Source organism: Mucilaginibacter sp. CAU 1740, from assembly GCF_039839285.1.
Classification (GTDB): Bacteria; Bacteroidota; Bacteroidia; order Sphingobacteriales; family Sphingobacteriaceae; genus Mucilaginibacter.
The window spans coordinates 57672-173014 of record NZ_JBDOQS010000008.1; the positions used below are offsets into that span (position 1 = coordinate 57672).

General features: G+C 43.5%; 109 protein-coding genes and 2 pseudogenes (2 of these 111 cut by a window edge). 52 read left to right on the forward strand and 59 right to left on the reverse strand.

Annotation, left to right across the window (positions count from 1 at the left end):
* The 4 genes from AAFN85_RS17695 to AAFN85_RS17710 form a co-directional block, all read right to left on the reverse strand.
* On the reverse strand, window positions 1-2020 hold the 5' portion of the coding sequence (locus tag AAFN85_RS17695) for an FN3 associated domain-containing protein (RefSeq protein WP_347528940.1). It extends 137 nt beyond the left edge of the window; the window shows 2020 of its 2157 coding nt (coding positions 1-2020); the start codon lies at window positions 2018-2020; the stop codon falls past the left edge of the window.
* 22 nt (window positions 2021-2042) lie between these two features.
* Window positions 2043-3068 (reverse strand): hypothetical protein, encoded by a 1026-nt coding sequence (locus AAFN85_RS17700; protein ID WP_347528941.1) that lies wholly within the window; start codon window positions 3066-3068, stop codon window positions 2043-2045.
* 240 nt (window positions 3069-3308) lie between these two features.
* Entirely contained in the window at window positions 3309-4766 is a 1458-nt protein-coding gene (locus AAFN85_RS17705) for a DUF1501 domain-containing protein (RefSeq protein WP_347528942.1), read from the reverse strand.
* A gap of 4 nt (window positions 4767-4770) precedes the next feature.
* On the reverse strand, window positions 4771-7089 hold the full coding sequence (locus tag AAFN85_RS17710; RefSeq protein ID WP_347528943.1) for a PSD1 and planctomycete cytochrome C domain-containing protein: 2319 nt from the start codon (window positions 7087-7089) through the stop codon (window positions 4771-4773).
* 471 nt (window positions 7090-7560) lie between these two features.
* On the opposite strand from AAFN85_RS17710, the gene AAFN85_RS17715 reads away from it, so the two are divergent.
* A complete protein-coding gene (locus AAFN85_RS17715; RefSeq protein ID WP_347528944.1) occupies window positions 7561-8406 on the forward strand; it encodes a hypothetical protein in 846 nt (281 codons plus the stop codon).
* Here the strand turns inward: AAFN85_RS17715 and AAFN85_RS17720 are convergent, their stop codons facing one another.
* The 10 genes from AAFN85_RS17720 to AAFN85_RS17765 all read right to left on the reverse strand — a co-directional run bounded on the left by AAFN85_RS17720 (window position 8407) and on the right by AAFN85_RS17765 (window position 21575).
* The gene (locus tag AAFN85_RS17720; protein WP_347528945.1) at window positions 8407-8895 is read right to left on the reverse strand and encodes a hypothetical protein; all 489 of its coding nucleotides are present in this window, start codon (window positions 8893-8895) and stop codon (window positions 8407-8409) included. It lies immediately after the preceding gene.
* A 509-nt stretch (window positions 8896-9404) separates the two neighbouring features.
* Window positions 9405-10136 carry a 6-phosphogluconolactonase gene (gene pgl, locus AAFN85_RS17725; protein WP_347528946.1) on the reverse strand — a complete coding sequence of 244 codons (732 nt, stop codon included), beginning with the start codon at window positions 10134-10136 and terminating at the stop codon, window positions 9405-9407.
* A 7-nt stretch (window positions 10137-10143) separates the two neighbouring features.
* Window positions 10144-11658 carry a glucose-6-phosphate dehydrogenase gene (zwf, locus tag AAFN85_RS17730; protein WP_347528947.1) on the reverse strand — a complete coding sequence of 505 codons (1515 nt, stop codon included), beginning with the start codon at window positions 11656-11658 and terminating at the stop codon, window positions 10144-10146.
* Between the two features lie 25 nt (window positions 11659-11683).
* Complete coding sequence (gndA, locus tag AAFN85_RS17735) at window positions 11684-13108, reverse strand: NADP-dependent phosphogluconate dehydrogenase (protein WP_119406629.1); 1425 nt, start codon at window positions 13106-13108, stop codon at window positions 11684-11686.
* Window positions 13105-13731 (reverse strand): HAD-IA family hydrolase, encoded by a 627-nt coding sequence (locus AAFN85_RS17740; RefSeq protein ID WP_347528948.1) that lies wholly within the window; start codon window positions 13729-13731, stop codon window positions 13105-13107. The genes gndA and AAFN85_RS17740 overlap by 4 nt, the downstream gene beginning before the upstream one ends.
* A gap of 91 nt (window positions 13732-13822) precedes the next feature.
* A complete protein-coding gene (tal, locus tag AAFN85_RS17745; protein WP_347528949.1) occupies window positions 13823-14911 on the reverse strand; it encodes a transaldolase in 1089 nt (362 codons plus the stop codon).
* 148 nt (window positions 14912-15059) lie between these two features.
* Window positions 15060-15764: a ribose 5-phosphate isomerase A gene (gene rpiA, locus AAFN85_RS17750; protein ID WP_347528950.1), complete on the reverse strand. Its 705-nt coding sequence runs from the start codon at window positions 15762-15764 to the stop codon at window positions 15060-15062.
* Between the two features lie 160 nt (window positions 15765-15924).
* Window positions 15925-17928: a transketolase gene (gene tkt / locus AAFN85_RS17755; protein WP_347528951.1), complete on the reverse strand. Its 2004-nt coding sequence runs from the start codon at window positions 17926-17928 to the stop codon at window positions 15925-15927.
* 32 nt (window positions 17929-17960) lie between these two features.
* Window positions 17961-18716 (reverse strand): ROK family protein, encoded by a 756-nt coding sequence (locus tag AAFN85_RS17760; RefSeq protein ID WP_347528952.1) that lies wholly within the window; start codon window positions 18714-18716, stop codon window positions 17961-17963.
* A gap of 474 nt (window positions 18717-19190) precedes the next feature.
* The gene (locus AAFN85_RS17765) at window positions 19191-21575 is read right to left on the reverse strand and encodes an alpha-L-rhamnosidase C-terminal domain-containing protein (RefSeq protein WP_347528953.1); all 2385 of its coding nucleotides are present in this window, start codon (window positions 21573-21575) and stop codon (window positions 19191-19193) included.
* Between the two features lie 336 nt (window positions 21576-21911).
* On the opposite strand from AAFN85_RS17765, the gene AAFN85_RS17770 reads away from it, so the two are divergent.
* Both AAFN85_RS17770 and AAFN85_RS17775 read left to right on the forward strand, forming a co-directional pair.
* Window positions 21912-24323 carry a DUF2339 domain-containing protein gene (locus AAFN85_RS17770; RefSeq protein WP_347528954.1) on the forward strand — a complete coding sequence of 804 codons (2412 nt, stop codon included), beginning with the start codon at window positions 21912-21914 and terminating at the stop codon, window positions 24321-24323.
* The gene (locus AAFN85_RS17775; RefSeq protein ID WP_347528955.1) at window positions 24295-25533 is read left to right on the forward strand and encodes a hypothetical protein; all 1239 of its coding nucleotides are present in this window, start codon (window positions 24295-24297) and stop codon (window positions 25531-25533) included. The genes AAFN85_RS17770 and AAFN85_RS17775 overlap by 29 nt, the downstream gene beginning before the upstream one ends.
* A 162-nt stretch (window positions 25534-25695) precedes the next feature.
* On the opposite strand, the gene AAFN85_RS17780 is transcribed toward AAFN85_RS17775, so the two are convergent.
* Window positions 25696-26601, reverse strand: a complete 906-nt coding sequence (locus AAFN85_RS17780) for a LysR substrate-binding domain-containing protein (RefSeq protein WP_347528956.1) — start codon at window positions 26599-26601, stop codon at window positions 25696-25698.
* A 111-nt stretch (window positions 26602-26712) separates the two neighbouring features.
* Here AAFN85_RS17780 and AAFN85_RS17785 point away from each other — a divergent pair, with 111 nt between their 5' ends.
* Window positions 26713-27264 carry a hypothetical protein gene (locus AAFN85_RS17785; protein ID WP_347528957.1) on the forward strand — a complete coding sequence of 184 codons (552 nt, stop codon included), beginning with the start codon at window positions 26713-26715 and terminating at the stop codon, window positions 27262-27264.
* Window positions 27264-28256 carry an NADP-dependent oxidoreductase gene (locus AAFN85_RS17790; protein ID WP_347528958.1) on the forward strand — a complete coding sequence of 331 codons (993 nt, stop codon included), beginning with the start codon at window positions 27264-27266 and terminating at the stop codon, window positions 28254-28256. Before AAFN85_RS17785 ends, AAFN85_RS17790 begins: the two co-directional genes overlap by 1 nt.
* A gap of 167 nt (window positions 28257-28423) precedes the next feature.
* Here the strand turns inward: AAFN85_RS17790 and AAFN85_RS17795 are convergent, their stop codons facing one another.
* Window positions 28424-29353: a TIGR01777 family oxidoreductase gene (locus tag AAFN85_RS17795; RefSeq protein WP_347528959.1), complete on the reverse strand. Its 930-nt coding sequence runs from the start codon at window positions 29351-29353 to the stop codon at window positions 28424-28426.
* Window positions 29354-29355: 2 nt separating this feature from the next.
* The gene (locus AAFN85_RS17800; RefSeq protein ID WP_347528960.1) at window positions 29356-30174 is read right to left on the reverse strand and encodes a DCC1-like thiol-disulfide oxidoreductase family protein; all 819 of its coding nucleotides are present in this window, start codon (window positions 30172-30174) and stop codon (window positions 29356-29358) included.
* A 433-nt stretch (window positions 30175-30607) separates the two neighbouring features.
* On the opposite strand from AAFN85_RS17800, the gene AAFN85_RS17805 reads away from it, so the two are divergent.
* The 4 genes and pseudogenes from AAFN85_RS17805 (at window position 30608) to xrtN (ending at window position 35410) form a co-directional block, all read left to right on the forward strand.
* Window positions 30608-31225: a hypothetical protein gene (locus tag AAFN85_RS17805; RefSeq protein WP_347528961.1), complete on the forward strand. Its 618-nt coding sequence runs from the start codon at window positions 30608-30610 to the stop codon at window positions 31223-31225.
* The gene (locus AAFN85_RS17810) at window positions 31222-31524 is read left to right on the forward strand and encodes a transcriptional regulator (RefSeq protein WP_347528962.1); all 303 of its coding nucleotides are present in this window, start codon (window positions 31222-31224) and stop codon (window positions 31522-31524) included. The genes AAFN85_RS17805 and AAFN85_RS17810 overlap by 4 nt, the downstream gene beginning before the upstream one ends.
* A 52-nt stretch (window positions 31525-31576) precedes the next feature.
* Window positions 31577-34074, forward strand: a pseudogene (locus AAFN85_RS17815) (XrtN system VIT domain-containing protein).
* On the forward strand, window positions 34055-35410 hold the full coding sequence (xrtN, locus tag AAFN85_RS17820; protein WP_347528963.1) for an exosortase N: 1356 nt from the start codon (window positions 34055-34057) through the stop codon (window positions 35408-35410). The pseudogene AAFN85_RS17815 and the gene xrtN overlap by 20 nt, the downstream one beginning before the upstream one ends.
* 297 nt (window positions 35411-35707) lie before the next feature.
* On the opposite strand, the gene AAFN85_RS17825 is transcribed toward xrtN, so the two are convergent.
* The 9 genes from AAFN85_RS17825 to AAFN85_RS17865 form a co-directional block, all read right to left on the reverse strand.
* Window positions 35708-36040, reverse strand: a complete 333-nt coding sequence (locus tag AAFN85_RS17825; protein WP_347528964.1) for an MGMT family protein — start codon at window positions 36038-36040, stop codon at window positions 35708-35710.
* Window positions 36040-36699, reverse strand: coding sequence for a tRNA (guanosine(46)-N7)-methyltransferase TrmB (gene trmB, locus AAFN85_RS17830; RefSeq protein WP_347528965.1), 660 nt, complete (start codon window positions 36697-36699; stop codon window positions 36040-36042). Before trmB ends, AAFN85_RS17825 begins: the two co-directional genes overlap by 1 nt.
* Window positions 36700-37186: 487 nt before the next feature.
* Window positions 37187-37633, reverse strand: a complete 447-nt coding sequence (locus AAFN85_RS17835; RefSeq protein ID WP_347528966.1) for a hypothetical protein — start codon at window positions 37631-37633, stop codon at window positions 37187-37189.
* 3 nt (window positions 37634-37636) lie between these two features.
* Window positions 37637-37987: a phage holin family protein gene (locus AAFN85_RS17840; protein ID WP_347528967.1), complete on the reverse strand. Its 351-nt coding sequence runs from the start codon at window positions 37985-37987 to the stop codon at window positions 37637-37639.
* 59 nt (window positions 37988-38046) lie between these two features.
* The gene (locus tag AAFN85_RS17845) at window positions 38047-38313 is read right to left on the reverse strand and encodes a YtxH domain-containing protein (RefSeq protein WP_119406598.1); all 267 of its coding nucleotides are present in this window, start codon (window positions 38311-38313) and stop codon (window positions 38047-38049) included.
* Between the two features lie 164 nt (window positions 38314-38477).
* A complete protein-coding gene (locus AAFN85_RS17850; protein WP_347528968.1) occupies window positions 38478-39512 on the reverse strand; it encodes an AI-2E family transporter in 1035 nt (344 codons plus the stop codon).
* 81 nt (window positions 39513-39593) lie between these two features.
* Window positions 39594-39794, reverse strand: coding sequence for a hypothetical protein (locus AAFN85_RS17855; RefSeq protein WP_347528969.1), 201 nt, complete (start codon window positions 39792-39794; stop codon window positions 39594-39596).
* 1 nt (window position 39795) lies between these two features.
* Window positions 39796-41241, reverse strand: a complete 1446-nt coding sequence (locus AAFN85_RS17860; RefSeq protein ID WP_347528970.1) for a sigma-54 dependent transcriptional regulator — start codon at window positions 41239-41241, stop codon at window positions 39796-39798.
* A 176-nt stretch (window positions 41242-41417) separates the two neighbouring features.
* Entirely contained in the window at window positions 41418-42020 is a 603-nt protein-coding gene (locus AAFN85_RS17865) for a hypothetical protein (RefSeq protein ID WP_347528971.1), read from the reverse strand.
* Window positions 42021-42730: 710 nt separating this feature from the next.
* On the opposite strand from AAFN85_RS17865, the gene AAFN85_RS17870 reads away from it, so the two are divergent.
* Window positions 42731-43942 (forward strand): alkaline phosphatase family protein, encoded by a 1212-nt coding sequence (locus tag AAFN85_RS17870; RefSeq protein WP_347528972.1) that lies wholly within the window; start codon window positions 42731-42733, stop codon window positions 43940-43942.
* Between the two features lie 159 nt (window positions 43943-44101).
* Here AAFN85_RS17870 and AAFN85_RS17875 read toward each other — a convergent pair whose 3' ends face one another.
* From AAFN85_RS17875 to AAFN85_RS17890, 4 genes are all read right to left on the reverse strand, one after another.
* Window positions 44102-44884 (reverse strand): enoyl-CoA hydratase-related protein, encoded by a 783-nt coding sequence (locus AAFN85_RS17875; RefSeq protein WP_347528973.1) that lies wholly within the window; start codon window positions 44882-44884, stop codon window positions 44102-44104.
* Between the two features lie 6 nt (window positions 44885-44890).
* Window positions 44891-45310: a cobalamin B12-binding domain-containing protein gene (locus tag AAFN85_RS17880; RefSeq protein ID WP_347528974.1), complete on the reverse strand. Its 420-nt coding sequence runs from the start codon at window positions 45308-45310 to the stop codon at window positions 44891-44893.
* A 255-nt stretch (window positions 45311-45565) separates the two neighbouring features.
* Window positions 45566-45928, reverse strand: coding sequence for a VOC family protein (locus AAFN85_RS17885; RefSeq protein ID WP_347528975.1), 363 nt, complete (start codon window positions 45926-45928; stop codon window positions 45566-45568).
* A gap of 110 nt (window positions 45929-46038) precedes the next feature.
* Window positions 46039-46419: a VOC family protein gene (locus AAFN85_RS17890; protein ID WP_347528976.1), complete on the reverse strand. Its 381-nt coding sequence runs from the start codon at window positions 46417-46419 to the stop codon at window positions 46039-46041.
* A gap of 102 nt (window positions 46420-46521) precedes the next feature.
* Here AAFN85_RS17890 and AAFN85_RS17895 point away from each other — a divergent pair, with 102 nt between their 5' ends.
* The 7 genes from AAFN85_RS17895 (at window position 46522) to AAFN85_RS17925 (ending at window position 54545) form a co-directional block, all read left to right on the forward strand.
* Window positions 46522-46869 (forward strand): carboxymuconolactone decarboxylase family protein, encoded by a 348-nt coding sequence (locus AAFN85_RS17895; protein WP_347528977.1) that lies wholly within the window; start codon window positions 46522-46524, stop codon window positions 46867-46869.
* A gap of 93 nt (window positions 46870-46962) precedes the next feature.
* Window positions 46963-47562 carry a biopolymer transporter ExbD gene (locus AAFN85_RS17900; protein WP_347528978.1) on the forward strand — a complete coding sequence of 200 codons (600 nt, stop codon included), beginning with the start codon at window positions 46963-46965 and terminating at the stop codon, window positions 47560-47562.
* Window positions 47562-48125 carry a DNA-3-methyladenine glycosylase I gene (locus AAFN85_RS17905; RefSeq protein ID WP_347528979.1) on the forward strand — a complete coding sequence of 188 codons (564 nt, stop codon included), beginning with the start codon at window positions 47562-47564 and terminating at the stop codon, window positions 48123-48125. Before AAFN85_RS17900 ends, AAFN85_RS17905 begins: the two co-directional genes overlap by 1 nt.
* A 240-nt stretch (window positions 48126-48365) precedes the next feature.
* Window positions 48366-51173, forward strand: coding sequence for a DNA polymerase I (gene polA / locus AAFN85_RS17910; RefSeq protein WP_347528980.1), 2808 nt, complete (start codon window positions 48366-48368; stop codon window positions 51171-51173).
* Between the two features lie 429 nt (window positions 51174-51602).
* Window positions 51603-53027 (forward strand): glycogen/starch synthase, encoded by a 1425-nt coding sequence (locus AAFN85_RS17915; RefSeq protein ID WP_347528981.1) that lies wholly within the window; start codon window positions 51603-51605, stop codon window positions 53025-53027.
* Complete coding sequence (locus AAFN85_RS17920) at window positions 53024-54286, forward strand: glucose-1-phosphate adenylyltransferase (protein WP_347528982.1); 1263 nt, start codon at window positions 53024-53026, stop codon at window positions 54284-54286. Before AAFN85_RS17915 ends, AAFN85_RS17920 begins: the two co-directional genes overlap by 4 nt.
* Before the next feature lie 73 nt (window positions 54287-54359).
* Window positions 54360-54545, forward strand: coding sequence for a hypothetical protein (locus AAFN85_RS17925; RefSeq protein WP_347528983.1), 186 nt, complete (start codon window positions 54360-54362; stop codon window positions 54543-54545).
* A 298-nt stretch (window positions 54546-54843) separates the two neighbouring features.
* Here AAFN85_RS17925 and AAFN85_RS17930 read toward each other — a convergent pair whose 3' ends face one another.
* The 3 genes from AAFN85_RS17930 to AAFN85_RS17940 form a co-directional block, all read right to left on the reverse strand.
* Entirely contained in the window at window positions 54844-55521 is a 678-nt protein-coding gene (locus AAFN85_RS17930) for a metal-dependent hydrolase (RefSeq protein ID WP_347528984.1), read from the reverse strand.
* Window positions 55522-55860: 339 nt separating this feature from the next.
* Window positions 55861-56175 carry a YbaB/EbfC family nucleoid-associated protein gene (locus tag AAFN85_RS17935; protein WP_347528985.1) on the reverse strand — a complete coding sequence of 105 codons (315 nt, stop codon included), beginning with the start codon at window positions 56173-56175 and terminating at the stop codon, window positions 55861-55863.
* Window positions 56176-56384: 209 nt separating this feature from the next.
* Window positions 56385-57596 carry a serine hydrolase domain-containing protein gene (locus AAFN85_RS17940; protein ID WP_347528986.1) on the reverse strand — a complete coding sequence of 404 codons (1212 nt, stop codon included), beginning with the start codon at window positions 57594-57596 and terminating at the stop codon, window positions 56385-56387.
* Window positions 57597-57707: 111 nt separating this feature from the next.
* On the opposite strand from AAFN85_RS17940, the gene AAFN85_RS17945 reads away from it, so the two are divergent.
* The 4 genes from AAFN85_RS17945 to AAFN85_RS17960 all read left to right on the forward strand — a co-directional run bounded on the left by AAFN85_RS17945 (window position 57708) and on the right by AAFN85_RS17960 (window position 61144).
* Window positions 57708-58685: a tetratricopeptide repeat protein gene (locus AAFN85_RS17945; protein WP_347528987.1), complete on the forward strand. Its 978-nt coding sequence runs from the start codon at window positions 57708-57710 to the stop codon at window positions 58683-58685.
* Between the two features lie 43 nt (window positions 58686-58728).
* On the forward strand, window positions 58729-59754 hold the full coding sequence (locus AAFN85_RS17950) for a tetratricopeptide repeat protein (protein ID WP_347528988.1): 1026 nt from the start codon (window positions 58729-58731) through the stop codon (window positions 59752-59754).
* Between the two features lie 310 nt (window positions 59755-60064).
* Entirely contained in the window at window positions 60065-60250 is a 186-nt protein-coding gene (locus tag AAFN85_RS17955) for a hypothetical protein (RefSeq protein WP_347528989.1), read from the forward strand.
* 204 nt (window positions 60251-60454) lie between these two features.
* On the forward strand, window positions 60455-61144 hold the full coding sequence (locus tag AAFN85_RS17960) for a helix-turn-helix domain-containing protein (RefSeq protein WP_347528990.1): 690 nt from the start codon (window positions 60455-60457) through the stop codon (window positions 61142-61144).
* A 478-nt stretch (window positions 61145-61622) separates the two neighbouring features.
* On the opposite strand, the gene AAFN85_RS17965 is transcribed toward AAFN85_RS17960, so the two are convergent.
* The 3 genes from AAFN85_RS17965 to AAFN85_RS17975 all read right to left on the reverse strand — a co-directional run bounded on the left by AAFN85_RS17965 (window position 61623) and on the right by AAFN85_RS17975 (window position 66508).
* On the reverse strand, window positions 61623-62114 hold the full coding sequence (locus AAFN85_RS17965) for a hypothetical protein (RefSeq protein ID WP_347528991.1): 492 nt from the start codon (window positions 62112-62114) through the stop codon (window positions 61623-61625).
* Between the two features lie 116 nt (window positions 62115-62230).
* Window positions 62231-63616: a hypothetical protein gene (locus AAFN85_RS17970; RefSeq protein WP_347528992.1), complete on the reverse strand. Its 1386-nt coding sequence runs from the start codon at window positions 63614-63616 to the stop codon at window positions 62231-62233.
* A 54-nt stretch (window positions 63617-63670) separates the two neighbouring features.
* The gene (locus AAFN85_RS17975) at window positions 63671-66508 is read right to left on the reverse strand and encodes a TonB-dependent receptor (RefSeq protein ID WP_347528993.1); all 2838 of its coding nucleotides are present in this window, start codon (window positions 66506-66508) and stop codon (window positions 63671-63673) included.
* A gap of 222 nt (window positions 66509-66730) precedes the next feature.
* Between AAFN85_RS17975 and AAFN85_RS17980 the strand changes: the two genes are divergently transcribed.
* From AAFN85_RS17980 to AAFN85_RS18035, 12 genes are all read left to right on the forward strand, one after another.
* A complete protein-coding gene (locus AAFN85_RS17980; RefSeq protein WP_347528994.1) occupies window positions 66731-67048 on the forward strand; it encodes a metalloregulator ArsR/SmtB family transcription factor in 318 nt (105 codons plus the stop codon).
* Between the two features lie 338 nt (window positions 67049-67386).
* The gene (gcvH, locus tag AAFN85_RS17985) at window positions 67387-67767 is read left to right on the forward strand and encodes a glycine cleavage system protein GcvH (RefSeq protein WP_347528995.1); all 381 of its coding nucleotides are present in this window, start codon (window positions 67387-67389) and stop codon (window positions 67765-67767) included.
* Entirely contained in the window at window positions 67768-68163 is a 396-nt protein-coding gene (locus AAFN85_RS17990; protein ID WP_347528996.1) for a VanZ family protein, read from the forward strand.
* Window positions 68164-68749: 586 nt separating this feature from the next.
* Complete coding sequence (locus AAFN85_RS17995; protein WP_119406572.1) at window positions 68750-68965, forward strand: ferrous iron transport protein A; 216 nt, start codon at window positions 68750-68752, stop codon at window positions 68963-68965.
* A gap of 10 nt (window positions 68966-68975) precedes the next feature.
* Complete coding sequence (gene feoB / locus AAFN85_RS18000; protein WP_347528997.1) at window positions 68976-71090, forward strand: ferrous iron transport protein B; 2115 nt, start codon at window positions 68976-68978, stop codon at window positions 71088-71090.
* A 261-nt stretch (window positions 71091-71351) separates the two neighbouring features.
* Entirely contained in the window at window positions 71352-71981 is a 630-nt protein-coding gene (locus AAFN85_RS18005; RefSeq protein ID WP_347528998.1) for a SprT-like domain-containing protein, read from the forward strand.
* Window positions 71982-72033: 52 nt separating this feature from the next.
* A complete protein-coding gene (locus AAFN85_RS18010; RefSeq protein WP_347528999.1) occupies window positions 72034-72558 on the forward strand; it encodes a Uma2 family endonuclease in 525 nt (174 codons plus the stop codon).
* A gap of 64 nt (window positions 72559-72622) precedes the next feature.
* Window positions 72623-73261, forward strand: a complete 639-nt coding sequence (locus AAFN85_RS18015; RefSeq protein ID WP_347529000.1) for an MBL fold metallo-hydrolase — start codon at window positions 72623-72625, stop codon at window positions 73259-73261.
* A gap of 66 nt (window positions 73262-73327) precedes the next feature.
* Window positions 73328-74554 (forward strand): FtsX-like permease family protein, encoded by a 1227-nt coding sequence (locus tag AAFN85_RS18020; RefSeq protein WP_347529001.1) that lies wholly within the window; start codon window positions 73328-73330, stop codon window positions 74552-74554.
* A gap of 16 nt (window positions 74555-74570) precedes the next feature.
* Window positions 74571-74936 carry a hypothetical protein gene (locus AAFN85_RS18025; RefSeq protein WP_347529002.1) on the forward strand — a complete coding sequence of 122 codons (366 nt, stop codon included), beginning with the start codon at window positions 74571-74573 and terminating at the stop codon, window positions 74934-74936.
* A 100-nt stretch (window positions 74937-75036) separates the two neighbouring features.
* Complete coding sequence (gene rbfA / locus AAFN85_RS18030; protein ID WP_347529003.1) at window positions 75037-75408, forward strand: 30S ribosome-binding factor RbfA; 372 nt, start codon at window positions 75037-75039, stop codon at window positions 75406-75408.
* A gap of 8 nt (window positions 75409-75416) precedes the next feature.
* Window positions 75417-76136 carry a peptidoglycan DD-metalloendopeptidase family protein gene (locus tag AAFN85_RS18035; RefSeq protein WP_347529004.1) on the forward strand — a complete coding sequence of 240 codons (720 nt, stop codon included), beginning with the start codon at window positions 75417-75419 and terminating at the stop codon, window positions 76134-76136.
* A gap of 64 nt (window positions 76137-76200) precedes the next feature.
* On the opposite strand, the gene AAFN85_RS18040 is transcribed toward AAFN85_RS18035, so the two are convergent.
* The 4 genes from AAFN85_RS18040 to AAFN85_RS18055 all read right to left on the reverse strand — a co-directional run bounded on the left by AAFN85_RS18040 (window position 76201) and on the right by AAFN85_RS18055 (window position 81099).
* A complete protein-coding gene (locus AAFN85_RS18040; protein WP_347529005.1) occupies window positions 76201-78561 on the reverse strand; it encodes an ABC transporter permease in 2361 nt (786 codons plus the stop codon).
* Between the two features lie 485 nt (window positions 78562-79046).
* The gene (locus AAFN85_RS18045; protein ID WP_347529006.1) at window positions 79047-79319 is read right to left on the reverse strand and encodes a hypothetical protein; all 273 of its coding nucleotides are present in this window, start codon (window positions 79317-79319) and stop codon (window positions 79047-79049) included.
* 3 nt (window positions 79320-79322) lie between these two features.
* Window positions 79323-80126 carry an SDR family NAD(P)-dependent oxidoreductase gene (locus AAFN85_RS18050; RefSeq protein WP_347529007.1) on the reverse strand — a complete coding sequence of 268 codons (804 nt, stop codon included), beginning with the start codon at window positions 80124-80126 and terminating at the stop codon, window positions 79323-79325.
* Window positions 80119-81099, reverse strand: coding sequence for an NAD-dependent epimerase/dehydratase family protein (locus AAFN85_RS18055; RefSeq protein WP_347529008.1), 981 nt, complete (start codon window positions 81097-81099; stop codon window positions 80119-80121). The genes AAFN85_RS18050 and AAFN85_RS18055 overlap by 8 nt, the downstream gene beginning before the upstream one ends.
* A 78-nt stretch (window positions 81100-81177) precedes the next feature.
* Between AAFN85_RS18055 and AAFN85_RS18060 the strand changes: the two genes are divergently transcribed.
* The 4 genes from AAFN85_RS18060 (at window position 81178) to AAFN85_RS18075 (ending at window position 83917) form a co-directional block, all read left to right on the forward strand.
* Window positions 81178-81591 carry a TM2 domain-containing protein gene (locus AAFN85_RS18060; protein ID WP_347529009.1) on the forward strand — a complete coding sequence of 138 codons (414 nt, stop codon included), beginning with the start codon at window positions 81178-81180 and terminating at the stop codon, window positions 81589-81591.
* A gap of 33 nt (window positions 81592-81624) precedes the next feature.
* Window positions 81625-82722, forward strand: coding sequence for a Nif3-like dinuclear metal center hexameric protein (locus AAFN85_RS18065; protein WP_347529010.1), 1098 nt, complete (start codon window positions 81625-81627; stop codon window positions 82720-82722).
* Entirely contained in the window at window positions 82722-83468 is a 747-nt protein-coding gene (locus AAFN85_RS18070; protein ID WP_347529011.1) for a C4-type zinc ribbon domain-containing protein, read from the forward strand. Before AAFN85_RS18065 ends, AAFN85_RS18070 begins: the two co-directional genes overlap by 1 nt.
* Before the next feature lie 68 nt (window positions 83469-83536).
* The gene (locus AAFN85_RS18075) at window positions 83537-83917 is read left to right on the forward strand and encodes a DUF2809 domain-containing protein (protein ID WP_347529012.1); all 381 of its coding nucleotides are present in this window, start codon (window positions 83537-83539) and stop codon (window positions 83915-83917) included.
* Here the strand turns inward: AAFN85_RS18075 and AAFN85_RS18080 are convergent.
* From AAFN85_RS18080 to AAFN85_RS18105, 6 genes are all read right to left on the reverse strand, one after another.
* On the reverse strand, window positions 83898-84269 hold the full coding sequence (locus tag AAFN85_RS18080; protein ID WP_347529013.1) for a type II toxin-antitoxin system VapC family toxin: 372 nt from the start codon (window positions 84267-84269) through the stop codon (window positions 83898-83900). The genes AAFN85_RS18075 and AAFN85_RS18080 overlap by 20 nt on opposite strands.
* Complete coding sequence (locus tag AAFN85_RS18085; RefSeq protein WP_347529014.1) at window positions 84244-84429, reverse strand: hypothetical protein; 186 nt, start codon at window positions 84427-84429, stop codon at window positions 84244-84246. The genes AAFN85_RS18080 and AAFN85_RS18085 overlap by 26 nt, the downstream gene beginning before the upstream one ends.
* 50 nt (window positions 84430-84479) lie before the next feature.
* Window positions 84480-85550, reverse strand: a complete 1071-nt coding sequence (locus AAFN85_RS18090; protein ID WP_347529015.1) for a PA0069 family radical SAM protein — start codon at window positions 85548-85550, stop codon at window positions 84480-84482.
* Between the two features lie 29 nt (window positions 85551-85579).
* Complete coding sequence (locus tag AAFN85_RS18095) at window positions 85580-86221, reverse strand: response regulator transcription factor (protein ID WP_347529016.1); 642 nt, start codon at window positions 86219-86221, stop codon at window positions 85580-85582.
* Complete coding sequence (locus AAFN85_RS18100; RefSeq protein ID WP_347529017.1) at window positions 86187-87017, reverse strand: ATP-binding protein; 831 nt, start codon at window positions 87015-87017, stop codon at window positions 86187-86189. Before AAFN85_RS18100 ends, AAFN85_RS18095 begins: the two co-directional genes overlap by 35 nt.
* A 673-nt stretch (window positions 87018-87690) precedes the next feature.
* Window positions 87691-88056, reverse strand: a complete 366-nt coding sequence (locus tag AAFN85_RS18105; protein ID WP_347529018.1) for a hypothetical protein — start codon at window positions 88054-88056, stop codon at window positions 87691-87693.
* Window positions 88057-88210: 154 nt separating this feature from the next.
* On the opposite strand from AAFN85_RS18105, the gene AAFN85_RS18110 reads away from it, so the two are divergent.
* The gene (locus AAFN85_RS18110; protein ID WP_347529019.1) at window positions 88211-89296 is read left to right on the forward strand and encodes a metallophosphoesterase; all 1086 of its coding nucleotides are present in this window, start codon (window positions 88211-88213) and stop codon (window positions 89294-89296) included.
* 86 nt (window positions 89297-89382) lie between these two features.
* On the opposite strand, the gene AAFN85_RS18115 is transcribed toward AAFN85_RS18110, so the two are convergent.
* The 3 genes from AAFN85_RS18115 to rsfS all read right to left on the reverse strand — a co-directional run bounded on the left by AAFN85_RS18115 (window position 89383) and on the right by rsfS (window position 92660).
* Window positions 89383-90021: an LUD domain-containing protein gene (locus AAFN85_RS18115; RefSeq protein ID WP_347529020.1), complete on the reverse strand. Its 639-nt coding sequence runs from the start codon at window positions 90019-90021 to the stop codon at window positions 89383-89385.
* Between the two features lie 56 nt (window positions 90022-90077).
* Window positions 90078-92195 (reverse strand): ATP-dependent zinc metalloprotease FtsH, encoded by a 2118-nt coding sequence (ftsH, locus tag AAFN85_RS18120; protein WP_347529021.1) that lies wholly within the window; start codon window positions 92193-92195, stop codon window positions 90078-90080.
* A 90-nt stretch (window positions 92196-92285) separates the two neighbouring features.
* On the reverse strand, window positions 92286-92660 hold the full coding sequence (rsfS, locus tag AAFN85_RS18125; protein ID WP_347529022.1) for a ribosome silencing factor: 375 nt from the start codon (window positions 92658-92660) through the stop codon (window positions 92286-92288).
* Between the two features lie 47 nt (window positions 92661-92707).
* Between rsfS and AAFN85_RS18130 the strand changes: the two genes are divergently transcribed.
* From AAFN85_RS18130 to pfkA, 4 genes are all read left to right on the forward strand, one after another.
* Window positions 92708-93481: a biotin--[acetyl-CoA-carboxylase] ligase gene (locus AAFN85_RS18130; protein ID WP_347529023.1), complete on the forward strand. Its 774-nt coding sequence runs from the start codon at window positions 92708-92710 to the stop codon at window positions 93479-93481.
* Between the two features lie 19 nt (window positions 93482-93500).
* Window positions 93501-93953 (forward strand): protein-disulfide reductase DsbD domain-containing protein, encoded by a 453-nt coding sequence (locus tag AAFN85_RS18135; protein WP_347529024.1) that lies wholly within the window; start codon window positions 93501-93503, stop codon window positions 93951-93953.
* Between the two features lie 21 nt (window positions 93954-93974).
* A complete protein-coding gene (locus AAFN85_RS18140; protein WP_347529025.1) occupies window positions 93975-95738 on the forward strand; it encodes a cytochrome c biogenesis protein CcdA in 1764 nt (587 codons plus the stop codon).
* A 143-nt stretch (window positions 95739-95881) separates the two neighbouring features.
* Window positions 95882-96862 (forward strand): 6-phosphofructokinase, encoded by a 981-nt coding sequence (gene pfkA, locus AAFN85_RS18145; RefSeq protein WP_347529026.1) that lies wholly within the window; start codon window positions 95882-95884, stop codon window positions 96860-96862.
* A gap of 279 nt (window positions 96863-97141) precedes the next feature.
* On the opposite strand, the gene AAFN85_RS18150 is transcribed toward pfkA, so the two are convergent.
* Complete coding sequence (locus AAFN85_RS18150; RefSeq protein ID WP_347529027.1) at window positions 97142-98470, reverse strand: PAS domain S-box protein; 1329 nt, start codon at window positions 98468-98470, stop codon at window positions 97142-97144.
* Window positions 98471-98525: 55 nt separating this feature from the next.
* A complete protein-coding gene (locus AAFN85_RS18155) occupies window positions 98526-99062 on the reverse strand; it encodes a 5'(3')-deoxyribonucleotidase (RefSeq protein ID WP_347529028.1) in 537 nt (178 codons plus the stop codon).
* A 224-nt stretch (window positions 99063-99286) separates the two neighbouring features.
* On the opposite strand from AAFN85_RS18155, the gene AAFN85_RS18160 reads away from it, so the two are divergent.
* The 5 genes from AAFN85_RS18160 to trmD all read left to right on the forward strand — a co-directional run bounded on the left by AAFN85_RS18160 (window position 99287) and on the right by trmD (window position 102284).
* Entirely contained in the window at window positions 99287-99811 is a 525-nt protein-coding gene (locus AAFN85_RS18160) for a 30S ribosomal protein S16 (RefSeq protein WP_347529029.1), read from the forward strand.
* A 121-nt stretch (window positions 99812-99932) separates the two neighbouring features.
* Window positions 99933-100460, forward strand: a complete 528-nt coding sequence (rimM, locus tag AAFN85_RS18165) for a ribosome maturation factor RimM (RefSeq protein WP_347529030.1) — start codon at window positions 99933-99935, stop codon at window positions 100458-100460.
* A 237-nt stretch (window positions 100461-100697) separates the two neighbouring features.
* Entirely contained in the window at window positions 100698-101087 is a 390-nt protein-coding gene (locus tag AAFN85_RS18170; protein WP_347529031.1) for a VOC family protein, read from the forward strand.
* Between the two features lie 45 nt (window positions 101088-101132).
* Window positions 101133-101504 carry a VOC family protein gene (locus AAFN85_RS18175; RefSeq protein WP_347529032.1) on the forward strand — a complete coding sequence of 124 codons (372 nt, stop codon included), beginning with the start codon at window positions 101133-101135 and terminating at the stop codon, window positions 101502-101504.
* A gap of 105 nt (window positions 101505-101609) precedes the next feature.
* The gene (gene trmD, locus AAFN85_RS18180) at window positions 101610-102284 is read left to right on the forward strand and encodes a tRNA (guanosine(37)-N1)-methyltransferase TrmD (protein ID WP_347529033.1); all 675 of its coding nucleotides are present in this window, start codon (window positions 101610-101612) and stop codon (window positions 102282-102284) included.
* A gap of 134 nt (window positions 102285-102418) precedes the next feature.
* Here trmD and AAFN85_RS18185 read toward each other — a convergent pair whose 3' ends face one another.
* Complete coding sequence (locus tag AAFN85_RS18185) at window positions 102419-103690, reverse strand: glycosyltransferase family 39 protein (protein WP_347529034.1); 1272 nt, start codon at window positions 103688-103690, stop codon at window positions 102419-102421.
* Window positions 103691-103926: 236 nt separating this feature from the next.
* On the opposite strand from AAFN85_RS18185, the gene rplS reads away from it, so the two are divergent.
* The gene (gene rplS, locus AAFN85_RS18190) at window positions 103927-104274 is read left to right on the forward strand and encodes a 50S ribosomal protein L19 (protein ID WP_119406677.1); all 348 of its coding nucleotides are present in this window, start codon (window positions 103927-103929) and stop codon (window positions 104272-104274) included.
* An 864-nt stretch (window positions 104275-105138) separates the two neighbouring features.
* Here rplS and AAFN85_RS18195 read toward each other — a convergent pair.
* From AAFN85_RS18195 to AAFN85_RS18210, 4 genes and pseudogenes are all read right to left on the reverse strand, one after another.
* Window positions 105139-105792: pseudogene (locus tag AAFN85_RS18195) on the reverse strand (phosphatidylserine decarboxylase family protein); the annotation flags it as partial.
* Between the two features lie 26 nt (window positions 105793-105818).
* The gene (locus AAFN85_RS18200) at window positions 105819-106625 is read right to left on the reverse strand and encodes a phosphatidate cytidylyltransferase (RefSeq protein WP_347529035.1); all 807 of its coding nucleotides are present in this window, start codon (window positions 106623-106625) and stop codon (window positions 105819-105821) included.
* Complete coding sequence (locus tag AAFN85_RS18205; protein WP_091167115.1) at window positions 106622-106834, reverse strand: DUF2007 domain-containing protein; 213 nt, start codon at window positions 106832-106834, stop codon at window positions 106622-106624. Before AAFN85_RS18205 ends, AAFN85_RS18200 begins: the two co-directional genes overlap by 4 nt.
* Window positions 106835-107779 (reverse strand): CPBP family intramembrane glutamic endopeptidase, encoded by a 945-nt coding sequence (locus tag AAFN85_RS18210; RefSeq protein WP_347529036.1) that lies wholly within the window; start codon window positions 107777-107779, stop codon window positions 106835-106837.
* 39 nt (window positions 107780-107818) lie between these two features.
* On the opposite strand from AAFN85_RS18210, the gene dusB reads away from it, so the two are divergent.
* Both dusB and apaG read left to right on the forward strand, forming a co-directional pair.
* Window positions 107819-108811 (forward strand): tRNA dihydrouridine synthase DusB, encoded by a 993-nt coding sequence (gene dusB, locus AAFN85_RS18215; protein WP_347529037.1) that lies wholly within the window; start codon window positions 107819-107821, stop codon window positions 108809-108811.
* Window positions 108812-108856: 45 nt separating this feature from the next.
* Window positions 108857-109243 carry a Co2+/Mg2+ efflux protein ApaG gene (gene apaG, locus AAFN85_RS18220; protein ID WP_347529038.1) on the forward strand — a complete coding sequence of 129 codons (387 nt, stop codon included), beginning with the start codon at window positions 108857-108859 and terminating at the stop codon, window positions 109241-109243.
* 181 nt (window positions 109244-109424) lie between these two features.
* On the opposite strand, the gene AAFN85_RS18225 is transcribed toward apaG, so the two are convergent.
* Both AAFN85_RS18225 and AAFN85_RS18230 read right to left on the reverse strand, forming a co-directional pair.
* Window positions 109425-110393: a hypothetical protein gene (locus AAFN85_RS18225; protein WP_347529039.1), complete on the reverse strand. Its 969-nt coding sequence runs from the start codon at window positions 110391-110393 to the stop codon at window positions 109425-109427.
* Window positions 110394-110691: 298 nt separating this feature from the next.
* Entirely contained in the window at window positions 110692-111423 is a 732-nt protein-coding gene (locus AAFN85_RS18230; protein ID WP_347529040.1) for a zinc metallopeptidase, read from the reverse strand.
* A gap of 153 nt (window positions 111424-111576) precedes the next feature.
* Between AAFN85_RS18230 and AAFN85_RS18235 the strand changes: the two genes are divergently transcribed.
* The gene (locus AAFN85_RS18235) at window positions 111577-112722 is read left to right on the forward strand and encodes an FAD-binding oxidoreductase (RefSeq protein WP_347529041.1); all 1146 of its coding nucleotides are present in this window, start codon (window positions 111577-111579) and stop codon (window positions 112720-112722) included.
* A gap of 318 nt (window positions 112723-113040) precedes the next feature.
* Window positions 113041-114699, forward strand: a complete 1659-nt coding sequence (locus tag AAFN85_RS18240; RefSeq protein ID WP_347529042.1) for a glutamine--tRNA ligase/YqeY domain fusion protein — start codon at window positions 113041-113043, stop codon at window positions 114697-114699.
* Between the two features lie 223 nt (window positions 114700-114922).
* Here the strand turns inward: AAFN85_RS18240 and AAFN85_RS18245 are convergent, their stop codons facing one another.
* Window positions 114923-115343, reverse strand: the 3' portion of a protein-coding gene (locus AAFN85_RS18245) for a TonB family protein (protein ID WP_347529043.1). Its footprint extends 254 nt past the window's final position; only the last 421 of its 675 coding nucleotides appear in the window; its start codon lies off the right edge, out of view; its stop codon occupies window positions 114923-114925.

Below are 115343 nucleotides of genomic sequence, written 5' to 3' on the forward strand. Positions count from 1 at the left end.
ACGGGATCAACCTAAAATCGTCGGCCTTTTTAGCAGGCGGGGTTTTAATCGAACTCAATAACTTCAGATGGTTTTGATCAGCTCCGCCCCAAACTTCTACCTCGGCAGGCAAAAATATCTGCGGACCGGTATTGCGCATCACATTCAAACCAACAGAATGCAGATCGACAGGTTTATTAAACCACATCATCACAGCCACATCTTTTTGCGATGCTATCCATTTGCCATTGCCAAAGTTATCGCCGCCCAGTTCTTTATCAATAATGGTTTTAGCGCCGTCGCCTTTATATTTATCATCAGGGTATTGGGTAAAGCTGATGCTATCTGGTGTGTAGGCGCATTTGTAAATATTGAACTGTACAGTGTCGCTGCCCTTCCACCCTGCTTTAAAAGCCCGGACTTTTATTACTGTACTTTGTGTAAGTACAACGCCGGGTTTGTAGCTTGTGGCATGGAGACTATCGGGTACGCTGCCATCGGTTGTATATCGAATGTCTGCCCCTTTGATAGGATTGGTTAGCTGTAAATTGTATTGCTGTTTAAAAATAACCGCTGCATCTTTTAGCTGTGGATTGGTAAGTTTCATTACCCGGCCATCATCTTTAAACCCTGTCAGCAATCTAAGTTTTGGGTTTTGTTTTTGTAGAGATTGAACATCGGTTGGGTTTAAACCTGTATCCCATATCGCCAGCTCATCAAGGGTTTTCAGGGTGGCTATCTGTTTAATATCGCTATTACTCAATTTTACACCAGCTATGGATAAGCTTTTAAGATATTTTAATCCGGAGAGTTCTTTCAATCCATTGCCAGTAACATCGCTAAAATTGAGGATGAGCCTGCGGAGGTTCTCAAACTTTGCTATAGATTTCAAGTCGGCATCTTTTACGGGCATCTTATTCAGATCGAGCGATACTACCTGTTTTTTTATCGGGCTTAGCTCATCCAATACCTTGCCGCTGTAGGTGCTTTTATTGTAGATATTCACCGCTAATGCTGCCGACTCATGTGCCAAGGGATAAACCGAGCGGTAATTATTATTGAGTTTTTGGATCTCCTTTTCATCCGCTGCCGAAAAATCGTAAACCTCCTCTGTTCCCTCTGCAGGTTTAAGTATGGTGGATGCAATCATTCGTAAAGAATCTGTAGCAGGCAGATCGATCACTTTTTTATTAAACCCGGCTTTGCCTTTTATCCACAGGTAAAGCAGCATTTTTTCATTATCGCTTAGCTGCATTTTGCCAGTTGGTGGCATGTGTTTCTTTTCGGTTTCGGGGAGGTGTACGCGTTGCAGAAGCAAGCTCATGGCCGGGTCACCCACTATGAACAGCTTGCCACTTTTGCCTCCTTTCATTATCGAGGCCGAATCGGTGAGCATCAAACCGCCTTTCATTTTATCGGCACTATGGCAGCTCTGGCATTTTACTTCGAAGATAGGTTTGATCACATCATTATACACCAGGGCCTGATCTATCGGAACAACATTCTCGCTTTTATCCATCACCGGACCAAAAACAAAGTCCTGCCCGTGGGTTAGGTTACCGCCAAGGTGCCCTGCTATCAGCAAGCAAAGCACGGTTACAATAGCTCCGGTTTTTGCAAATGCGATGGTGTATTTTGATGTATTACGGATAAGATAAACCGCATAGCCTGTAAACGCCACGCCCACGCCAAACCATTTATGCCATTGCAGGGTATCTCCCTCATAACCCGGTTCGCGCGAAAGGAACAGGCCCATGATCACCGTTATCGAAGAAAGCAATGCGCCCAAAACCAGCAAATAATTGGTAAAAGTTTGATACAGTTTTTCGTTAACAAACTCGGGCCTGAAACGGAAAAACTCCATTACCATGGCCAGCATCAGTATCACGATAGGAAAATGCAAAATAAGCGGGTGCATGCGACCGACAGGCTGCAACCAACGCGGCACAGCAAGGCTATCGCCTGCTATAAGCAATACTACAATAAAAATATTGAGGGCAAATAATGCCCCCTCGGCAAAACCTTTATGGCTGCTTTTCATGCTCACCCGCTATGCAATTTGATTAAACCCGGGTGAATTTATAAGGGTACACTTTGCCCGATGCCCATTGCGCTACATACAGGTTTTCGTCGTTATCCACACAAACATCATGTGGGTTCAGGAAAATCTTATCGGCCTGTGCCATGGGCTGCAGTACGCCGTCAACATAAGTTGGTTCGGTGCCGCCAAGGTTAGATACCACTTTGTTGTTCTTATCCAATATGGTGGTAAAGCCTGTGTTTTCGGCATTGAGGTTCGGTGAGCGAAGTACGGCAGCATATAAATGATCGCCTTTAATTACCGGGCGGCAAACGCATGCTCCGGGCAGTTTAATTACTTCCTGCAATTTACCATCCATGCTGAAGCGTTTGAAGCAGTTGCGGGTACGATCGGTTATCAGCAGGGTTGGTGTATCGTAGCGCCTGTCAATCACTATACCATGAGCATTATCCAAATGTTCATCACCCTCACCTTTACCACCGAAGAAACCTTTTAGCTTGCCATCCTTATCGTAATGGGTAATGTATTGGGCACCGTAACCATCGGCTATAAAAATATCGCCATTGGTATCGATTGTGGTTTCGGTAGGTACAAACTCCTCCGCCTTTTTGTAAACTCCTGTTTCCATTGGCACATCAATGGTCATTAATAACTTACCATCCAGCGTGGTTTTATATACCTGGTGTTTTAGGGTATCGGTAATGAACAACACCTCGGTACCGTTTTCATTAAACAGGGTTAAGCCGTGCGCGCCGGGAAAATCGTGGCCCCAGGTGGTAAGCAATTTGCCCGATTTATTGTAGATGAGCACGTTGTTCTTTGTCTCGTTGGTAAGCAGTAAAATGCGTCCTTTCGAGTCTTGCACCATCTCGTGGCAATCGTTTACGGGGTTTTTCTGCGAGTCGGCCTTGCTCCAGTTTTTATCCATGCGGTAACGCATATTGCCGTGGCCGTAAATTGGTCCGTTGTCTTTTGCTAACATATCTTTCGCTATAAAAAAGCCTGCTGATAAAACTGAAGTGTGCTTGATAAATTCTCTTCTTTCCATTTTTTTCTGGGATTACACCGATTATTTTTTTGGGATTACACAGATTTTTGGGTGATTACACCGATTGATTTTATGTTGATTTTTGATTCTCTCTTCCCCATGTCATTGCGAGGTACGAAGCAATTGCGAACTTTACAAGGCGGATTTGCACTGCCGCTCCGCCTCCGTGCGATTGCTTCGTACCTCGCAATGACATGTGTTTTTAAGCCCTCTCCCTTTAGGGGAGGGTTTGGGTTTGACCTAAGTTATTATCCCCTTCACCACATTCCCTGCCACATCCGTCAACCTGTACCGCCTCCCCTGGCTTTTAAAAGTTAATTTTTTATGATCGATACCTAATTGATTTAAAATGGTGGCGTGGAAATCATGCACGTGCACCGGATCTTTGATGATGTTGTAGCCAAACTCGTCAGTTTCGCCGTAAACCATGCCGGGTTTGATGCCACCGCCTGCCATCCAGATACTGAAACAGCGTGGGTGATGATCGCGGCCGTAGTTGGCTTTTTCAAGCTTGCCCTGGCTGTAGTTGGTGCGGCCGAACTCTCCTCCCCAAATTACCAGTGTTTCGTCAAGCAGACCGCGTTGTTTCAGGTCTGTAACTAAGGCTGCCGATGCCTGGTCAACATCTTTAGCCTGCCCTGCCATTTCCTGCGGGAGGTTGCTGTGCTGGTCCCAGCCCTGGTGATAGAGCTGTACAAAGCGCACCCCGTTTTCGGAGAGTTTGCGGGCGAGCAGGCAGTTGGCCGCGTAAGTGCCGGGGATGAGGCATTCGGGGCCATACATTTTTACAATATCATCAGGCTCCTTGCTTACATCCATAATTTCGGGCACGGCGGTTTGCATGCGGTACGCCATTTCGTATTGCTGCACCTTGGTGTTAATTTCCGGGTCGCCAAACTCTTTGTAATTCATATCATTCAGCTCGGCCAGTTTATCCAGCATTTTGCGGCGCTCGTGGCGGTTCAATCCTTCCGGATCTTTTAGGTAGAGGATCGGGTCTTCACCGCTGCTGAATTGTACGCCCTGGTGAATGGAATCGAGGAAACCATTGCTCCATAGTTTGGAGTACACGCCTTGTCCGTTTCCTTTTCCTTTAGAAAGCAAAACGGTAAAAGCAGGCAGGTTTTTATTTTCACTCCCGAGGCCATAACTCACCCACGATCCCATGCTTGGTCGGTTGCCCTGCTGCGCGCCGGTTTGGAAAAAGGTTAGCGCCGGATCGTGATTAATAGCATCGGTGTTGAGAGATTTGATAATGCAGATATCATCGGCAATTTTGCCAATGTGCGGAAACATATCGCTGATCCACGCCCGCGATTCGCCGTATTGCTTAAAATCATAAAATGAACCCACCAGCGGGAACGAGGCCTGTTTAGCCGTCATCCCTGTAAGGATCTGGTTACCGCGAACTGATGCAGGCAATTCCTGACCCATCATTTCACGCAACTTAGGTTTATAATCAAAGGATTCCAGTTGCGACGGCGCTCCATCCTGAAAAAGGTAAATTACCCTTTTAGCCTTAGGCGCAAAGTTGGGTATGCCGGGGATAAAATCAGCCTCTGCTTCATCGCCCTTTCCGCTAAACAGATCTGGAATGAGTAACGAACCCAGCGCCACGCTACCTATCCCAAGACTAAGCCTGGAAAGGAACCTGCGCCGGTTAATATTTAGCCTGTTCTCTAAAAAATCTTTTTCCATTTGCTCAGGTTTTGGTGATGGATTCTTCCAAATTATACATGGTATCCACGGTTTTCATCATGGCGGCTAATGTTACTTTATCCAGGTTGGCCGGTACCGGGTACTCGCCTACGGTGAGCAGTTTTTCGGCATCGGCTTTTTTCATGCTTTTCAACTCCTCATTATAATATGATGTTAAAATAGCCAGTTCTTTTTGCTGCGGATGGCGGCTTAGTATCAGCCTGAATGCCTTGGTTATTTTTTCTGTCGATGTACTTTTATCCTGCAATAACTTAGCTGCTAAAACTCGTGCACCCTCTAATACTGTTGGGTCATTCAACATCACCAAAGCTTGCAAAGGCGTATTGGTACGGAGGCGTTTCACCTCGCACTGGTCGCGGTTACTGGCGTCGAATATTCCTAACGAAGCAGGCGGAACAGTACGTTTAATAAGCGTATACATTCCCCTTCGGTACAAGTTTGGCCCATGCACCTGTTTGTAATTAGCTAAAAGCCCCCTGCCTGATGTTGCGTTTTCCCAAAGACCGGGTGGCTGATATGGGTTAACACTCGGCCCGCCGATGGTTGGGTTAAGCAGGCCGCTGCTGGCCAGCACAAGGTCCCGCACAAACTCGGCCGGAAGCCTGCCGCGCGGGCCACGGGCAAGTAATGTATTATCCGGATCATCCTTTAGTTTCTCGGGAGTTACCACTGCCGATTGCCGGTAGGTGCCCGACTTTACGATCTGTTTAACTAACCGTTTGATATTCCAGCCATGATCGCGGAAATCAACCGCCAGCCAATCCAACAGCTCAGGGTGCGATGGCAAGTCGCCCTGCATCCCGAAATCGCCCGAGCTTTTTACTATCCCCTTGCCAAAAAACTCCTGCCATACCTGGTTCACAAACACGCGGGCGGTAAGCGGATTGTTTTTATTGAAAAGCCATTCAGATAAACCCAGGCGGTTTTTAGGATAGTTGTTGGTGAATGGCAAAATAGATTTAGGTGTACCCGCCTGCACTTCATCGCCATGGGCATCGTAATTGCCGCGTTTAAGGATATAAGTTGGCCGCACCTTGCTGCTATCCGTCATGATGGATACGATGAGCTTATCCGTATCCTGCTTGTTCACAAAGGTCAGGATCTTTTTAACATCCTCATTGCTGATCTGCATCATGGGGTTTTTAGCATAGGTTTCCGGGCCGCCCACGGTTGATTGCAGCCCTACCTCTTTTACATTATTAAAGAAAGCGTAAACCTGGTAATATTCTTTTTGCGAAAAAGGATCGTACTTATGATCATGGCAATGAGCACATTCCAACGTAATGCCCAGCATGGCTTTGCCGAAAGTATTGGTGCGGTCGGTTACATAGCTTACCCGGTACTCTTCATCAATTACGCCGCCCTCTTCGGTTATTTTATGGTTGCGGTTAAAGCCGGTTGCCAGCAACTGCTCTTTGGTAGCGTTGGGTAATTGGTCGCCGGCCAGTTGCCAGGTGATAAATTTATCATAGGGCAGGTTTTCGTTATAGGCATGGATCACCCAATCGCGCCATGGCCATTGCGTGCGGTAGTTGTCATCCTGGTACCCATGTGAATCTGCGTAACGCGCAACATCCAGCCAGTGCAGGGCCATTTTTTCGCCGTATTGTGGTTTCGTCATCAGCTTATCTACCATTTTTTCGTACGCGTTGGGGCTTTTATCTGCCGCGAATTCGTCCATCAATTCTAAAGATGGCGGCAGACCGGTCAGATCGAGTGAGATGCGTTTTAGCAGGCGTTCTTTATCTGCTTCGGGATTTGGCTCCAACCCTGCCTGTTCCATTTTTTGCAGCACGAAATTGTCGATAGGGTTTTTAACCCATTCTGTATTTTTTACCTGCGGTACTGGGTAGTTATGCGGAGCCACAAAAGCCCAGTGCTTTTCGTATTTAGCGCCCTGTTTTATCCATTTTTCAATCAGCGAAACCTCGTATGGCGATAACCTTTTGAGGTTTGATGATACCGGCGGCATTTGTTCGGTGGTATCTTTTGTTGAGATACGACGGTAAAGCTCGGAAGCCAATGGATCGCCGGGAACTAAAGCATGTGATGATGGGTTATCCTTCAATGCCTTATAAGCGCTCTCCGCGATATCCAGTCTTAAATCGGCTTCTCGATGACCGGCATCCGGTCCGTGGCACTTAAAACATTTATCCGAAAGGATAGGCCGGATATTAAAATTATAGCTAATGGTATCCGGCACCTGTTCCCCGGCCGCCCCGCCGCCCGAATGGCAGGAGTAAAGCGTGTAAAGCATGCTTACGGCCGCTATCAGCCACACATAATACATCTTCCGGAACATGAGTTGAAAATTGGTTTATTTTAAAGTTATGTAATTTAAAGCACAATTTGCAAATACATAGTTGCGCTTGAAAACGATTTACTTGAGCACAATATACAATCAAAAATACAATGTATATACATTTTGTATTAATGTTTTTACATATGGATAAAAGATGCTAAGAATTGGACAATTTGAACCAAGATTTTATTTGTGGGATTACACCGGTTGAGGATTGATTACACCGTTTTTTTCTAACCGCTAATTTAAACGGCTTTGAGATATTTTAAACAGCTTACCCGGCGGCCGCGTCCTCACGGCCGCGTGCCCGCTTTGTCGGAACAGATAATATCCTGGCAATCCTTCTTTCCTAAAAATCATGACTCCCCTTAACCTTAACTAAAAATTTTTCGTAAAAGGTCGAATAACATTGTAGTTTTATGCTATGCTTTTGTTACAAAAGCAGCGATAGACAAACCACTTAACACCCGAATGAAACTGAACTTGAAACTTGTACTGCTGTTTGTTTTGATAGCGATAACCGGTTTTGGTTTTTATTTGTACAAGCGATATGGGTTGGAAGCACGATATTCATTCAAGCCCGAAAAAAAACATAAAAACAAGGAGCTTCGGGTTGGTATTATTGGCGATAGCTGGGCAACCGGTATTACCATTGATACTATTATAAGGGATGAGTTTTTAAGACGTGGTATTAATACAGAGGTTATCTCGTTCGGGCAGCCGGAGGCTAAAACCAAGCAGATCTACGATAACTTATATGCCAATCCTAACGAGCCTTACTCAAGTAATGAGATATTACACCACAATCTTGACTACTGCATCATTTTAGCCGGCACCAGTGATGCCGAGGGTGAAATGGGTGCCAAGTTTTATGCTTACTATTGTTCGCTCATCATCAGCGACCTGGCCCGCAACAACATCGAGCCTGTTTTTGTAACTATGCCCGCCTTTGGTTTTAAAGAAGAAACCGATAGTCTGGACATTCTGAAAAAAGTCCGTAACGAAGTATCATCGTTATTGATAGATAACGGCAGTACCCGTAGCCTGGATGAATACCGCAGGCAAGCAGGCGAAATGCTGAAGGATACCCATCTTAAAGATTCGAGTATTGTAGTGCCTTTCAACCTGGTGTGCGATGATTACGAAAAGCATAAGATTCTCTATCGTAACACCGGTCACTTATCTACCGTAGGTAAACAAAAGATGGGCAAAGTGATAGTTGAATATATTTTAGAAAAAGAGAAGGCCGCCAAAAGAAAAGAGCTTGATACTAATATTGTTGATGTTGGCCAGGTTAAAAAAGCAAAAAGGGCTTAATTACTTTATTCCTGCTATGGCTTCAAGCTTTTTGATATCCTTGTAAACGATGTACAAAGGAATAATACCAAACACCCCGAAGCAACAATCTATCAATCGCCAGTAAACCGGGATGCCCCTTATTGGTCCTGCAATAAAAGCCAGCGGAAATACCATTATACAGGCAATCATCCCAAACTGGATAACCCAGATATTTTTTACAGGATCTTTTAGTGGCCCAACAAAATTCATGGCTATAACCAGGTGACCGAAGGCCAGCCAGTCGGTGCCATAAGCCAGATAAGGATAAGCCTGGTTGGTAGTTTTTACGGCGAGGTAAACCCGCGTTATCCAGTTACCCAGGAAATCGGGAAAAACGACTGAGTTATTGGCAAGCCAGGCCAGTTCCGTTTCGATAGGGAAAGCGGTGATGCCGCTTAATACAAGCCCGATAATAAATACAATTACCCAGGTTTTTATTCGTTTGCGAAGTTCAGGTTCGGTTTTCATAATGAGGACAAGGTAGGGAAAAATATTTAATTTATATAATTTTCAGAAATTACCGAAAATAAAAATATCCCTATTGGTCCATTGCGAGCTATAAAAGATGTCATTGCGAGCGCAGCGTGGCAATCGCATGCTATACAGCACAGCTATGCTTCCGTACGATTGCTTCGTACCTCGCAATGACATGGCGGGTGAGACTCTTTGGTCACTATCACTCTAACTACTAACTACCGCGGGTTTAGCGATAGTGTAACCCGTGGGAATAACAGGTTAAGTCTCTGACTTAACCCTAACCAACCATCAGTTACAAACTTAGCGATAGCTTAAGCTATGGCGAATTGTTCATCCAACCTGGCGTTGCTTTTTGTGGCTTAAGTCAGAGACTTAAGTAATTTTACACCACGGGTTACGCTATCGCTAAACCCGCGGCAGATTAGATTTTTTCTCGAAGTTTAATAAGCAAAAAAGGCCTGAGCATACGCCCAGGCCTTTCAGTATAAAGTAAAATCTAATTACTCTTTATTTTCCAAAGCTTCAGCAGCTGGTTCATCCAGGAACCATTCTACCTCACCCGAAATTGAATCGATCAACTGAGCTGGATAAAGCTCAATATCCTCATCATCTTCTAAAATATGTTTTACCGCTTCGGCTTTGCCTGCACCGTATACTAAAAATGCTATTTGAGCAGCATCGTTAATTAACGGAGCATTTAAAGTGATACGCCATACTTGCTGATCTTCCAGCCATACTTCTTTTACACCCGGAGTCCTGTCGTGCAGTACCGGGGTATATGGGAATAACGAAGCGGTGTGCGAATTATCGCCAAGGCCTAACAATACCAGATCGAAACTTGCTTCGCCATCTTCAAAAAAGGCTGAGATCAATTCCCAATATTTAGCAGCGGCTTCGGCAGGCTCAAACGAGGTATCAACCGCGAATACATTGCCCGGACTGATCAGCAAAGGCTCGAATAAAGCTTTTTTAGCCATCAGGTAGTTGCTGTCTTTATGATCCTGAGGTACGTTACGCTCATCGCCAAAAAAGAAGAACACCTTTTCCCAGTTTACCTGGTCGGCATAAGTTGTTGAAGCCAGTAGCTCATACAGTTTTTTAGGCGAGCTGCCACCTGAAAGGGCTACGCTGAACTTACCGTTTTTGTTGATGGCCTCGGTGGCCAGCGTTACAAAATGATCGGCAAGGCCGGTTAAAACTTCTGCTTCTGTGTTATAGATATTCAGTTTCATTAGCTTGTTATTTTTTACCGTTTACAGGTAAAGTGAACCAGTTGTAACCATCGCGGGCAATTAAAGCTTCAGCAGCTTCAGGGCCCCATGAATCGGCCGAATAGTTAGGGAAGTTAAGGCTCTTTTTATTTTGCCATGCACTCAGGATAGGCATTACTAAAGCCCATGCTTCTTCAACCTGGTCGCCACGCATAAACAGGGTTTGATCGCCCATCATGGTGTCAAGGATCAACGTTTCGTAAGCTTCAGGTGCCTGGTTAGTGTAGGTGCCTTTATAGTCAAACACCATATCAACAGCGTTTAATACCATATCAATACCCGGGCGTTTAGCCTGTACCTGCAAACGGATGCTCATCTCTGGCTGAATGCTGATGATCAACCTGTTTTGCTGCCAGCTTTCAGTAGCCTCGGCCGGGAAAATCTGGTGAGGAACATCCTTAAACTGGATGGTAATTACCGATGATGACTGGTGCATCCTTTTGCCTGTACGCAGGTAAAAAGGAACACCCTGCCAACGCCAGTTATCTACAAAGAATTTAATAGCCGCGAATGTTTCGGTGTTCGATTCTTTGTCAACTTTAGGTTCTTCGCGGTAGCCTGGTACTTCTTTACCTTTCATCCAGCCGCTGCCATATTGGCCGCGTACGGTTGAGGTGCGGATATCTTCGGCGGTGAATTTGCGCATCGCTTTCAATACATCAACCTTACGGTCGCGTACCTCATCAGCACTGAAGCTGATAGGCGGCTCCATAGCCACGTGGCAAAGCAATTGCAACAGGTGGTTCTGGATCATATCGCGCATAGCACCCGATCCGTCGTAGTAATCACCACGCTCTTCAACACCCAGCTGCTCGGTAACCGAGATCTGTACGTGTTCGATATGGTTACGGTTCCACAGTGGCTCCATAATGGAGTTTGCAAAGCGGAACGCCATGATATTTTGTACGGTTTCTTTACCCAGATAGTGGTCAATACGGTAGATCTGGCACTCATCAAAAATGCTTTTCAATAAGGCGTTCAGTTCTTTCGCTGTTTCCAGGTCATGACCAAATGGTTTCTCGATAATGATCCTTACGCGTTTTTTATCGTCGGCCAGTTTAGCTTTCGAAATGTTCGACGCGATGATCGGGAAGAAGTTTGGTGCTACTGCAAGGTAGAATAACACGTTTGCTTTGGTTTTCCACTCGGCATTGTGTTTTTCAATACGTTTGCCAAACTCTTTGTAAGTTTCAAAATCGTTGGCATCCGATACCTGGTAATAGATATTTTTTACAAACTCAGCCCATTGTTTCTCGTCGGTTTTACCGCTGCGCGAAAACTGGTTGATATCCCTGTATAGGTTTTCCCTGAATTGTTCGTCAGTTAGCTTGGTACGGCCCGTGCCGATGATAGAAAACTGTTTAGGCATCCAGCCATCTAAAAATAAATTATATAGGGCCGGTGCAATTTTCCGGGAATTTAAATCTCCTGTGCCACCAAAAATGATGAATATAGTAGGATCTGATTTAGCGGTTGTGCTCATTGTTGTGTTTAATTAATAGCGTTAATTAGTCGTTTGCAGGAGCCCATTGAGTATGGAAGGTACCTTCTTTACCAATCAGCTCGTAAGTGTGCGCGCCAAAGTAATCGCGTTGTGCCTGGGTTAAGTTTGATGGCATCCTTTCGCTGCGGAAAGCATCGAAATAGCTTAGTGCCGAAGCATAGCCCGGAGCGCCAACACCGGCAGCGGTTGTAGCAGATAATACTTTACGGATACCTGGCAAAGTTTCTTTAACCAATGCCGCGATATCGCTGTCAAGCAATAAGTGTGGCAATGTTTGATCTTTGCTGTAAGCGTTGTAAATATCGCTCAAGAACGCTGAACGGATAATACAGCCACCCCTCCAGATTTTAGCGATCTCGCCAAGGTGTAAATCGTATTTAAATTCTTCTGATGCTTTAGTTAACAGGTGCATACCTTGAGCGTAGGTAACAATGCTGGTGAAGTAAAATGCCTGCTCTAAAGCAACCAATAATTCTTCTTTATCGCCCTGCAGCTCGATAGGCTCATTGTAAATAGCCGATGCTTTTTCGCGCACTGATTTGTATTTTGACAGATCGCGCATTGATACTGATGTATCGATGGTTGGGATCGGGGTTACCAGATCCATAGCAACCTGCGAAGTCCATTTACCGGTACCTTTAGCTTTAGCTTCGTCTTTAATATCATCTAACAATAAATGATCGGTGCCTGGAGCTTTGTATTTGAAAATATCTTTGGTAATATCTAACAGGAATGATTGCAAACGACCTTCATTCCATTTTGCGAATAGCTCGCCAATTTCTTCATTGCTTACTTTCAAGCCTTTTTTCAGGATCTCGTAAGTTTCGGCAATTACCTGCATAATGCCGTACTCGATACCGTTGTGTACCATTTTAACAAAGTGACCTGACGCGCCAGGGCCAATGTAAGTAACACAAGGCTCGCCGTTTACTTTTGCGGCAATAGCTTCGAAAATAGGTTTCATTACGGCGTAAGCGTCTTTATCGCCACCCGGCATCATGCTCGGGCCGCGACGCGCACCTTCTTCGCCACCTGATACGCCCATACCAAAGAAGTGCAGACCTTTAGCTTCTAATTCTTCAACACGACGGTTGGTATCAGTAAAGTGCGAGTTACCGCCATCGATCAGGATGTCACCTTTATCCAACAGCGGAGTTAATTCCTCAATAACAGCGTCAACAATTTTACCGGCAGGCACCAGCATCATGATGGCCCTTGGCGTGGTTAAGCTTTGAATAAATTCTTTAACATCGGCAAAGCCTTTCGCAGCTCTGTCGCCAGCTTCCTGGTTTAATGAATCTACTTTACCGGTATCTTTATCGTGCCCGGCAACCGCGAAGCCGTGATCGGCCATGTTTAACAACAAACTGCGACCCATAACACCCAGGCCAATCATACCAAAGGCGTATTTATTTTCTGTTGCGCTCATTTTTTCTTGAGGTTTTCGTTTTTAAGATTTTCTAAAATTTGTTTTGTGCTTTCGAGGCTGGTGTGCTGGAACGAGCGAATGCCCAGTTTTTGCGCGGTATCAACAAACATTTTACGATCGTCGAAATACACACATTGCTGTGGCGACGCTTGCGCAATACCCATAGCCAGCTGCCAGATACCCGGATCTGGTTTACGCATTTTTACCTCGCACGATGATACAAAAGCATCAAAGCACTCGTGCAGTTTAAACTTGCGTACGCGGTAATCATTAAGCTCTTTACCTTCGTTATTTACTGATATGATGCGGAAGCCGCAATCTTTTTTCCACTCCTTTAAAAATTGCAGCATAGGCAATTCTACAGAGGTTGAGAAAATAAATTCCTTAAAGTCTTCACGAACAAAATCCCTTGGATGGTTAAATATCACCGTATCCAGATATTCGTCGAGCGTGACGCTGCCAATTTCGTAAACGTTAAAAATAAAATTGTGGAGGGCATTTACCTCGGCGTAATCAAGGTTAAAACGTCTGGCCGCTTCTTCGCGGGCTTCGTGTCCCCATCCGTTCGACAGCAAAATGCCGCCTACGTCAAAAAAGAGGATCTTTAAATCGGCAACTTCCATAGGTGTATCAGTAATTATCAGTCGTACTTAAATCAAAGTTTAAATTTAGAGCCGGAAAATTTCCAGCTCTAAACTTAATACTCTCAATTTATTATTTATTTTTTTGCTCTTCGATGGCGTTCAACAGCTTTTCGAAAGGCTTGTTGAATTTCTCGATGCCTTCATCTTCTAACTGTTGTGTTACAGCAGCAAGGTCGATACCTAATGAAGGTAATTTGGCCAGGATCTCAGTAGCTTTATCCAAGCCAGCTTCTAATGTATTAGCGGCAACACCGTGATCACGGAAAGCGTCAACAGTTTCCAACGGAACGGTATCAACAGTATCCGGGCCGATCAAAGCTTCTACGTATTTGGTATCTTTAAATGCAGGGTTTTTGCTTCCTGTACTTGCCCAAAGCAAACGCTGTGGTTGAGCGCCCTGGTCGGCAAGCTTTTGCCATCTTTCGCTGCTGAATACGCGTTTGTAAATTTCGTAAGCTTTTTTTGCTGACGCGATAGCAACTTCGCCATATAATTCTTTTTCGCCTTTAGCTTCCAGGATCGGATCAACAACAACGTCGATACGGCTCAGGAAGAAACTTGCTACTGATGAAATGTGCGCGATTTTGTGGCCTGCGGCTAAATGCTCTTCCAAACCAGCGATATAGGCTTCAGTTACTTCTTCGTAACGCTCTAAGCCAAACAATAAGGTAACGTTGATGTTGATACCTTTTGCAATTGATTGCTGGATAGCAGCCAAACCTGGTTTAGTACCAGGGATTTTGATCATTACGTTTTCACGATCAACTTTTTTCCAAAGTTCTTCGGCTTGTTTAGCAGTGCCTTCAGTATCTAATGCTAAAAACGGAGATACTTCAAGGCTTACATAACCATCAACTTTGTTCGATTCCTGGTAAACACCTTTAAACAGATCGGCAGCGGCCTGGATATCTTTAACAGCTATCTCGAAAAACAATTTCTCGTTATCGGTTTCAGATTTTAATGCAGCGATATCGGCATCATAATCAGAACTGCTGCTGATAGCTTTTTCAAAAATTGCAGGGTTTGAGGTAACGCCGCGTACGCCGTCAACATCAATTAATTGTTTAAGTTTTCCTGAAGAGATGATCTCGCGGTCAATAAAGTCAAGCCAGATGCTCTGACCGAAACCATGTATCTGAGCTACGTTATTTGCTGCCATAATAGGGTTTGTTTTTGTGTGATTTAATTAAATTTTTTTTAGCGCGATGAAGGTAGTAAAATTAGCTACCAAATCGATCTGTTATGTAAAGTTCTTAATAACTGAGCCGTTAATTGTAAGATTTATATCATACTTTGTTAACATGGCATCAATTAGCGGCCATTACTATATTAAGCTCGTAGCCTATAAATAAACCGCTCTCAATTATGCCTGTTATTGATTTGATATCCTTTTCAAAACTCTTCCCTATCTCGTCAAATTTGCAATCCAACACCAGGTTGCCGTTTTCTGAAATTATCGGCCCATCTTTGCCTTTTGCCGGCCTTATCGCTATTTCGGTAGCCCCTAAACTTTTCAGTTCCCTTTCAACATAAGGCAAAGCCTGTGGGAAAACCTCGATAGGTACCGGGAATTTCGCGCCTAATTTATTAACCATTTTTGATTCATCAACAATGATATAGCTAATAGCGCTCGAACTGATCAATAATTTCTCTTTAAACATGGCCCCGCCCCTGCCTTTGATCAGGCTTTTATCCGGATCAACCTCATCGGCGCCATCAAAAAGCCAATCGGGTTTATGCTCGTACAGTGATGTAACAGGCAAACCCAGCTTGGCGCAAAACATCGAAAGCTCTACCGAAGTTGGGATAGCCTTTACATTCAGCTTTTCGTCTTTAACCCTTTGGGCAATGGCCACCAAAGCCAGGTACGATGTTGAGCCAGAGCCAACACCTATAATATCGCCATCCTTAACTTTAGCGGCAATCTCGGCCGCCACCTTTTGTTTGCCTTCTATATTGATGATCTTATCGGCCCACTCCAGGTTATTTATCAGGTTGCTGTTCCAGTTCATTTTTTAAGAGTCAGGAAGTCAAGAATCAAGAGACAAGAAGAAAACTTAACTCAAGACTATTGGATCCGTAATGTATATTTTTTAGAGTCAGGAGATCAGGAATCAAGATACAAGAAGAAATCTTCCCCTATCTTGATTCCTGACTCTTGATTTCTTGCCTCTACAAAAGAGCTTTTGCTTTTTTAACAACGTTATCAACAGTAAAGCCGAAGTGTTTGTACAACTCTTCTGCCGGGGCCGATTCGCCGAAGGTGGTCATGCCTAACATGTCGCCTTCGTCGGTAATGTATTTGTGCCAGCCCATTGGCGATGCCATTTCAACAGCTAAACGTTTTTTGCTTGCTTTAGGGAATACAGACTCTTTGTAAGCCTCATCCTGTTTTTCAAATAACTCCCACGATGGCATACTTACCACACGGGTTGAGATACCTTCTGCCTCTAATTTAGCTTGTGCTTCCATGATCAATGCCACTTCCGAGCCGGTGGCGATCAGGATCAGGTCCGGACCTTTGCTGCCTTCTGATAGCACATAAGCACCTTTTTCCAGGTTTTCGGCTTTGCCGTATTTATCCTGATCAAGAATTGGTAAGCCCTGGCGGGTGAAGATCAATACAGTTGGGCCGCCTTTTTTCTCGATAGCTACACGCCATGCATGCGCGCTTTCGTTAGCATCTGCCGGGCGAATCACCGTTAAGTTAGGAATAGAGCGCAGTGAAGCCAATTGCTCAATAGGCTGGTGGGTAGTACCATCCTCGCCTAAACCAATACTATCGTGGGTATAAACAAAAATCGGGTTGATTTTCATGATGGCTGCCAAACGGATCGGCGGGCGCATATATTCAGAGAACATCAGGAAGGTAGCACCAAATGGTAATAAACCTTTGGTTAAAGCCATACCGTTCAAGGCTGAACCCATTGCATGCTCACGGATGCCGAAGTGGAAATTGCGGCCGCCACGGTTTTCTGATGTGAATGAATCGTATTCTTTTAAGTTTGTTTCAGTTGATGGGGCTAAGTCGGCCGCGCCACCAATCAGGTTAGGCAATGCAGGCGCGATAGCGTTCAACACTTTGCCAGATGCCTGGCGGGTTGCCATTTTAGGGTCAGAGCCTTTAAATACAGGCAGTTTATCTTTCCATCCTGCCGGTAGTTCACCTTTGGCGGCGGCTTCGTATTCGGCAGCTAATTCAGGGAATTTAGCTTTGTAATCGGCAAATAGTTTGTTCCATTTTTCTTCGGCCGATGCACCGCGCGCGCCTTTTTTGTGGTAGTAATCCAATACCTCATCAGGTACATTGAATGATTTTTCAGGATCGAAACCGAAAAACTGTTTTACCAGTTTAATTTCGTCAGCACCCAGCGGCGAACCGTGTGAACCGGCAGTACCCGATTTATTAGGGCTACCATAAGCGATCAATGAGCGAACGCGGATAAATGATGGTTTCTGAGTTTCAGATTTAGCGTTGATCAAAGCCAGCTCTAAAGCATGGGTATCGTTCACATCTGTCAAGTCCTGTACATGCCAGCCGTATGCGCGGAAACGTGCGCTTACATCTTCATTAAAGGCAATATCAGTGCTGCCCTCGATAGAGATGTGGTTATCATCATATAAGTAAATAAGGTTACCCAATTGCAGGTGACCGGCCAATGAAGCGGCTTCGGAAGTTACACCTTCCATCAAATCGCCATCGCTGCAAATAGTATAAATGTTGTAGTTGAACAGCTCGAAACCGGGTTTGTTATAACGTGCAGCCAAATGTTTCTGTGCAATAGCAAAACCTACAGCATTGGCAAAACCCTGGCCCAGCGGACCGGTTGTTACTTCAATACCCGGAGCCAAACCATATTCCGGGTGACCGGCAGTTTTGCTGTTCAGCTGGCGGAATTGTTTGATATCATCTAACGAAAGATCATAGCCGGTTAAATACAAAAAGTTGTATTGCAAAATACAGGCGTGACCAGCCGAAAGGATAAACCTATCGCGGTTTGCCCAATCCGGATTTTTAGGGTTGTAGTTTAAAAACTTTGTCCATAAAACGTGGCCCATCGGCGCTAAGGCCATCGCTGTACCAGGGTGACCAGAATTTGCTTTTTGAACCGCATCGGCAGCAAGTACCCTTACGGTATCGATTGCCAATTTTTCTATGTCTTTTGTGTTTTCCATTATCTGTAGGTATTGTATGTTTAATGTTTTACTTATTCTGTAGGGGTAGCAACTTTGCGTTTGGTTTTGCTTTCCTCTTCGGTAAGCCAAAGCCTTGCGCCGCCTTTTATACCATCGGCATTGGTAACAATTTTCATGTTTTTATCCAGCTTAAAGTCAAGCTTATCTGAATTGCCGCCGCCAATATATAAAGTATCGTAGTTAAATACGGTTTTCAGTATTTTGAAAACCTTCTTCATGCGCTTGTTCCATTTTTCCTTGCCTTCTTTATCTAAAGCCCTGTCGCCTATGTAGTCATCATAGTCCATGCCTTCTTTTATTGGCAGGTGCGATAGCTCGAAGTGAGGCAATAAATGACCGTTCATTAACAAAGCGGTGCCAAATCCGGTGCCTAAGGTGATCACCATTTCAAGTCCTTTGCCAGATGCAACGCCAAGGCCCTGCATATCGGCATCGTTAACAACCTGCGTTGGTTTGCCTAATGATTTTTCCAGTTTTTTGCTCAGGTCAACATCGGCCCAAAAATCAGTACCCAGGTTAGGTGCGGTTTTTACAACGCCATCTTTAACATAGCCCGGAAAGCCAACCGAAATTTTATCATAAGCCGGAAAATCTTTTACCAGCGTATTGATAGCCTTAATTACATTATCAGGATTAGCGGGCGCAGGGGTAGGAATTTTATCATATTCCATTTTTAACTCGCCTTTTTTATTGAGGATAGTGGCTTTAATGTGCGAACCACCGATATCGATTGAAAGAACTCTTAACTGAGATGGCGTATTTTTCATTTAGCTTAATTTATTTAGCTGGTTAGTAAGTTGTTATATTCAATTATTGGCCAGCGCATAAATATCACATTTTTAATAATATCAAATTGTTAAATCGTGCGATAAAATCAATTTGCCCTAAGGCAACAAAAGTAAAGTTAGAACAGCTTTTGTTCACCAGGGCAATTTTTAACCGTATTTTACTTATGCGTGGCAAAATCAATGCAATTAAGGCAAAATGTTAATAACATGTGCGGGTTTTATCAAATAACAAGGTTGAATCCGCTTGTAGATACGAGGCACCTACGGAGCCTTAAATTCATTTAATTCAATACTATAAACACGATACCCCTATGGGGTGACAAACCATGTTTTTTAAAACTCCGTAGGAGTACCGTGTTTATAGCGTCGAACACACAAAGTTTTTGGCTCCGTAGGTGCCTCGTATCTACAGGTGATTTTCTACACTATTTCGTTTTTTATCCAATCACATTATCAAATCATCAGATTATTACTACCTGTTTTAAGCTGAAAAGTTTTCCCTTTCCATACAAAAATGCCGGTTGTGTTTTTGGGTAGATTAACGTTCACATTCCATTTACCATTAACCAATGCGTATTTGGCAACCACTTTCCCATTGGGATGAGGTACCTCGCCACTGATATTTTTGATCGACCCTAAATGCGGCTCGATCTTTATTTTGCTAAAACCGGGCGCATAAGTATCTACCCCTAAAATCGTTCGGTAAAACTCAATATTAGGACTTGCCCCCCAGGCATGGCAATCAGATCGGTTATGATCAAGATCGGAGATCTCGGCCCAGGTGGTGAGGCCCATTTTAATATTATCGCGCCAGATGCTGAGCCAGTTCAGGTAATCATCGCCCAAACCACCTTTAGTCATGGCTTGGTGCAGATAGTATTTAAAGTAGATGGTGCATTTGGTGAGGGAAGTATCATTCAATAATTTCAAAGCGAGGTCGTGCTCGCCGTTGCTATTAAGCATCCCGGCTAACAGGGCTATTGAATTGGTATGTTGAGAAAACAGCTGTTTATCTTCAGTATCGGCATAAAGTTTTTTGCCTGCATCCCAATATTTACGCTGAATAGTTGCTTTTAACTGGGTGGCTTTAGCTTTATACATTGCGGCAAATACCGGCATACCCATTTTAGCTTCCATTTGAGCTGCTTGCTGGTATGCCCACATCAGTTGAAGATCTAAAATTGCCGATGTTCCTTTTGCGCTTTTGGGTGCCTGGCCAAAATCCCAGCCTTTATCGTTCACCCAATCAACAAATGTCCAGTATGGGGTATTTTTTAAAGAACCGTCTGCCTGTTGATATTTGGCGAAGAAGTTAAGCACATCGCGTGCACCTGCCAGTTTATCTTTTATAAAAAGGCTATCGGGACGGTACATCCAATAATCGTGCAGCATACCTATATACCATAACGAAAACGTGGAGATCACCTGCGGAGAAAATGAAGGGTGACGGCTCAGCGTTATGCCTTCTGCCAAACGGGAATGATCCATCTGGTTAATGGCGTTGCGAACCAACCTGTCATCGCCGCTGTTGTAAAATGATACTAATGCCTGGATGCGGGTATCGCCCACGTATTGTAGTTGCTCATAATAGGGGCAATCCATATAAGTTTCAACAGCACAGAGGCGGGCGGTGCGCCAGCCAATATCCAGCATTTGTTGGATTTCAGGGTTGCCGGTTTCCAGTTTGACATTCATCTGGAATGGGTAGCCTGTAAACGTACCGTAGATATCATCAATAACCAAGGGCTCGTTTTGGGTAGTTATTTTTAGTTCGATATAGCGGAAGGTTCGCCAGGTTAATGTGGTAAAACTATTCCCAGATGCGCCATCGGATATGATACTATCCCTCCTGCCAACAAAAATCTTTCCGTCAACATCATTCCGGTTCCCTTTGGCATGCCCGCCCGGGCCAGTTAAAGTTGTAAATAATGATTCAGTATAACTGATGCCAATGCCCGCGTTTTTGCCTTTGCTGAAGTTGAGGGTAACAAAAGCATTGGTTAAATAAGTTTGATCGAGTATTAAGGTAGCTGTTGTATTGGCCGGGATAGTAACCGCGGTTTGTGTTGCAGGGAACGAGGATGGCACGGTAACACCATCTGCTTTACGTAGCTTTTCAATCCGCTGCAATTTCATTTCCATTGATGGGATTGGTGTGGGTACCAGCATCCATCCAAAGGCATTCACGGTTCCCTTTGGGTTACCGGCATCAATACGGGTAGCGTTTTTCCATGCACTATCATCAAAATCGGGTTTGTCCCAACCTTTTATAGATACATTCAGATCCAAACGTTCTCCCGGCCCGGCCACATAATAGGGGTGCCAGCCAATACCGGTAATAGGTTTAAAAGCTTTATCGCGGATGCCTTTCCAGGTTTTGTTGGTGTTGATGATCTCTTCGGTTGGGGTATCGCCCTGCATAATAAAACCGGTTTGCAGCGAGATCTGTGCTTCGGGGCGGTAATCGCCATCGTTCCAAACTTCGGCGGCAATGATGTTTTTTCCTGAGGATAGATAGGGTGCCAGATCAACCGTTTCATAATTCCAATAATAGGTATCACTGCGGGCGGGGCCTAATGAAACCAGTTTTTGGTTGACGTAGAGTTTGTAACGGTTATCTGCAGATACGTGTACTACAAATGTGGATGGCTTTGTAGAAAGCTCAATGTTTTTCCTGAAATAATAAACCCCATAATCTCTCGGTGCTTCATCAGCAGCGGTGATCCATGATGCTTTCCATGGCCCATGAAGTAATGCAGGGTTGATGGTTTGCGCAAAGGTTGTATTGATCAACAACAGGAACGCGATAAAGAAGAATCCTTTTAAAACTGCTTTCATGAAATTAGGTGGGTTACAGGTGGTGTAAGGCTAAATTAAATTTTAGTCACGAATAATTAGTGTGTTATTTACAATTTATTCCAATTGTTCAAATTGATTGCTTGGCTAATTGTGAAGAATTTTCACACGAATGCTTAGCGCGGCGTACACAATTAATCGAATTACACAAATTCCGGTCGCAAAGCAAATTCGTTTAATTCGCTAATTCGAACAAATTCGTGTAGAAATTTCTCTCTATCATCACAAAAGTAGTGCAGCTATTTTCCCTGCGCTATCCACTCAAATGCCGTTTTAATTCATATTTCTGTTACCTTTATTTTTCACAAACCTAAAACTATGGATGTATTAGCGGTCGTTTTACTGATTGTGGTGATCATTATGATGCTGAACCACAAGGGCAGTTTAAACAATAAGATCAGAGACCTCGATCATAAATTATTTGAATTACGCAACCTTATAGAGCAGCTTAAATTAACCCGCCCGCCGGTTGAAGAAACCCGCGAGCAAGTTAAAAAAGCAGAAGTTCCTAAACCTGTAATCAGCGAACCTCCGCCGGTTATCCCGGCCGAGCCTGTTATAGCTCCACGTCCTGTAGTTGAGGCTGAAGTAAAACCAAAACCACTTCATCCCGAAGAAATTGAGCGACAGTTGGAGGTTATTGAAGATAGCCTTTCGCCAATCCATCGCCCAATAAAAACCCGCGATTTTGAACCTGCCAAACCCCGCGAACCCAAACCATCGTTTTTTGAGCGCCATCCCGATCTGGAAAAATTTATCGGTGAAAATCTGATCAACAAAATCGGTATCGCCATTTTGGTGCTGGCCATCGGCTTCTTTGTTAAATACGCTATTGATAACGATTGGATTGGTCTGGTTGGCCGCGTAGGTGTTGGTATAGTTTGCGGTGGTATTTTAATAGCGATTGCGCATTGGTTGCGGAATAGTTATAAGGCCTTTAGTTCAGTGCTGGTTGGCGGTGGTTTGGCCGTGTTTTACTTTACCATAACGCTGGCTTTTCAGCAGTTTCATTTGTTTAGCCAAACTACGGCATTCATTATTTTAATTGTGATCACCATGTTCGCCGTGGCCTTGTCATTATTGTATGACAAGCAGGAACTGGCCGTGATAGCTTTGGTAGGCGGCTTCGCCAGTCCGTTTATGGCGAGCAACGGCAGCGCCAATTACAGCGGCCTGTTAACTTACCTGCTGATATTGAATACCGGTTTATTAGTTATGGCTTACTTTAAAGCCTGGCGGGTGCTCAATATTGTATCGTTCGGGTTTACGGTGATTGTTTTTTCATCCGTGCTTTACGTTTTGCCGCCTGCTGCTTATCGTACCGGGTTTGTGTTTGCCAGTATATTTTATGTGCTGTTCTTCGCGGTTAACGTGGCCAACAATGTGCGCGAGAATAAAAAATTCATCGCTTCAGATTTTACCATCCTATTGCTGAATACCGGGTTGTATTTCTCAGCAGGTTTATACCTGCTTACGGTTATGCACCAGGAACAATTCAGGGGATTGTTTTGCGTGAGTTTGGCGGTGGTGAACCTTATACTATCATATATACTATTCCGCAACCGCAAGGTGGATACCAATATATTGTACCTGCTTATCGGTATAACTTTAACCTTTATTTCGCTGGCTGCGCCTATTCAATTGCATGGGCATAGCATTACCATATTCTGGGCTTCGGAAGCGGTGTTGCTGTACTGGTTATACCAAAAATCGAGCATCGGCTTAATGAAATATACTTCGCTATTGCTATGGATAGCCATGCTGTTGAGTTTACTGATGGATTGGTACCAGATTTATAGTAACGCTTTTGCAACGCTCACCATCATTGCCAACAAAGGATTTATAACTACACTTTGCGCAGCGGTTAGCTCGTTCCTGCTGGCGGTTTTAGCGGCTAAAGATACACCCGAAAACAAAGGCGGCATTGTAGTAGATAAACGTGTGTACAGCATAACCGGGTTGATCCTTTTGTTTTTAAGCGGATTGGTAGAGATCAATCACCAGTTCCTGAACAGGTTCCCTTATACCGATTTGAATACATTATATATGATGGTATATACGCCGGCGTTTGTGTTTGTTTACTATATCGTGTCCTTTAAAATAGCGGTCATCAATTTTACCGAAAACCTGAAACTCGGCTTGTTGCTTATTTGCATTGTGGTTTACCTGTTATTAACCCCGCAATTTTTTGATCTGCAACATGTAATGCTCGAAACCAGGAAAGTGCCCGCAAGTCATTTTATGATACATTGGATAGGTGCCGTATTTGTTGGACTGTTACTTTACCGGGTAATTATGTTAAGCCGGAAAAGCCAAAGTACGGGCGCTATAGGTTTATTTACTTGGGGCTTAAGCGTAATGGTAGTGGTGTTTTTAAGTTTAGAGGTAAGCCTGATGAGTAACCTGTTGTTTTATGGCCAGGTGCACTCAATTGATAGGATCGAAACAGTATATATTAAAACCGGTTTGCCTATCCTTTGGGGACTGCTCTCCTTCGCGCTGATGTGGCTGGGGATGAAATATAAGCAACGTATGATGCGTGTGGCTTCGTTAACCCTGTTCTCGCTTACTTTAGTAAAATTGTTTTTGTTTGATATTAAAAACATCCCGGTTTGGGGCAAAATTGTGGCTTTCTTTTGTTTGGGCGTATTGCTGCTTATTGTGGCCTTTATGTACCAGCGAACCGCCAAAAAAACTGCCGATGAAGAGGAGGCTAAGAAAAATGAATAAGTTCTCGTTTTTGCTACTGTTGCTCTGCGGACCTATATTATCCGCATCGGCACAAAAAAACTTTAAATACAAAGCACCGCTACAAAAAATTGACAGTACGGGCTTTTACCGCATCGCTTTGCAACCCGCGTTGGTAGCTAAAGCCAAACCTGATCTGTCCGACATTCGCATTGCCGATGCCAAAGGCAATTTTGTGCCCTATGTACAAGCCGGCAGCCTTCCGCAAAAAAGCCAGAAAAGTTTTGTGGTTTTCCCGGTGATATCTGCTCGCTCAACTGCTGATACCGGCACAACCTTTACCATTGAAAATAAAACCGGCCTGGCGCTGGATAGGCTATGGATCCGCCTGCAAAACACTGCCGTTAAACGCAAAGTAAACCTGCTGGGCAGCGACGATTTGAACCAATGGTTTGCCATACAGGAGGATATTCCTTTGCAGGAGGCTGTGCAAAACAGCGAGGGCACTTACCTGCAATCATTATTTTTCCCGGCGAGTAATTACCGTTACTTAAAAATACAGGTTAACGATAAAAATAAAAACCCCATCAAGTTTTTGCAAGCCGGGGTTTATACCGAATACGTTTCGGCGGCGCAAGCTTATACACCAATCACACCTGTTAAAGTTGTTAGGGCCGATAGCAACCGGATGACTTTTGTTGATATCCAGCTAAATGATAATTACCAAGTTAATCGCCTGCACCTGAACATCAGCGCGCCTAAATATTATAAACGAGGTATAACTGTTCATCAGTTTGTGAACAACGGCAAAGAACTCATCAGCGAGGCCGAACTGTCATCAACCAAAACACCTGATCTGCTCATTGCGGCGAAATCAAACCATTTGCTTATCGAGATCAACAACGGTGATAATCCGCCGCTAAGTATTGGCGAGGTTACCGCTTTTCAATCCGACGAGTACCTGGTTAGTTACCTCGAAGCCAAACAAAATTATCGGCTGTTGGCGGGCGATTCATCGGCAGTAGCGCCCGAATATGACCTGAAGTTTTTTACCGATAGTATTAAGGATAATATCCCCGCTATTAAGCATGATGCAGTGGTTAAGAACGAGGGTTATGAGGTAAAAGTTACGGAGGTTAAACCTGATCGTACCCCGTTGATCTGGGCGGCAATTGTAGTGGCGCTTGGGGTATTGTTGTTTTTAACTTTGAAGATGACTAAAGAGGTGAAGAAGAAAGAGGGGCAGGAATAAATCATTTTATGTCATTGCGAGCGCAGCGCGGCAATCGCACGGAAGCATAGCCTCCCTGTATAGTATGCGATTGCCACGTCGCGCCATCGCACCGCCTCGGGCCAGCTCCTCGCAATGGCATGATTTATAAACACTTCTCAATTTGCGGATAGAAATAAATAATTATTCCTGCGCATGCTCATTCACATGATAATCTGTAGCATGCGTTTTCAAAAACTCAACCAGCGCAAGTGCCGAACGCTTACGATAGGCATTGGCTGGCCAGGCAATGGTAGCGTTGCGGGTCATCTCTTCGCCTGTTATTTTAACTGCCTTAAGTCCCGGATGGTTAAAAGCAGACGACCCCATTAATATAGTGGCCCATCTGCCCGTATCAACCAGTTGTAAAAGCATATGGATGTCATTTACTTCCATTTTTATATCAGGCGTTACCCCGTGTTTCTGTAACACACTATCCAGATAATTACGGATACTATACCCCGCCGAGGGCAGCAGCAAATGGACTTCATTAAGCTGCTTGATATTGATATACCTCTTTTTAGCCAGCGGATGATCATGATGCACAATAATGGCCAAACACGATGAAAATATTTTTTCGGATTGGATGACGGCCGTTTGCTGCTCGGGACTGAAAGATAGCATCATATCCAATTGCCCGTTTTCCAGTTTAATCATCAAATCCTGCGTAGTGCCGAAACCTATCTGCAATTTAATGTCGGGGTATTTGGTATTAAAATCCAACACGGCTTTGGCCAGTAGATTGGTTAAGCCGTAAGTCACGCCTACTGTGAGGCTGCCGGTTTGCAGGTTTAACAAATCTTTAAGCTGGTCGCGGCCATCTTCGGCATCTTTTACAGTTTTGCGGGCGTAGGGTAAAAACGTTTTGCCGGCTTCTGTTAGCCTTACCCGCTTAGCAATCCGGTCGAACAGGGGCAGCTTCAATTCATCTTCCAGTTGTTTTATTTGTTGCGATAGGGTGCTTTGGGTGATGAATAAACCAGCGGCGGCGTCTGTGAAATTTTGCAGTTCGGCGGCTTTGATGAAATATTTTAACTGGCGAAGTTCCATAGTTAAAGATAGGATACTTGATCGGTTTTTTCGATGAAGTATATCGAAAAATAGAGTTTAGACGATTAAGTTTTATCGCTGAACTTTGGTTCAACAAATAAAAACAAGATCATGGAAATTCAACAAACACCCCAAAACGCTTTATCACACTCAACAGTTAAAGCCATCATCAACGCCCCAATAGAAAAAGTAAACATTGCCGACTGGCTTTTTAACCTGCCCGATGCCGAATACCAAAAATGCTCTGTTAACCACATCGCCGCCGGTTTTACCCGTACCCCGGATGGTCAGCCAATGTCAATCAACGTAGAAATGATCGGCGATGCTTTAATTGTACAACACTATGTTGCCACAGAGCACCGCCCGGATTACTGCCGTATGCTTTCGGTATCCGACGCCATTGGTAAAAACGGACGTACCAAAGTGCAGGTATTATGGGAGCTTAAAGCCACTGCTATTGATGCTAATACCTGCGAATACACCAACGAGATCCACGCCACCGCCACTCCCGAGTTTTTAGATTTTATTAAAGAACACGGCGTAGCATTGGCACAAGCCGCCGCCGCTCGCCAGTCTGCTTCTGATGTGCACAATCACGAAGAAACCCCACTGTTTGCAAAAAGTATCGAACTGAAAGCGTTAACCGGTAACTATGGTATTTAATGAAAAGCAAAGTAATTAAACTGGCGGGCCTGCCGGTAGGAATACCGCAGGCTGCCAATTTTACTATGGTCGTTGAAGTGCTGCCTACAATTCAAAACGGACAGCTACTACTTAAAACGCTGTATTTTTCTGTAGATCCATACCTTCGGGCCAAAATGTCGGGAGGGCACCAGCCGCCGCTTTATGCCGGAGATATAATGTACTCGCGCGGAATTGCCGAAGTTATGGAATCAAAGCATCCTGGTTTCAATCCGGGTGATAAAGTGATCAGTTTTTTTGAATGGCGCGAGCACCTGGTTCATAACGGCGAGGGAATAAGCATACTCGATAATAAAGGGTTTCAGCTAAGCAATTATCTCGGCGTATTGGGAACAACCGGTCTCTCCGCCTATTTCGCTTTGGCAGATATCGGCAAACCCAAAGCCGGCGAAACAATGGTAGTATCGGGAGCGGCGGGTGCGGTAGGCAGTATTGCCGGGCAGATAGGTAAACTGATGGGCTGTCGTGTAATAGGCATTGCCGGAAGTAATGACAAAGTGGAATGGATGCGATCTGTATTGGGATTTGACGGTGGCATCAATTATAAAAACACACCCAGCATTGCCGATGAAGTAGCAAGGTTTTGCCCCAATGGCGTGGATATTTATTTTGATAACGTTGGAGGTGTAATATCGGATAGTGTCATCAGCCGGATGAATAATTACGGACGGGTTGTTGTTTGTGGTTCGATAGCCGATTATAATGATACGGATGTAAACTTCGGCCCTCGGTTACTACCCTTAGTGGTTTATAAAAAACTACTGATCCAGGGTTTTTTGATCGCCGATTATCGCGATCGTTTTGCCGAAGGGATAGTCCAGCTGCAGCAATGGATCACAGCTGGGAAATTGCAATTTGCTGAAACGATCATAGATGGTTTTGATCATCTTCCCGAGGCATTTATTGGTTTGTTTAATGGGCGGAATGAGGGAAAGATGATAGTGAGGGTGTGAATTTATACATAAATGTGATTAAGCGCAGCGTAGCAACCGTACGGAAGCGTAACCGCTCTGTATAGTATGCGATTGCCACGTCGCCCCAAGCAATTCCCGATCCTCTCCTCAATGACATGTGTACTGTCCTACCGATCTTTGCGCCTTCGCGGCTTTGCGTGCTTATTTTATCCCCTGATACTCAAAATATCATGCACCGCATGTTCAGCCTTTTCAAACTGAAATTTAAAACCGCTATCCAATAAACGTTTGGGCATCACCCATCTGCTTTTTAATATCAGTTCGGTTTCGGTACCGATGACTGCCGCGCCTATGCCCAATAACCACTGAGGCGCAGGTAGGCCAAACGGTGCGCCGTAGGCTTTGCGGATAATACGCATCATATCCGCATTCTTTTCGCCGTTGGGGGCGGTGCAGTTGAATACGCCTTGTAGTTCGGGATGGTCAAGCAGCAATTGGGTGCTGCGGGCGGCATCGTGCTCGTGTATCCAGGCCATATGTTGTTGACCATCGCCCTGCTGCCCGCCGAGGCCCATTTTGGCCAGGTTGAGCAGACGGGGGAAAACGCTGTCGCTGCGGCCTAAAACAATCCCCATGCGCAGGGCAACCTTGCGGGTATGCGGCGTATTGGCCTCAAAAAAGGTTTTTTCCCAAATGTTGCACACATCAATACTGAAGCCGTAACCTATTTCGCCGGTTTCCTCATCCTGCGGATGGTCTTCGGCATGGCGGTAGATAGTGGCAGAACTCAGGTTGATCCACAGTTTAGGTGGATCGGTCATTTTGCTGATTACGCGGCCCAGCAATTGGGTAGGCGCAACCCTTGAATGGACTATCTCGCGTTTGTTTTTTTCGGTATAGCGGCAGTTCACGTTTTTGCCGCACAGGTTGATGAGCATATCAGCACCGGCGAGGTGTACCGTCCATCCTGCTTCGGTTTCGCCATCCCAAAGGGCGGTATGGATATTCCCGTCAACCGGTTTTTGTTTGCGGGCCAGGATGATCACCTCATCGGCCAGATCACGATAGTATTTTGCCAGCACCGTGCCAAGGTAACCATTACCGCCCGCAAGTATTATTTTTTTATAAGCTTTCATAATTAGTTCAGTTTTAAAATAAGTACTAATAATATAATACGATAAGTTACCCAGGTAACGGTAAGTACCCAACCCAGCCCCAACAATTTGGTACGGCGGATGTGTTCTAAAAACATTAGCCCGGCGACAGCCATAAAGTAAAGGGTGTAAACAAGGGTGTTGAGTTGTACAAAGTGGCTAACCAGTAATCCCATCAGCAACAATAAGCTACCGGCAAAAGAGATGGTCATCATGTTACCGAGGTAAGTCCACAGGTTGCGGCGGTCGAAACTGCAGATGGCTGCTCCCTGGAAAAGGATCTGCCCGCCGCAGATCATGTATTCGCGGTAAGGGTTGCCGAGCGGTACCATCCCTACCAGCAGGTGCGCATAAGCAGTAAGGATAAAGCCGGTGCCAAACCAGGTAAATAACAGATACAGCAAACGGTAGTGTAGTTTAAAGGTAGGCTGATATTCAAAGCCGGTTTCGGCGGCGGGGATAATAACCCGTCGGTTGTATGATATAAAAGCATATACCTTGCTCATCAACCAAACAAAAGGTTTAAAGGCAAAAAGCGGCGCGAATACCGGCCAGTTGTTGGCAATAATTTTAAACAGGCTTTTTACCCCGTAAGTTACCTCCCCGTTTTCGAGATTGATGAGGGCTATTTCGTTAACAGCGCGTTGCCTGTCGTAAACAGGGCAGGCGGTGGCGTTTTCGCTTTGATAAGCCGTGCGACCATCCTTATCAAGCATGCCGGTTTTTACAAACGCGTTGGTATAAACCCTGCACATGGGGCACTCGGCATCAAACAGGATCATGTGGTTATTGAGCGTTTTCATAACTTTCAATGTTTTCTGAAACAAATATACAATATATTTTAAACTTTCAGTATTTATTGAAAATAAAATTACTTGAGAATAGATTCAAGATAGCAAGAGTCAGGAAGGAAGAAAGAGAATCGGGTTTTGGATTAACTAAGTATTATATGAACCTGGATTGGTGAGCGGATTTGGTCTGAACTCGAATTTTAAGGAATTTAGAGGATCAACAGAATGCTAAGCAAATTCAATAAATTCTCATAATCCCCCCAAATTGGGGGGCAGACAAAAAGAAAGCAGAAAATCCTGATATCCCTAAATCCCCCCAAATCCCGGTTCTGAAAATAATCGGTGTAATCAAAAAACAATCGGTGTAATCCCCATAAAAAAATATTTCCCTCCCCTATTGCAAATTCAATTTCAATAACTAACTTTGAACAACAAAGTACTTTTGATGAAAGAACAAGACATTCATGCAGAGTTAAGCTCCATCAGGGATTTGATGGAGCGGTCGGCCAAGTTTATTTCACTTAGCGGGCTTTCGGGCGTTTTGGCCGGGGTTTACGCTTTAATTGGTGCAGGTGTTGGATATGTGCTGCTACAGGATGAATATGCAGCGCTCTATCATCGCCATACCTATAATGAAGAGCTATTGATAGTAAAGCTGTTTTTAGTTGCTGTGGCCGTGCTTGTTCTTTCTATCGGTACGGGTGTTTGGCTTTCTATCCGCAAAGCTAAGCGCAACGGGCAGCCATTCTGGAACACCGGTAGTAAACGTTTGTTAGTTAATATGGCTATCCCGCTAATAAGTGGCGGTATATTTACGATGATACTTACTTACCGTGGTTACTACGGTGTTGTGGCGCCAACTACGCTGATTTTTTACGGCTTGTCGTTGGTTTCGGGTAGTCATTATACCTATTCGGGAGTTATGAGCCTCGGAATATTGGAGATTTTATTAGGTTTGCTGTGTGCTGTAATGCCGGGCTACGGCTTAATATTCTGGACGGTGGGTTTTGGCCTGCTCCACATTATTTATGGTACAGTAATGCATTTTAAATACGATAAGTGAATATATCATTAGAACAGTTTGATAAAGCTTTTGAAAACCGGATCCGCCTGCAAATTATGAGCGTACTGGTTGCCAACGAAAGTTATGATTTTAATTCGCTTAAAGAATTACTCGATCTTACCGACGGCAACCTGGCATCGCACCTTAAAGCGTTGGAAAAGGAGGAGTACATCCTGGTGCAAAAAAGCTTTATCGGCCGCAAGCCCAACACCCGTTACCTCGCCTCCGAAAAAGGCCGGGCGGCATTCAGGCTGCACCTCCTCGCCCTCGAAAATTTGATCAAACAACAAAAACTATAATTTTTTTTTATCTATAAACTTTGAAATACAAAGTACTTTTAATTAAATAAAAATGAAAAACATCCGAGCCATCATATCACAAGACAATGTTATTAAAACAGGCCTAATCCTAATCACTATATCTGCCGGGCTCTTCTGTATTGAAGAGTTCGGCCTTTTTACATTGACGGAGGGAAACGCTTTCGGGGCCTTTTGTATCAATTACCTGGCATCGCTAAGCTTTTTATTTATGGTGATTTACAAAGGGTTTAAACGGCTGCACTATTGGGTGCTGCTATTGGTACTCTGGTTTATCAGCGCCTTTTCCCTAAACCGCAGCATGAATGTTTTCGACCAGTCGGTAACCTGGCTTTGTGTAGTGATCTGGGTATCATGCATCGCGCTTATCCTTTCTGTTTTTATAGACGAGCTGAGCCGGTTTAGCAAACATGCTACAGTGTTTTTGTTAGGGATAGCCCTAATGCTGTTTGTTTATTATGGCGTTTACCTAACATCTATATACATTTTGGGTGTGTTTGCTGCTATAGCATTAGGCTTTTCGTTGCATGTTTTTGTGCCGGCGGGGTTGGCTATAGCAACCATCATCACCCTCAAAAAATCTTTAAAAGGAAGCCTGTCGTTAAAAGTGGCTTTTGCTGCAGGGTTATTAGTTCCCATCATAGCTTGCGGCATTTTTATATGGCAATGGAAAAGTATTAATAAACAGGTTAACCTAGCCATCAACCATAACACCTTATCACAGGGTAAGCTGCCCAATTGGATGGTAATAGCCCAAAACATTCCCAAAAATGCCCTGGCCGAAAAGATCATTAAAGCCGGTATAGTTTACAAAACAGCTAACCTGAACGATAATTGGTTGTGGAGGGATCTGGATCATTTTACGTTCGGGGAGCAAAAGAAACACGATCCCTTTGTGGTGATAGCCAGTGTTTTTGGCGGAGAACTTAACCTTGATGAAAGCGAGCGGATCAAAATATTACAGGCCATGTACGATTCACGCCACCAGGCGCAGGAGCGTTTATGGAATGGCGATAAGTTAAGCACCGCCAATGTAATTACCAACGTACAGATCTTTCCCGAATACCGTTTGGCTTACACTGAAAAAACATTAACAATACGCAACAGCGCCGAGTACGGTTGGTGGGCAAGGGGCGAGGCCATTTACACTTTCCATATTGCGGAAGGTTCGGTAGTAAGTTCGTTATCATTATGGATAGATGGTAAAGAAGAGAGATCAAGACTTACCACCAAAGGCAAAGCCGATTCTGCTTATCACCAGGTTGTAGGCGTTGAACAGCGGGATCCTTCGGTGCTACACTGGCAGGAAGGCAATACCGTATCAGTGCGCATTTTCCCTGCACAACACAGGAAAATAGGAAGTTTAAAGTGGGCATTACCAGTCCGCTGTTAAAGCGGGGCGATATGCTTAGTTATCAGAGTACTTATTTTGACGGCCCAACTGCCGAAGATGCTACCGAGGGCATTCAGGTATCATTCAGCAAAAAGCCCGAAGGCCTAAACATGCCCAACTATAACGAAACAAGCGCCGGTGTTTACACAGCCGACAGGTATTATCAACCCGATGAAGAGATCACCTTTAAAGCTCCTCCCCTTGCCGGTACGCCTTTTACTTTTGCCGGCCATAGTTATCAATTAAAAGATTACCAACCGCAAACCTCGGTTTTTAATCCCGAGCGGATCTATCTGGATCTGAATGCCGATTGGACATCAAACGAGCTCAACGAGCTTTGGCCCGCTATCAAAAACAAAAAAGTGTATTACTACGATGGTAAGCTGGAAAAATTAACCGACGAGGATCGCGATGCTGTTTTAACCAGGATGAGAAAACTCAATTTCAGCATGTTCCCGGTTAACGAGATCAAACATCCCAAAAGCTCCTTGCTCATTACCAAATGTGCCGAAACCTCACCAAATCTGCACGATCTTGATGAATCGGAATTTGGGAAAGCGCTTACCGCTTATCTCCCTAAAGCCGCGCCGCTACAAGTATATAACATCGGCAACAGCTTAACGCCCTACTTAAAAGCATTGAAGGAGATGCGGGTGTTTATTTATAACGAAGGCGATATGGCAACCCTGCAAAACCGGCTGACTAAACACCAGTTTACCAATCCGCAGGAAGATCCAGAACATGTTGTGCTTGCCCAATCGGGCTTGATGATAGCGCAAACTGCCGACACTTTAAAAACTGGTAGCGCGCCTGATCACTTGCTGCGCCTGTTCGCTTACAATGATATTATGAAAAAGGTCGGTCCGCATTATTTTGATAAAACCTATTTGCAACCCGATATTATTGATGAGGCAAACCAGGCCTTTATCGCCTCGCCGGTCTCGAGTTTGATTGTTTTGGAAAGCCAGGATGATTATAAACGCTTCGGCATTGATGAAAACAAGAACAGCCTTCAAAACGCATCGACCCAATCATCCGGCGCGGTACCCGAGCCTGGCGAGTGGCTGCTTATTTTGGTGGTATTAGGGGTTATTAACTTTTTGGTATATAAAAACAAACATGTTCAGCCGGAGCTATAATTTGCAGGAGTACGCGCCATTTAAATTAACCGGCAGCCGGTTTGTTATAAACAGCTGCTGGTTAATATATATAGGTATAGCGTTAAAATTATGCCTCACTTATTTTAAGTGGGATGCAGAAATGCTGCTCGGCCTTGCTCTGGTACCTTATATATGTAAGGTAAAGCGCGGCGGGTTTTCATTGCGGTATCTAATACCGGCGGTATTGTTTACTATTATCGCGCTCCGTTTCCCTGTTAAAACCAACCTGTTCCTGGCGGTGCTGTTTTGCGGGTTGTTATTTGTTGAAAATTTGAAGGGGAAGATCAGTCCGGTGCTGTTCCTGTTGCTGCTGCTTATCTCGCCCGCGTTTGAATACATCAGCAATACATTCAGCTTCCCGCTCAGGATCTGGCTAAGCGAGGTGGCTGCTAACATACTTAACCTGATGGGTACAGATGCGCATGCCTCGGGCAACATTATTCAACTTAAAGGCTCAGAATTTTCGGTAGATCAGGCCTGTGCCGGTCTGCATATGCTGGCTACATCATTCATGATAGGCCTGTTCATGATAGCCCATTACCAGCGGCAAACGGCAAAGCAATTGCACCTTGTGTGGGGTTTGTTTTTGTTGGTGTTTACGTTTGCTTTAAACATAGCGTGCAACCTTTGCCGTATTTTGCTGCTGGTTATTTTCAAAATTTTGGCGGGTACGATGATGCATGATCTTACCGGGATCGTCTGCCTGTTGGTTTATGTGGTATTGCCCCTGTTGGGCCTTTATACATTTGTGTTAAAACGAAGCGAAAAGCCTTACACCGATCCTCGTTTTCATAACACCATCCGCCTGGTGCCCGATGATCTTCGCTATCCTTTGATGCATTTTATCCTCGCTGTTTTATTACTCGCTGTTAGCTTTAATATTAAAACCACCAACGAGCTAAGCGATAAAGCCCTAAGCAATATCAACCTAAGCGGCTATCAAAAAAATGTACTGGAAAGTGGTGTGGTGAAGTTTGAGAAAGCGGGCGCGCTGGTATATGTAAAACCCTCACCTTTTTATTGCCCTGAGCACGACCCAATGATCTGCTGGCAAGGCAGCGGTTATGTTTTCAGCAAGATCAAAAAACAGGTTATAGCCGGAAGGCAGGTTTATTCGGGCATCCTCACCAAAGCAAAAGATAAAATTTACGCGGCCTGGTGGTTTGATAACGGCAACCTTAAAACCATTAATGAATTTGAATGGCGATGGAATGCGGCAAAAGGTGGAAAGCTTTTTTATTTGGTGAATGTAAACGCCGGGAGTGAAAAGGCTTTGTGGGAGGAGGTTGGGAGCTTGCCGGAGATGCCGCGGTAAAAACTTATATCATTGCGGGAAGTAAGAGCCGATGACATCAGGCGGGATGGTCTGTCCCTCTAAGTAATAAAAGCTGAGGCCTCTGAAGGAGTATATGACATTTAGCGGGCGGGCCTGGCACCCTAATCTTGTCGAAGGGTCGTGCGCAGAGGCCCTGTCAGCCATGCTTCGACAAGCTCGGCATTACTCCCATTTTTAACTTGTCATGGGTAGGCACGAAGCAATCGCATGCTATACAGGGCGGCTCAGCCTCCGTGCGGTTGCCACGCTACGCTCGCAATGATGTGGTTTAATCACTCACAACGCCAACTCCACCATCGGGTCCCAAAAAACAGTTTTAAAATTCTGCACCTGATCATCAACTACCGTCACTCCCTCACTTTCCAACATCTCGGCCATACGGTTACCGCCAAAGTGGCCCTTAGCAGTTAACAGTCCAACCCGGTTCACAACCCTATGCGCCGGAACCGGCGGCTTAGCACCACCTGCTGCCTGCATGGCCCAGCCTACCATACGCGATGAACCTTTGGTACCAAGATAAGCAGCAATAGCACCATATGATGTTACCCGCCCTACCGGAATGAGCCGGGCAACCTGGTACACTTTTTCAAAAAAATTAATATCCTCCATCAGGCGTTTTCGGGAAATGAAAACTTAAGGTAGTTAATGTTCTTGTTATCTTTTAAATATTTTTTCTCGTAGTAAGTTTTGATCGAGAGCACCTCATCAGCATGTTCTGAATGGTATAGGTCTTCAGTTTTAACGTGGAGGTTTAGTTTCAGTTCTTCAATCTTTTCGGCAGTGTAAGCATGTAAGCCATCGTTATCTGTTTTAAGGTTAACGAAGCCGCCAGGTTTAAGGATGCTGATGTATTTATCAAGGAAGCGCGGAGATGTTAATCGCTTTTTTTCGCGGCTTAATTGCGGTTGCGGATCGGGGAAGGTGATCCAGATCTCGTCAACTTCGCCGGCGGCAAAATAATCGAGCAAGTTTTCTATCTGGATCCGGAGGAAGGCAACATTAGGTACACCATCTTCAATAGCGGTTTTAGCACCGCGCCAAATGCGGTTGCCTTTATAATCGATACCTATAAAGTTTTTGTTGGGGAACAAGCGGGCAAGGTTCACGGTGTATTCGCCTTTACCACAGGCCAGTTCAAGTACTACAGGGTTATCGTTTTTAAAAAACTCACGACTCCATTGGCCTATAAATGGCTTGCCGGCATCTAACTGCAATACGTTACTAAAGGTTTCAATTTCGGCAAAGCGCCTTAACTTATCTTTTCCCACTTTAATTTTCTGAAATAAAGCGCAAAAGTATTGAAATTATTTAAAACCGATGATTTAGACAGTAGAGTGATTTAGCGAATTGATTTTTAACACGAATGCCTTGCGTGGCGTTGAGTAATTAAAACGAATTACACGAATTGAAGAATTCCCCCCGCGTCATTGCGAGTGAGTAAAAGCCGAGGCCTCTGAAGGAGATATGACATTTGCGGACGGGCCGGTCACTCTGAGCTTATCGAAGAGTAGCGCGCAGAGGCCCCACCCACCATGCTTCGACATGCTCAGCATGACACCCATTTTAAACTTGTCATGGGTAGATACGAAAAATCCCCAAGAGGCAGAGGGGCTAAGCAAATCTGCCCCGTACAGTCGGGGATTGCTTCGTACTTCGCAATGACGACTGAGAGAGAACCTATATGCCATTAACACAAATTGCCTTGCAAACAGCAAAGCAATTACTCGATTTTTTTAATGTAGATGGTAAAATACCTTATACCGCCGCTCCGCCAACCGGTTTTACATACGGTGCCGGTTTAAATTCCTTATCCTCTTTCTTTTTGGTGAATTTGGCAAATAGTGCTTTGGCTTTATCCCAAACGCCGGTTACGGTTTCTTCGCTTACGTAGTTTGACGCTTTTTGCGATACCAAACCAACCAGGGTTTTTACCAAAAAATTAGAATGTTTGAACAGCGTTTTATTTAATGCCAGCGGGAGGATAAACCGTGATACCAGGTTCAGCATATCCGGGTGGAAAATACTGGTGCCTTTAATAGCATCGCTATCATTTGAACGCGGAAATAATGTTAAAGCAGTTGAAAAGATAGCTGATGGGCTATTTACCCTTGCCTTCAGAGCGATGGCTTGCTCCTTTTCGAGGGCCTTGAGCCTGAATATTTCGGCCTGCAGATCGCTTACGTTAGAGATGTGAAGATCCATGGTTTATCTTTTAAATATTTTTTGAATAAAGATGTTGATAAGCGGCCTTTCGAGGCTCCGTTTAAATATCTTGATAAACATGGCTATCAAAAAGTACAAAACAGCTACGCATCCAAACCCTGCCCAATACGAATGGAATAAAGTGGCCAGGTAAAAACCAAGCGTAACACTGGCAAATAAAAAGGCCAGCACCATACTGATCACAACAACCAAATCGGCAATAATACTTGCTAAAATGGATGTGCCGCCTTCAATTGCTTCGTATTTTAAAAGCTTAAACCGGATCTCGGCATATTCTTTTAATTGTTCAATAATAGGTGGTACTGGTGGTGTAGTATCTTTTTTCTCTTCCATAGGTAAGGTTGTATATCCCGACCATAGCACCGCTATGCCCGGGATTGGGTATAAGATATTTAGGCGTGTTCCAGATCGTCCTGGTACTCTTCTTCGGCGCCTTTAATTTTGGTTTTGATATTTTCAACAACTTTGTCTTTTAAACCAACAAGGTTATCGATCTCGGCAGCAGCGGTATCTTTAATAGATTCGCCAAGGTTTTTTAACGATTCGCTAAGCTTATCGCGGGTTTCATTGCCTTTATCAGGCGCAAACAAAATGCCTAAAGCTGCCCCGGCCGCTAAGCCGGCCAGTAATGCAACAACTATTTTTGAATTATCGTTCATTGTAATATAATTATAAGTTGAACACTTGATTAGTTACTCGTAAATATCCTGCCAAATATGTGCATTTGGCCCATTTATTTTTATTTAAGTATAAATTAACTTTTACCCAGGCCTTTAATTTTTACATGGTGTTCACAAAACTGTTCAGCGCTGTACGCTTAACGTTATATGCTGTTAATGCGCTCAAGCCTGTCGGCCGCAAGGCGGTTGGTTTCGTATATTTCCATCAGCAGTAAAAAATACGATAACAATACCGGCCCGAACACTAACCCCAAGATACCAAAAAGCGGCAAACCTATAAAAACTCCAATAATGGATATAATAGGGTGCGTATTGGCTACCCGGCGGTTTATGATCATGCGCAAAAAGTTATCGATGTTGCCAATAAACAATAAACCGTAGGCCAGCAATAATACACCTTGCCAATTGTGCCCTTGGGCAAAAAGAACGATACTTGCCGGAATACAGAGCGTCGGCGCGCCAACCACAGGTAAAAACGAAATAAAGATAGCAATAACGCCCCAAAAAATTGGGTCGGGAATGCCAAAGATCCAAAATCCCACGGCCAATAAAATCCCCTGTGTAAGCGCTATGATCCCTTGTCCTAAAACGTTCGAATAGGTAGAATCGCGTAGGGCATTGGCAAATTTTAACGCGTGCTGCTCCCTAAAAGGGGCGTATTTGAGCAAACCAGCCTCAAAATCACGCATTTGCGTAAACATAAAATACAGTATAAAATACAATACCAGTAAGGTAATGAGCGAACCGGCAGCGCTACCTATTATGGTAGGGAACAAACCGGTAGCAAAACCACCTAATTTTTGAAGGGTATCTTCGGCCAAATGGGGCTGGTTAAGGTTTGCTGCCGCGAAGGCATCTATTTTGGTTGTCCACTGATCAATGGGCAAATCTTTGATATTGATGGAAGAGATCTTGCCCACCACCATAATGCTCAGCGTTAAAAACGGAATAACAATAACTATAAGCGAGAGAAAAATGATGAGCAATGCTACCAATGATCCGTTCCATCCACGTTTTTCGGCAAGGTTGAGATAAAGCGGTCTGAAAATAGTATAGAGTACAATTGCGCCGAGTATGGAACTGAAAAGCCCGCTAAGCGCGTACAGTAAAAAGCACCCTAATATAATGATGCTTGTAAGGATTATATTATTGCGTTGCTTATAGTTAAAGACTGACATTTAGGTTGATGTATTAATACCTGCTGCTTAGAGCAAAAAGAACGCCAAAAGTTTCAGCGTTATGGTATTAATTCAACGCTTTTATTCGGTTTCTTTAAGCAGGGTGTTTATCCGGGTCGAGCTGATGTTTATTGTGTCTATATAAAATAAAACATCTGTCGATGGATTTGGGATCTCGTACCGTAGTTGCTCAAGCGCCAATACGATGTTCGAGAGCTGGTTTTTAATATCATGCCGAAGCTTGCGTAAAGCCTCGGCATCATTTTTTTCATCACCTGCCATATTATTTCAGGTTAATGGCCTTCATTTTATTGTAAAGCGTTTTACGGTCGATGTTCAGGATCTCGGCAGCTTTGGTTTTGTTAAAATTAACTTCCCTCAGCACGCGGATAATTGTTTCATACTCGGCCTCAAGCGCGGCGTTTTTCAGATCGTGGCGGGGTTCTTTAACTTCAGGAACTTCGGCATGTGTTACATGGTGACCGTTGTTACTGCTGTATGATACCGGTTCGTACGATAATTTATAGGTCGACATTTCAAGCGGTAAGGCTTTCAATGTGATCTCATTGCCTTCGGTTAGCAGAGTAGCACGGCGCATCACGTTTTTCAACTCGCGGATGTTACCCTGCCAGCGGTAGTTCATAAAGCAGTCAACAACTTCCTGCGATAATGACTCTACATTACGACCAAGCTCCTGGTTGGCACTCCGTAAAAAATGCTCGGCCAGTAATATAATATCGTGACCGCGATCGCGAAGGGGCGGCATGTAAATACTAAATTCGTTAAAACGGTGGTAAAGATCCTCGCGGAAACGGCCTTTCTGGATACCCTCCTGCAGGTTCTCATTGGTAGCAATAATTATGCGTACATCCAGATCTATCTCCTTGGTGCTACCTATCCTTTTCACTTTACGTTCCTGCACGGTACGTAACAGGGCCGCCTGGATCTCGTATGATAAGTTACCTACCTCATCCAAAAACAAGGTACCACCATTAGCCATTTCAAAGTGACCAATTTTGGTATATAAAGCGCCGGTAAATGAACCTTTTTCGTGACCGAAAAATTCGCTTGCGGCAAGTTCTTTTGTAAGCGAACCGCAGTCCATCGCAATAAACGGCTGGTTATGGCGCGGGCTATTTAAGTGGATGCTTTTAGCAACCGACTCTTTACCTGTACCGCTCTCGCCTAAAATAATAACACTGTAGTTGGTAGGGGCCACCAGTTCTATCTGGCGGGCCAGTTCTTTTGATGCCTTGCTGGTACCGGTAACAAATTCGGCGGCGAAAACAGTTTTTTTAGGATCTTTAACTTTTGATTTTTCTGGTACTATTGCCGCCTGTGGCTCTTCATCAACCTCAACCAGGGCGTGGTGGGTTTCGAAAGCTTTATTTATAGTATTTAATATTTCGTCGGGATATAGCGGCTTGGTGATATAATCATAAGCCCCCATTTTGATCAGCTCAACGGCCATTTTTATGTCCGAGTAGCCGGTAATAATAATAACGCCGGTTTTAGGATATTGTAGCTTGATATTGCGCAGCATTTCGCGGCCATCAGTATCTTCCAGCCTGAAATCGCACAGCACCAATTGAAATTCGCCGTTTTTAAGCGCTTCCATCCCTCCGGTACCGCTGGATGCGGTACTTACGTCAAACCCATTACGCGTTAAAAACTTCGATAGCAATAACGCTACATTAACTTCATCATCAATGATGAGGATCCTCTTCATATTTGGCAATTATTGTAAGCGGTAAATGTATTGTTTGCTGTTAAAATACAAACAATGCGCTAATTTATACGATTTAATTAATAATAGGGTTCGGGTCTACTAAAAAATAGCAATAATAAAAAAGGGGAACCTTGCGGGTTCCCCTTTTTTAATAAGGTATATGTAGGGCCATATAATTAAAAGCCGTACGCTACACGTAAACCAATAAAGTTCACTTTGCTTGCATCAACACCAGTTGCATATTTGGTAGTTGCTTCGTAACGGATACCAGCATCAATAAAGCTGCTTGCACTTACCGGGAACTGAACACCAATTTGCGGAGCGTAAACAAAAGCGGTTGATTTGTTAGCGCCAACGTCAGATTTGTTTAACAAAAACGCTGCACCTGCTTCACCTTGTACGTAGAAATTATCGATAGGGAAGAATTTTAAACCAGCTTTAACAGGGATCAGGTGGAAATCTGTTTGGTCAAGGCCTTGTACACCACCGATATCTTTTTTACCAAAAATGTTGTTGTAACCTGCGTTAACAGTAACAAATAATTTGTTTGAAAGAACCGGGATATCAGCCTGTACCGAACCACCTAAATTCCATTTGTAGTTGTCTTTAAAATCGCCCAAAGGGATACCGGCGTCAACACCGATGCTATAGCGGATACCGCTTTTAGTAGTAGTAGTTGATGTAGAAGGGGTAGTAGGTGTAGATGTTTGTGCTTTTGCACCGAATGATAAGCCTGCAAATGCAAGGGCTAATGCTGAAATTTTGAATAAATTTTTCATAACTATTGTTGTGCTCTTTAAATGTTGTTGTTTTGAACACATGGCAAAGTAACAACAGAAATTAAATCCGATTTTTCATCCGAAAGTCACGAGTATTTAATCGATTGATTGATAATAATTTATTTTTTGACCCGATGGGTTCGATAGTCAGGAGATTGTCAAACGGATTATGAATTGCTTTTTTTCTGTCACATTTAACATTGGCTTAACATAGGTTTTTGGGGTGATTTTAGATGAAATCTGCGTGAAATTGGGGTAAATGCAGGTTAGGGTTAAAAAAGGGGATGTGATCTTTGGGAAGTAATTAGGTTGTCTGAACCGGGATTTGGGGGATTTATAGGATTTTGCTTGGTGCTTGTCTGAACTCGAATTTGGGGGGAATTATGTGAATTTATTGAATTTGCTTAGCATTCTGTGAATCCAAAAATCCCCCCCCCCAAATTCGAGTTCAGACAAAATCAACGTAATCAAAAAATCGGCGGTTCAGAAATATGGGCGTTCCCGTTAGCCAACGGGCCGGGCTTTACGTTCCAAGTCCTTGCTTTTCCCTCGCTCATTCTCAACGCGCGCTGTGGGCTTTCCACTGCAATCCCTAACGCTGGCCGACGCTCTATTCTTAAAGTTAAATAAAAATCATCATTACATTAACTTATCCACTCCCCTTTGCAAAAGGACCTCCACCCGATACTTTTAACCTCAAAAATATGATCATGAAAACCCCTGCGCGCTATTTATCACTACTTTTCCTTTTATCAACCGCTCTTATCGGCAAAGCCCAAACAGCTTCCGAAAAATTTAATGGAGGCAAGCGGGTGGTGATCATTATGATGGATGGCTTCGGCATGAGTTATTTTAATAGCGCGCCTATGCCCTGGTTAAAAGGTATGGTAGCCAAAAATTTTGTTAAACAGGTTGATGCGTTGATGCCTACGGTTACCAATGCCAACAACACATCTATTTGCACGGGTACTTTCCCCGAGGTTAACGGCATAAGCGGTAATTTTTTCCTGAACGATAAAGGCCAGGAAGAATACATGGAAGATAAAAGACTGGTACTTGCTCCAACTATATTCGAAAAGTTAAAAGCTGATGGCATTAAATCGGCATTGATCTCCAGCAAAAAGAAAAGTACCACCTTGCTATGTCGTGGTACCGATATCGTAGTATCGCCCGAAACCGCGGATACTTCGTGGATAAATAAAATTGGAACACCAGCAAGCATTTATAGCAGGGAAATAAACTACTGGTCGATGAAAGCGGGTATTTACCTGCTTAAAAATCGTCCGGATATCAGGTGCCTGTATATCCACACTACCGATTACCCCATGCATACCTGGGCACCAACGGATAGTAATTCCATACAGCACCTACAAAATATTGATGCCCTGTTAAAACAGATCAACGAAACTGCGCCGGACGCAACCATCCTGATCACAGCCGATCATGATGTGAACCATAAAAGCCGCTGTATTGATCTTCAAAAAATGTTGCTGCAGCAAAACGTTAAAATTAAACTGGCGCTAAGCCCCGAGAAGGATAAATACGTAAAACACCACCGCGGTTTTGGCGGTGCGGCTTATGTGTACTTAAATACTCCGGCCGATCAATCAACAGTTATTACCGCCCTTCAGAAAATAAAAGGCGTTGAAAACGTGTTAACCCGCAAACAAGCCGCCTCCAAATATCACCTTCCTCCAAATCGTATTGGGGATTTGGTTGTGCTTGGTGATTCGACCACAGTTTTTGGCGATTTGGAAACACAGGCCGAAGAGGATCTGCCGGAAACATACCGCAGCCATGGTTCGGTGTACGAATTGAAAGTGCCGGTTATTATTTTGAACGCGGGTAAAATGCCGGAAGTTTCTTATTTTAAAAACAATAAAGATCTGGCTATTTGGTTGGTGGATAAGAAGTATTGGTAGGAAGAATAACCACTACGTCATTGCGAGGTACGAAGCAATCGCGAACTATACAGGGTGGCTCTGCCTCCGTGCGATTGCTTCGTACCTCGCAATGACATGTTTTTAATTCGTGTAATTCGATTTAATTATCGCCAACTTGAATAGCATTCGTGCAGAAATCTACTCCCCCTTAAAATCCGCTTTCCTTTTCTCCAAAAACGCGGCCACTCCCTCTTTAAAATCTTTAGTACCGAAGCTTTTACCAAATTCTTCAATTTCGGTTTCGTAGCCATTTACACCATCAGTGTAGGCAGCATTAACACAACGGATGGCGGCGGCAATTGCCAAAGGTGCACGGGTAAGTATTTTACTTAAGATCTCTTCGGCTTTAGGAAGCAGCTCATCGGCAGTAACTACATGAGTAACCAGGCCATATTGCAGGGCTTCGGCAGCGGTGATCATATCAGCGGTAAGGATCATTTCGAGGGCTTTGCCTTTGCCTACTAATTGGTTTAAGCGCTGGGTACCGCCATAGCCGGGCATCAGGCCCAAAGTAACTTCGGGCAGGCCCATTTTGGCATTATCAGATGCTATACGGATGTGGCAGGCCATGGCCAATTCCAGGCCCCCGCCTAAAGCGAAACCGTTAACAGCGGCTATCACGGGTTTATTTCCGTTGGCTATCACATCAAAAACTTCAGAATGGCCGGTGCGGGAAAGTTGTTTTCCTCCCTCAATATCAAGGTCGGCAAATTCGCTGATATCAGCACCTGCTACAAATGCTTTTGGCCCGGCACCGGTGATGATTATACCACCTACTTCTTTATTATTAAAAGCTTCGGTAAAAGCGGCATGCAGTTCGGCAAGGGTTGCTTTATTGAGGGCGTTGAGTTTGCTTTCGCGGTTAATGGTGATGTATTGAATGCGTCCTTTATTGGTTATGAGCAGATTTTGAAATTCCATAGGTGGTTAAAAATTGCGGTGTTCATGAACCCATCCGGTAATATACTTTACAATATCCTGGGTGCTGGTACCTGGCGGAAAAAGTTCGCCTACACCAAGTTTTTGCAGTTCCAGCATATCATCATGCGGAATAATACCTCCACCGGTAAGCAGCACATCATCCATTTGTTTTTCTTTAATGAGGTTGATGATGCGCGGAAAAACCGTCATGTGCGCGCCAGAGAGGATGGAGATACCAATGGCATCCACATCTTCCTGCAGGGCGGTGTTCACCACCATTTCGGGGGTTTGGCGCAATCCGGTGTAAATTACTTCCATGCCGGCATCACGCAGCGAGGTGGCTATGATACGCGCACCGCGGTCGTGCCCGTCGAGGCCTACTTTAGCAACTAAAACACGGATTGGGCGGTTAAAGGTATTACTCATGTATAACCCTTATTGGTTTTTGTAAATGTAATAAGAAAATTATGGAAGTAGATTGATGTTTCGCGCAAAGACACTAAGGCGCAAAGGTTAAGTAAAGAAATAAAAACCTATTTATTGGTCCGTTATAATACTCGACGTTGTGTGAACACACACATTGCGAGCGAAGCGCGGCGACCGCACGGAAGCATATCCTACCTATATAGTCTGCGATTGCTTCGTGCCTTATAATGACTTATAGAAAGAAGTTTTTTGAATTTATTCCCCCGTAAACTGCAACAATTCCATCCTATTCCCAAACGGATCAATAAATGAAAACCGTGTGCGCCCCGGAATTACCGGCTCTTCCCAAAACTCAACACCAAAACTTTCTAAATGCCGACGGGCTTCGGCAATATCCTCAACCTCAAAAGCGGTATGGCGCGATGAGCGCGGCAAAGCTTCTTCAGTACTTAAATGCAACTGGATATCGGTTATTTGAAACCAATAGCCTTTCGAGTTGAAAGCAGGGCGCTCAATGCGTTTCAGTCCTACAACATCCGTATAAAAAATTCTTGCCTCCTCCAGTCGCTCCAACGGAACGCATACCTGGATATGATCGGCGCGTTTAAAGTTGATCATAAAACCCTATTCTAATTTAAGGCGTCATTGCGAGGTACGAAGCAATCGCACGGAAGTATATCCGCTCTGTATAGCTCGCGATTGCTTCGTGCCTCGCAATGACGATTTTATTAAGCCTCGTGCTCAGCAAAAGTAAGCACGTAGCCGTTATTATCTTTGATCGAAAACTCGGTAGCGCCATAAAAAGTTGCTTCGAGGCCTTTTAGTACCGTTACTTTATCCTTGATCTCATCAAAAAAGCCACGAATGTTTTTCAGGTTGATGTATAGCAGCAACGAGCCGCCATCAGTACGGTGTATCTCTGGTAGCTCTTCGGCTAGGCTTTCGTAGGTTTGGAACATCATGGTTACGTTGCCATTGGTCATCATGGCCCAAACCAGGTCGGCACCGGTTTCGGGTACGCTCATAACGGTTTTAAACCCCAATAGCTGGTAAAAGCTGAGGGTTTCGGTCATGTTGCTTACAAAAATATTGGGCGAAAGGCTTTCCATAATAGGGGCGTAAAATTTGATTTACGCCGATAAAAATAATCATCAATATTTTAAAATGCTAATTAATTTAGCTTTATTAGCTTAATATTTATTCAACATCCCATGGGAAAACTTGTAGAAGAATTTGATGCCTATCGTACCAAAATGAACGACAGGATCATGGAAACAGCCAACACTAATATCAAACGTTTTTTCGCACTCGATACCACCAGTTATGCAGATGGCGCGCTGGATGTTAAAACCAAAGAAATGCTTGGCCTGGTTGCCAGTATGGTTTTGCGTTGCGATGATTGTATCAAATACCACTTGGGCAAATGCCACGAGGCCGGTGTTAATCATGATGAAATGAACGAGATCTTTATGATCGCCAATTTGGTGGGTGGCTCAATAGTTATTCCGCATTATCGTCGTGCCGTTGAATATTGGGATGAGTTGAACGAAGTGAAATAAGTGTAAGGCAGCATCGTTATAAGGAGTAATCAGCTATTTTAGGATTTTGTCCTTATAACGATGCTGTTTAATTCGTTACTTAACCTTTCACATATGTATAAATCTAAATCCCGCGGAAAGCATTTCGATATCGATATGTTCCCGATGTTTAACTTGTTGTTAATCGTTTTGGCATTCCTCATCCTCTGCGGTCGGCCGGCTATCCGTTATCCAATAGCTATCAATTTGCCAATAGGATCATATTTTAATACTGCTGACCCCGACGGCTATGCTACGACCATACTCATCGGTCAGAATAAATTAATGTTAGAACTTGAGGCCGCGGATATTCGCGAGGTTACATTAAAACAAATAGGCGCCAGGCACGATACCCAATTTACACAAGCAGAGGAAAGCAAATTTGGCGAAACAGATGTGATCGGAACACCTCTGGTAACAATGAAAAAATATATTTCAGGCTATTATAATGCTGCTGATTATTACAATCAGCCAGGGTTAACATCCGATGAATTGGCCGAATGGATAAAAATATCGCGCAAGGTGACGTTTGATAAGTATGGCATATGGTCGCATATTTTTATAATGGCCGATGCTACCACCCCATACCCTGAGATCAAAAATGTAATAGCAATGCTGGCGCAGCAAAAAATCAATAAATTTTCAATCATCTATTCCTATAAAAAGCAGATATAATGAGCAATCAAACAGACAATTTAACCCGTTGCCGCTGGCCCGGTACCGATGAGTTATACATCAAATACCACGATGAAGAATGGGGAAAAGAAGTTCATGACGATGAAACATTTTTTCAATTCCTCATCCTCGAATCGGCACAGGCCGGCCTTAGCTGGATAACCATATTACGCCGCCGCGAAGCATACCGTAACGCGTTTGCAAATTTTGATGTGCAAAAAGTAGCGGCATTTACGGAAGAGGATGCCGACCGTTTGATGCAGGATGAAGGCATTATCCGTAACAGACTTAAAATAAAGACGTCAATCACCAACGCGCAGCTATTTATCGGCATACAAAAGGAATTTGGTTCGTTTGATAAATACCTGTACAGTTTTATGCCGAATGGTAAAGCAATCATGAACCATTCAAACGCTACTCCGGCTACCAGCCCCGAGTCGGATGCGATTGCTAAGGATATGAAAAAGCGTGGCTTTAAGTTTTTTGGAACTACCATTTGTTACGCCTTTATGCAGGCTACCGGTATGGTGAATGACCATATTCCGACTTGTAGTTTTAAGTGATTTTTTTGATTTCACTGATTGGTTTGATTTCACCGATTCTTTTTGACGTTTAGCCATCCCTGTTTTTAGCGAAGAGGCGATGATTATTCGTCAACATTAATCGTATTTTTGGAACCAGAAAATCGCATTGATCAGTTAATTTATCAATTCGCTCAAGGGTTCATTTATCACTTTTCTAATCAGTGAAATCAAACCAATCAGTGAAATCACATAAAAACCAATCAATGAAATCATAAAAAGATGAAAAAACTATTTCTATTGGATGGCATGGCCCTTATTTACCGGGCGCATTTTGCTTTAAGTAAAACACCCCGCTTTACATCAAACGGGTTAAACACCTCGGCAATGATGGGGTTTACCAATACCCTGCTGGATGTTTTGAAAAAAGAGGCCCCCACCCACATGGCGGTAGTTTTTGATACCGATGCACCTACAGAACGCCATATGGATTTTGAGGGCTACAAAGCCCACCGCGAAGCTATGCCCGAAGATCTGGCTAAAGCCCTACCTTACGTTATCAAGATCATATTAGGCTTTAATATCCCGGTAATCACTTCGGATGGTTATGAGGCTGACGATATCATAGGTACCCTGGCAAAAAAAGCCGAGCAAAAAGGCTACACCGTTTACTGTATGACGCCGGATAAAGATTTTGGTCAACTGGTATCTGATAATATTTTCATTTACAAACCTGCCCGTATGGGTAACGAAATGGAAATACAAGGTGTTAAGGAGATATTGGCCAAATGGGAAATTGAACACGTTCACCAGGTAATTGATATTTTAGGTTTATGGGGTGATGCTGTAGACGGCATCCCTGGCATCCCCGGCATTGGCGAAAAAACAGCCAAAGCACTCATCAAGCAGTATGGCTCGATGGAGAATATTTTTGAGCACAGCCATGAACTTAAAGGCAAGCAACGCGAAAACGTTGATAACTTTAAAGATCAGGGCTTGATGTCGAAAAAGCTTGCTACCATATTGCTGAATGTTCCTGTTGAGTTGGATGAAGAAGGACTGGAAGTTTGTGCCCCAAGCAAAGAATTGTTAGAGCCGCTTTTTGCCGAATTGGAGTTCCGCACTTTGGGCAGGCGTGTATTTGGGGATGATTTCAGTATCACCGAACTTAAGCCGGCCGGTACCCAGATCGATATGTTTAGCAACCCGACCGCCGCCGGTCGCGCCACCCTGGCTGTTGATGTGGAAGATATCCGCGAGGATATTACCATAGCCGCTAAAAACATCAACAATACCCCTCACGAATATCATTTGGCTGATACGGTTGAAAGCCGTGCCGCGCTTATCAAAATATTATCAGAGCAAGAAACTTTCTGTTTCGATACCGAAACCACCGGCACCGATCCTAACAATTGCGAGCTGGTAGGCCTATCCTTCTCTGTTAAACCGGGCGAGGGCTGGTATATCCCCGTTCCTGCCAATCAGGCTGAGGCGTTAAGCATCGTTACCGAATTTAAAGCGGTACTTGAAAACGAAAGCATCGGCAAAATAGGGCAAAACATAAAGTTCGATGTGCTGATGCTGAAATGGTACAACATTGAAGTAAAAGGTACCCTGTTTGATACCATGCTGGCCCACTATATCCTTGATCCGGATACCCGCCATAATATGGATATCCTATCAGAAAATTATCTGGGTTACAAACCTGTTTCCATCACCGAACTTATTGGCCCTAAAGGAAAAAACCAGGGTACCATGCGCGATGTGGAAATTGAAAAGATCAAAGAATACGCCGCCGAGGATGCCGATATCACCCTACAACTTAAAACTGTTTTCGAACCGAAACTGAAAGAGGTTGAAGGCGAAAAATTGGTGAACGAAATTGAGCACCCGCTTATTTACGTACTGGCCGATATGGAGTACGAGGGTGTAAAAATAGATCATGATACCCTGCGCGATTTCAGTAAACAGCTGGAAACCGATATAGCCCAGTTTGAAAAAACGGTTTATGAAAAGGCCGGTGTAAAATTCAACATCGCATCGCCAAAGCAATTGGGCGAGGTGTTGTTTGAGAAACTAATGCTCGATCCAAAAGCTAAAAAAACCAAAACCGGTCAGTATCAAACCGGCGAAGATGTGCTGCTTTCATTAGCTGCGAAAAGCGATATTGTGCGTGATATTTTGGATTTCCGCCAGTTGCAAAAATTAAAATCAACCTATGTTGATGCTTTACCGCAAATGGTAAATCCTAAAACCGGCAGGGTGCATACTTCATATAATCAGGCCGTGGCCGCTACAGGCAGGTTAAGCAGTGTTAATCCTAACCTGCAAAATATTCCTATCCGTACCGAGAGGGGCCGTGAGGTGCGTAAGGCATTTATCCCAAGGGATAACGACCATACTATCGTATCTGCCGATTATTCGCAGATAGAGCTGCGCATCATTGCCGAGATCAGTAAAGACCCTAATATGATGCAGGCTTTTGTTGATAACCTCGATATCCACACAGCTACTGCAGCTAATGTTTACGGCGTGGCCCTCGACCAGGTAACCAGCGACCAGCGCCGTAATGCCAAAGCGGTTAACTTCGGTATCATCTACGGTCAATCGGCTTTTGGTTTATCGCAAAGCCTCGGCATCCCGCGTAAAGAAGCTGCCGATATCATCGAACAATATTTTGTGCAGTTTGCAGGCATAAAACAATACATGAGCGATACCATGAACTTCGCCCGCGAAAACGGGTACGTATGTACGCTGATGGGCCGCCGCCGTTATTTGCGCGATATCAATTCGGCCAATGCCACCGTTCGTGGTTTTGCCGAACGAAATGCTATTAATGCGCCGATACAGGGTTCGGCCGCAGATATGATCAAGATAGCGATGATCAATATCCACAAAGAATTTAAAGCCCAAAACCTGGCTTCCCGCATGACCATGCAAGTACATGACGAGTTGGTGTTCGACGTTCCTAACAACGAGATAGAGATCGTTAAACCAATCATTATGCACAACATGAAAACGGCCATTAAAACCGAAGTGCCTATTATGGTAGAGATTGGTACCGGCGTGAATTGGTTGGAGGCGCATTAAGCCTCTAATATTTAAAATGTCATTGCGAGGTACGAAGCAATCGCATACTATACAGGGCGGCTACGCTTCCGTGCGGTTGCCACGCTGCGCTCGCAATGACATTTTTTTATCTTGCCTCGTTTCAAACGATAAACAAACTGAGGGCGGGCTTTTGCGATTCCCTCCCCCGGGAGGGTGTAGGGAGGGGTTTCGTCGCTATGCATATCTATCAGCATCGCGACGAAACCCCTCCCTGCCACTACACAACCCCGCACACCCCTCCCAAGGGAGGGAATTTGAAAAGTGCCTTTCCCCTATCAAAATCACAATCATACCCTCTAATAAATACCAAACTTTCAGCACTCTTATTCTAAATTTTTCAAAACTATATTAATTCTCGCAGGTTTCTCTTTTGGTAATCTTTCCTTAAATTGAGCCAATAAAAGCCGGATGAAAATATACCATTTGAGTGCCGAATGTTACCCTGTTGCCAAAGTTGGCGGCCTGGGCGATGTTGTTGGCGCATTGCCTAAGTACCAGAATCTTGCAGGTTTGCAGGCTGCTGTTGTACTGCCTTTTTACGACCGAAAGTTTACCCAGGAGAACGAGTTTGAAACCGTATTCGCTGCGGCAACTTTGCTCAGCAATAAGCGTTATTTCTTCGAAGTGTTGAAAGAAAAAACCAACAAGCTGGGTTTTGAACTTTATCTGATCAAAATTCCGGGCCTGTTGGATAGGGAAAATATTTACAGCTATCCCGACGAGCGCGAACAATTTATAGCCTACCAACTGGCATTTTTAGATTGGATCAGCTACTCGCAACAAACACCCGATCTGATCCATTGCCATGATCACCATACCGGTTTAGTACCCTTCCTGCTGTATCATTCAAAACTATATACCCGTTTGGCTAATGTACCTACTGTATTTACCATACACAACGGGCAATACCACGGTGCATTTGGCTGGGAGAAGCTTTCTTTATTACCAGAGATCGACTTGACCAAAACCGGTTTGCTTGATTGGGCCGGCGGTATTAACCCATTAGCGGCTGCAGTTAAAACCAGCTGGCGTTACACCACGGTGTCGCCAAGTTATTTGGAAGAGCTTACCTACAACTCGAACGGGTTGGAATACCTGTTTTACATTGAGCGGGGAAAAGGCACGGGCATTATGAACGGCATTGATACCGAAGTTTGGAACCCCCAAACCGACCCGATGATAGCCGCCAAGTTTACCGCGCGTACATTGGCGAAAGGTAAACAGGCTAACAAAGAGGTACTTTGCCAACGCTTCGAGTTAGACCCGAATAAGCCGCTGTTCACATTCATTGGCAGATTGGTGATTGAAAAAGGTGCGGACCTGCTTGCCGAGGCCATCGAACGGAGCTTGCTTGAAAATGAAGGCGAGATAAACTTCCTGATATTAGGTACTGGCGATAAAGAAACCGAGCTTGAACTGCTCAAACTAAAAAACAAATACGCCGAACATTGTGCCGTGTTTATAGGCTACGACGAATCGTTGGCACATCAAATTTATGCCGGGGCCGATTTCCTGCTGATGCCATCGCGTGTTGAACCTTGCGGTCTTAACCAGCTTTATGCGCTGCGCTATGGTACCATGCCCATAGTGCGTGCTACAGGCGGCTTAAAAGATTCTGTAATTGATTTTGGTGACGAAGGTGGTTACGGCATCCGTTTTGTACAGGATAGTGTGCAGGATATTTGCCACTCTGTTTTCAGGGCAAAGCAACTTTATAAAGACACTGCAAAAATGCAGCAATTACGCAAACTAATGATGGCGCTCGATTTTTCGTGGACGCGGTCAACTCAAGAATATATCGATCTGTACAAAAGCTTAAATCCAATTATATGACATCTAAAGTAATTTCCATTGTGCTCGGTGGCGGCCAGGGCAGCCGCTTATCACCGCTTACCGCAACGCGGTCAAAGCCGGCAGTGCCGATAGGGGGTAAATATCGTTTGGTGGATATTCCTATTTCAAACTGTCTGCACTCGGGTATTACTCGTATTTATGTGCTTACGCAGTTTAACTCGGCATCGTTAAACAAACACATCAAAAACACCTATCACTTCAGCAGCTTCAGTGATGCTTTTGTTGATATCCTCGCAGCTGAGCAAACGCCATCAAACGTAACCTGGTTTCAGGGTACTGCCGATGCGGTTAGGCAAAGCTTGCACCATTTAGCCGTGCATGAGTTTGAGTATGTGCTGATCCTTTCAGGCGACCAGCTGTACCAGATGGATTTTGAGGACATGATCAACCATCACATCGAAACCAATGCCGAAATTTCGATAGCGACCATCCCGGTTGATGCTGCCGATGTTCCTGGGTTTGGGATCCTGAAAACGGATGAGAACAACATGATCACCTCGTTTATCGAAAAGCCTAAAAGCAATTTCGAGAGCTGGGCATCAGAGGTTAGTCCGGAGATGGAAGCTGAAGGTCGTGTGTATTTGGCTTCGATGGGTATTTACATCTTTAACCGTAAACTGCTTTATGATTTGCTGGAAGGTAACGAACGTACCGATTTTGGTAAAGAGATTATCCCGCAATCTATCGAAGGCCACCGCGTAGCCAGTTACCAATATGAAGGCTACTGGACAGATATCGGTACTATCCCGTCGTTTTTTGAGGCCAATCTGGGCTTAACGGATGATATCCCGAAATTCAACCTGTTTGATAAAAATCCGATTTACACCCGCGCGCGCATGCTGCCGCCGTCGAAGATCTCGGGCACAACGCTCGAAAGTTCTATCATTGCCGATGGTTGTATCATCAGCGCTAAAGAAGTTACGCACTCCATTATCGGCGTTCGTACACGTATAGGCACCGGTACCATTATCGAAAACTGCTATGTAATGGGTAGCGATAACTATCAAACTCTTGAGCAAATTGCCGAGCTGAAAGAAAGCGCTTCGCCAATTATGGGTATCGGTAACAACTGCCATATCAAAAACGCCATCATCGATAAAAATACTTACATAGGCGATGACGTGATCATTAACTGCGGTGAAAAGCTGGAAGATGGAGATTATGGTACACATACTGTGCAAGATGGTATTGTAGTTGTGAAAAAGCGTGCAATAATACCAAGTGGTACAGTTATTTAATAAAAAATAAAATAGAAACAATTCATAGTTAACTTGTTATAGATAGTACAAACTATTTAAAACATAAACAATTATGAAAAAGGCACTTTGTATGATCGCCCTGGCAGCGATCTCGTTCGGAAGCGTTTTCGCTCATGGTACAATTGTAACGCCTGCAAAAGGTGTAATCCAAACTGACACCACTAAAAAGAAAACGAAGAAGATGAAAAAAATGAAAAAAGATACCACCAAGAAAGACACCATGAAGATGGGGAAATAAGTTGTGATGGTATTAAACAAAACAGCCCTGGCAAATGCCGGGGCTGTTTTTGTTTGTAAAGCATTCCTCATGAAGTAGTCATCGCAATCCCATTAAGTTAAGAGATTTGCTTAGCTGCACCAGATGTGCAAAAGGTTTGTAGAAATGAAATAGGTCAAGTTTTAGTTGTGCCAGAGGTACACAACGCCGACGTTCCGTACCTCTGGCACGGCTAATCAAGCTGAACATTTTACTACAAAGCTATTCTCCCTCTGGGAGATTCCCTTAACTTGATGACGTGTTGGGTTATACTATGAGGCTACAACTCGATAGTCTCACCAATAGCAGGCAATTTCAAATTTAAGCCGGCTTTAACAAACTTTTCAGCTACCTCATCTTTATCAATCACAATTACCGGGAACGAATCATAATGCACCCCAACAATGTTTTTACAATTGATAAAGGCCGCGGCTTTGATCGCATCATCCGCACCCATCGTATAGTTATCGCCGATAGGTAAAATAGCCCAATCAAGGTTATCATCAGCCAATAATTTCATATCATAAGTAAGCGCGGTATCTCCGGCAAAATAAACCACTTTGCCCTCAGAAAAAATTAGGAAGCCTGCAGGATTACCACCCGGCGAACCATCTGGCAATGTACTTGAATGCACCGCGTTCACCATTTTAACACGACCGAAATCGAAGTTAAATCCACCGCCAATATTCATGCCGTGTACATTTTCAATTCCTTTACTGCCCAACCATCCGGCAATCTCAGCAATACAAATTACTTTTGCGCCGCTGCTTTTGGCAATTTCCAGCAAGTCGGCAACGTGATCACCGTGACCGTGCGATACCAGGATGTAATCTGGCTTCAGGCTGTGGATATCGATATCTTTAGCTAATGGGTTGGGAGATATAAAAGGATCAAAAAGCAGTTTTTTTCCGCTTGCTTCAATCATAAGGGCCGATTGGCCGTAGAACGTAGTTTTCATAAGAAAGTGGTTTTATGTAAGCTGATCAAAGTTAAAACACTAATAGCAAACATTTAGTTTGAAGGTATAAATGTTACAAATTGATGTTTAAACAGCAAATAGATTTTATTTATAATGGGTGATTTTAACCCAAAAACGTGGTTGTGAGACACGACTTAATCTTAATTGCCGTATAAGTATGTCATTGCGAGCGTAGCGCGGCAATCGCACAGAAGCATAGCCGCCCTGTATAGTATGCGATTGCCACGCTACGCTCGCAATGACATATATTTTTCCTCCTCTCAAGTCTCTCGGCAAAGGACGCAGGACAAACTTGAACTATTGTTTTCCCTTCAGGGGTTATTTGCCAAACAAATTGCCTAAACCGCCCATTCCGCCAAACATGCTCTGTGTCATGGCGGCCATTTCACTTTGGCTTACATTTTCGGCTTGTTCCATGGCTTTGTTAATGGCTACTACCAAAAGTTCTTCCAGTTCCTCTTTATCGGCATCGGCCAAAAAAACAGGGTCTATCTGTACAGATTGTACTACTTTGTTCGCGTTAGCATTAACTACAATTTTGCCGCCCTCGGCACTCCCCGATACGCTGATGGCATCAAGGCGTTTTTTCATTTCGCCAGCCTTTTGCTGGGCTTCCATTAATTTATCAAACATGTCTTTATTTTTTTGTGAGTAGTTGATTGGGTTTATTGGGTGAGTGGTTGGGTTTAAGCGAGCGATTGATTAAATTGATTGGGTGGGTAGCTAACAAGATTATTAAGCCATAAGCATCTACAGTAAAACCATTCACTTAAGCGGCCTAATAAACTATTCTTCAATCCAACCACTCACCTAATCAACCCAATCAACAACTCACCAAACCACTAATCATCACTGGTATCCCCATTTCCCTTATAAGCACTTTTACGCACAATAGGCATGCCAGCTGCTTTAAACAGGTCGTCGAGTTTTAATAGACTACCGTTAGCTAAGTTAGTTAACAGCACAACAACTACATCTTCCTTCATATCGCGCAGGTAAATGTGCCTGAAGCCATGCCACCAGCCGGTGTGGTAAATTACTTCCTGGCCTGGGGCAGTAAATGTACGCCAGCCGTAGCCGTAGCTAAAGTGACCGTGTAACATTGGGTTACGTGGTACGTAGGCCGAATCGAGCGTGGCTTTTTTCAGTAGCAGTCCGGCACGTAAGGCGCGGTCGTATAAAAAGAGGTCGCCTACGGTGCTGTAGATTCCTTTATCACCTACAGGGCCATCCAAAAAGTTTTGCACTACCGAGTACCGCCACTGGCCGCGATCATGACCCACAACATCTACCGGGATTTTTTCATACACAGCTTTTGAATATACATGGGTATGGCTCATGCTCGATGGCTTGAAAACGTTCTCTTGCATGTACTGCGCGTAACTCATGCCACTTGCCTTTTCAATAATAGCCCCCAGCACCATAAAGTTGGAGTTGTTGTAATGAAACTTTTTATCAGGCGCTATATAGCGTGCGGGTTTGCGTTCGGCAATAATTTTCATCGCATCGGCGTTGGTAAGGCCTTTGCGTTGGTCAAGGTGTTCTTTACGATAAATATCATCAATAAAATAAACATAGTTCATCAGGCCCGATCGGTGCGTAAGCAGCAGGCGGATGGTTATGCCATCGTACGGAAAATCCGGAAAAAACTTTTTTACGTTATCATCAAGCTTCAGTTTACCGCGCTCCATCAATTGCAAAATAGCTGTTGATGTCATGGTTTTGGTAACCGAGGCCAGCTCAAACTGACTACCAATTTTCAGGCTGTCTCGGTGCAGGTAATCGGCCCAGCCAATAGCGTTTTCATAAACTATTTTGCCATTTTTGGCCACCAGCACGTTGCCGTTAAAGCCACGGGTGCGGTGCAGTTCCTGCATTACAGCGTCGATCTTTTTATCGGCTTGTTTTGGGTTATAGGCCAAAAGCGCGGTAGTATCAAGCGGCTTCGCAGGTATCACATCGGCCGCTTTATTTTTATCTTTAGTATTGGATGAACAGGTTAACAGTAACAGGGGGGCAGTAAAAACTACAAGGCTTTTATACACTAATCTCATAAAATCAATATCTCACGCTAAAACGATTGCGAAAATTAGAAATTATACATCAGCTAACGATTAAAGTTTTAAAATTTTATGTTGTTTAGCATATCTAACGCGTTTTTAAGTATGGATTTGTTTAAAAAACTTTTGTTCACCGGTTTCGCCATCTGTTTTTCAATGGGTGTGTATGCTCAAAACGCCGATGTTAACAGTATTGTAAAAGAAGGCATCAAGCTTAATGGCCAGCAGGATTATGCCGGTGCTATTGAAAAATACAAACAAGCCATTACCGCCGAGCCCGATAATGCCCAGGCCAATTACCAAATGGCATTTACCCTCAACGCCGCCGGAAAAGGGAGCGAAGGTATTCCGTATTTAAAAACGGTAATTAAAACTAACGGCACTTTAACCGGCCCTGCTTACGAACTTTTGGGCAGTATTTATGATGCCGGCCATCAACCCCAACAAGCCATTGATGCCTATAAAGAAGGCATTAAACTCAAGCCCGATTATCAGCCTTTATTTTTCAATTTAGGTATAGCTTATTTCCGCGCGCAAAAATATGCAGAGGCCGAAGCGGCCGCTATTGAGGCGATTAAACTCGACCCGAAACATGCCAATAGCCAGCGTTTGTATGGCCTGGTAACTTTTCATCAAAACAAACGGGTACCGGCCCTAATGGGCTTATGTAACTTTTTATTGCTTGATCCTGATGGCCCGCGCGCTGATGAAGCTTATACCAACCTGCAAAGTTTATTAAAAGGCGGCGACCTGAAAGCAGGTAAAGCCGATGCCGAAACTTTGCTGCTCAACAAAACGTTGGGCGCATCTGTAGCCACAGCCGGAGGCAACCTCGAAACCCAGTTAAAAAATATTTTTACAAGTGTGGGCAAGCTTGGCCAAAAGCCCGGTAGGCAAAGTTTTTTCTGGAATTATTACGTGGCCTTTTTTTACAAGCTATCTCAAACGGAACATTTCCCAACCGCCGTTAAACTGATAGGATTAAGTGCCGATAAAACAACCTCGGCCCAATGGCTGCAGGATAATGCGGATAAGCGCAAGCAATTGGAGGATTGGATAGCTGCAACCGAAAGAAAATTTTAGTTGAGGCCTTGCATTTTGCCAAACAGGTTTTGTAAATTTCAGCATGAAAACCTATCACAATATCCTGCTGCTATTTGTAGCCCTATTTTTTGCCTCGACAACTTACGCGCAACAAAAAAATGAAGCCAAAGACCTGGTTGATGCCGGTATTACCCTTAACGATGCCGGTAAGTACGACGAGGCTATTGAAAAATATAAAGAAGCGATAAAGCTTAACCCGGAATATGCCAACGCATACTATGAAATTGGTTATACCTTGTTTAGTTCGGGCAAAGAAAAAGATGCTATCCCCTACCTCGAGAAAGTTTTAGTACTAAACCCTAATGCGGGTGGTGCTTATGATATGCTGGGCAGTATTTATGACGATGATAAGCAAACCGCCAAAGCGATTGAATATTACCGCAAGGGGATCAAATTAGATCCGGAATATCAGCGCCTGTATTTTAATATTGCTATTACGCTTTACCGCGAAGGACAGGTTGCCGAAGCGGAGGGCTACGCCGCTACCGCTATCAAACTCGATCCCAAACATGCCAGCAGTCACCGTATTTATGCCATGACCCTGGCCGCCCTGCAAAAGCGGGGTTGTGCCCTGTTGGCCTGGTGCAGCTTTATAATGAAAGAGCCACAAACCCAACGATCTATAGAGGCTTATAATAAGATCCAGGGGATTTTAAATTACGGGATCAAAAAAACGGGCGAGAAAAGTATCAACATCAATATCGCCGAATCAGATCTTAAATCGGGCAACCTGATGTTGCCACTTGCAATAGTAAATGCCACATCTGATAAAAAAGGACTTACAGCCACCGATTCGCTTAAGTTACAGCTTACCGAAGTTTTTAAAATAGGATCAACATTGTATGGCGATAAAGGTGACGCCACATTTTTTAACCACTACTTTGCCGATTATTTTAAGAAACTTGCTGAAAGTGAAAACATGGAAGCATTTGCACATTTGGTAGCATTGGCCGCCAAGCAGGATGAGAATGTTAAATGGTTTAAAGAAAACGAAAATAAACTAACCGCACTTGATAGTTGGTTAGCCAATACCAAACGGGAGTTTTAGATAGAAATTAGGCCTGCTTAATGCTTTGGTAACATTAACATTATAATGGCCTAATACCTTTGGGGTAAATTTGTGTTTGTATAAACAAAACATCAAATAGCCCCTAATAACCTCCATGCATTTAAAATACACCAGGTATAAATCATTGATATTTTTGATATCTCTGGTGTATCTATTTTTTTCGTGCTGCTATGTAACCAGGTGCCCTAAATTTGGTCATTTACCTGTGTCCCTCCATAAAGGGAACGCAACGGTGCAAAGTGGCCCAACACAATCTCAAAAAAAATCAAAGCACCCGGCGGGTAATTTTATGTCGAGACCGCGCGTAATATCGCACGATGTTAAAACGCCGGGTACTTTTTGCGCTATCATTATTTTAAGTTGCCTGTTTATCGGCTTCAATAATAAATGGGGCTATAACCTTCCTTTGGTTGTTTATTTTAAGCAATTATACTCCCGCGACCTTGTCGTCTCGCTCGGCAATCTAAAGATCTGATCCTTCTTTTCTTCTTTCCCGTTTATCTAATTGATCCGGCCAATTGCCAGGTATAGTTATACCTGCAATTAAGGCTTTGCAAACCTGATAGGTTTAGCATGCCGATAGATCTCAAACTCACAATTTTAATTTTATTACACCCAATGCCTCGCGCTTGCCGGCAGGCGTTATATCTGGTTATACGGCATTTTTCATCCTGCAAAAATGAAAACCTTTAAGTACAGTATTAACGAAAACGATGTAAAGCTGGCTGATTTTGCCCGCGCTTTAGCTTTGCCCATCAGGGTACAGATCATAAGGTTTATTGTTGAAAAAGGCTTCAACGTAAATAAAGACGACCTGTTTTTTGCCGATACCAACCAGGCTACGGTAACCAAACATATAGGCGAATTACGCACCCTTGGCATTATACAAATGGGAGGGCAACGCGGCCACATTACGTACCATATTGATCAAAGCTGGTTTACCCAGATGATCGCCGATCTTTCGGCCGTTTTTGGCGGGAGTTCGTTCGGCTTGCAAACGCCATCTGTTAGCGCGCCTCCCCTGCAAAAAAATAATAGCACAGGCGATGAACTTTTAGAACCACACGCGCACTTTGGTGCTTTTATCAAAAAGCACCGCGAAGAGCTAAACATCAGTCAGGAAAACTTCGCGCAAAAAATAACTGTCGATCGCAGTCAGCTAAGCCGGATAGAATGCGGCAAAGCATCTATTAATCCTGATAAGTTGAAAATTTTGTCAAAGGAGCTATACATCAGCTATCCGGTAATTAAAAAAGAATACTACAGCTACCAACTTGCCGAAATTATTGATGAAAATGGTTATGACGAGCAGATGCTGGACAGCGCGAAAGAGAAGTTGAACTATATATCGGGTAGAAAGAGCCGATGAGGCAGCTTCAGTATAAAAATTTAATTGAGCCGTTTAAGACTTACGAAGTTTCAAAAACTTCGTAAGTCTACTAAGAAGTTGTTTGGAAGTATATAAAAGCCGTGATTACTTCGTAATATCTATGAGATGTTTAAAAATGGGTGTCATGCTGAGCTTGTCGAAGCATGGCGGGCAGGGCCTCTGCGCGCGACCCTTCGACAAGCTGCCATTGATAAGTCTATAACGCGTTGATAATCAGGTACGCAAAAATGTCATCTGCAATGCTATTATTTGCGCGCAAATAAACCTTACTCAGGCTGACAGGCCTACCCACCAAATGTCGCATTTCCTTCAGGGGCCTCGACTTTATTAATATCCATAGCATAATTAAAAAAAGTTTGTCATCCTGAGGTACGAAGGATCTTCTTCAATAAACATGGCCGCTATACAGGGCGAAGAAGATGCTTCGTGCCTCAGCATGACAAAGGGGCGAATACCCCTACTTAACCGTAAAATACTGGTTGATCTTCAATGTATCTATACGCTGTACCGACGGATTCCCCAATAGTACCGTGGCCTTTACCAGCCATTTGCCCGAGCCAACCATTGTTCCTTTTATTTCGCCGCCAACGGGTTGCTGGCTTATATAATCGCAGCAAGGGCATGTAAAATTATACAGTACCTGCCCCGATGTGATCTGGCTGCTGCTGATGGAAAAATCGGCATTGCTTAATCCTGTTTTAAAGTACAGTTTGGCACTGGCATTGCATAAATTGTTGTTTACAGCATTATAAGCAAATACCCGGTTATCGCCTGCAACAATTTGCGCGGGCTGGCCAATATCGGCCTTGTTGGTAAAATTGTAAGTGCAACTGGAGTTTACCGGGCAACCGGTAAGTGGTTCGTTTTGATCTGTTTTTTTGTTTTTACCGCATGATAGGATGGCGGTCGAAAATAAAATGATGATCAATAGTTTGCAGGTGGTTCTCATTGGTTTGTGGTTTAAATATATTACGCAACCACTGCCCATTACGCTACATAATAACAAAAAAAACCTGGCCTAAAAGGCCAGGTTTTTTTGTTATTAACACAATTGAAAAAGCGATATTATTTTCCGTATGATACCCAGGCAGCTTTAGTCCAATCGGTACCGGCAGGGTCAACCGCGCCTACATAAGTAGTTTTGGTAAAGAAAGCATCTGTTAAAGCAGTTGCAGTAAATGCCGCGGTTGCAGTAGCCGCAGCCGAACCGGTTTTAGGCAACAGGTTAGGTGCAGTGTTGTTAAACGGATCTGTTAAACCAACTTCGGCAGCAGTTGCGTAAACTTTGCTTGCATCACGGCCTTCAACCAGTGTTTTTAAGCCAGCAGCTGTAAGGATAGCCGGGGTAGCAGATAAAGCGTCGACTTTGTAATTATCACCGTACGATTGTAAGATGCTGTTTTTAAAGCCGCTTAAGCCATCAACATAATTCTTAGCAGTTGGATCGTTATCGATATCTAAACCAGCCCTTTGGCCGCCCATAACAATTGAGTTGGCTAAAGTAAATTTCGAACCTCTTCTCCAACGCATGTTGTAACCGTAGGTGCTTACTGTACCGGTAGCGTTGTTAGGGCCGATAGCGGTGAAGTTAGACATGATTGGGTTGGTGATAGGCGTTAACAGGTAACCTTTAGCGGTGGTAGTGTTATCAACCTCAAAGTTGTTTGAAATATCGCCTGAGGTACCTTTATCATCATTAAACGCAGGATCTTTGATAGATACGCCAAACTGGATCTTTCCGTGGTATCCGTCGTCCAAATCAAAGTCATCGTCAGCGCAGTTATAAGCGATCAGGTATTTAGCGTTGAACGAGCCACCAAAAAATTCGAAGGCATCATCCAAACCACGAACGATCTGGATATGATCAACAGTAGTACCGCTACCAACAGTGTACATACTTAAACCGTTAACCTCATCACCTGGGTTAACAGCTTTGCCGCCGTATTCAATACGTACATATTGTAATACGCCCGAGTTATCTGCATCGTTAGTGCCACCAAAAGCTTTGTGGGCGGCATCAACGCCACCTTCAATAGCCTCGTGGTTGCCGTTACCGATAGCATTACCTACCACAATAACACCACCAAAATCACCTGGCTTAGGTGCAGTTTCGGCCGAAGTGAAAACGATTGGTTTATCGGCAGTACCGGCAGCGTTAATTTTAGCGCCTTTATAAACGATCAATACACCAGCCGAATCTTTGTTACTTACAATTTTAGTACCCGGCTCAATAGTTAAAGTAGCGTTGTTATCTACATAAACATAGCCGCGCAGCCTGTAAGTAACACCTGCAGTCCATTTGGTGTCTTTGGTGATCGAACCACGAACATCAACATTAGTTGCTGCCGGCGGATTAACAGGGATGGTGGTTCCGGGATCATCGTTCTTTGAACATGATGATGCAAAAGCCATTACGGCTAATGAACTCAATAAATAAATGGTTTTTTTCATAATAATCCTTAATAATTCTCTAATCGGTGTTTTCTCTGTTTGTATTAAGCTTTTCTATTTTTTAAAATCGAAGTTGTACTTGAATGAAAGGGTTGTACCGAAGCCGGCGTAGCGGCTTTGGATGATCTTGTCTTCGCCTGCTTTGTAAGCGGTTTTGTTGGCAGCGCCGTAGTTGTTATAAAATCTGAACGGTTGCGCTAACAGGTCGGACACGGTAAGTTTAAGCTCGGCGTGTTTGTTGAACAATGATTTGCTTGCCTGGAAATCGATCACGTCGCGGGCATTCTCATAGATATCAACAGAACCAACTACACCACGGAATTTGAGACGTTGCCCAACACGGTTGTAAAGCACGTTGAATGAAAAGTCGCCGCTTTCAGGAGTATAATAAAGGCCCGAATTGATCAGGTAAGGCGACTGCCCTTGCAGCGGGGTTGAAACCGATCTGCCGGCACCCAGGTTAACCTTGGCGTTGATGTACGATGCGTTTACATAAAAAGTAACGTTGCGTAAAAAGCTGCCCTCGGCTATAAAGTTTAATTTTTTGCGTAACTCTGCCTCTACACCAAAATCTTTTGCATCTAAAGCGTTTTGATAGGTAAGGATATCATTACCCTGGTTTATTTGTTCGATAGGGTTTTTAAACTTTTTGTAGAAGGCCGAGATGGATACGATCTCGCCGCCCGATGGATAGTATTCATACCTGATGTCGGCATTATCAACCAAACTACGTTGCAGGTCGGGGTTACCCGCTATAATAAAGTTGGTTTGATAATCAAAATACCTGAAGCTGGCCAGCTCCCTAAACTCGGGCCTGTTTACCGAACGGAAATATGATAACCGCAAGTTTGTTTTTTCGGTTAAAGAATACGTAAGGTTGGCCGATGGCAGTACATCGGTGTTGTTATATTTTTGTTTGGTTTTGCCAACCGGGCTTAGTTCCTGGTTATAACTTTCAACACGCGCACCCCAAACCAAACGTAGCTTGTCCGAAAACTTATTATCTAACATAGCATATCCGGCACCTTGATCGGCTTTGGCTTTGTAGCTGGTTGAGCTGAGGTCAAGTATAGATAGGTTGATACGGTTTTGCGCTATACTTTGTGGACTGAATATGTTGAATATGGTATAGCCGTTGGTAAGCTCGATTGGTTTTGAACCAAGGGCATCGGCGCTTGTGTAGCCAAGGGCGTCGATGGTAAAATCACGGTCGCGGTGCGATGCAAGGCCACCGAATTTAAATTTTTGTGGTTGGTTTAACCATTTAAAAGGGATAGCCAGGTTAGCCTTTGCGCCATAGATATTTTCATTAAGCTTTGAATATACACGGCCAAGGGTATTGGGTTTCGGACTGTTTTCGCTCGATAATGAAATATATTCAGGGGCGTTATCCGGTGTAAAAATGGTAACGATGCGCTGATCTGGTTGATTACGGTATGATAGGCCGTACGATGTATTCCAGTCGAAAACAATATTACGTTTACCAAAAGTATGCTGCCCTTCTAATACCGACGAGTAGATGCCGTTTTGAGTGGTCTCGACCGAGTAGCCTTTAAATTTAAGCGGCGTATTGAGGCCTGTTTCAAAATTATTAGCGTTGCTTGTCTGCTCAAAATCTACCGAAAAATCGTTGTTGTACAGGTTACGGAACGCGATCTTGTTTTTGCCAAAAGTGTAGGCAAAGTTTAATAAACCGCCCAGGCTTTTGTAGTTGTTAAATACGTTACGGTCAAAGCTGTATTGAGGGATCTCGTTGGCTGCATCGTTAAAGCCGGTGTAGCCTATCCTGTCGCCAAACGCGGCCCTATGCCCGTTGCTATAATTTAAGCTGAAGTTATAGCCAAAACGGTTATTGTTTTTGGTAGGGTAAGAGTTGCCGGTTGATAACTGGAAACCGATGTTAGGCAAGCTGCTTTGCCCTTCCTGGTAATAGAAAGTATTAGGGAAGCGTTGCGCTATCGCTATTTTTTGATCGCTGGTAGTACCTGATGTGTAATTGTTTCTTACACTGGTATAGGCCGATGGCAGTTTTCTTGATCCATCATCAAAACCCAGGAAATCGTATTTGCCGTTTGGCCTTGCATCAATAAAGTTATTTTTGAAGGTTGTTTTTGAGTTGTAGCCAACACTAAGGGCAACTTCTAAAAACTGTTTATCGGCAATATCTTTGGTGATGGTATTGATGGTACCGCCCGCGAAATCGCCCGGAAGATCGGGCGTAGCAGTTTTATAAACGATGATATTATCAATCATGCTGGCCGGGATAATATCAAACGCGAAGGCTTTTTTATCAGGTTCGGAGCTTGGCAGCGAGGTGTTGTTGAGCATGTTATTGTTATAGCGCTCAGATAAGCCGCGCACTACCACAAATTTTCCATCCTGTACCGAAGTACCGCTTACACGTTTTAAAACGTCGCCGGTGTTACGGTCCGGAGATTTACGGATCAGATCGGCCGAGATACCATCGGTAACCTGCACGCTCGATTTTTGCCTTGCGTATAACGCGTTTACCGATTCCTGACGATAGGTAGCTTTGATCACAACCTCTTTTAAGGCTTGCGTATTGGCCTCGTCAAGCACGGCATCCAGTTGTACAACCGCGCCGGCTTTTACCTCAACATCCGATACCGATTTGGTTTGATAACCGATATAGCTGATACTGATGGTGTACCTGCCCGGAGCGATATTGCCTAATATATAGCGGCCATCAACATTGGTTGATACGCCTTTGCCAGTACCCGTGATACCAACACTTGCACCGATAAGCGTTTCGCCTGTTTTTTTATCGGTAATTTTACCGGCTATTTTTCCTGTTGATTGTGAAAATGCCTGTGTTACCGATAAGGTTAACAGTATAAAAATGATTGATGAGTAGCTTTTTAACCGATGCATAAAATTTAATGATGTGGCAAAACTACCCGGGACGGGTTAAACGAATGTTAATTTAATATTATCATATCGAATATCTTAGATATTAGATTTAACAAAAGGCAAATCCTCATATTTTCTTCACAAAGGGGTTATTTATTTGCCCAACAATGGCAAAAGCAAAATGATAGTATCAATTTGTTGGAAAATACTTGCCGGGCATAGTATCTTTAGCTGATTTTAAACATGGCAATTCATAAAAAGGAAGAGTTTACTTCAACAGATCAAATGATATCGATGGTTGCGAAAGCCATGTCGCACCCGGCGCGCATTGCCATTTTGCGCATTGTATCCGAAAATCCTAATTGTACTACGGGCGATATTGTTGATTTGCTGCCGCTGGCGCAAGCCACCGTATCGCATCATTTAAAGGAGATGGCGGCGGCTAATTTGATCATTGCATCAAACGAGGGCAAAAAGTCCATCTACCAAATCAACTGGAAAAGCTGGAATATGTACACTGCCTTGTTTGGAGGGCTGGCTGATAATATTCAGGAGAAATAGTTTTTTGAGGATTTCGGAGTTCGGATGTTCGATTTCGGATTTATTTCTTGGATTCCATCAACTGTCGTCATTGCGAGGTACGAAGCAATCCCCAATAGGCAGAAAAGTTAAGCAGATCCGCCCTGTATAGTCGGGGATTGCTTCGTACCTCGCAATGACGAGGGGGATATGGCTTGAAAATACATCAGCGAATCTCAAAGTGGCTTCCGTTAGGATTGAGGCGTATATTAAAGATCTTATCAAACTTGATTAGCATTTTGTTAATTCTTTAATTCGATAAATTCCGGTTCAGACAAGAATTTAATTTTTACTATTTTTGAGCACAAAAACTTAACGACATGAATTTTCCGGCTGAATTAAAGTACACCAAAGACCACGAGTGGATAAAAGTTGAAGGCAATGTTGCTATCGTAGGCATTACCGAATTTGCTCAGAGCGAGCTTGGTGACATTGTTTATGTTGATGTTACCTCATTAGGTAAAGAAGTTGGCAAAGATGATGTGTTTGGTACCGTTGAAGCGGTAAAAACCGTATCTGATTTGTTTATGCCTGTTGCCGGTACGGTAACCGAGGTTAACCCTGCACTGAACAACCAACCAGAATTGGTAAACAGCGATCCGTATGGCGAAGGCTGGATGGTAAAAATTACCGTTGCCGATGTTGCCGATGTTGAGGCCCTTTTATCTGCTGATGATTACAAAACCGTTATCGGCGTATAAATGAAGCTGTTTTTAAAATATCATGGGCCCGCTACTTTGTGGGCCTTATTTATTTTATACATCTGCTCGGCCGATCTTGGATCAGTTGATAAAGCACCCATGTTTTTCGCGGGTTTTGATAAACTAACCCATTGCGGTTTGTTTTTCACATTTACCGTGCTTTTATGTTTTGGTATCATAAAGCAACAAAGGCCCCGCGCCTTTACGTATAAAAAAGCCATTGCAGTTTTGGCCGTCTCCATATTTTACGGCGGGCTTATTGAAATACTGCAATTAGAATTTTTTACCTGGCGCACTGCCGATTGGAACGATATGTTTTGCGATGTGCTGGGTGCCTGTATGGGTATTTTTGGTGTGATGTTAACAGTTTGGGCAATAGGAAATGAAAAAAAATAGGTTGATCATATTATTAGGGGCGATAACGCTTATGGCAGGGTCATCATGTGGCATTTTTCATAAAAGCTGCAACTGCCCGCATTTTGGGGCGGTTAAATCGGCAGGTTATACTTGTACGGTTGCTTAAAAAAACTTTGGTTGTTATCAAAGTCGTCATTGCGAGGCACGAAGCAATCCCCAATTAGCAGATTCGTCATGTATTGTTCGCGATTTCATTGGTGAGTGATTACAATAGGCAGCCATTTTATCAAGGCTTACTGACAAAACCCTGTCAGTGTTCAATTTTTGAAAAACGGGTGTTCAATGTTTTATTTTTCAAAATCGTAAGTTATTGAATATCAATAACAATGCGTTCAATTGTGGAAAATTGTACAATATCTATAACACGTAAGTCGCTGACTAACAGCATTGTTCAATTTTGTAAAAATAACGAAGTGTTTACACTTTCAAAAATTGAACACTTTGTTTTACAACCTCACACTAAAGTCATTTACACAAACCTTTATTTAAATTACACGTCAGAACACTCATCTTATTTGGATTTATTATAAATAAGATTACATTTGCTGTGTTTTAAATTTATAGGATGAAGCTTTCACAGTTAGCAATAGGCGAAGTTGGTATCGTAAAGGAGTTTACCGATCTGGAAATGTCGGTAAAACTGATGGAGATGGGTTGTTTGCCGGGCGAAGAGGTACGTGTATCGCGCATAGCGCCACTGGGCGATCCTATTGCCATCAGTGTATCTGGTTACCAGTTAAGTCTGCGTAAATTTGAAGCATCAACCATCATTTTGCAATAACTTGTAAGCATTGAACGCCAATATAAGAGTTGCGTTAGTAGGGAACCCCAACACCGGTAAATCAACTCTGTTTAATATACTCACCGGGCTAAATCAAAAAATAGGAAACTTTCCGGGGGTAACGGTTGATAAAAAAACCGGAACCAGCCAGTTGCCCGACGGTCGCACGGCCGAGATTGTTGACCTGCCTGGTACCTATAGCATCTACCCCAAAAGCAAAGACGAATCCATTGTATTTTCAGTACTGGCCGATAAATCAAAAGGCCTGGTGCCCGATCTGGTCGTGGTTATAGTTGATGCCTCGAACCTGAAACGCAACCTGCTGCTCTACACCCAAATAGCCGATTTAAAGATCCCGGTTATCGTAGCCCTCAACATGATGGACGTGGCCGAAAAGGCAGGGATCAAAATTAATGTTGATCTGCTGGCTAAAAAACTCGGCGTTCCGGTTGTACCGATCTCGGCAAGAAAGGCCGAGGGCATTGATAAATTAAAAATCGCCATTGCTTACGCCAATAATGTGGCGTTGCAGCAGGACACTATAGATGTACACAGCCTGGCCCCTGGCATCATTGCCCAGATAAGCGGCGAAATGCAGATTGATAACCCATACGTAGCCCTGCAACTCGCCCATCAGCACGAAACGTTGAGCTATCTATCAACCGAAGAGAGTGACCGAATTGAAGCGCTGGAGCAGGAACATTCCTTCCATTCGCAAAAAGCGCAGGCATCGGAAACCATCGCCCGTTACAATTTCATTAATGATCTGCTTTATGATACGGTTACCAAACCACAGGCCGCTCATGACGAAACTGTAAGCAATAAAATAGATAAGGTACTTACCCACAAAGTATTTGGCTTTGTGATCTTCTTCGCGATACTGTTATTCATATTCCAGGCTATTTTTTCATGGTCGGCATACCCAATGTCGTTAATTGAAGATCTGTTTGTATGGCTACAGGCCGGTGCCGCTAAAGTACTGCCTGCTGGCCCGCTAAGCAGCCTGATCAACGATGGCATTTTGGCCGGATTGAGCGGTGTGTTAGTATTTATACCGCAGATAGCTATCCTGTTCGCTTTAATCTCTATTTTAGAAGATACCGGCTACATGTCGCGCGTTACTTTTATGATGGATAAGGTGATGCGCAAGGTGGGCCTGAACGGTAAATCGGTTGTGCCGCTTATTGGTGGTTTTGCCTGCGCGGTACCATCTATCATGAGTACCCGCACTATCGAAAACTGGAAGGATAGGATGATCACTATTATGGTTACCCCGTTGGTAGCCTGTTCGGCCCGTTTACCGGTTTATACGTTACTGATATCCCTTGTAGTGCCAAGCCGCAACGTTTGGTGGGTTTTTAATTTACAGGGTCTTGCACTTACGGCTATGTATGTGCTGAGCATTGTTTCGGCAGTGATCGTTGCCTTTGTAATGAAGTTTGTGCTTAAAGCCCGTGAGCGTGGTTACTTTATCATGGAACTGCCCGTATATCGTACACCAAGGTGGAGGAATGTGATCTTCACTATGTATGATCGTTCAAAAACCTTCGTACTACAGGCCGGTAAGGTGATCATCGCCGTATCCATTGTACTATGGGTGCTGAAATCATACGGTCCCGGCGATAGGTTCGCGCAGATAGATAAACAATACGCCCAGCCTCAATATACTAAAACCATGACACCCGATAGTCTCACCAAGGTTATCGCTTCCGAAAAACTGGAAAACTCATATGCCGGTGTATTCGGCCATGTTATTGAGCCGGTGATCAAACCATTGGGTTTCGACTGGAAAATAGGCATTGCCCTCATCAGTTCCTTTGCCGCCCGCGAGGTATTTGTAGGCACCATGGCCACCATTTACAGTGTGGAGGGTGATGCTGATAAACTCCAATCGGTACAGGAAAAAATGCACGAGGCTAAAAACCCTGATACCGGGCAGCCGGTGTTTACCTTAGCGGTTGCTTTTTCGTTGATGATGTTTTACGCCTTCGCTATGCAGTGCGCAAGTACCGTAGCTGTAGTTTATCGTGAAACTAAAGACTGGCGCTGGCCGGCAGCGCAGTTTGCTTATATGACGGCCTTGGCTTATGCTGCTTCGTTTATAGTTTACCATTGGTTGAAGTAGCTTTCCCTTCTTTTGTTGCCATAACGCCGTCACCGCTGTTCGAAGTTTCCAACTTCGAATGAGCTATGCCTGGAGTTTGTAACTCCAGCTGTACATCATGTAAGTTTACGCCTCCCGGAGTTGCAAACTCCGGGCATATACATCCGAAGTCGAAGACTTGGATAGCAACGTATCGTTGTGCGTAAAAAGTTTACAAATCATCAACCCTTGTCTACGAGCCATCAATCACCAAAAAGCTTTATATTTGCATAGAGGTAAAAATTGGATAAAGTAAAAGTTTTAGAGAAATATCTACCACCAGAAGCCGCCCCGCTTATTGGCCGCTGGATTGACTACTTCAAATGCGAATTTAAAATTTCGCGCAACCGCAATAGTAAATTTGGTGACTACCGTTCGCCCTACGGCGGTAAAGGGCACCGTATCTCCGTTAATTACGATCTTAATCCCTACGCTTTCCTGGTAACAACCGTGCATGAGTTTGCTCACCTGCACACCTGGAACGAGCATAAGCAAAAAGCCAAACCGCACGGTACCGAATGGAAAACCAACTTCAAAAAAATGATGCAACCATTTTTTGAAAAAGAGATTTTTCCTGCGGATATCAAAAAAGCGATAGTAAACTATTTGGATAACCCGGCGGCCTCAAGCTGCTCGGATCTGAACCTGTACCGCGCCCTGCGTAAATATGATCCGCCTAAAGAATCTGAAGCTATTTTAACGGTAGAAAAAGTACCGCTCAAGGCTTTGTTTAAGTTAAAGGATGGCCGTGTGTTTAGGAAGGACGAGAAGTTGCGCAAGCGGTTTAAATGTACTGAGGTAGCTACCCGGCGCATTTACTTGTTTAGCCCGGTTGCTGAGGTGGAGTTGATAGAAGGAGCTACGGCGGCGTAATACTTTTTTATTTGAGCCGTTTTAACTAAATTAGCATAAAAGCATTTACAACATGAGCGCTACCATCCCTGCAACTGCTGTCGATATTTACCGGATGCTACCGGAGGGGACGAGGTGCGAAGTGTTGTATAACCAATTGATCATGACCCCGGCACCTAATACCGATCACCAATTCATTTCCGTAAAGCTATCTGCACTACTTTATAACTATCTTGAAGAAACCCAAAAGGGCGTTATTTTACATGCCCCCGCCGATGTTTATTTTGAGGAGGAGCAATCTGTTTTGCAACCTGATGTTTTAGTTATTCTCAATGAAAATAAATCGATCATCCATAATGACGGTATTTACGGTGCACCGGATATTGTTTTCGAAATCCTGTCAGGTAACCGGATTCACGATACTCTAAAGAAGAAAAACCTTTACGAAAAGGCGGGTGTGAAAGAATATTTCATTATCGATCCGGCTGATAAAAAAGTGGTAATGTTCGCCATGAGTGAAAACAATCAGTATGAACTCGTTTACGAACTTATAGGTAAAATCACTTCGGAAGTTTTAGGGTGTAGCTTTAGTTTATAAACTTCATATCTGCCAATTTCCCCACCCCAAACAACCCAATCAATTTATTCCGTACTTTTACCGCATGGCAAAAGTTATATCGTTTGTAAATAACCCTTACCAGGAAAACACTTATATCCTATATGATGAAACAGGCGAATGTGTGATCATTGATCCGGGCATGTACACCGCGCCCGAGCAAAATGCCGTTGTTGCCTTCATCAAAAACAATAACCTTAAGCCGGTACACCTGCTCAATACACATTGCCATGTTGATCATGTACTGGGCAATAAATTTGTATTTGATCAATGGGGATTAAAACCCAAATTCCACATCGGTGAATCGGAAACTTTAGCCGCGGTTGTTGCTTACGCGCCAAGCATGGGTTTCAGGTATGAAGTATCGCCTATCCCCGATGAGTTTTTGCCCGAAACCGGTACCATCCAATTTGGTAATACTACTTTACATTTGATATTTGCCCCGGGGCATTCACCGGCACACCTTTGTTTTTATGATAAGGAGGATAAGATATTGATCGGCGGCGACGTACTGTTCAGGCAAAGTATTGGTCGTACTGATTTACCGGGCGGTAACTTTACCCAACTGATAGATAATATCGAAACCCAGCTGTTTACCCTGCCCGATGATGTTACTGTTTATCCCGGTCACGGGCCATCAACAACTATCGGTTATGAAAAACAAAACAATCCGTTTTTAACTTAGTTAATTGCTTTACAGTATCTTTATTAAAGGCATCAACATTCAACCTGAACGTATAACCCCGCACAATTGAACACGTCCATTTACATAGCAAAGCGTTACCTGTTTTCGGGTAAAAAAATGCATGCTATCAATATCATTTCGGGCATATCCATGCTGGGAGTATTGATAGGCAGCGCGGCGCTGTTAATTATACTTTCGGTGTTTAACGGGTTCGAAACAGTGATCCTTTCATTGTACAGCAACTTTACGCCCGAGATCAAGATCGAAGCCAAGCTCGGCAAAACATTCGATCCTAATACCCCCTACTTTAAATCGCTACACCAGGATGCGCACCTGTTTTCGTACACCGAAGTGCTGCAGGAAAAAGCGCTCATTAAATATGGCGACAGGCCTTTCTTAGGTACTATAATGGGCGTAAGCGATGATTTTTTGAAAAACCAGCAACTAGATAGTACCGTAACATCGGGTTCGTTCACCCTAAAAAGTGGCGGTCATAACTACGCAGTAATTGGCGTTACCATACAAGGTAGCCTTGGCATTAATGTTCATGATGAATTATCGCCCATGATCATTTATTCGCCTCGTCGTGGTGCGGAAAATTCGGCTAATCCGCTTAACGAGTTTGTGGTGCGTTCCATCAATCCAACCGGCGTGTTCGCCATTCAGCAGGAGTTTGATGATATCGCCGTAACCCCTATCGAGTTTGCCCGCGACCTGCTCGATCAGCCGGTGAATGTATCATCCATCCAACTTAATTATAAAAAGGGGACTAACCTTAACGCCGTTCAACAAAGCATTATCGATAAAATAGGAAAAGATTTTACTGTTAAAAACCGCAAGGAGCAAAACAGCGAGTTGTATAAAACCCTCAATTACGAGAGTTGGGCCGTGTACATGATTTTAACCTTTGTGCTCATCATCGCAATATTTAATATCATAGGCTCGTTAACCATGCTGGTTATTGATAAGCGGAAGGATATAGCCATACTAAGCGGACTGGGTGCCAACAAAAACCTCATCCAGGGTATCTTCTTTTTTGAGGGGCTGATGATCACCGCCATTGGCTGTATTGTAGGCATAATACTTGGTACTGCTTTTTGCCTGTTGCAGCAGCATTATGGCCTGGTAAAAATGGGCGCTAAATTAACAGTAATGGATGCCTACCCGGTTGACCTGCGCATTAAAGATTTTGGCCTGGTATTACTGACAGTTGGAGGAATTTCGGTAATCGCGGCTGGTATCAGTGCCCGTTTAAGTATTAAAGGATTGGACGAAATTAAACAGGATTTGTAAATTTGCTATTATGGGTATGAGGTATATCAAATTTTTCGCGTTGCTGCTGGTTACTGTTTTTACCTATGCCTGTAACAGCAATTCGGACAAGGAAGGCCAGGTAGTGCTTTTTAAAGGATTATACAGTGCCGGTCCCGAAATAAAATCGTTTAAAGATTGCGACAGCGGACAGGAATTTTGGGCGGTAGATAGCTCGAAACACCTCGAACTGGAATACTCGCAGCTTAATTTTGAAAAGCCTTACGAACCTGTTTATGTTGAGGTAGAAGGCATCAAGTCAAAATCGGGCAAGGCTGGTATGGGATCTGAATACGACAGTACCATCGTAGTAAAAAAAGTAGTTAAAATAACCAAAGAAATACCGCAGGACGTGTGTAACTAACACCTCCGGCGCATTGTTAATAAAAGCTTAAAACCATAACTTAGGTTTTTGCATTAAGCATTAAGTACACATCTGCCTTATCGGCCTTAATTTACAACCAATGGAATCGAAACGTCAGCAAAAATTTGCAGGAGTAATACAGGAAGACCTTGCAGCGATATTTCAGCGCGAAGGCATGAGCTATTTACCAAATACGCTGATCACCATAACCAAAGTGCGCGTAACCCCCGATTTGGCCATAGCCCGCATATTTTTAAGCTTTTTGGGTAACCCCAACGTGCAAACAGCTTTGCACACCATTAAATCGCATGCCTCAGAGATCCGGTATAAACTGGGTGCCCGCATAAAAGACCAGGTAAGGATCATCCCTCAACTTGAGTTTTTTGTTGACGATACCAGCGAGTACGTTGAGCGTATGGACAAAATTTTTGATAAGATAAGCAAAGAAGAGCGCCAGCCCGATACCGAATAACAGCGCCTATGGATAAGCATAAGCTGTTAGCCAATTACGTCAACAACCACCCCGAAGCTATTGGCAAAGTAGTTGATTTTGATGCGGCGAACGACAGGCTGTTTCAACTCGACCTTACGGCTGCCAACAAAGAATTAACCGTGGAACTTATCAATAACACCGGCTTATTTAGTCAATGGGTTAATGATAAGCTCCGCGATAATAATTGCCACTACGGTATCGGCGGTTATATGGAACACCGTACAATTTACGCTTTCAGCAGCCACTTTGATACCGAAGATGAACCGCGCCGGTTACATTTAGGTGTTGATATCTGGGGCAATGCGGGAACGACTATCTATGCGCCTTTAGATGGTATTGTTCATAGCTACCAGAATAATAATCACCTTGGCGATTACGGCCCAACCATTATTTTACAGCATAATTTAGATGGGCTTGAACTTTACAGTCTTTACGGGCATTTAAGCCGTGAAAGCCTATCGGGATTATATGTAGGTATGCCGATAAGCCGTGATCAGCAGATTGCTACGTTAGGCGATATAGAAGAAAATGGAAACTGGCCGCCACACCTGCATTTTCAACTGATGTTTGATATGGAAGGCAAAAAAGGTGATTATCCCGGAGTATGCAAGTTTTCGGAAAAAGAGATCTGGCAAAGGAATATCCCCGATCCGGGTTTGATATTGAGGTTTCCGGATGCGGTGAATGCCGGAGCCGTTAGCGCATAAAAAATTAAGGCACCCAAAATTTTCGGGTGCCTTATTCATTGCCTACTATTGATCTGATTGTTTATTATTCTCTCCTCAAACTATCCACAGGATTAGTTAACGCCGCTTTGATGGATTGAAAACTGATAGTTACAAATGCTATCAACACAGCAATTCCCGCGGCCAGTACAAACGTTGTCCAGCTAATACCAACCCGATAAGCAAATGCGTCCAGCCAATGGCTCATGGCCAGCCAGGCTATCGGGAATGCAACTACAATGGCAATCAACACCAGCTTAATAAAATCTTTCGCCAATAGGGTTACCACATTGCTTACGGTAGCGCCTAAAACTTTGCGTACACCAATTTCGCGGGTACGTACCTGTGCTGTGAAGGCAGCCAGACCGAATAAACCAAGGCATGAAATAAAAATGGCTATCCCGGCAAAGTAATTAAACAGGGTGCCTTCACGCTGCTCGCCCTGGTACAGGCGATTAAAGATCTCATCCAAAAATGTATAACCGAACGGGAACTGACCATTGTATTGCTTAAACTGCTTTTCGGCCGCGGCAATAGCTTGTGGCGCGCCGTTGTTTGTGGTTTTAATGTAGATGGAAGCGTAGGTGTCCGGAGCGTAATAAAATACGGTAGGCCCGATCTTTTCGCGCATACTGTCGAAATGAAAATCTTTAACAACACCTACAATGGTGCCTTCTGTTTTGCGCAGCCTGAAACGTTTGCCTATCGGATCTTTCATTCCTAACTCTTTAATGGCAGCCTCGTTAAGGATGTAATGCGCCGAATCACTTACTGAACCATCAAAGGCATGGCCTGCCGCCATTTTCATCTTGAAGAACGAGATAAAATCTTTATCGATGCCCTGTGGGTGTACAATGAAAGTTTGCCCAACAGCTTTGCCATCCCAATCGTTATCGCCCGAAATGCCGCCGTTGTGAACAAGGTTTCCGGTCGAGCGTGTTACCGCTTCCACACCCGGTTGTTTCAATAGTTCGGCTTTAACAGCGTCGTAATGATTTTTCATATCACGCATCCAAAAGGCAAAAACATGGCTTTTATCATATCCCAAATCCTTCGACCGGATATAATTCAATTGCCCGGTGATAACGATTGTACCGATGATCAATACTACCGAAAAGGTAAACTGAACCACTACCAAAATCTTACGGAAAAGCACATCGCCAATACCATTTGATATTTTGCCTTTAAGCGCTTTCAATGGTTCGAAAGATGAAAGTAATAAAGCCGGGTAAATACTTGATAACACAAGCGTGGCCACTATAGTACCACCTATTACAAACCAGATATGATAATCAGCAAGATTGAATATCAACTGCTTGCCAGCTATATCATTGAACACTGGCATCAGGTTATAAATAAGCAATATGGCAAGGGCCGATGAGAGTATGAAGAGCAAAGCTGTTTCAATCACAAACTGCATAAACAGCTGCATTTTTGCCGCACCAATAATTTTACGCATGCTGATCTCTTTAGCGCGGAGCATAGCCCTTGCGGTTGAAAGGTTAACGTAATTGATACAGGCGATAACCAAAATCACCAAAGCTATTACTATGAAGATGCGTACGGTGCTGATGCCCCTGTCGGTACCATCGGCATTGTAAAGGTGCATTTTGGTAGCCGGTAATAACAGGTAATCGGCATCGGTATCTTCGGGCCTGTTTTTTAGGTGGACTTTATTCAGATCGGCCGCGAGTTGTTTTAACGGGGTGCCGGGTTTCAGTTGCAGGTATGTCTCGTACGAGTAATTACCGAAATCATGGTTCAAGTCGTTTTTAAAATTAGTGAGCATGTATTTGATATGATAGCTCATCGGCATGATCATATCATAGTGGATGCTGGAGTTAAGCGGAAAATCATCAATAACACCCGATACCGTAAAGTTTTCCTTGTTATCGGCAACGATCACTTTGCCTAATGCTTCCTGGTTACCAAAATATCTTTTAGCCGTTTTCCGGGTTATCACTATTGAATTATCGTTGGTGAAAGGCTTCGTGGTATTGCCCTCTACCAGCGGAAAATCAAAAACAGTAAACAAAGTTGGGTCGGCAAAGCCTACGCCTTCTTCATTAAAAACTTTATCCTGGTATTTAAATAACGAAAAGAACCAATTATTGGTAAGCCGCACCTGGTTTTGTACCGCGGGCAGTTCCTGTTTGGCCAATGGACCCATTGGCGCCACGGTAACCTGCCATATCTGCTTGCTGGCACCCGTACCACCAAATAGCTCCACGCGGTAAATGTTGGAGGCGTTTTTATGAAAACTATCAAAGCTCAATTCGTCCTGCACCCACAGTAAAATCAATATACCTATCGCAAGCCCCATGGTAAGGCCGGCAATATTGATGATAGAATAAAACTTATTGCGCACCAAATTGCGCCAGGCGGTTTTGATATAGTTTTTAAGCATGGTATCGGCGTTATTGATCAATGAGCAATCAAAACAATGCCAATGTTTTAACTTGTTGATTGTTAGGTTTTTGAATTGTTGGTGGAATTGGCTATCGTTCGGATACGGACAATCGGGTGTTCGGCTTTGCGCATTTGGCCGGGATTTACTCACCCCGACATCGCTGCGCTTGTTATCTCCATCTGCGCTGTGAGTAAAGTTAGGCAATCCCCCAGAGGGGGAATAGGTTTGTAGTAAAATATTCTTTTAGATTATCCGTGCCAGAGGTACGGAACATCGGAGGTGGTGTACCTCTGGCACACAAAAACTTTCACTATCTCTACAAACCTTTTGCACCTCTGGTGCAGCTTTGCAAGGCTTTTGACTTACTGGCATTGAGGCTATACGTTAAGGGAGAGCTTGTTTTTTCAAATTCTTTTTATCCAAAGGATAAGAGTGGTCCAGCGAAGCGTAGAACGGGTGAGTAAACCATTGAATGTACTAAATCATTCAAAAACAGGCGCTATTATATTATGCTTCGCTAAAACCTGCATCAGCATATCTACCGAAAAATTACGCGTAATATCAATGCTGATATAATCACGGTCGCCGCTTTTTACCTCGCAGGCATCGCGGTCAAAATAAAGTACCAGACCGCGCATGCTGCCCGATAGGATGATGATCCTATCGTTATTGATCAGCTTAAAATTACTGCGCGTGCGTTTAAAAAAGCTGCACAGGTTTTTAATATGGCGATAGGTTAGTATAGAAACAATCATAATTTAGCCCTTTATAACAGATGCCAGGCGCTGCCTGATAATGATATTTTTAACACTGGCGGGCAGCAAACTGTTTAATAAAACCAGCATCCTGTTTATCCAGCCGGGAATAATTTCTTTTTTGCCCTTCAGCAAACCGTCAACCGCTATACGTGCTACGTCGCCGGGTTCCATAATGGTTGCCTTCGAGATGCCTTTTAGCTTATTGTTCATCACCAATAGCTCGGGCTTGGTATTGATTCCTCCCGGACTCAGCAAACTTACCTTTACGTTCGAGCCATGTAATTCCAACTGCAAACATTTGGTAAAATACCTGATGAACGATTTGGTAGCACCATATACCTGTTTTTTAGGCACCACAAACAAACCGCCTAAACTGCCAACGTTCAGTATGTACGATGTCCCATCAGCATTAGCCTGCGCCAAAAATAGCCGCGTAAGTAATACCGGGGTGATCACGTTCAGCTCTATCTGCTTTTTGTAAAACCCGATGTTCATATCCTCAAACCACGACCAGTTGCCCAAACCCGCGTTGTTCACAAGCATATCGGCCGTTATTTTGGCTGATCTAAGATACTCAAAAATAGCAGGGTAGCTCTCGGCCTGTGTTAAATCTATTTCAAGAAAACTTACTTTAACCTCAAAGTTTTTGCGAATAAATGAAGCCAGTTCCGGCAAACCCGAAGCAGGTAGCGAAACCAGCACCAGGTTAATACCCCGCGAAGCCAATTCAATAGTGAATGATTTGCCAAGCCCCTCACTGGCCCCGGTTATAATGGCGGTTTGAGTTGTTGTGTATTCAGGCATGTTTCAGATAGTTAATGGTTTTGTGCATTCCCTCGGTAAAAGGCGTTATGCGGTATCCCAATTGGTTGATAGCTTTTTGGCTGCTATATTTTTGATCGTATTTTAAACGCTCGGCAAATTCCGGTAAAAAGAAAGGGCGCAGGCCAGTAAGTTGCGTTTTTAATTTTTCGATATGGCTGTAAGCCTCTATAGCTTTCAGCGGTAGATGGAACAGGTGATGCCTTTTGCCGGATACCTGATATACAGTGTCGAAAAAAGCATTAAAACTGATATCCTCTCCGCCTAAAATATAACGCTCGCCACTACTGCCTTTTTCCATGGCTGCCATATGGCCATCAACCACATCGCTTAAAAAAGCATAATTGGCAACCTGCTCACCGTTGCCGGGGATAAAACGCCATTTACCCCGCAAATATGCCGATACCATTTTGCCAACCGTATTGCTTTCTGTAACAGGACCTTCGCCGTACACGCGCGATGGGTTTACAGTAACCACCTGCATGCCTTGTTTAACAAAGTTTTGCACCTCTATCTCGGCCAGGTATTTGGTGCGCTCGTAAGCTATCGGGAAACCTGCTATACGAGGATCGTTCTCACTCATTGGGTGCTTGATGGTTGGTCCCCATACGCCGCAGGTTGAAGTGTAAACTACTTTTTGTACGCCAGTACTGGCTGCAATTTCGAGCACATTGCGGGTGCCAACTACATTAGTTTCGTGGTAGTCATCGGGGTTACGGCACCACATTTTGGCCATGGCTGCAGTATGGTAAACCTGATCACAACCTTGCATGGCACGGGCGAGGCTTTGGCGGTACAGGATATTGCCGGCAACCGGCTCAATGTTGAGGTGTTTTATTAAATATGGATGATTGGTATTGCGGCATAGTGCTTTAACCTCATAGCCTTGCTCTGCTAAAGCCAATGTAAGCTGCCTGCCTATAAAACCTGTTGCGCCGGTTACTAATACTTTCATACAGGTATTACAACTGCTGCCGGGCTTACCCCTATGCTGATAGTTAAATTTTTTCGGGTTGATTAACTATTAGGTTTAATGGCAGAAATATTTAAATTTGAAATAACTATCAAACAAGCCTTACCTAAAATGAATATGTCTCAGAATCCTTACAGTAACTTTGCGGGTTTTTCGCCCGATGAATTAGGCTTTTTACAATATGCTACCCCCGATCTTACTGAAAATCAAAAGAAATACTTCTACATGGTTTACAGTAACAAGCGCAAAAACTCACAGGATATTTTATTGTTTACGCTGCTTGGCTTTATTTGCGTGGCGGGCATACAGCGCTTTGTATTAGGACAGGTTGGTATGGGGATACTTTACTTATTAACAGGAGGGTTTTGCGGGATAGGTACTATTGTTGATCTGATCAACAATAAGTCGATCACTTTGGAGTATAATAAAAATATGGCTTACGAAAGCTACCAGATGGCTAAGATGAGTAGCTAAGCAAGGCCATTATTAATTGTTATACTTGCTAATATGAAATTATCTGCCTTAACTAATTTCCTGGAAAGCCTTGCCCCGCTTAGCTACCAGGAAGATTATGATAACTCTGGCCTAATCGTCGGTAATCCCGATCAGGAGGTGAACCAGGCCCTCATCTCTCTGGATTGTACAGAGGCTGTAGTTGATGAAGCGATAGCTACCAACTGCCAGGTGATCATATCGCACCACCCTATCGTTTTTAAAGGACTGAAAAAATTTAACGGCAAAACCTATGTAGAGCGTGTGGTTGAAAAGGCCATCCGCAAAGGCATTGCTATTTATGCCATCCATACTAATTTGGATAGCGTGATGACCGGCGTTAACGCCCGCATTTGCGAAACCTTAGGTTTAAAGAACACTCGCATACTTGCACCTAAACATAACCTACTTAAAAAGTTGGTTACCTATGTACCCTTAAGCCATGCGGATGCTGTTCGCGATGCGTTATTCGCGGCAGGTGCAGGCAATATTGGCAATTACAGCGAAACCAGTTTCAATACCGAAGGCACAGGCACTTTTAAAGGCAACGAAGCCGCCAACCCTTATGTGGGTGAGGCCGGAAAGCGCCATAAAGAAAACGAAGTACGCATTGAAACCGTATACCCTGTCAATCTGGAAAGCAAAATACTGGTGGCGCTAATATTAGCACACCCGTACGAGGAAGTTGCTTATGATCTCTACAACCTCACCAATCAGCACCAGCAGATAGGCTCGGGCATGGTGGGCGAGCTGGATATGCCGCTTAACGAGGAAAGTTTCCTCTTCCAGGTAAAGGATAAGATGCGTACCCATGTAATAAGGCATACCAAATTGTTGGGCAAACCCATTAAGAAAGTAGCGGTTTGTGGAGGCTCGGGAGGCTTTTTATTGAAGCATGCCATAGCTGCCGGAGCCGACATTTTTATCACTGCCGATTACAAGTACCACGAGTTTTTTGATGCCGAAGGAAAAATAGTTATCGCGGATATCGGACACTTTGAAAGTGAACAATTTACGCAACAATTATTGTATGAAATAATTAGGAAAAAATTTCCTATCTTTGCCGTCCGTTTAACAGAAGTAAATACAAACCCCGTCAAATATTTTATTTAATGGAACAAACCGTAGAACAAAAGCTTAAAGCTTTATACGAGCTACAAACTATCCACACCAAAATTGACAGGATCCGCCAGGTAAGGGGCGAATTGCCAATGGAAGTTGCCGACCTTGAGGATGACGTTGCTGGTCTTGAAACCCGCATCCAAAAAATTAAAGGTGAGCTTGACGATGTGGAGGATGACATTGTTACCCGTAAAAACCTGATCAAAGAAGCTCAGGCTAACATCAAAAAATACGAAGCTCAACTTAACGAGGTTAAAAATAACCGCGAATACGATGCTATCTCAAAAGAGATCGAGATCCAGGGCTTAGATATACAAGTAAGTGAAAAGAAGATCCGTGAGTACGGCTTCGAGATCACCAATAAAACCCAGGTTTACGAAAAAGCCCTTGCCGACCTTGAAGCTCGTCAGGCTGATTTGGACGCCAAAAAAGAAGAGTTAGGTACCATCACAGCTGAAACTGAAAAAGAAGAGACCGAACTTAACGCACAGGCTGCAAAAGCTAAAGAAGATATTGAAGAGCGTTTGTTAACTGCTTACACCCGTTTACGTCAAAACGCTAAAAACGGCTTGGCAGTTGTAACCATTCAGCGTGATTCATGCTCTGGTTGTTTTAACCAGATCCCGCCTCAGCGCCAGTCAGACATCCGTCAGCGTAAAAAGATCATCGTTTGCGAACACTGCGGACGTATCCTTGTTGACGAGTTGATGGCTTTGGAAGTTGAAGAAGCTCAATAAGCAACCACTTATAAAGTTAAATATATAAAAGGCATCCAATTGGGTGCCTTTTTTGTTGATATTTGATCATGCCTAAAAACCGGATCACCTATTTTGCTTTAACCATCGCCACTATTATCCTCGGCCTGCTCTCCCGGCATTTTAAAACCATCCCTTTATTTATTGGCGATGTTTTGTATGCCACAATGGTTTACTTTATTATGCGGTTTATCTTTACTGAGAGGCCTGTTAAATTTAGTGTTATGGCTGCATTGGTATTTTGCTTCGCGATAGAGTTTAGCCAGCTTTACCAGGCGCCGTGGATAAACGATCTGCGACATACGCTTTTGGGGAGGCTGGTTTTAGGGCAGGGGTTTTTATGGAGCGATTTGTTGTGTTATGGTTTGGGAGTGGGGATAGGTGTTAGGGTTGATCAATTCATGCAACTATCTAAACTTCGTATACAATAAGCTTTAGTCTATCTATAGTTCTGAACTGTTTATCAGATGTAATAAATGGTAGATTAAAAAAGATGGCAGTTGCCGCTATAATTGCGTCTGGAAGTTTCAAGCTATGCTTTTTCTTCACCTCAACATATTGATCTTTTAACGAATTGCTCATTGAGATAATAGAGCAATCATCCAACAAGTTTTTGATCTGCTTTTCTTGTTGATCCGATAATCCTTTAAAGCCAAGTAATTCAAGTTCGGTAATAAAGGATATGTAAATTTGCTTTCCTTGAAGTAACTCCTCTATAGCAGTATCACCATTGAGTAAGTATAGCATGATATTAGTATCAACTAAAATCTCTTTCCCACTCATTTCTAAGTTTTGTTTGAATGGTCATCGGGTCTTCATCTAAAGAAAGTATTCCGCTGTATTTTTTTGCATTGAAGCCAGTAGCAGGAGCATCTTGATAGATCTTTTGCTCAATGGCTTTTATTTCTTTTTTACTGGCTCCTTTTTTTAGTACTAATACCATTGTATTGCCCTTTTATCAAATTTACACAAAATCTGTTTTACTTACTAATCTCAAAACAAACTCGTCTGCTTCCCTTTCCTTGGCACAAATAAACTATAGTCGTATTCAGGCATCTCCCTGTCGGCCATAAAGCGTTTGCAAGCCATTTTAAACATTTGATGAACAGATTCGGCTATCTTGCCATCGCCGCTCATCCTGCGGCCGTATTCGCTGTCGTTTAGCTTTCCATCGTGTGTGGAGCGGATCATGTTCAATACTTTTTCGGCCCTGTCGGGGAATGCCTTGTAGATCCAGTCGCTGAAAATTTCGGCGATGCTGCCGTTCAAGCGTACCATAGTGAAGCCGGCCGCTAATGCGCCCCGATCGGCAGCGGCGCGAATGATATTGGGGACTTCGTTACTGTTCAATCCGGGAATGATGGGGGCGGCCATCACCCTAACCGGAATGCCTCTTTCCGAAAGTTTTTGAATCACAGATAACCGTCCTGTCGCGGTTACCGTGCGCGGCTCCAGCTTCTGGCGCAATTGTTCATTTAATGAGGTGATAGATACGTTTACATGTACCAGGTTAAGCTTGGCCATATCGCTTAGGATATCGATATCCCTTAATATTACATTGTTTTTGGTGATGATGCTTACCGGGTTTTTGTATTTCCAGAACATCTCAAGCAGCCTTTGAGTTATGCCCAATTTACGCTCCACAGGCTGATAACAATCGGTATTTCCCGAGAGCATAATGCAAACCGGCTTATAGTTCTTTTTATTAAAATATTGTTCCAGCAGTTCGGGGGCGTTAGGCTTGATAATGATCTTCCGTTCAAAATCCAAACCGGCACTAAAGCCATAATATTCGTGGCTGTTACGGGCGTAGCAATAGATACAACCATGCTCACAACCCTGGTAGGGGTTGATGGAGTACATATGGCTTAGATCCGGACTGTTGGATTCGCTTACTATTTTTTTTGGTGTTTCCTCAAAAAGTTGCGTGTTGGAGTTTTCGAGTAAAGGCTCGTCGAGTCCCTCGATATGATCAAGAACATAGCTGTTTTTCAGAAACTTATTGTGCGTATTTACCTGTGCGCCCCTTCCCTTAAAAAAGTCGGGATTTTCCTCATGTGCCATTAAACAAATTTGCTAAATAAATTAGCAAATTACAACTCAATAAGCTTATTTTTTATGCTGTATAAAACGAGGCCCACACGGCTTTTGATCTGCAGTTTTTCAAAAAGCTGATCACGATAGCTATCAACCGTGCGTACGCTGATGTTCATAGCTTCGGCAATTTCCTTGTAGGTAAGCTCGGTGCCGGTAAATTTCAAAAACTCTATCTCGCGGGGGTTGAGTTTAATATTTTCGAGTTTATTATTAAAATTGGTGATGAGGTGGCGGGTTACAAATTCAGGATAATAAAGCTCGCCTTGCGATACTTTCAAAAGAGCATCTTCCACCTCATGTGGTTCCGAATCTTTAAGCAGGTAGCCTTTTACGCCCATCTTCACCATTAGCAATACCTTCTCGGCATCCTCAAACATAGATAGGATGATAACGCAAATACCGGGATGTTTTGCACGGAGCCATTGGGCGGTTTCTACACCATCCATAATTGGCATGCTGATATCCAATAAAACAATATCCGGAACAAGACCGCCGGTAACGGTGTTTACCAGTTCCTGGCCGTTGGCTGCTTCAAATAAAATGTTGTAACGTTTAAAGTTGCTAACAAGCGCGGCCATGCCACTTCTAAAAAGTTTGTGGTCATCAACCAGGGCTATTTGAATGGGTTCCGTTAGCATAAATTTGTTGCGCCAGGGGATTAAACGACAGTTTGATCCGGCAACCCTTACCCAATGAACTATCAATATTTACAGTTGCACCAACTAAAGCTGCCCTGTTTTCAATGTTCCGTAATCCTGAACCGCCCTTACCCTCAACCTTTTCGGTATTGAAACCAGCACCATCATCTTCGACGAGCAAATTAAACAATTGCTCATTATAATACAAACTGATTTTTAGGTTGGCGGCTTTGGCGTACTTCAGCGTGTTATTTACTGCCTCTTGGAAAATCCTGAACAGTACCAGTTCGCGCTGTTCGCCAAGGTTAAACACATCGCCCTCTACATTGAGGGTAGCATTAATAATACCACTGCGCGTCAACCTGCCAACTTCGGTTTCGAGTACCTTAACCAGGCCCTGCTCGCCTATATGCTCAAAGCTCATGCTTTTTGAAAGGTTGCGCAAATCGTTAATTGCCTGCGCTACCAGTTCGCGGTTTTCATTTACCCGAACTTTCTTGTCCTCATCCAAACTGTTGTTTAACAAACCGAGGTTCAATTTTACAAAGGATAATACCTGCGTTATATTATCGTGAATTTCACGGCTGATATCATTAAGCGTTTGTTCCTGGATCTCGATCTGGGTTTTGAGCATCTCCTGTTTAAACGATGCTTTCAGGTTCTCTTTTTCGAGCAGGTTTTTGTTTTGCTTTTTCTGGTACATCAGCATAAAACTGATCATAAATACGCCGAGTAGCAGCAGTAACGCCGTACCGGCAATTATGATAAGGATAACTTGTTCTTCCTGAAAGAGCATATAAAGGCAAATGAAAGTAAACAATTAAATATAACCGAGTTTATGTCAATCAATGCGCCAGCCAGCAAATAGAAATGATAATTGTTTCTATACACCATGTAGCTAAAGCATGAATAGTAAAACGTAGTGGCCAGGTAGTAAAAAAACATGCCGGTTACTGCTAAAAAAGGAGGATGAGTAGCAAGCTCGATAAACTCATCGGTATCTTCATTTAATAACCGGTAGTAATAATTGCATATTAGCCACAAGCTAAATAGGTTTTGTGTAACAATGGCAATGGTGCTTCTTTTCCAAAAGCCCTGAATAAAAAATATATCTATTAGCGATAGCAATATTACACCGACAACGATGATGCGTCCGGATTTTATCCGGGTTTTATTGTTATCTAATGACAAAAGGAAGCCTGTGAAAAACACAAATTCGATAATGTCTTGAAAATTATTGCACCACGCATTAGTGTGGTTGATTATCAGTAAATTAAATACGTTTAAAAGTTCATAGATAGATATAAAGATCATGTATGGCAAAAACCACTTAAAGTTTTTGGGAAGTGACTTATATGCAATGATGCAGCATAAAAATGCTATTAAGTCCATTACATAATAAAAGTTCTCGAGCATGACCGCTAAAATAAAGGTTATTAGCTGTCATGCTGTTAACTGTTTTCAAATATTTATGGACACGAAGGAGGACAATCTTTGCCCCTGTTGTACACCGGTAGTATCGCGCCTGTTTTTGCTACTGCTTCTTCTGAAGAAAGTGCGTCTATATCCTTACCATCTGGCCCGGCAACGGTTGGGGCAAATGCTATTGACATCTGATTTGGCGATATTTCATGTTTATCATGATGGACACCGAAATGAAATCTCACACCGGTGGCATTTGACGGCAAGTTCTCAACAAATTTCTTCAGATGGTCAACAGATACCCAGGTAGATTCAGTATCCCTGATACCATGGTGCTTGTCGATAATAGCTTTGCGGTGTTTTTTGTAACGCTCAACCATCTCACGTGCTTCTTTTGGATCAATAATTTCCATACAGTTTAGGGGATTAAATTGTGTCCACCAATCTATATAAATATTATAAACTATCCCACCCGTTATTTCACCATTTTTAAATCCGTTTAAACACGGTATAATTGTTAATTACTAACTTGAAATAACAATATTTTACATTGCATGTTAAATAGCCATGCGTAAACTGCTGCAAAAACTGCTTACCAAACCTATCATTAAACTGGCCGATAGGCTTTCGTCCCGTCCAGATAAAAAAAGAGTTGACAAGGCGCTAACCCAGCTCTATAAAAACTTGATTTTGAGACCCGGCAAACGAGGGCCTGTGATACATTTTAATCCGGAAGCCGACCGTTTCATCATCTTGTCGGATCAACATAAAGGCGGGCGTGATGATATGGACATCTTCGCCCTTGCCGAAGGTAACTACCTTGCCGCCCTCGATTATTATCATCAGCACAACTTTTTCTATATCAACCTGGGCGATAGTGAAGAACTGTGGGAGAACCTGTTTGTCACCATCAAAAAGCATAACCAGGCTACATTTAATAGCGAAAAGCGATTTATCAGCCGCAAAGCGTTCATCAAAATATTTGGCAACCATGATCTGTATTGGGATAATGATCCATTAGCGGCGACTGGCCTAAAGCAAATTTATGGAGAGCCGATAAAAATAAATGAGGGCGTAATTTTACATTCGCTCATTAAAAACAAATCATTAAATATCCTGCTTACGCATGGTCACCAGGGTGATTTGCAAAGCGACGGTAATTGGTTTAGCAAATGGTTTGTATCAGATATATGGGGGCCGTTACAGGCTTTCCTTAAAATAAACCCTAACACGCCGGCTAATAATGATCTCTTAAAAACCGATCATAACCGGATCATGTACGATTGGAGCTCGAAACAGGAGAATACAATACTAATTACCGGCCACACGCATCAGCCGGTATTTAAATCGTTAACGCACCTCGAAAAACTGTATAACGATATTGCCGCAGCCAAAAAAGCGGGCGATCAACAATTGGCTGATGGCTTAAGCAAACAAATAGTAAACCGGCAGGCAAAAGGCGATGTAGTCCCGGACTTTAGCGCCTACCGTCCCACCTATTTCAATAGCGGCTGTTGCTGTTTTGATGATGGCGATATAACAGGCATAGAAATAGCTGAAGGCCAGATCCGTTTAATTAAATGGGAATACAACGATCAAAAGAAAAGCGAAAGAAAAGTGCTGGATGAATGTAAATTGCAGGAGCTTTTGTAAAGCCTGAAGTCATTAGTCTTCAGTAAAAAGGAAGAAAATGAAATATACGTTGACTGATGGCTTAAGACTAAAGACTTCCGGCTTGTTTAACCTTCCAACATAAACACAAAAAGCTCCTTAGGCCCATGCGCGCCTAAAACCAATGTTTTTTCAATATCGGCAGTGCGGCTTGGCCCGGTAACATTGCTGATCATGGATGGTAGGTTGTTGCCGTAACGCTCTTTGATGAGTTTAAACCCGTCTTTAAGATCCATCACCATTTGCGATGTGTAGGCCAGTACAATATGAACCGATGGATAGATGCTCAACCTGCGCCCGGCCATGTTTCCGTTTGAGAGTAGGATACTGCCGTTACGGGCAATTAAAGCTTCGCAGAGGGTAAAGCCTACTTCGGCTTGCTCAAAATCTTTATCGGTTTCGTAAAAGGGATATTCGAATTGGTTTAGTATTTCCTGCAGTTTGGGTTCCCAGCAGTAAATTTTGCGCCACTCGCGGGCTTCGGCAAGATTAATGAGGTTTTCGATAAATTGGAGTTCATCCTCACAAAAAACAAACTGCCCGGCTACATTGGTGAATTGTTCGGCGAAGATCACCTCGGGCATTTCATCGGTGGGCGGGTAAAAAGGAAGATCTTCCAGTTGAGGGTATGGGTTATCCCGTTTCTCCAGAAGCGCTTTCCTTATTTTTTTAAGCAGTTTTTCTTTTGATGTGGTGATATCCCTCATAATGTTAAAAAGAAAAGCCACCAGCAAGGCCGGTGGCTTTTAATTAATATGGTGTATTAAAATTTTGGATCTTCGCTGTCAACCCTGGTAATTTCGGGGTTGGTAACAGTTTCGGGGATGGCGTTGTTATCCACATCTGGGTTTAACGCAGCCTCGCCGTTTACAAACTTATCATAAGTGGTACGCTCATCAAACGGACGTTTGCCTAAAATTTCTTCCAGGTCGCTTTGGAATAATACTTCTTTCTCCAATAGTTTTTGAGCGATGCTTTCCAAACCAGCACGTTTTTCGTTTAACAAGTCTTTGGTTTTTTGATAAACCACATCAACCAGTTTACGTACTTCGTTGTCGATCATTTCGGCAGTTGTGTCCGAATATGGTTTGTTAAACTGGTACTCGCCTTGTGGATCGTAGAAGGATACGTTACCAACACTTGTGTTCATACCATAAATTTTGGTCATGGCATAAGCAAGTTTGGTGATGCGTTCTAAATCGCTCAATGCACCAGTCGAGATCTTACCGAAAACGATATCTTCAGCAACACGGCCACCCATTGATACGCTCATTTCATCCAGCAATTGCTCGGTGGTATATAAAAACTGCTCTTTTGGCAGATATTGAGCATAACCTAAAGCAGCAACACCACGCGGAACGATAGATACTTTAACCAATGGATCGGCATGTTCCAGGAACCAGCCTGCAATAGCGTGACCGGCTTCGTGGTAAGCAACAATGCGTTTTTCTTCGGGAGAGATGATCTTGTTTTTCTTTTCCAAACCACCGATAACACGATCGATAGCGTCCTGGAAATCTGTCATATCAACCGATTCTTTGTTTTTACGGGCGGCTATCAAAGCAGCCTCGTTACAAACGTTGGCAATTTCGGCACCTGCAAAACCTGGGGTTTGGGCTGATAATTTTTTAGCGTCAACACCATCAGATAATTTGATAGGTTTCAAGTGAACTTTGAAAATTTGCTCACGACCGATCAAATCCGGTTTATCGATGGATACCTGCCTGTCGAAACGGCCCGGACGCAATAGCGCTGAATCCAGTACATCCGGACGGTTGGTTGCAGCGAGGATGATAATACCAGAGTCAGTACCGAAACCATCCATTTCAACCAATAACTGGTTCAGGGTGTTTTCGCGCTCATCGTTACCGCCTACAATATTGTTTTTACCACGGGCACGGCCAATGGCGTCGATCTCATCGATAAAGATGATACAAGGAGCTTTATCTTTTGCCTGGCGGAACAAATCACGTACACGTGATGCACCCACACCCACAAACATCTCCACAAAATCAGAACCTGAAAGTGAGAAGAAAGGCACCTGCGCTTCGCCTGCAACGGCTTTAGCCAACAAAGTTTTACCTGTACCCGGTGAACCTACAAGCAATGCGCCTTTAGGGATCTTACCACCCAGGTTGGTGTATTTTTTAGGGTTTTTAAGGAAATCAACAATTTCCATAACCTCTTGCTTAGCTTCTTCCAAGCCGGCAACATCGTTAAAGGTTACGGTTACCTGTGCTTCTTTATCAAACAGGGTAGCTTTTGATTTACCGATATTGAAGATCTGGCCACCCGGGCCACCGCCCGAACCTCCGCTCATGCGGCGCATAATGAAGATCCACACACCAGCAAATAAAACAACCATAATGATGCCTTGAACCAACCAGTTTGATAACAGGCTTTCATGGCCCTGCTCAAAAGTAACCGGTACTTTCTGATCGTCCGGAATGTCCTTTTGCGCGTCGGCAATTGATTTTTTTAAGCTTTCGTAGGTTGCATCGGTAAATGAAAACTGCGGACCGCTATTGCTTGTGCTGGTATTGAAAAAGTTTTTCTCTTTTTGTGCCGCTGCAGCAAAATATGGTTTATTTAAGCTGCTTTGCTTAATGTAAACCTCGGCAACAACCAGGTCGCCGCTTTTATAAGCTACAATTTTTTGAACATCATTAGTACGAAGCATGTTAGCTTCAAACTCCTGAAAATTAACCAATTTACCCGTTCCGTTATTCATTAAGGTAGGGATGAGTAAAAAAGCCAGGATAACAATACCGTATAGCCACATGATATTGAACTTAGGTGGCTTGGGAGATGAGGGCTTCTTATTCACAATTTTTCGGATAGGTCTTGGATTTTCTGATTTAGAATCTTTAATATCTTTCATTTCTTTATACGAGCTCAAACTTACAATCTATAATTTAAATTTTACGCGGTAACAGTAAGACTATGCGTTGAGCCTTTATGTGACGAATATTTATGCACTTTTATAATATTTAATTTCGGCATCGCCCCACAAATCCTCCACTCCATAAAACTCACGTTTATCGGTCCTGAATACGTGAACTACAACGTCCACATAATCAAGCAGAATCCACTCGCCATGCTCAATACCCTCTTTGCGCCAGGGATCTTGCTGGGTGGCTTTGAAAATTTCATCCTCAATACTATTTGCAATTGCTTTTACCTGTGTCGACGAATCGGCATGACAGATCACAAAATAATCTGATACCGAACTGAATATATTACGAAGGTCTAACCTAATAATATCATTGCCTTTTTTTTCCTGGATACCATGTATTGCCAGTTCTGAAATATAGGCAGATTCATTTAACACTTTGTTTTTTACCATCAAAAAGAATTAGTTTTGAACGTTTTTGAGTATAAAATTATTACACCTTGCAAAATAACATATTTTCAGGATTATTTGTTGGTCAAAATTTAGTAACAATTAAACAAGTTGATTCAACAAATAGTTTCCTTAAAAATTTATTGTCAAATTCCACGCCAGTACCTGAAGGTACGGTCATTATGGCAGAAGAGCAATATGCCGGGCGTGGCCAACAGCAAAATACCTGGCATGCCGAACCCGGCAAAAACCTCACTTTCAGTCTGCTGCTAAAGCCTCATTTTTTAGCGCCCAACCAACAATTTGATCTTAACCGTGCCGCGAGTTTGGGTGTTTATGATGCCTTATATCCCCTGCTTGGGGACAAACTGAAGATAAAATGGCCCAATGATATTTATTATGGCGATCAGAAACTGGGCGGTATGCTGATTGAAAATACTATCCAGGGCGATAAGCTTAAGGATTCGGTTGTGGGCATCGGCATCAACATAAACCAGGAAAATTTTCCGGAAGGGGCTTCAAATGCTACTTCGGTAAAGCAAATCTTACAAAAGGATTATGAATTAACCCTTATATTATCGGAAATTTGCAAGCATATAGAAGTGTACTATCTGAAGCTGAGGGCGGGCCAAACGGAATTTGTAAGGAATGCTTACCTGGCCCGACTATATTGGTTAAACGAAGAGCGCAGTTTTGAGTCGAACAATGGAGTTTTTAACGGCATTGTAAAAAACGTGCTTCCGGAGGGCTTGCTGGTTATTGAAGATACTAACGGGCAGCAAATGGAGTTTAACCTCAAAGAATTGAAATTTTTAAACAAATAATAATAACTACAAAACACAAATGAAGAAACTATTGGTATTGGTAACCGCGCTTATCATCAGCGTTGGCGCTTACGCACAGATCGAATCGCCGGTAAGGTGGTCGTATGCGGCAAAAAAAGTAAATGACAAAGAAGCCATTGTATTTTTAAAAGCTACCATACAAAGCGGCTGGCACATCTACTCGCAAACTGTAAAAGATGGCGGCCCTATCAAAACTTCGTTTGAGTTTACTCCTTCAAAATTATATGCCGTTGCAGGCAAAACTACCGAGCCAACCCCGGTTACCAAGTACGAAAAATCATTCAGCATGAATGTGAGCTACTTTGAAAAAGAGGTTGTATTTAGCCAGAAAATCAGTTTAAAATCGCCAAAAGCAACGGCTGTTACCGGTAAATTAACTTACATGACCTGTAACGATATGAAATGCCTTCCGCCCGAAGATGTTGACTTTACTATCCCTTTAGGTAAATAATTCAGCAGCGCCACAACAGTCATGAAATTATTAAATAAAGGTGCTATCCTGCGCGCCGGGCTTATTACATTAATTACCCTGTTTATTATCAACATAGCCGGAGTGAACCCGGTTTATGCGGTGCAGAAAAAGGCTGCTGATACTACGGTATCCACATCAGATCTTAATTTTACATCGATCCCTACCGCTGCGGACAGTTTAGCGATCAGGAAAAAGCACCTGGATTCGGTTAAAAAAGCGGAAGCTGCAAAAAAGGTTGTAGCGAAAACATCGGCATCAAAAAATAAAGACGAAAAACCAAAATCACTTTGGCAGATATTTATTGAGGGTTTGCTGGGCGGTTTTACTGCGGTGATCTTGCCTTGTATCTATCCGTTGTTGCCTTTAACTGTAAGCTTTTTTACCAAAAAGAGCGGCAATAAAGGCAAGGCTGTTATGCAGTCGCTCATTTATGGGGTATCCATCATTGTAATATATGTTACATTGGGTTTGCTGATCTCTATCATTTTTGGTTCGGATGCCTTGAATGAACTGGCCACCAATGGTATATTTAATATTTTCTTCTTTTTATTACTGATAGTATTCGGTATGTCCTTTTTGGGGGCATTCGAAATTACGTTGCCAAGTTCGCTGGCCAATAAGCTGGATGCAAACTCGGATAAAGGAGGTCTTGCGGGTATATTTTTTATGGCCTCCACCCTTGTTGTGGTTTCATTTTCATGTACTGGCCCAATTATAGGTACTTTGTTGGTTGATGCCGCTTCAAAAGGCGACCGCTTAGGCCCTGCAATGGGTATGTTCGGTTTCTCGCTGGCATTGGCTTTGCCGTTTACCATATTCGCGTTATTCCCTTCGTTGTTGAAAACCTTGCCAAAATCGGGCGGATGGTTAAACAGCGTAAAAGTTGTTTTGGGTTTTCTTGAGTTGGCTTTCGCGCTTAAGTTTTTATCAAACGTTGATCTGGCTTATCACTGGAACTGGTTCGATCGCGAAATTTTCTTATCCCTGTGGATAGCTATCGGCTTAATGATCGGGTTATACCTTATCGGTAAGATCAAGTTTTCGCACGATAGTGATGTGAAATACCTTACTATTCCGCGTACGTTCCTTGCTATAATCGTATTTGCCTTTGTTATATATATGGTGCCAGGTTTATGGGGAGCGCCTTTAAAATCAATAAGCGCATTTTTACCGCCAGAAGCTACGCAGGATTTTAACCTTTCGGCTGTGCCGGATGGTTCGGGTTCAAGTGCTGCCGCGGCGCCATCAGTTGCTTTGCCATCAAACATCGGCTCACCAAAGTATGCCGAAAATTATACCCGTATCAAAACCAAAGGATTGAATGCATGGTATGATTATTACCAGGCCCTACAGGTGTCGAAAGCTTTGCACAAACCTATACTGATTGATTTTACGGGCTTTAACTGCGTTAACTGCCGAAAAATGGAAGCAGATGTATGGTCGGACAAGGATGTTTTCGGCCGAATTAAAAACGACTTTGTGCTATTGCAGTTGGTTGTTGACGATAAAGCTGAGTTACCGGCAGCCGAGCGCTTCACATCTGATTATAGCGGTAAAAAAATCACAACTCTGGGTGGTAAATGGAGCGACCTGGAAGCCGGGCGCTTCAATGCAAACTCCCAGCCGTTGTACGTTATGCTGGATAGCGATGGAAACTTATTAAAGGATGCTACTGGTAATGAAATAGCTCCGTTACCGGCCGAATATCACATCCCGTTATACCTTAAATTTTTAGATAGCGGCATTTCGGCGTATAAAAAATAAGGTTCGAGTTAAAAATAAGTGTAAATTCGCGCAAAATATTAAACGCCGCGTTTTATTGGTTGGCGGCGTTTAATTAGTGAACAATATTTATAACCCTAATTAGTTATGAATAGGGAAACCTATATCATAGCCCCAACAAAAAAATGACTCAGATCAAAAATATCGGCGTTTTTACTTCTGGAGGTGATGCACCCGGTATGAATGCTGCCATAAGGGCGGTAGTTCGTTCGGCCATGTATTACGGAATTGAGGTCACGGGTATCCGCCGTGGCTACGACGGTATGGGCAAAGGCGAATTTGTACCCATGAACCGCAAATCGGTTTCAAACATCATTCAACGCGGTGGTACCATTTTAAAAACTGCGCGTTGTGATAGTTTCCGCACTCCCGAAGGCCGTAAAAACGCTTACGAACAATTGGTAAAAAATAAAGTGGATGCCCTTGTTGCTATTGGCGGCGATGGTACTTTTACCGGTGCCAAAGTTTTTGGTAGCGAATTTGATATTCCGGTTGTTGGCTTGCCAGGTACTATTGATAATGATTTAGTTGGTACCGATTTTACCATAGGCTACGATACTGCCATTAATACAGTGGTTGACGCGGTTGATAAGATCCGTGATACTGCCGAATCGCACGATCGTTTATTTATAGTTGAAGTAATGGGCCGCGATTCGGGCCTGATCGCTTTACGTACAGGTATTGCTACCGGTGCTGAGGCCATCCTGATCCCTGAAAGCAAAACCGGACTTGAGGGTTTATTTAACCGATTGGAGTTTGGCCGTAAAGATAAAACGTCGCGTATTGTAATTGTTGCCGAAGGCGACGATACTGCCGGTGGTGCTTTTGAAGTAGGTCGTTTGGTTCAGGAAAAATTCCCTAACTATGATACCCGTATCTCTATTTTAGGGCACATACAACGTGGCGGCGCGCCAAGCTGTATGGATAGGGTATTGGCAAGCCGTGTTGGTGCAGCCGCAGTTGAAGCCCTGCGCGATGGTCACCGCAATGAAATGATTGGTTTAATTAATGGGGAGGTTGCTTATACACCATTTGAACATGCCATTAAACACCACCAGGGTATCGATCCAAATATGATCAAGCTGGTTGAAATGCTATCTATGTAACTGGTAGCTAAAACGATAAATGGAACAGCCCCGGATATTTTTCCGGGGCTGTTTTATTTATATACTTTATAGGTTCTTGATGTGGGTGTTGGCTTCGTAAGAGCGCTGATGGTGAAGGACTTTAATTCCCTCCCTTGGGAGGGGTGTGATAGCTAAGCGCGGTGGCAGGGAGGGGTTTGTACGCCATGTTAATAATATGCAAAACGAAGAAACCCCTCCCTCCACCCTCCCGAGGGAGGGAATCGCACAAGTCCCTGCTTTTTCTACTTTTAATGCCTCTTACTTAACAAAAGTACTATCAACAATTAATCTCACTACCTCATCAATTTCTTTACTCACGGTCAGCACATGCCCAATGATGGCCTCATTATCCGGATTGAAAAAGTTTTCGCGGTCCATAATGCTGATCAGCCCGAGCATGCTGGCTACCGGGCGACGCAGTTCGTGCGAGCTTAGGGAGGCAATGTTTCGCAGGCGCAGGTTTTGGTCCATCAGGTCCTGTTGGTTTTTTAGGCGGCTGGTTATATTGTGGCCAAAACAGCCAACCCCTATAATTTCGCCGCTGGCGGTATAAATGGGGTTAAAATTAACTTCAAAGTATAAAGGCCTGCCGCCGGCAGGGTCGGCACTTTGGCTAATTACTGTGTAATTTTCGCCATTTAGGGCACGCTGATAGTAGATGTTCCATTCATCAATTATCTGTTTGGTAAAACCGGCATGTTTATTTGAATAATCACCTTTTTTTGGCTCAACGCCGGTTAAATAAGTTATCTGGCTAATGTAGGATTGATTCATGTACATATACCGCCGCTCCCTATCAACCGACCAAATATGATCCTGCGTATTATTTATGAGTGCCTCCAGGCTGGTTTTGATCCGCATCGCCTCTTCCTGGGCATGTAGCTGCTGGGTGATATCCTGCCCTATGCCTTGTATTTCTACAACCTTTCCGTTATCATCAATAATTGAAATGAACTCCCATTCGGTATCGTGCAGAAAGCCCCGTTTATCTGGCTTTTTATGAATCAGCTTAACAATTTTACCAGGATTTTCGAGGCAATTAACAAAAGCCTCTTCGCATTTATAAACCTCCTGCGGGATGGTTGTTTCAGAAAAGTGGTGCCCGATGATCTCATTCCAGGCGTAACCAAAAGTTTTGGTGAACTGCGGATTTACGTAGGTGAAATTACCCTCAACATCTATACGCACCAGGAAGTTAGTTTGCGAATCAATAAGCGAGTTTAAAAACTGTTCCCTTCGGCTGGCTTCCGGTAGCTGTATGCCTGTAATTTCGCTTATTAAAATTTTGTGCCTGGTAATGGCATCTGTAATAAGTTTGCGATGCTCTGTGAGCTGCCTGTTATTGGTATTGAGCGTGTAATTTATTTGAATGTGCGCGCCTTCGGTAAGGTTATTAGTAAGCTGCTTTATATTATTAAAAGCTTCGGGAGCGATGATCCCGTTTAAAAAATCGGTGTTTTGCTGCAGGTGCGTGGCTTCCACTCCCAAAATATCGCTAAAGCTGTCGCTAACAAGCAAATAACGCTGTGCATCAACATCAAAAGCAATACTGCAATGAACTTTACCGTGGGGGAACTGACCTAACATGCAAACTAACAGGGGAACGGCACAAAGCTAAGTATTTAATTTGTAAATGCTACTGTTACAATAATTTAGCAGCAACTTCTTTCCAGGTGTCAACCCGTTCATAATCGGTAAGCAGCATATTATGGGGCGAGGTGAACAGGATCTTTCGGCCGTTAAAGGTGGCGAAGTTTTTTATCCTGTCGTCTATCATAATGTCAACATCCAGTATCTTGTGGCCGCAAAAAATAATGTTTGTCCAGGAGATGAACGGGAAATGCTCCTCAAGCCAGGCTTGCTTATCTTCTAACGAGTATTTAAACTCCATGGCTGCCGAGGCAACATATACATCATATTTATCGTGAAGGGCTTTTATTACTTCCTGCGCATCGGCCATAACCGAGATGTCCCTGAAAAAGCCGCGCTCGTTAATATAAACGCGTAAAGTTTCGCTAAGATGGGGCGGCAGTATCTCTCTAAATTCTTTACCGTGCATATCGCCAAGCGAAAGATCTTCATTATGGCGTTCTTTATACATGGTGATGAACTTGCCAATGGTATCGGCCATCACCTCGTCCATATCAATAGCTATACGTGTTTTTCTGTTGATGCTCATGGCTGTCAAAATGCGATTTTTTTAACTTATTGCAATGTTAAGTTTTAAATATATCAGGGCAGTACACGGCAACCATTTACCTGATCAACCCAATCAACCATTCTCTTCCAAAATAAATCGCAAACAATTAATTATCAACCATTTTTAATTTTAATAATTATTTGTACTTTTGCATCCCCGCAGAAAGAACTCCGGGGATAATGTTGAATACATAAAAATTTACAATGGCAACTAAGATCAGACTACAAAGACACGGTAAAAAAGGTAAACCTTTTTATTACATCGTGGTAGCAGACTCACGCGCTCCACGTGATGGACGCTTCATTGAGCGTTTAGGTTCATACAACCCAAACACTAACCCAGCAACAATCGACATCAACTTCGACAAAACTTTAGATTGGGTTAACAACGGTGCTCAACCTACAGATACTTGTCGTGCAATCCTTTCATACAAAGGTGTGCTTTACAAAAAACACTTACAAGGTGGTGTTAAAAAAGGTGCTTTAACCGAAGAGCAAGTTGAAACTAAATTTGCTGAATGGCTTGACCAAAAAGACAGCAAAATCACCGGCAAAAAAACCAGCCTTAACGTTGCTAAAGATGAAGCACGTAAAGCTGCTTTAGCTGCTGAAGCTAAAAAGAGCGAAGAAAAAGCTGCTGCTATTGCTGCTAAAAATGCTCCTGTTGCCGAAGAAACTGAAGCTCCTGCAGAAGATGCAGCAACTGAAGAAGCTGAAAGCGCAGAATAATTTATTGAAAGTTAGAACCGGATCGTCGACAATTTTTGTCTTGAATCTTTGTTCTTGATTTCTTGAATCTAATACAATGGCGGAGCAAATAGCTTCGCCATTGTTGTTTAAAATATTTTAAATGAAAACTGAAGATCATTTCAGGATAGGCAGTGTTTTAAAAACCAAAGGCCTGAAAGGCGAATTACAGATCTATGTTGATTTTGATGGCATCGAAGCTATTAAATTCAATGCCGTGTTTATTGATATTGCCGGTAAGATGATCCCCTATTTTGTATCATCGATAAAATACCTGCAAAAAAACAACGCCTACCTTAACCTGGAGGATGTTGATACCATCGAAAAAGCATCGCCATTGGTAAAACGTGATATCTATCTGCCTAATAAATTAAAGCCGAAGAAAAAGAAAGAAGAGTTTACCCTGAATGATGTGGAAGGCTTTATAGCTATCGACGAAATACACGGCGAACTTGGCGAAATACTGAGCGTACAGGAATACCCTCAACAACTAATAGCTACAGTTGAGTACAAAAACAAGGAAGTAATGTTCCCGCTTAACCTGGAAATTATTAAAGGCATTGATGTAGAAGGCGGCGAAATTTATGTTGCTTTGCCTGAAGGATTGCTGGATGTTTATTTGGAAGGATAGGTTTCGAGAAGCAGGACTGTTAGAATAAAGAGTCAGGATAAAAAACAGGTGCCCGTAGAGATAGGGGCATTTTTTGTATAATAATATGGCAAACACGTTGGCGCTATGCTGGTTTATTTTCAATTAAAGGAGATAGCGTAATGCAAAAGCATGTAGCCTGTTGATTGTTACTTTGTTGTAATTCAAAACAATTTATCTTTAACTACGATAAGCCTGATTAACCAAACCAATAAAAGCATGGCAACAAATGCATTCTTTGCGCCGCAGCTGGCTATACCACATGGCGTAACCGATATAAGCTTTTACATTAAAGCTTTAGGTGCTGTTGAGTTAAGGCGTTTTAGTAATGATGATGGCAGCATCCATGTATCTGAACTATCGATAGATGGAACGATCTTTCACCTGCACGAAGAAACGAAACGTACTAATGTGCTGTGCCCGGATACTGCAAAGTCCACCAGTGTAACTATAGGTCTTTTTGTTGACGACGTACATGCCGTTATGGAGCAGGCCAGGCAGGCCGGAGCAATAGTAGCCTCAGAGGTGCAGGATTATGATTACGGTTATAGGCAGGGCGATTTTGTTGATCCGTTTGGGCATAGATGGATGATAGAGAAAGCGATATAAAAGAAACAAGCTTCAAGAATCAGGAAACAAGGATAAAAAGCAACCATGGAAAAGCAACCAACCTACGGCAACGGTAAGATCTGTTATATTGAGATACCTGCCATTGATATCCCCACATCGGCAAATTTTTTTGAAACTGTTTTTGGATGGAACGTGCGAATAGACAACCAAGGCTTCGCCGCTTTTGATGATGGGGTTGGAGAAGTAAGCGGTATGTGGGTAACCGACAGAGAACCGATGGGAAAAGCAGGCTTGCTGATATCCATTATGGTTGATGACGCTGAAGCTTCCGTTAAATTGATAGAAGCAAATGGAGGTACAGTTGTTAAAGCAATAGATAAAGATTCATCCGAAATTACCGCGCACTTTACTGATCCGGCCGGTAATTTATGGGGGATCTATCAGCACGGCGGATAGTTATAGTTAAGTTACAAAATGAAGAAAACTTTGCGTCATAGCGACTTAGCGTGAAACCAGCAAACCATACCCACACATCTGCGCATTGATTTATTATCTTTGCGCATGCGTTTTGATATCATCTCTGTTTTGCCCGGTTTATTGGAAAGCCCTTTTGCCCACTCTATTTTGCAGCGTGCGCAAAAAAAAGGTATTTCTGAAATTGTAGTCCACAACCTGCGGGATTATTCAACACAAAAGCAAAAAAGTGTAGATGATTACCCTTACGGCGGTGGTAGCGGCATGGTAATGACTATCCCCCCTTTCGCGGCCTGCATCGAAAAGCTAAAATCTGAGCGCGAGTACGACGAGATCATTTTCATGAGCCCCGATGGCGAAACCCTTAACCAGGGCATAGCCAACCAGCTTTCCATCAAAAAGAATATCATTATCCTTTGCGGCCATTATAAAGGCATCGATCAGCGCATCAGGGACATTTATGTTACCCGTGAGATCTCGATAGGTGATTACGTACTTTCGGGCGGAGAGCTGCCCGCAGCCGTACTGGTTGACGCGGTAGTGAGGCTGATCCCCGGCGTATTGAATGATGAAACTTCGGCCTTGTCTGATTCTTTCCAGGATGATTTGTTAGATGCCCCGGTTTACACCCGCCCGGCCGATTGGAATGGCCATAAAGTACCTGATATCCTTTTAGGCGGCAATACCCCCGAAATTGAAAAGTGGAGGCATGAGCAGGCCCTGGAGCGTACCAGGCAAAGAAGACCTGACCTGCTAAAGTAAACTAATCATCACGAGCGCAATTTAAAGCCAGATGAAACTTCATTGCCGTTGGTTTTAACCAACGAACTAATGAGCAGCGAAAAATGGGCTTCAGCCCCAATACGCTTGCAACGTTTGGCCAAAGCCGGAAACTTTTAATTAAACCTCAAAGTTATTTTTGGGAATTTGCTGATCACGTAGGCTATCCAAAATAGTAAAATTGGCACCATCACGTCCAATTGCCTGGCATAGGCGCTTGCCAGTCCGCTCAGTAATATATAAACCACAAATAGCAACATGGCAAATTTTACGGGGTAGATCAGTCTGTGCCAGTTGATCATGCTTGCAATAAAACAGATAACAGAAGTCCATAGCAATAACGAACCAATTAGGATATTGCTAATGGTTTGTGTTATCTGGTATGTATAAGAGTACGGAAAATCAAAAAACAACCTCGATAGGTTATAAAAGTAATTCCTGACAAACTTTTTAGGCGAGGCCTTGATGTATTTGATAGCAGTTTGTTTAAAAAGATCATCCTGCTCTACACCCTTATGGCTCATAATAAATGCCATCTCCTTACCATGATTGGCCTGTAATAATGAATCCCCCTCGGCAGAGTTAAACGGCATTGGCTGGATGGAATTAGATAGGTAAGGTACTTTCCAATCGCCATATTCTAACTCATAAGGCGAGCTCATCCAATACAAACTCATCCCGCCCGAGTTTCCCCAATAAAAAGCTTTGCCAGTAAGGTTATAGGTATATAAAAGATAGGGAGCCGTTGTAAGTAAAGCCAGCAACAGGATATAAACCGACTTTAAATAATAACCTCTGTTGCGTTTAATGAGCATCAGCATTAGGCATATTATAAGGCCGATCACAATTACATAACCAACAATGATTTTGGTTAATGCCAAAAAGCCGATCAAAAACCCGGACAATAACAGATGCCTGGTTTTCTGTTTGGTATATAATAAAACAAGGCTGTAGATAACCGCCGACACTAAAAACGCGGTAAAGATCTCGGTATAAATAGCCGGCAAAAATTGGTAAAGGTTATGATAAAATGCCCACAGGATAGCAAACAACATGGCCAACCGCTCTTTAACCACGTAGCTTAATGCTTTGTATAAAAACACTATCGATAGGTAATAAAAAAGCGCGTTCAATAATGACAGGTACAGGAACGAAAGGTGCAACGCAGTAAAAGGAATCAACGCGATAGGATATCCCGGTCCGCTCCAAAGGTTAATATCAGGAGCGGGTGGCGAAAAAAAGCCGTGTAAAAGATTAGCGGCAAAAGTGATGTACCGTGGTTCGTCGCCAAATAGTTCCGGGTACCGGAACTTGATGATATAATAAATGTAGTATAACAGGAAGGGCAGAAATTGAATATAAGGGCTCCGCCTTAGTTTACTGATCATAAATATCACCTTGTTGATTAAGCTATCAATATTACTAATTTATAGCTTGCCTATCTATATTTTATAGCTAATATCGTTATGTGGCAACTGTTAAATCAGGCTAAAAACCGCAACCCTTTGTTAATAAAAAAACTAAATGTGGAAATTTTTAAATTTGGTTTTTATTTAATGAAAAAAATGCCTAATATTGCAATCCGATTTTTACGGGCTAAAAATCGCATTAAGAGCTTAAAATCATGGATTTAGTAAAATTTGTTGAAGAGCAATCAGTAGAAAAAAAGCAGCTTCCAACCTTCAAAGCTGGTGATACTGTAAGTGTTCACTATAAAATCAGAGAAGGAAATAAAGAACGTGTTCAGGTTTACCAAGGTGTTGTTATCCAACGCAATAGTACTGGTGTAACTGAAACTTTTACTGTACGCAAAGTATCAAATGGTATTGGCGTTGAGCGTATCTTCCCGGTTAACTCTCCAAACATCGATAAGATCGAGGTTAACAGTGTAGGTAAAGTTCGTCGTTCAAAACTTTACTACCTGCGTGCACTTACCGGCAAAGCTGCCCGTATCAAATCAAAACGCGTTTAATTACCTCGCTGCGTAGCAGCATATAAAAAATTAAAAGGCCTTTCTGAAAGCAGTTTTCGGTAAGGCCTTTTGCTATACGATGGTTTTTTGGGAGTGCTATCCTTCCTAATGTCATTGCGAGCGTAGCGTGGCAACCGCACGGAAGTATAGCCGCCCTGTATAGCATGCGATTGCCTCGTCGTTCCTCCTCGCAACAACATGGAAGACTGATACGTAAATGAAGCAAACAAGCGGTGGCCTGACAGAAAAGCCGGCCGCGAGCTGGCCTTGTGGGCTGAAGCTTTTTTCTGTCTTGACTTTTTGGTTCCTTTTGTGTCAAGACAAAAGGAACAGCCTCCGCGGCAAATGAGCGGCCGATGCTTGTCTATTAACACATTGTTGTTAGTATCCTACCGCCGCATCGCACACCATTTGATATTAAGACCCTCCTCAATTTTAAGGGGCTTAAGTTGAAAACTTAAGCTATTGTATACCACGGGTTACGCTATCGCTAAACCCGCGGCAGATTAGTAGATTAGGTTTTTTTATAACAAAAGAGCCGATGGATATCCATCGGCTCTTTTGCGTTATTGAAATATTATAAAATTATTCTGCGCTTTCCTCTTTCGGTTCATCACCATCAGCTTTCTTAGCTTTCGGCGTAGAAGCTTTTTTTACAACCTTTTTCGGCTCAGCCTCAGCAGGCGTTTCCGCATCAGCAACAACTTCAGGATGATCGATAACTAACGAAGGTGCTGGAGTAACAGCATTCATAGTTGGAGTTTCTTCAACAACAACAGCAGGCTCAACGGGTGCTGCCGGAGACTCAGGAGTAACAATGGCTTCTTTTTTTGCAGGAGCGGCTTTCACCGGCTCCGGATCAACCAATTCAGCTAAAATTGTACGACCACCTTTTACAACATCACCAATATTCACCAATATTTTAGTACCCAGCGGAAGAAATACATCTACCCTCGATCCAAACTTAATAAAACCAAATTGCTGACCTTGTTCAACAATATCACCCTGTTTTACATACCAAACAATACGGCGGGCCAATGCACCTGCAATCTGCCTGAACAATACGGTTACACCTTTGCTGTTTTCGATAGCTATGGTGGTGCGCTCGTTTTCGGTAGATGATTTTGGATGCCAGGCCACCAGGTATTTGCCTTTGTGGTATTTAAAATAGCTTACCACACCAGCAATAGGGTTACGGTTAACGTGTACGTTTACCGGCGACATGAAAACCGATAATTGAATTCGTTTATCTTTCAAAAACTCGGTTTCTTCAGTTTCTTCAATTACTACCACTTTGCCATCAGCAGGACAAAGAATGGTATTCTCTGCAGTTTCAATATCAAAAAACGGACTGCGGAAAAATTGAAGAATGATCAAAAATAAAGCCCCCGAAAAAATGTAAACTAACCATTTTAAGGTGTGCGCGGTTGGTAAATAGAAATGAATAGCCGCGTTCAGTACAAAAATGAACAGGATAGTGATTGCAAGCGAGGTATAGCCTTCTTTATGTATGGTCATTATTTATAAGTTTTAATACAAAACTACTAATTTGAAATTAAGTACAGGTATGCATATACAATTGGCGCTGCCATCAGCAGGCCGTCGAATCTATCCAGCAGGCCGCCGTGTCCCGGTAATATGCCGCCCGAGTCCTTCACGTTGAGGCTGCGTTTAAACATGGATTCAACCAGATCGCCCATGGTGCCAAAGTTGGAAATAATGAGCGACATGATGATCCACTGCAAAACAGAATACTCTACATAAAAACGGCTCAAAATATATGCCGCCAATGCGCAAATGAGGATCCCGCCGATAAAGCCTTCCCAAGATTTTTTTGGCGAATGCCTTTCAAATAGCTTATTGCGGCCAAATTTGCTGCCCACCAGGTAAGCGCCGGTATCATTGCTCCACAGCATAATTAAAAAGCCGAGCGGTACGTGAAAATTAAATACCCCATCGCCGCGGGTAAATGCCATGGCGTGGAAAAATATAAATGGCACTACCGACATTAATAACCCAAGGTAAGTGAAGCCGATATTGGTAAACGGCACTGTCGATTTTTTGTAAAGCTCGCCTATCGGTATAAAACTCAATAAAATAGGCAGCAATAAAATAAATTTATACGCCGGGAAATAGCAGTTGGCAGCGAAAAATAAAAAAATGATCACCCCAACAAGCGCGCCGGTAAAACGCTCGGGAACTAAGCCGCCCTGTTTAACCAGTTTATAAAACTCAAGCAGGCAAAACAGGCTTAGCAACAGGTAAAATACACTAAAAACATAAGGACCCAACAAATTAGACCCGATCATTACGATGATAAAAAATAAGCCAGTGATGGCGCGTTGTTTCATATATTAATTTGATTGAGGATCATGATCTCGATAGCCTTACTAAAATCCTCCTGGTGAATATAAACCTCTATCTCGCCAAAGTTGCGGTGTGATGAATCCTGTTTGTTGAGTAAAACGGTGTCAATATGATTCCCGGTAAGCATTTGCTTAACAATTTCTGATTGGTAAAAATTAGTAGAAGTAAAAATTTTAACCCAATTCTTTTCCATTTAACTAAGCAGCGGACTTTTTCCTTTAGCGGTATTTCGATACATAAAAAGCAAAATTAAAATAATTATCAGGCTTAAAGCATAGCTCTGGTAATTAAATACATGCTGATCGTCAGGGTCGAGGGTTATTTTTTTCTGTTGATACAGGTACATGATCACTACCTGGGTGCCGTTGTTTAAAAAATGCGCCCAAACGCTCGGCCAGATGCTGCCGCTCCACATTACAAAATAGCCAAAAAATACGCCTAATGCTACGCGCGGTAGAAAAGTAAAAAACTCCATGTGGAAAGCGCTGAACAGGATAGCCGTGATCCAGATACCGGCATGCGGGTTTTTGGTTAGCCTGATCATGATGGTTTGCAGCGCCCCTCTAAATAAAAACTCTTCGGCTATGGCGGTGAACAGACCTACTACCAGCACGCCCCAGATCATATCCCATACGGTTTTCATTTGCAGCATGGCATCGGTGGCTTTCTGGGCCTGATCTTCCATGCTCCGCAAAATCGCTTCGAGTGCTTTCATCGAATCGGGCAGCACTAATTTTTCATTAATGTTTACCAATACTTCCAACACCGGCGATGAGCAGATCATGATAGATAGGATCAGCAGCAATAAAACAGGCGGAAATTTAGCTGTAGCCTTTAGATACGTTTGCGGCTCTTTAACAATAAAGCGGGCAAAAAGCAATGGCGTTAAAAACAGGGGCAGCGTGGTGCTTATGATCTGTAAAGTCCATAAAGCCGGGCCGATATGCGGATTGTGAGTGTTAAAAGCGAAAGTATCGGCAAGTGTACCAGCTCCAAATATCACGGTGATGATACCGGCGGCTATCAGCGAAAAAATAAAAACGAGCCCAATTGTTCCTGCGGATAAGATAACAAACTGTAAAATAGGCGTTATTTGACTTCCCTGTGGCTGAGGGTCTTGATATGGCTCTTTTATCATTCGATGTAAAATTCGTATTTTTGCAGGCTAAAGATAAGGATGTCTGTACAAATAGGAAATATTGATTTAGGGGAGTTCCCGCTGTTGCTGGCACCGATGGAGGATGTGAGCGATCCACCCTTCCGTTATGTGTGTAAGCAAAACGGCGCGGATATGATGTACACCGAGTTTATTTCGAGCGAGGGATTGATCCGCGATGCTGCCAAAAGCCGCCAGAAACTGGATATTTTCGAATATGAAAGACCTATCGGCATCCAGATCTTCGGCAGCGATATCGACCACATGCGCGAAGCTACAGAAATAGCAACCCTTGCTGGTCCCGATTTGATGGATATTAACTATGGCTGCCCTGTAAAACAGGTAGCTTGCCGCGGTGCAGGTGCAAGCCTTTTGCAGGATATTGATAAAATGGTAGCCATGACCAAAGCTGTTGTTGATGCAACGCATTTACCGGTTACCGTTAAAACCCGTCTTGGCTGGGACGATAATACCAAAAACGTTTACGAAGTAGCCGAACGCCTGCAGGATGTAGGTATCAAGGCGCTTACCATACACGGCCGTACCCGCGCTCAGATGTATAAAGGCGTAGCCGACTGGGCTTTAATTCGTGATATCAAGAAAAATCCGCGTATTAAAATCCCCATTTTTGGCAACGGCGACATCGATTCGCCCGAGAAAGCTGCCGCATGGCGCATGGAATATGAGGTTGATGGGATGATGATTGGTCGCGCGGCCATTGGTTACCCATGGATCTTCCGCGAGATAAAGCACTACTTTAAAACCGGCGAATATTTGGATAAGCCAACTATTGCCGAGCGTGTTAACGCTTGCCGGTCGCATTTGTACAAATCGATAGAGTGGAAAGGCCCTAAAACAGGCATTTTCGAAATGCGCAGGCATTACTCAAATTACTTTAAAGGAATTGATCACTTCAAAGAGTTCAGGATGAGATTTGTTACTGCTCCAGATTTGGAAGCGGTTGATCAGATCCTGGCAGAGATAGAGGAAAAATATAGCGTTGAGTTGGCGTAATATTTGCTCCCAATCATTATATTTGAAATAAACGATACTTGTCACATGGTTACCACTATAACTGAAGGTGTTAAGGTTTCCATCGAAACCATATATCAGCCGGAATATTCAAACCCGGCTAATGATCATTTTATGTTTGCTTACAAAGTAAGCATCGAAAACATGACCAACTACGCCATCAGGTTGATGAGCCGCCACTGGTATATTTTTGATTCGAACGGAGCCAAGCGCGAAGTGGAAGGCGAAGGCGTTGTAGGTCAGCAGCCTATCATCGAGCCGGGCCATACTCATGAGTATGTATCAGGCTGTAACCTAAAAACCGATGTAGGCAGTATGAAAGGCGAGTACCACATGGTACGTATGCTGGATAATGCCAACTTCAACGTACAGATCCCTGAGTTTTATTTAATAGCACCGTATAGGTTGAATTAAGGATAGAGTCAGGAAGCAAGACAACAAGAAGTAAGATTTTTAACATAAAAGAGGCCCTAACCGAGATTTCGGTTAGGGCCTCTTTATTTTGAGACTTGCTTTTTTCTTCTTCTTGCTTCTTGACTCTTGCTGTCTTGCTTCTTGGCTCTTGCTTCCTGACTCTTGACCTCTTGAATCTATCTTATCGCCTTCCTCTATGCCCACCTTCGTGATGAGGCGCAACGGCCGACCTATGTTGTGGTATTGCATGCGGCCTTTGCTGTTTTGGAGCTTTTGGCTCTGCCGAATTATTCCTGTTAGATGGTTTCGGCTCTGTTGAATTGTTCCTGTCTGGAGTTTGCTGGTCTCTTTGGTTATCAGACGAGGGTGTTGGTTTGTTATTATCCGGTTTTGACTGTGCCGAAGCGTTGTCATTTGTTTTTACCGGGCGTTGCCTTTGGTTTCCATCCGATGCAAACCTGTTGCCGCCAACCTTATTCATAGCTGTGGTTGAAGGGCGACCGTTATTGTTATTTGCAAACTGGCTTTTATCCTTTCCGGCAACCTGGCGGTGGTTTACCTGTTCGGTGGTAGGTTGCACATGGTCTTCCTTAGCGGCCGAAAGTTCGCGTGTATTGGGCTTGGTAGCTACGCCCCCGGGGCCGTTAAAGCTGTTGTTATTAACGGTTTCATTATTGTTGATCACTGTTCGGTTTATATAAGTATTGTGTACCACGGTAGTGTTTACATTAACTACAGCGGTATTATACTGGAATGAATTACCAGCCCAGCGCCCACCAACGTAGCCGCTGCCCCCATAGCCGTAACCGTAATTTACACCTCCATAAAAACCAATGTGCCTACCCCAGTAGCCTTCGTGGAAAACATAAATGGCACCATCATAACCCCAGTAACCAGGAGTCCAGAGGTAGCCAATGCGTGGCGGATGTACCCACACGCCCGGAACCCAATAATAACCGTTGTCGGCATCATAAGCCCAATACCCCGGGGTCCAAAGATAGCCATCAACCGGGCACGGTGGCTGCGAATAGGTGGGTAATACAGGAGGAGCGATATTAATAGAAACTCCCACACTTACTTGTGCATGAGATTTAAATGCCGTTGCCACTACCAGCAAAAGCACTGTAAATACACTGATGATCTTTTTCATAACTGATAATTTTAACCAAACTTATGCCCGATAGATGAACAATTTATTAAGTTTTAAGCGGTTAAATGAACAATGAATGAAGATGAACAGCGCTGGGAAAGAAGCAGGAAATCAAGAGTCAGGAAGCAAGACAGCAAGAGGCAAGGTATTGAGAGTCAAGAATCGAGAGATCAAGATGAAAGAATAAAGAGCAAATAAAAAAGCCCTGACTGATTATTCAGTTAGGGCTTTTTTATGAGTGTTTAGTTTTCGGTTCTTATCTTCTTTTCTTGTTTCCTTCTTCTTGTTGTCTTGTCTCTCAATTTCTCCGGTTATTAAACAAAAACGAAGCATAGTAAACCAATGTAGCCAATGCGCTGATCGCGGCAACCACATAGGTCATGGCGGCCCACCAAAGGGCATCTTTAGCCATTTCGTGTTCCTGCCCGGTTTTTACAACGGCATAATTATTATCCAGCCAGGCCAGTGCGCGGCGGCTGGCATCAAACTCAACCGGCAGCGTAACAAAGCTAAAAAAGGTAACCAAGGCTAATGCTACCACGCCTATGGCCAATACATATGGGCTGCCGGAAAATGCTAACAAAATAACGCCGATAAACAATGTCCATTGGGTTATGGTTGATGCTACGTTAATAGCAGGTACCAGTGCCGAACGGAAACTTAACCAGCTATAGGCCTGTGCATGCTGAACAGCGTGCCCGCATTCGTGGGCGGCTACGGCGGCGGCGGCAATGCTGCGGCTGTAAAATACATCGCTGCTTAGGTTTACTGTTTTTGTTTCGGGGTTATAGTGATCGGTAAGCTGCCCATCAACACAAATAACCTGCACATCAAAAATGCCATGAGCGCGCAACATTTTCACGGCAACTTCTTGTCCGGAAAGGCCAGATAGTAAACCAATTTCCGAGTACTGTTTAAATTTACTCCTGAACCTCCATTGCACAACGAAGCTTACCAGGGCGATAATGATCATCAGGAACCAGGCCGAATTAGGGGCGATGTATCCTAAAATTATTGAAAGATGATTCATAGGGTATCTTTATAATATAAGTTAAAACTAAGTAGTTTGAAACGCTTTAAACGTTACAGCACCAGTTCAAAAATTATTCCGAATTTAAGCGGGAGTTGATCAACAAACTCAAATTCCAACCCATTTTGCCGGACTGATTAACTATTTTTGATCATGGCAGAACCCACATTTTCATACTGGGAGCGAACATCATTTACTGATAACGCCGATGTAATTATCATCGGCAGCGGACTTGTTGGCCTCAGCGCCGCCCTTCATCTCAAAAAACAGCAACCATCATTAAAAGTTTTGGTTCTGGAGCGGGGCCTTTTACCATCGGGCGCCAGTACTAAAAACGCCGGTTTTGCATGTTTTGGTACAGTTTCCGAGCAAATTGAGAATATAAACCGCTCTTCCGAAGAGGAAGCCATGCGCCTGGTAGCCTACCGCTGGCAAGGCCTCCAACGTTTAAGGGAAAACCTGGGTGATGCCAATATCGATTATCACCAATACGGAGGCCATGAATTGTTCATGGATCATGAAGAAGGCCATGCAAAAACTTGTATAGATCAGATCGATTACCTGAATAAATTACTGCAGCAGGCCATTGGCAAGCCTGACATTTATTCAGTAGCCGATGAAAAAATTGCAGCTTTCGGCTTTGGCAAAGTGAAGCATATAATATACAACCCATTTGAAGGGCAGATAGATACCGGCAAAATGATGCGCACGCTTTTGTATAAAGCATATGGTTTAGGTGTGTTGGTATTGAATAATTGTAGTATCTCGGCAATTGAGCAAGAGGACGGTCGCATCTCGCTAAATACTTCGCAAGGCAATTTTAAAACCCCCAAAGTTATTCTGGCTACAAACGCTTTTGCCGGGCAGCTTTACCCTGAATTGGATGTGGTACCCGGTCGTGGACAAGTGTTGGTTACCAAACAAATCTCTAATTTAAAACTTAGAGGTACTTATCATTTTAACCAGGGGTATTACTATTTCCGCAATATTGATGGCCGTTTACTGTTTGGAGGAGGCCGTAACCTTGATTACAAGGCTGAAGAAACCTGGAATTTTGGACATACCGAAGCTGTGAAAAATCAACTGATCGCCTATTTGAATGAGGTGATTCTTCCGGGCCAGAATGCTGAGGTTGATTATTGGTGGAGCGGCATCATGGGTTTTGGGCAGGAGATCTCTCCCATTGTAAAACAAGTGCAACCAGGTATTTTTTGCGCGGTGCGATGTAATGGTATGGGTGTGGCAATGGGTAGTTTGGTGGGAGAGGAAGTGGCTGAGTTGCTGGTTGGGAGTATATAATTAATATTGAATTGATAAACAAGCCGTCAGCTTCGTGGCTACCCATGAAATAATTAAAAGTGGGTCATGCTGAGCCTGTCGAAGCATGGTGAGTAGGGCCTCTGCGCACGACTCTTCGACAAGCTCAGAGTGACAGCCCCGCCCGCCAAATATCATATTTACTTCAGAGGCGGCCGCTTTTATATATTCGCAATGACGTGGCGGAGAAAAGCCTTTGCGTCTTCGCGCCTTTGCGAGCTTAAAACTCTTCACTACAACACAATACTTCTTAGCGTAATCCCTTGCCTCACCGTATAAAATTTTGTTACTTTTGCCCTTATGAGCGAAGAGAGATCACTGAACTTTATAGAGGAGATAGTTGAAGAAGATCTGGCGGCCGGTAAAAACGGCAACCGTGTACTTACCCGTTTCCCGCCCGAACCTAATGGTTACCTGCACATTGGCCACGCTAAGTCAATTTGCCTTAACTTTGGTTTGGCAAAAAAATATAACGGCCTTACCAACCTCCGTTTTGACGATACCAACCCCGTTAAGGAGGATGTTGAATATGTTGACAGCATTAAAGAAGATGTTAAATGGCTTGGCTTTGATTGGGCCAATGAACTTTATGCTTCCGATTATTTCGACCAGCTTTACGCTTTTGCTGTTGAATTAATAAAAAATGATCTGGCTTATGTTGATGACAGCACAGCCGAAGAAATAGCCGCTCAAAAAGGTACGCCTACTGAGCCGGGTACGCCAAACCAGTACCGCAGCCGCTCGGTTGAAGAAAACCTGCAGCTATTTGCCGATATGAAGGATGGCAAATATCCTGACGGTGCTAAAGTATTACGCGCCAAGGTTGACCTTGCTTCGCCAAATATGCACCTGCGCGACCCATTAATGTACCGCATTAAACACGCGCACCATCACCGCACAGGTGATAAATGGTGCATTTACCCGATGTATGATTTCGCCCACGGTCAATCGGATGCTATCGAGGAGATCACGCACTCTATCTGTACGTTGGAGTTTGTACCTCACCGCCCGTTGTACGAGTGGTTTATCGAAAAACTGGAGATCTTCCCGTCAAAACAATACGAGTTTGCCCGTTTAAACCTTAACTATACGGTAATGAGCAAGCGCAAACTGCTGCAACTGGTTACCGAAAATTTTGTTGACGGTTGGGACGATCCGCGCATGCCTACTATCAGTGGTTTACGTCGCCGTGGTTATACCCCGGCTTCTATCCGCGAATTTTGTGAGCGTATCGGTGTTGCCAAACGCGAAAATATGATCGATGTTGGTTTGCTGGAGTTTTGTATCCGCGAAGATCTAAACAAAACCGCATGGCGCCGTATGGCAGTGCTTGATCCGGTTAAACTGGTATTGGATAACTATCCCGAAGGCGAAACCGAAGTGATGCACGGCGAAAACAACCCCGAAGTTGAAGGCGGTGATGGTAGTAGGGATATCCCATTCGGCAGGGAATTGTGGATAGAGCGTGAGGACTTTATGGAAGTTGCGCCGAAGAAATTCTTCCGCTTAGGTATCGGCCTTATGGTGCGCCTTAAAAATGCCTATATCATTAAAGGCGAAAGCATTGTTAAAGATGCGGACGGCAATATCACCGAAATTCATTGCAGCTACCTGCCCGAATCAAAATCAGGCAATGATACCAGCGGCATCAACGTAAAAGGTACCATACACTGGGTAAGTGTTGAGCATGCTAAAACCGCAGAAGTAAGGTTATACGATCGTCTGTTCCAGGTAGAAGACCCATCAAACGAAGATGGCGATTTTAAAGATTACATCAATCCTAATAGCCTACAGGTATTATCGCCGGTATATATTGAACAAGATCTGGTTAACGCCGAATTAGGCAAACCTGTTCAGTTTATGCGTAAAGGTTATTTCACTTTAGATAAAAATTCCACCGAAGATAAGCTGGTGTTTAACCGCACGGTTACTTTGAAGGATGGATGGGGTAAGAAATAAGCCCCCTGCCCTGAAGGGAGTTTGAAATATTTTTAAAGCGGTTGAGCCAAAACTCAACCGCTTTTCTATTTTATAATCTAAGCTATTTTCGAAATTCTTCACCCCGTCATTGCGAGGCACGAAGCAATCCCCTACTTACAGGGCGGACTTGCTTAGCCCCTCTGCATATTGGGGATTGCTTCGTGCCTCGCAATGACGTGATGGAATATTTGGGGTATTGAGTCTAACGGGCGCAATACTTCCCAATAAAACTATCCGCCCTATCACTACCAATATTCCTGATAAAATTCCAATCGCGACAGGCACCTTCTTTATCGCCTTGTTTCAGTTTTTCGCTGGCCTGGTTTAGAACATCTGTTATAAAATCATCATCGTAGCCAAGTTGTTTTTTCAGGGCGATGATGGTTGCTTCTTTAGATGTATCAGCCTTGCCCTTGTATTTATTGATGTAGTAGTTGGTAACCGCGTTTTCCAATTCCTGCTGTGTCTGGTAACCGGCTATAGCACTTTGCATATCACGGGTGTTGGCTGGGCCGCAACGGGTGGCATCGGGGTCAAAGCGAATGGGTTGAATTATACTGGTTTTAATATTGTATTCTTCCGGAACTATCCACTGCCCCGAGGTAAGTTTAATCACACGCAAG

Coding starts and splice junctions, on each gene's coding strand:
- AAFN85_RS18110 (WP_347529019.1), top strand. CDS start 88,211: ATGCGTAAACTGCTGCAAAAACTGCTTACCAAACCTATCATTAAACTG.
- AAFN85_RS17860 (WP_347528970.1), bottom strand. CDS start 41,241: ATGAAGAGGATCCTCATCATTGATGATGAAGTTAATGTAGCGTTATTG.
- AAFN85_RS18205 (WP_091167115.1), bottom strand. CDS start 106,834: ATGGAAAAGAATTGGGTTAAAATTTTTACTTCTACTAATTTTTACCAA.
- AAFN85_RS17945 (WP_347528987.1), top strand. CDS start 57,708: ATGGATTTGTTTAAAAAACTTTTGTTCACCGGTTTCGCCATCTGTTTT.
- AAFN85_RS18010 (WP_347528999.1), top strand. CDS start 72,034: ATGAGCGCTACCATCCCTGCAACTGCTGTCGATATTTACCGGATGCTA.
- AAFN85_RS17850 (WP_347528968.1), bottom strand. CDS start 39,512: ATGTCAGTCTTTAACTATAAGCAACGCAATAATATAATCCTTACAAGC.
- AAFN85_RS18150 (WP_347529027.1), bottom strand. CDS start 98,470: ATGTTAGGTCAGTTCCCCCACGGTAAAGTTCATTGCAGTATTGCTTTT.
- AAFN85_RS17715 (WP_347528944.1), top strand. CDS start 7,561: ATGAAACTGAACTTGAAACTTGTACTGCTGTTTGTTTTGATAGCGATA.
- AAFN85_RS17980 (WP_347528994.1), top strand. CDS start 66,731: ATGGCAATTCATAAAAAGGAAGAGTTTACTTCAACAGATCAAATGATA.
- AAFN85_RS17900 (WP_347528978.1), top strand. CDS start 46,963: ATGTATAAATCTAAATCCCGCGGAAAGCATTTCGATATCGATATGTTC.
- trmD (WP_347529033.1), top strand. CDS start 101,610: ATGCGTTTTGATATCATCTCTGTTTTGCCCGGTTTATTGGAAAGCCCT.
- AAFN85_RS18040 (WP_347529005.1), bottom strand. CDS start 78,561: ATGCTTAAAAACTATATCAAAACCGCCTGGCGCAATTTGGTGCGCAAT.
- rpiA (WP_347528950.1), bottom strand. CDS start 15,764: ATGAACTGGAACAGCAACCTGATAAATAACCTGGAGTGGGCCGATAAG.
- AAFN85_RS17870 (WP_347528972.1), top strand. CDS start 42,731: ATGAAAACCCCTGCGCGCTATTTATCACTACTTTTCCTTTTATCAACC.
- AAFN85_RS18230 (WP_347529040.1), bottom strand. CDS start 111,423: ATGAATCATCTTTCAATAATTTTAGGATACATCGCCCCTAATTCGGCC.
- AAFN85_RS18115 (WP_347529020.1), bottom strand. CDS start 90,021: ATGAGGGATATCACCACATCAAAAGAAAAACTGCTTAAAAAAATAAGG.
- AAFN85_RS17905 (WP_347528979.1), top strand. CDS start 47,562: ATGAGCAATCAAACAGACAATTTAACCCGTTGCCGCTGGCCCGGTACC.
- AAFN85_RS18065 (WP_347529010.1), top strand. CDS start 81,625: ATGAAATTATCTGCCTTAACTAATTTCCTGGAAAGCCTTGCCCCGCTT.
- polA (WP_347528980.1), top strand. CDS start 48,366: ATGAAAAAACTATTTCTATTGGATGGCATGGCCCTTATTTACCGGGCG.
- AAFN85_RS17765 (WP_347528953.1), bottom strand. CDS start 21,575: ATGAAAGCAGTTTTAAAAGGATTCTTCTTTATCGCGTTCCTGTTGTTG.
- AAFN85_RS17855 (WP_347528969.1), bottom strand. CDS start 39,794: ATGGCAGGTGATGAAAAAAATGATGCCGAGGCTTTACGCAAGCTTCGG.
- AAFN85_RS17925 (WP_347528983.1), top strand. CDS start 54,360: ATGAAAAAGGCACTTTGTATGATCGCCCTGGCAGCGATCTCGTTCGGA.
- AAFN85_RS17890 (WP_347528976.1), bottom strand. CDS start 46,419: ATGGAAAGCCTTTCGCCCAATATTTTTGTAAGCAACATGACCGAAACC.
- xrtN (WP_347528963.1), top strand. CDS start 34,055: ATGTTCAGCCGGAGCTATAATTTGCAGGAGTACGCGCCATTTAAATTA.
- AAFN85_RS17990 (WP_347528996.1), top strand. CDS start 67,768: ATGAAGCTGTTTTTAAAATATCATGGGCCCGCTACTTTGTGGGCCTTA.
- AAFN85_RS18105 (WP_347529018.1), bottom strand. CDS start 88,056: ATGGAAATTATTGATCCAAAAGAAGCACGTGAGATGGTTGAGCGTTAC.
- AAFN85_RS18085 (WP_347529014.1), bottom strand. CDS start 84,429: ATGGTATTAGTACTAAAAAAAGGAGCCAGTAAAAAAGAAATAAAAGCC.
- AAFN85_RS18160 (WP_347529029.1), top strand. CDS start 99,287: ATGGCAACTAAGATCAGACTACAAAGACACGGTAAAAAAGGTAAACCT.
- AAFN85_RS17800 (WP_347528960.1), bottom strand. CDS start 30,174: ATGAAAACGCTCAATAACCACATGATCCTGTTTGATGCCGAGTGCCCC.
- AAFN85_RS18185 (WP_347529034.1), bottom strand. CDS start 103,690: ATGATCAGTAAACTAAGGCGGAGCCCTTATATTCAATTTCTGCCCTTC.
- tkt (WP_347528951.1), bottom strand. CDS start 17,928: ATGGAAAACACAAAAGACATAGAAAAATTGGCAATCGATACCGTAAGG.
- AAFN85_RS17895 (WP_347528977.1), top strand. CDS start 46,522: ATGGGAAAACTTGTAGAAGAATTTGATGCCTATCGTACCAAAATGAAC.
- AAFN85_RS18095 (WP_347529016.1), bottom strand. CDS start 86,221: ATGCTAACGGAACCCATTCAAATAGCCCTGGTTGATGACCACAAACTT.
- AAFN85_RS17955 (WP_347528989.1), top strand. CDS start 60,065: ATGTCGAGACCGCGCGTAATATCGCACGATGTTAAAACGCCGGGTACT.
- AAFN85_RS18045 (WP_347529006.1), bottom strand. CDS start 79,319: ATGATTGTTTCTATACTAACCTATCGCCATATTAAAAACCTGTGCAGC.
- AAFN85_RS17840 (WP_347528967.1), bottom strand. CDS start 37,987: ATGGAAGAGAAAAAAGATACTACACCACCAGTACCACCTATTATTGAA.
- AAFN85_RS17995 (WP_119406572.1), top strand. CDS start 68,750: ATGAAGCTTTCACAGTTAGCAATAGGCGAAGTTGGTATCGTAAAGGAG.
- AAFN85_RS18100 (WP_347529017.1), bottom strand. CDS start 87,017: ATGCTCTTTCAGGAAGAACAAGTTATCCTTATCATAATTGCCGGTACG.
- rplS (WP_119406677.1), top strand. CDS start 103,927: ATGGATTTAGTAAAATTTGTTGAAGAGCAATCAGTAGAAAAAAAGCAG.
- AAFN85_RS17705 (WP_347528942.1), bottom strand. CDS start 4,766: ATGGAAAAAGATTTTTTAGAGAACAGGCTAAATATTAACCGGCGCAGG.
- zwf (WP_347528947.1), bottom strand. CDS start 11,658: ATGAGCACAACCGCTAAATCAGATCCTACTATATTCATCATTTTTGGT.
- AAFN85_RS17885 (WP_347528975.1), bottom strand. CDS start 45,928: ATGATCAACTTTAAACGCGCCGATCATATCCAGGTATGCGTTCCGTTG.
- AAFN85_RS17975 (WP_347528993.1), bottom strand. CDS start 66,508: ATGCATCGGTTAAAAAGCTACTCATCAATCATTTTTATACTGTTAACC.
- AAFN85_RS18075 (WP_347529012.1), top strand. CDS start 83,537: ATGCCTAAAAACCGGATCACCTATTTTGCTTTAACCATCGCCACTATT.
- tal (WP_347528949.1), bottom strand. CDS start 14,911: ATGGCAGCAAATAACGTAGCTCAGATACATGGTTTCGGTCAGAGCATC.
- AAFN85_RS18210 (WP_347529036.1), bottom strand. CDS start 107,779: ATGATAAAAGAGCCATATCAAGACCCTCAGCCACAGGGAAGTCAAATA.
- AAFN85_RS17865 (WP_347528971.1), bottom strand. CDS start 42,020: ATGAAAAATTTATTCAAAATTTCAGCATTAGCCCTTGCATTTGCAGGC.
- AAFN85_RS18225 (WP_347529039.1), bottom strand. CDS start 110,393: ATGAAAAAGATCATCAGTGTATTTACAGTGCTTTTGCTGGTAGTGGCA.
- dusB (WP_347529037.1), top strand. CDS start 107,819: ATGTCTGTACAAATAGGAAATATTGATTTAGGGGAGTTCCCGCTGTTG.
- AAFN85_RS18235 (WP_347529041.1), top strand. CDS start 111,577: ATGGCAGAACCCACATTTTCATACTGGGAGCGAACATCATTTACTGAT.
- AAFN85_RS18080 (WP_347529013.1), bottom strand. CDS start 84,269: ATGAGTGGGAAAGAGATTTTAGTTGATACTAATATCATGCTATACTTA.
- AAFN85_RS18055 (WP_347529008.1), bottom strand. CDS start 81,099: ATGAAAGTATTAGTAACCGGCGCAACAGGTTTTATAGGCAGGCAGCTT.
- AAFN85_RS17790 (WP_347528958.1), top strand. CDS start 27,264: ATGAAAAGCAAAGTAATTAAACTGGCGGGCCTGCCGGTAGGAATACCG.
- AAFN85_RS18135 (WP_347529024.1), top strand. CDS start 93,501: ATGAAGAAACTATTGGTATTGGTAACCGCGCTTATCATCAGCGTTGGC.
- AAFN85_RS17805 (WP_347528961.1), top strand. CDS start 30,608: ATGAAAGAACAAGACATTCATGCAGAGTTAAGCTCCATCAGGGATTTG.
- AAFN85_RS18070 (WP_347529011.1), top strand. CDS start 82,722: ATGGAACAAACCGTAGAACAAAAGCTTAAAGCTTTATACGAGCTACAA.
- AAFN85_RS17720 (WP_347528945.1), bottom strand. CDS start 8,895: ATGAAAACCGAACCTGAACTTCGCAAACGAATAAAAACCTGGGTAATT.
- AAFN85_RS17960 (WP_347528990.1), top strand. CDS start 60,455: ATGAAAACCTTTAAGTACAGTATTAACGAAAACGATGTAAAGCTGGCT.
- AAFN85_RS18155 (WP_347529028.1), bottom strand. CDS start 99,062: ATGAGCATCAACAGAAAAACACGTATAGCTATTGATATGGACGAGGTG.
- gcvH (WP_347528995.1), top strand. CDS start 67,387: ATGAATTTTCCGGCTGAATTAAAGTACACCAAAGACCACGAGTGGATA.
- AAFN85_RS18200 (WP_347529035.1), bottom strand. CDS start 106,625: ATGAAACAACGCGCCATCACTGGCTTATTTTTTATCATCGTAATGATC.
- AAFN85_RS17950 (WP_347528988.1), top strand. CDS start 58,729: ATGAAAACCTATCACAATATCCTGCTGCTATTTGTAGCCCTATTTTTT.
- pgl (WP_347528946.1), bottom strand. CDS start 10,136: ATGAAACTGAATATCTATAACACAGAAGCAGAAGTTTTAACCGGCCTT.
- rsfS (WP_347529022.1), bottom strand. CDS start 92,660: ATGGTAAAAAACAAAGTGTTAAATGAATCTGCCTATATTTCAGAACTG.
- AAFN85_RS18240 (WP_347529042.1), top strand. CDS start 113,041: ATGAGCGAAGAGAGATCACTGAACTTTATAGAGGAGATAGTTGAAGAA.
- AAFN85_RS17710 (WP_347528943.1), bottom strand. CDS start 7,089: ATGTTCCGGAAGATGTATTATGTGTGGCTGATAGCGGCCGTAAGCATG.
- AAFN85_RS17935 (WP_347528985.1), bottom strand. CDS start 56,175: ATGTTTGATAAATTAATGGAAGCCCAGCAAAAGGCTGGCGAAATGAAA.
- AAFN85_RS17740 (WP_347528948.1), bottom strand. CDS start 13,731: ATGGAAGTTGCCGATTTAAAGATCCTCTTTTTTGACGTAGGCGGCATT.
- AAFN85_RS18050 (WP_347529007.1), bottom strand. CDS start 80,126: ATGCCTGAATACACAACAACTCAAACCGCCATTATAACCGGGGCCAGT.
- AAFN85_RS17780 (WP_347528956.1), bottom strand. CDS start 26,601: ATGGAACTTCGCCAGTTAAAATATTTCATCAAAGCCGCCGAACTGCAA.
- AAFN85_RS18170 (WP_347529031.1), top strand. CDS start 100,698: ATGGCAACAAATGCATTCTTTGCGCCGCAGCTGGCTATACCACATGGC.
- AAFN85_RS17825 (WP_347528964.1), bottom strand. CDS start 36,040: ATGGAGGATATTAATTTTTTTGAAAAAGTGTACCAGGTTGCCCGGCTC.
- AAFN85_RS17920 (WP_347528982.1), top strand. CDS start 53,024: ATGACATCTAAAGTAATTTCCATTGTGCTCGGTGGCGGCCAGGGCAGC.
- AAFN85_RS17770 (WP_347528954.1), top strand. CDS start 21,912: ATGGATGTATTAGCGGTCGTTTTACTGATTGTGGTGATCATTATGATG.
- AAFN85_RS17700 (WP_347528941.1), bottom strand. CDS start 3,068: ATGGAAAGAAGAGAATTTATCAAGCACACTTCAGTTTTATCAGCAGGC.
- rimM (WP_347529030.1), top strand. CDS start 99,933: ATGAAAACTGAAGATCATTTCAGGATAGGCAGTGTTTTAAAAACCAAA.
- AAFN85_RS17775 (WP_347528955.1), top strand. CDS start 24,295: ATGAAGAGGAGGCTAAGAAAAATGAATAAGTTCTCGTTTTTGCTACTG.
- pfkA (WP_347529026.1), top strand. CDS start 95,882: ATGACTCAGATCAAAAATATCGGCGTTTTTACTTCTGGAGGTGATGCA.
- AAFN85_RS18060 (WP_347529009.1), top strand. CDS start 81,178: ATGGCAGAAATATTTAAATTTGAAATAACTATCAAACAAGCCTTACCT.
- AAFN85_RS18035 (WP_347529004.1), top strand. CDS start 75,417: ATGGATAAGCATAAGCTGTTAGCCAATTACGTCAACAACCACCCCGAA.
- AAFN85_RS17915 (WP_347528981.1), top strand. CDS start 51,603: ATGAAAATATACCATTTGAGTGCCGAATGTTACCCTGTTGCCAAAGTT.
- AAFN85_RS17845 (WP_119406598.1), bottom strand. CDS start 38,313: ATGAACGATAATTCAAAAATAGTTGTTGCATTACTGGCCGGCTTAGCG.
- AAFN85_RS18140 (WP_347529025.1), top strand. CDS start 93,975: ATGAAATTATTAAATAAAGGTGCTATCCTGCGCGCCGGGCTTATTACA.
- ftsH (WP_347529021.1), bottom strand. CDS start 92,195: ATGAAAGATATTAAAGATTCTAAATCAGAAAATCCAAGACCTATCCGA.
- AAFN85_RS17965 (WP_347528991.1), bottom strand. CDS start 62,114: ATGAGAACCACCTGCAAACTATTGATCATCATTTTATTTTCGACCGCC.
- rbfA (WP_347529003.1), top strand. CDS start 75,037: ATGGAATCGAAACGTCAGCAAAAATTTGCAGGAGTAATACAGGAAGAC.
- apaG (WP_347529038.1), top strand. CDS start 108,857: ATGGTTACCACTATAACTGAAGGTGTTAAGGTTTCCATCGAAACCATA.
- AAFN85_RS17785 (WP_347528957.1), top strand. CDS start 26,713: ATGGAAATTCAACAAACACCCCAAAACGCTTTATCACACTCAACAGTT.
- AAFN85_RS18175 (WP_347529032.1), top strand. CDS start 101,133: ATGGAAAAGCAACCAACCTACGGCAACGGTAAGATCTGTTATATTGAG.
- AAFN85_RS18015 (WP_347529000.1), top strand. CDS start 72,623: ATGGCAAAAGTTATATCGTTTGTAAATAACCCTTACCAGGAAAACACT.
- AAFN85_RS18090 (WP_347529015.1), bottom strand. CDS start 85,550: ATGGCACATGAGGAAAATCCCGACTTTTTTAAGGGAAGGGGCGCACAG.
- AAFN85_RS17970 (WP_347528992.1), bottom strand. CDS start 63,616: ATGAAAAAAACCATTTATTTATTGAGTTCATTAGCCGTAATGGCTTTT.
- AAFN85_RS18025 (WP_347529002.1), top strand. CDS start 74,571: ATGAGGTATATCAAATTTTTCGCGTTGCTGCTGGTTACTGTTTTTACC.
- AAFN85_RS17930 (WP_347528984.1), bottom strand. CDS start 55,521: ATGAAAACTACGTTCTACGGCCAATCGGCCCTTATGATTGAAGCAAGC.
- AAFN85_RS17760 (WP_347528952.1), bottom strand. CDS start 18,716: ATGAAAAATACGCCATCTCAGTTAAGAGTTCTTTCAATCGATATCGGT.
- AAFN85_RS17880 (WP_347528974.1), bottom strand. CDS start 45,310: ATGAGTAATACCTTTAACCGCCCAATCCGTGTTTTAGTTGCTAAAGTA.
- AAFN85_RS17875 (WP_347528973.1), bottom strand. CDS start 44,884: ATGGAATTTCAAAATCTGCTCATAACCAATAAAGGACGCATTCAATAC.
- AAFN85_RS17835 (WP_347528966.1), bottom strand. CDS start 37,633: ATGGATCTTCACATCTCTAACGTAAGCGATCTGCAGGCCGAAATATTC.
- gndA (WP_119406629.1), bottom strand. CDS start 13,108: ATGAGCGCAACAGAAAATAAATACGCCTTTGGTATGATTGGCCTGGGT.
- AAFN85_RS17940 (WP_347528986.1), bottom strand. CDS start 57,596: ATGAGATTAGTGTATAAAAGCCTTGTAGTTTTTACTGCCCCCCTGTTA.
- AAFN85_RS17795 (WP_347528959.1), bottom strand. CDS start 29,353: ATGAAAGCTTATAAAAAAATAATACTTGCGGGCGGTAATGGTTACCTT.